Source organism: Arthrobacter sp. 8AJ, assembly GCF_902506025.1.
Taxonomy (GTDB): Bacteria; Actinomycetota; Actinomycetes; order Actinomycetales; family Micrococcaceae; genus Arthrobacter.
The window spans coordinates 1166674-1278161 of record NZ_LR733289.1 but is presented as its reverse complement, the minus strand read 5'-3'; the positions used below and the strand labels follow the sequence as shown (position 1 = coordinate 1278161).

General features: G+C 67.4%; 105 protein-coding genes and 3 tRNA genes (1 of these 108 running past the window's edge). 44 read left to right on the top strand and 64 right to left on the bottom strand.

Translation table 11 applies throughout. The features are described from left to right. From BACI349Y_RS05930 to asd, 12 genes are all read left to right on the top strand, one after another. Nucleotides 1-622 carry the 3' portion of a winged helix-turn-helix transcriptional regulator gene (locus tag BACI349Y_RS05930; protein WP_159631339.1) on the top strand. The gene continues 77 nt to the left of window position 1, outside the view, so 622 of the gene's 699 nt are visible here — the last part of the coding sequence; the start codon falls outside the window, past its left edge; it ends in the stop codon at nt 620-622. A 33-nt stretch (nt 623-655) separates the two neighbouring features. Beyond that, on the top strand, nt 656-1624 hold the full coding sequence (mshD, locus tag BACI349Y_RS05925; RefSeq protein WP_159631338.1) for a mycothiol synthase: 969 nt from the start codon (nt 656-658) through the stop codon (nt 1622-1624). 129 nt (nt 1625-1753) lie between these two features. After that, nucleotides 1754-4003 (top strand): RNA degradosome polyphosphate kinase, encoded by a 2250-nt coding sequence (locus BACI349Y_RS05920; protein WP_159631337.1) that lies wholly within the window; start codon nt 1754-1756, stop codon nt 4001-4003. Nucleotides 4004-4014: 11 nt separating this feature from the next. Continuing rightward, nucleotides 4015-4983, top strand: coding sequence for an NUDIX hydrolase (locus BACI349Y_RS05915; RefSeq protein WP_159631336.1), 969 nt, complete (start codon nt 4015-4017; stop codon nt 4981-4983). Nucleotides 4984-5072: 89 nt separating this feature from the next. After that, the gene (locus tag BACI349Y_RS05910; RefSeq protein ID WP_201302394.1) at nt 5073-6704 is read left to right on the top strand and encodes a hypothetical protein; all 1632 of its coding nucleotides are present in this window, start codon (nt 5073-5075) and stop codon (nt 6702-6704) included. Further along, complete coding sequence (locus tag BACI349Y_RS05905) at nt 6682-7485, top strand: thymidylate synthase (protein WP_159631335.1); 804 nt, start codon at nt 6682-6684, stop codon at nt 7483-7485. Before BACI349Y_RS05910 ends, BACI349Y_RS05905 begins: the two co-directional genes overlap by 23 nt. Continuing rightward, nucleotides 7482-8066 carry a dihydrofolate reductase gene (locus BACI349Y_RS05900; protein ID WP_159631334.1) on the top strand — a complete coding sequence of 195 codons (585 nt, stop codon included), beginning with the start codon at nt 7482-7484 and terminating at the stop codon, nt 8064-8066. Before BACI349Y_RS05905 ends, BACI349Y_RS05900 begins: the two co-directional genes overlap by 4 nt. 4 nt (nt 8067-8070) lie before the next feature. After that, complete coding sequence (locus tag BACI349Y_RS05895; RefSeq protein WP_018760496.1) at nt 8071-8289, top strand: NF038396 family protein; 219 nt, start codon at nt 8071-8073, stop codon at nt 8287-8289. A 113-nt stretch (nt 8290-8402) separates the two neighbouring features. Further along, on the top strand, nt 8403-9428 hold the full coding sequence (locus tag BACI349Y_RS05890; RefSeq protein WP_159631332.1) for a hypothetical protein: 1026 nt from the start codon (nt 8403-8405) through the stop codon (nt 9426-9428). 20 nt (nt 9429-9448) lie between these two features. After that, the gene (locus tag BACI349Y_RS05885; protein WP_159631330.1) at nt 9449-10090 is read left to right on the top strand and encodes a hypothetical protein; all 642 of its coding nucleotides are present in this window, start codon (nt 9449-9451) and stop codon (nt 10088-10090) included. Next, nucleotides 10087-10497, top strand: a complete 411-nt coding sequence (locus BACI349Y_RS05880) for a hypothetical protein (RefSeq protein WP_159631328.1) — start codon at nt 10087-10089, stop codon at nt 10495-10497. The genes BACI349Y_RS05885 and BACI349Y_RS05880 overlap by 4 nt, the downstream gene beginning before the upstream one ends. A 298-nt stretch (nt 10498-10795) precedes the next feature. Continuing rightward, complete coding sequence (gene asd, locus BACI349Y_RS05875) at nt 10796-11926, top strand: aspartate-semialdehyde dehydrogenase (protein ID WP_159631326.1); 1131 nt, start codon at nt 10796-10798, stop codon at nt 11924-11926. Between the two features lie 57 nt (nt 11927-11983). Here the strand turns inward: asd and BACI349Y_RS05870 are convergent, their stop codons facing one another. The 6 genes from BACI349Y_RS05870 to BACI349Y_RS05845 all read right to left on the bottom strand — a co-directional run bounded on the left by BACI349Y_RS05870 (nt 11984) and on the right by BACI349Y_RS05845 (nt 17583). Next, a complete protein-coding gene (locus BACI349Y_RS05870) occupies nt 11984-12961 on the bottom strand; it encodes a type IV toxin-antitoxin system AbiEi family antitoxin domain-containing protein (protein WP_159631324.1) in 978 nt (325 codons plus the stop codon). A 171-nt stretch (nt 12962-13132) separates the two neighbouring features. Continuing rightward, nucleotides 13133-14236 (bottom strand): winged helix DNA-binding domain-containing protein, encoded by a 1104-nt coding sequence (locus BACI349Y_RS05865; RefSeq protein WP_159631322.1) that lies wholly within the window; start codon nt 14234-14236, stop codon nt 13133-13135. 38 nt (nt 14237-14274) lie between these two features. Beyond that, a complete protein-coding gene (locus BACI349Y_RS05860) occupies nt 14275-15342 on the bottom strand; it encodes a UDP-N-acetylmuramate dehydrogenase (protein WP_159631320.1) in 1068 nt (355 codons plus the stop codon). Between the two features lie 51 nt (nt 15343-15393). Further along, the gene (locus BACI349Y_RS05855) at nt 15394-16671 is read right to left on the bottom strand and encodes an MFS transporter (protein WP_159631318.1); all 1278 of its coding nucleotides are present in this window, start codon (nt 16669-16671) and stop codon (nt 15394-15396) included. A 10-nt stretch (nt 16672-16681) separates the two neighbouring features. Further along, complete coding sequence (locus tag BACI349Y_RS05850) at nt 16682-17119, bottom strand: MaoC family dehydratase (RefSeq protein ID WP_159631316.1); 438 nt, start codon at nt 17117-17119, stop codon at nt 16682-16684. A gap of 2 nt (nt 17120-17121) precedes the next feature. Further along, nucleotides 17122-17583, bottom strand: coding sequence for an FAS1-like dehydratase domain-containing protein (locus BACI349Y_RS05845; RefSeq protein ID WP_159631314.1), 462 nt, complete (start codon nt 17581-17583; stop codon nt 17122-17124). Nucleotides 17584-17713: 130 nt separating this feature from the next. On the opposite strand from BACI349Y_RS05845, the gene BACI349Y_RS05840 reads away from it, so the two are divergent. Both BACI349Y_RS05840 and BACI349Y_RS05835 read left to right on the top strand, forming a co-directional pair. Next, entirely contained in the window at nt 17714-18094 is a 381-nt protein-coding gene (locus BACI349Y_RS05840) for an ArsR/SmtB family transcription factor (RefSeq protein ID WP_159631312.1), read from the top strand. Then, a complete protein-coding gene (locus BACI349Y_RS05835; RefSeq protein ID WP_159631310.1) occupies nt 18091-19776 on the top strand; it encodes a SulP family inorganic anion transporter in 1686 nt (561 codons plus the stop codon). Before BACI349Y_RS05840 ends, BACI349Y_RS05835 begins: the two co-directional genes overlap by 4 nt. Here the strand turns inward: BACI349Y_RS05835 and BACI349Y_RS05830 are convergent. The 5 genes from BACI349Y_RS05830 to BACI349Y_RS05810 all read right to left on the bottom strand — a co-directional run bounded on the left by BACI349Y_RS05830 (nt 19766) and on the right by BACI349Y_RS05810 (nt 24763). After that, entirely contained in the window at nt 19766-19990 is a 225-nt protein-coding gene (locus BACI349Y_RS05830; protein ID WP_159631308.1) for a DUF3188 domain-containing protein, read from the bottom strand. The two genes, BACI349Y_RS05835 and BACI349Y_RS05830, sit on opposite strands and share 11 nt — an antisense overlap. A gap of 54 nt (nt 19991-20044) precedes the next feature. Continuing rightward, on the bottom strand, nt 20045-20986 hold the full coding sequence (locus BACI349Y_RS05825) for a DUF2797 domain-containing protein (protein ID WP_159631306.1): 942 nt from the start codon (nt 20984-20986) through the stop codon (nt 20045-20047). A gap of 26 nt (nt 20987-21012) precedes the next feature. After that, nucleotides 21013-21876 carry an HpcH/HpaI aldolase/citrate lyase family protein gene (locus BACI349Y_RS05820; protein WP_141942759.1) on the bottom strand — a complete coding sequence of 288 codons (864 nt, stop codon included), beginning with the start codon at nt 21874-21876 and terminating at the stop codon, nt 21013-21015. Between the two features lie 168 nt (nt 21877-22044). Beyond that, entirely contained in the window at nt 22045-22986 is a 942-nt protein-coding gene (locus BACI349Y_RS05815) for an aldo/keto reductase (protein ID WP_159631304.1), read from the bottom strand. Between the two features lie 64 nt (nt 22987-23050). Further along, complete coding sequence (locus tag BACI349Y_RS05810; RefSeq protein WP_159631302.1) at nt 23051-24763, bottom strand: glycoside hydrolase family 13 protein; 1713 nt, start codon at nt 24761-24763, stop codon at nt 23051-23053. Nucleotides 24764-24859: 96 nt separating this feature from the next. Here BACI349Y_RS05810 and BACI349Y_RS05805 point away from each other — a divergent pair, with 96 nt between their 5' ends. Continuing rightward, on the top strand, nt 24860-26071 hold the full coding sequence (locus tag BACI349Y_RS05805; RefSeq protein ID WP_159631300.1) for an ROK family transcriptional regulator: 1212 nt from the start codon (nt 24860-24862) through the stop codon (nt 26069-26071). Here the strand turns inward: BACI349Y_RS05805 and BACI349Y_RS05800 are convergent. From BACI349Y_RS05800 to BACI349Y_RS05785, 4 genes are all read right to left on the bottom strand, one after another. Beyond that, a complete protein-coding gene (locus BACI349Y_RS05800; protein ID WP_159631298.1) occupies nt 26058-27629 on the bottom strand; it encodes a Na+/H+ antiporter in 1572 nt (523 codons plus the stop codon). The genes BACI349Y_RS05805 and BACI349Y_RS05800 overlap by 14 nt on opposite strands. An 18-nt stretch (nt 27630-27647) precedes the next feature. Beyond that, the gene (locus tag BACI349Y_RS05795; protein WP_159631296.1) at nt 27648-28304 is read right to left on the bottom strand and encodes an SDR family oxidoreductase; all 657 of its coding nucleotides are present in this window, start codon (nt 28302-28304) and stop codon (nt 27648-27650) included. A 201-nt stretch (nt 28305-28505) separates the two neighbouring features. Beyond that, nucleotides 28506-29060 (bottom strand): dihydrofolate reductase family protein, encoded by a 555-nt coding sequence (locus BACI349Y_RS05790; RefSeq protein ID WP_159631294.1) that lies wholly within the window; start codon nt 29058-29060, stop codon nt 28506-28508. A gap of 77 nt (nt 29061-29137) precedes the next feature. Further along, complete coding sequence (locus BACI349Y_RS05785) at nt 29138-29797, bottom strand: TetR/AcrR family transcriptional regulator (RefSeq protein WP_159631292.1); 660 nt, start codon at nt 29795-29797, stop codon at nt 29138-29140. A gap of 92 nt (nt 29798-29889) precedes the next feature. On the opposite strand from BACI349Y_RS05785, the gene BACI349Y_RS05780 reads away from it, so the two are divergent. Together BACI349Y_RS05780 and BACI349Y_RS05775 are read left to right on the top strand one after the other, a co-directional pair. Continuing rightward, on the top strand, nt 29890-30342 hold the full coding sequence (locus BACI349Y_RS05780) for a nuclear transport factor 2 family protein (protein WP_159631290.1): 453 nt from the start codon (nt 29890-29892) through the stop codon (nt 30340-30342). Beyond that, a complete protein-coding gene (locus tag BACI349Y_RS05775) occupies nt 30339-31238 on the top strand; it encodes an SDR family oxidoreductase (RefSeq protein WP_159631288.1) in 900 nt (299 codons plus the stop codon). The genes BACI349Y_RS05780 and BACI349Y_RS05775 overlap by 4 nt, the downstream gene beginning before the upstream one ends. Nucleotides 31239-31246: 8 nt before the next feature. Here the strand turns inward: BACI349Y_RS05775 and yidC are convergent, their stop codons facing one another. From yidC to BACI349Y_RS05750, 5 genes are all read right to left on the bottom strand, one after another. After that, entirely contained in the window at nt 31247-32035 is a 789-nt protein-coding gene (gene yidC, locus BACI349Y_RS05770) for a membrane protein insertase YidC (protein WP_236560744.1), read from the bottom strand. A gap of 91 nt (nt 32036-32126) precedes the next feature. Further along, nucleotides 32127-32200: transfer RNA gene (locus BACI349Y_RS05765), tRNA-Met, on the bottom strand. A gap of 60 nt (nt 32201-32260) precedes the next feature. Beyond that, nucleotides 32261-32332 (bottom strand) — tRNA-Thr (locus tag BACI349Y_RS05760). A gap of 300 nt (nt 32333-32632) precedes the next feature. Next, the gene (locus BACI349Y_RS05755; protein ID WP_159631284.1) at nt 32633-34672 is read right to left on the bottom strand and encodes a DEAD/DEAH box helicase; all 2040 of its coding nucleotides are present in this window, start codon (nt 34670-34672) and stop codon (nt 32633-32635) included. A gap of 407 nt (nt 34673-35079) precedes the next feature. Then, nucleotides 35080-35733 (bottom strand): MOSC domain-containing protein, encoded by a 654-nt coding sequence (locus BACI349Y_RS05750; RefSeq protein ID WP_159631282.1) that lies wholly within the window; start codon nt 35731-35733, stop codon nt 35080-35082. A gap of 180 nt (nt 35734-35913) precedes the next feature. On the opposite strand from BACI349Y_RS05750, the gene BACI349Y_RS05745 reads away from it, so the two are divergent. From BACI349Y_RS05745 to BACI349Y_RS05730, 4 genes are read left to right on the top strand one after another with little or no spacing between them, the layout of a single operon-like run. Further along, nucleotides 35914-36522, top strand: a complete 609-nt coding sequence (locus BACI349Y_RS05745) for a Tat pathway signal protein (RefSeq protein ID WP_159631280.1) — start codon at nt 35914-35916, stop codon at nt 36520-36522. A gap of 3 nt (nt 36523-36525) precedes the next feature. Next, nucleotides 36526-37737 carry a glutathionylspermidine synthase family protein gene (locus BACI349Y_RS05740; RefSeq protein ID WP_159631277.1) on the top strand — a complete coding sequence of 404 codons (1212 nt, stop codon included), beginning with the start codon at nt 36526-36528 and terminating at the stop codon, nt 37735-37737. After that, entirely contained in the window at nt 37734-39227 is a 1494-nt protein-coding gene (locus tag BACI349Y_RS05735; RefSeq protein ID WP_159631275.1) for an APC family permease, read from the top strand. Before BACI349Y_RS05740 ends, BACI349Y_RS05735 begins: the two co-directional genes overlap by 4 nt. 10 nt (nt 39228-39237) lie before the next feature. Then, nucleotides 39238-40458 (top strand): acyl-CoA dehydrogenase family protein, encoded by a 1221-nt coding sequence (locus BACI349Y_RS05730; protein ID WP_414703656.1) that lies wholly within the window; start codon nt 39238-39240, stop codon nt 40456-40458. A 77-nt stretch (nt 40459-40535) separates the two neighbouring features. Here the strand turns inward: BACI349Y_RS05730 and BACI349Y_RS05725 are convergent, their stop codons facing one another. The 5 genes from BACI349Y_RS05725 to BACI349Y_RS05705 are packed head-to-tail and all read right to left on the bottom strand — an operon-like array spanning nt 40536 to nt 45802. Next, the gene (locus tag BACI349Y_RS05725; protein WP_159631273.1) at nt 40536-41306 is read right to left on the bottom strand and encodes an SDR family oxidoreductase; all 771 of its coding nucleotides are present in this window, start codon (nt 41304-41306) and stop codon (nt 40536-40538) included. A 25-nt stretch (nt 41307-41331) separates the two neighbouring features. Then, nucleotides 41332-42675, bottom strand: a complete 1344-nt coding sequence (locus BACI349Y_RS05720) for an MFS transporter (protein WP_159631271.1) — start codon at nt 42673-42675, stop codon at nt 41332-41334. Next, a complete protein-coding gene (locus BACI349Y_RS05715) occupies nt 42672-43178 on the bottom strand; it encodes a winged helix-turn-helix transcriptional regulator (RefSeq protein WP_159631269.1) in 507 nt (168 codons plus the stop codon). The genes BACI349Y_RS05720 and BACI349Y_RS05715 overlap by 4 nt, the downstream gene beginning before the upstream one ends. A gap of 50 nt (nt 43179-43228) precedes the next feature. After that, nucleotides 43229-44392, bottom strand: coding sequence for a cystathionine gamma-synthase (locus BACI349Y_RS05710; RefSeq protein WP_159631267.1), 1164 nt, complete (start codon nt 44390-44392; stop codon nt 43229-43231). Nucleotides 44393-44416: 24 nt separating this feature from the next. Next, complete coding sequence (locus BACI349Y_RS05705) at nt 44417-45802, bottom strand: cystathionine beta-synthase (RefSeq protein ID WP_159631265.1); 1386 nt, start codon at nt 45800-45802, stop codon at nt 44417-44419. Between the two features lie 59 nt (nt 45803-45861). Between BACI349Y_RS05705 and BACI349Y_RS05700 the strand changes: the two genes are divergently transcribed. Beyond that, a complete protein-coding gene (locus BACI349Y_RS05700) occupies nt 45862-47049 on the top strand; it encodes an SLC13 family permease (RefSeq protein WP_159631263.1) in 1188 nt (395 codons plus the stop codon). A gap of 27 nt (nt 47050-47076) precedes the next feature. Here BACI349Y_RS05700 and BACI349Y_RS05695 read toward each other — a convergent pair whose 3' ends face one another. Beyond that, nucleotides 47077-47484 (bottom strand): VOC family protein, encoded by a 408-nt coding sequence (locus tag BACI349Y_RS05695; protein WP_159635280.1) that lies wholly within the window; start codon nt 47482-47484, stop codon nt 47077-47079. Nucleotides 47485-47638: 154 nt separating this feature from the next. Here BACI349Y_RS05695 and BACI349Y_RS05690 point away from each other — a divergent pair, with 154 nt between their 5' ends. The 4 genes from BACI349Y_RS05690 to BACI349Y_RS20225 all read left to right on the top strand — a co-directional run bounded on the left by BACI349Y_RS05690 (nt 47639) and on the right by BACI349Y_RS20225 (nt 50217). Further along, nucleotides 47639-48625, top strand: coding sequence for a DNA-3-methyladenine glycosylase family protein (locus BACI349Y_RS05690; protein ID WP_159631261.1), 987 nt, complete (start codon nt 47639-47641; stop codon nt 48623-48625). A gap of 143 nt (nt 48626-48768) precedes the next feature. Beyond that, entirely contained in the window at nt 48769-49380 is a 612-nt protein-coding gene (locus BACI349Y_RS05685) for a hypothetical protein (RefSeq protein ID WP_159631259.1), read from the top strand. A 218-nt stretch (nt 49381-49598) separates the two neighbouring features. Continuing rightward, nucleotides 49599-49754, top strand: a complete 156-nt coding sequence (locus BACI349Y_RS05680; protein ID WP_159631257.1) for a hypothetical protein — start codon at nt 49599-49601, stop codon at nt 49752-49754. A 13-nt stretch (nt 49755-49767) separates the two neighbouring features. Continuing rightward, nucleotides 49768-50217, top strand: coding sequence for a hypothetical protein (locus BACI349Y_RS20225; RefSeq protein WP_236560743.1), 450 nt, complete (start codon nt 49768-49770; stop codon nt 50215-50217). Here the strand turns inward: BACI349Y_RS20225 and BACI349Y_RS05670 are convergent, their stop codons facing one another. After that, nucleotides 50218-51894 carry an AMP-binding protein gene (locus tag BACI349Y_RS05670; RefSeq protein WP_159631255.1) on the bottom strand — a complete coding sequence of 559 codons (1677 nt, stop codon included), beginning with the start codon at nt 51892-51894 and terminating at the stop codon, nt 50218-50220. A 93-nt stretch (nt 51895-51987) separates the two neighbouring features. Between BACI349Y_RS05670 and BACI349Y_RS05665 the strand changes: the two genes are divergently transcribed. Then, a complete protein-coding gene (locus BACI349Y_RS05665; RefSeq protein WP_159631253.1) occupies nt 51988-52266 on the top strand; it encodes a putative quinol monooxygenase in 279 nt (92 codons plus the stop codon). Nucleotides 52267-52332: 66 nt separating this feature from the next. Here the strand turns inward: BACI349Y_RS05665 and BACI349Y_RS05660 are convergent, their stop codons facing one another. Together BACI349Y_RS05660 and BACI349Y_RS05655 are read right to left on the bottom strand one after the other, a co-directional pair. Continuing rightward, complete coding sequence (locus tag BACI349Y_RS05660) at nt 52333-52767, bottom strand: thioredoxin family protein (protein ID WP_159631251.1); 435 nt, start codon at nt 52765-52767, stop codon at nt 52333-52335. Between the two features lie 93 nt (nt 52768-52860). Next, nucleotides 52861-53415: an acyl-CoA thioesterase gene (locus tag BACI349Y_RS05655; RefSeq protein WP_159631249.1), complete on the bottom strand. Its 555-nt coding sequence runs from the start codon at nt 53413-53415 to the stop codon at nt 52861-52863. A gap of 71 nt (nt 53416-53486) precedes the next feature. On the opposite strand from BACI349Y_RS05655, the gene BACI349Y_RS05650 reads away from it, so the two are divergent. Together BACI349Y_RS05650 and BACI349Y_RS05645 are read left to right on the top strand one after the other, a co-directional pair. Continuing rightward, nucleotides 53487-54221, top strand: a complete 735-nt coding sequence (locus BACI349Y_RS05650) for a potassium channel family protein (protein ID WP_159631248.1) — start codon at nt 53487-53489, stop codon at nt 54219-54221. 338 nt (nt 54222-54559) lie between these two features. Continuing rightward, nucleotides 54560-55561, top strand: coding sequence for a LysM peptidoglycan-binding domain-containing protein (locus BACI349Y_RS05645; RefSeq protein ID WP_159631246.1), 1002 nt, complete (start codon nt 54560-54562; stop codon nt 55559-55561). Between the two features lie 85 nt (nt 55562-55646). Here the strand turns inward: BACI349Y_RS05645 and BACI349Y_RS05640 are convergent, their stop codons facing one another. The 3 genes from BACI349Y_RS05640 to BACI349Y_RS05630 form a co-directional block, all read right to left on the bottom strand. Beyond that, nucleotides 55647-56072, bottom strand: coding sequence for a CBS domain-containing protein (locus BACI349Y_RS05640; RefSeq protein WP_159631244.1), 426 nt, complete (start codon nt 56070-56072; stop codon nt 55647-55649). A 370-nt stretch (nt 56073-56442) separates the two neighbouring features. Beyond that, nucleotides 56443-56524 (bottom strand) — tRNA-Tyr (locus BACI349Y_RS05635). A gap of 166 nt (nt 56525-56690) precedes the next feature. Next, the gene (locus tag BACI349Y_RS05630) at nt 56691-56945 is read right to left on the bottom strand and encodes a hypothetical protein (RefSeq protein ID WP_159631242.1); all 255 of its coding nucleotides are present in this window, start codon (nt 56943-56945) and stop codon (nt 56691-56693) included. A gap of 184 nt (nt 56946-57129) precedes the next feature. Between BACI349Y_RS05630 and BACI349Y_RS05625 the strand changes: the two genes are divergently transcribed. The 4 genes from BACI349Y_RS05625 (at nt 57130) to efeB (ending at nt 61336) form a co-directional block, all read left to right on the top strand. Next, a complete protein-coding gene (locus BACI349Y_RS05625; protein ID WP_159631240.1) occupies nt 57130-57621 on the top strand; it encodes a YajQ family cyclic di-GMP-binding protein in 492 nt (163 codons plus the stop codon). A 257-nt stretch (nt 57622-57878) separates the two neighbouring features. Next, nucleotides 57879-58739: an iron uptake transporter permease EfeU gene (gene efeU / locus BACI349Y_RS05620; protein WP_159631238.1), complete on the top strand. Its 861-nt coding sequence runs from the start codon at nt 57879-57881 to the stop codon at nt 58737-58739. A 30-nt stretch (nt 58740-58769) separates the two neighbouring features. Then, nucleotides 58770-59963, top strand: coding sequence for an iron uptake system protein EfeO (gene efeO / locus BACI349Y_RS05615; protein ID WP_159631236.1), 1194 nt, complete (start codon nt 58770-58772; stop codon nt 59961-59963). Beyond that, nucleotides 59960-61336 carry an iron uptake transporter deferrochelatase/peroxidase subunit gene (gene efeB / locus BACI349Y_RS05610; RefSeq protein ID WP_159631234.1) on the top strand — a complete coding sequence of 459 codons (1377 nt, stop codon included), beginning with the start codon at nt 59960-59962 and terminating at the stop codon, nt 61334-61336. Before efeO ends, efeB begins: the two co-directional genes overlap by 4 nt. A gap of 29 nt (nt 61337-61365) precedes the next feature. Here the strand turns inward: efeB and htpX are convergent, their stop codons facing one another. Both htpX and BACI349Y_RS05600 read right to left on the bottom strand, forming a co-directional pair. Beyond that, nucleotides 61366-62232: a zinc metalloprotease HtpX gene (gene htpX, locus BACI349Y_RS05605; protein WP_159631232.1), complete on the bottom strand. Its 867-nt coding sequence runs from the start codon at nt 62230-62232 to the stop codon at nt 61366-61368. A 28-nt stretch (nt 62233-62260) separates the two neighbouring features. Beyond that, complete coding sequence (locus BACI349Y_RS05600; RefSeq protein WP_159631230.1) at nt 62261-63532, bottom strand: MFS transporter; 1272 nt, start codon at nt 63530-63532, stop codon at nt 62261-62263. 80 nt (nt 63533-63612) lie between these two features. On the opposite strand from BACI349Y_RS05600, the gene BACI349Y_RS05595 reads away from it, so the two are divergent. The 3 genes from BACI349Y_RS05595 to BACI349Y_RS05585 all read left to right on the top strand — a co-directional run bounded on the left by BACI349Y_RS05595 (nt 63613) and on the right by BACI349Y_RS05585 (nt 66376). Continuing rightward, nucleotides 63613-64098, top strand: coding sequence for a Fur family transcriptional regulator (locus BACI349Y_RS05595; protein WP_159631228.1), 486 nt, complete (start codon nt 63613-63615; stop codon nt 64096-64098). Between the two features lie 7 nt (nt 64099-64105). Then, complete coding sequence (locus tag BACI349Y_RS05590) at nt 64106-65602, top strand: catalase (protein ID WP_159631226.1); 1497 nt, start codon at nt 64106-64108, stop codon at nt 65600-65602. 138 nt (nt 65603-65740) lie between these two features. Beyond that, nucleotides 65741-66376 (top strand): DUF2461 domain-containing protein, encoded by a 636-nt coding sequence (locus tag BACI349Y_RS05585; RefSeq protein WP_159631224.1) that lies wholly within the window; start codon nt 65741-65743, stop codon nt 66374-66376. Nucleotides 66377-66510: 134 nt separating this feature from the next. Here BACI349Y_RS05585 and BACI349Y_RS05580 read toward each other — a convergent pair whose 3' ends face one another. From BACI349Y_RS05580 to BACI349Y_RS05540, 9 genes are all read right to left on the bottom strand, one after another. Continuing rightward, on the bottom strand, nt 66511-68073 hold the full coding sequence (locus BACI349Y_RS05580) for an amino acid permease (RefSeq protein ID WP_159631222.1): 1563 nt from the start codon (nt 68071-68073) through the stop codon (nt 66511-66513). Nucleotides 68074-68247: 174 nt separating this feature from the next. Then, nucleotides 68248-68655, bottom strand: coding sequence for a DUF779 domain-containing protein (locus tag BACI349Y_RS05575; protein WP_159631220.1), 408 nt, complete (start codon nt 68653-68655; stop codon nt 68248-68250). Further along, a complete protein-coding gene (adhP, locus tag BACI349Y_RS05570; protein ID WP_201302393.1) occupies nt 68655-69677 on the bottom strand; it encodes an alcohol dehydrogenase AdhP in 1023 nt (340 codons plus the stop codon). The genes BACI349Y_RS05575 and adhP overlap by 1 nt, the downstream gene beginning before the upstream one ends. 41 nt (nt 69678-69718) lie before the next feature. After that, nucleotides 69719-71242, bottom strand: a complete 1524-nt coding sequence (exaC, locus tag BACI349Y_RS05565) for an acetaldehyde dehydrogenase ExaC (RefSeq protein WP_159631218.1) — start codon at nt 71240-71242, stop codon at nt 69719-69721. A 136-nt stretch (nt 71243-71378) separates the two neighbouring features. Continuing rightward, nucleotides 71379-72722, bottom strand: coding sequence for a GAF domain-containing protein (locus BACI349Y_RS05560; protein WP_159631216.1), 1344 nt, complete (start codon nt 72720-72722; stop codon nt 71379-71381). Between the two features lie 81 nt (nt 72723-72803). Beyond that, nucleotides 72804-74078 carry a glycosyltransferase gene (locus BACI349Y_RS05555; protein WP_159631214.1) on the bottom strand — a complete coding sequence of 425 codons (1275 nt, stop codon included), beginning with the start codon at nt 74076-74078 and terminating at the stop codon, nt 72804-72806. After that, nucleotides 74078-74683 carry a TetR/AcrR family transcriptional regulator gene (locus BACI349Y_RS05550; protein WP_159631212.1) on the bottom strand — a complete coding sequence of 202 codons (606 nt, stop codon included), beginning with the start codon at nt 74681-74683 and terminating at the stop codon, nt 74078-74080. The genes BACI349Y_RS05555 and BACI349Y_RS05550 overlap by 1 nt, the downstream gene beginning before the upstream one ends. Before the next feature lie 40 nt (nt 74684-74723). Next, entirely contained in the window at nt 74724-76184 is a 1461-nt protein-coding gene (locus BACI349Y_RS05545; protein ID WP_414703654.1) for an FAD-dependent oxidoreductase, read from the bottom strand. A gap of 45 nt (nt 76185-76229) precedes the next feature. Then, a complete protein-coding gene (locus tag BACI349Y_RS05540) occupies nt 76230-77225 on the bottom strand; it encodes a DNA topoisomerase IB (RefSeq protein ID WP_159631208.1) in 996 nt (331 codons plus the stop codon). Between the two features lie 103 nt (nt 77226-77328). On the opposite strand from BACI349Y_RS05540, the gene rarD reads away from it, so the two are divergent. Further along, nucleotides 77329-78351: an EamA family transporter RarD gene (gene rarD, locus BACI349Y_RS05535; RefSeq protein ID WP_159631206.1), complete on the top strand. Its 1023-nt coding sequence runs from the start codon at nt 77329-77331 to the stop codon at nt 78349-78351. Nucleotides 78352-78373: 22 nt separating this feature from the next. Here the strand turns inward: rarD and BACI349Y_RS05530 are convergent, their stop codons facing one another. The 7 genes from BACI349Y_RS05530 to BACI349Y_RS05500 form a co-directional block, all read right to left on the bottom strand. Further along, a complete protein-coding gene (locus BACI349Y_RS05530) occupies nt 78374-80056 on the bottom strand; it encodes an endo-1,4-beta-xylanase (RefSeq protein WP_159631204.1) in 1683 nt (560 codons plus the stop codon). A gap of 36 nt (nt 80057-80092) precedes the next feature. After that, nucleotides 80093-81877 carry a polysaccharide deacetylase family protein gene (locus BACI349Y_RS05525; RefSeq protein ID WP_159631202.1) on the bottom strand — a complete coding sequence of 595 codons (1785 nt, stop codon included), beginning with the start codon at nt 81875-81877 and terminating at the stop codon, nt 80093-80095. Nucleotides 81878-81932: 55 nt separating this feature from the next. Then, a complete protein-coding gene (locus tag BACI349Y_RS05520) occupies nt 81933-83747 on the bottom strand; it encodes a polysaccharide deacetylase family protein (protein WP_159631200.1) in 1815 nt (604 codons plus the stop codon). Further along, nucleotides 83737-85077 (bottom strand): glycosyltransferase family 2 protein, encoded by a 1341-nt coding sequence (locus BACI349Y_RS05515; protein ID WP_159631198.1) that lies wholly within the window; start codon nt 85075-85077, stop codon nt 83737-83739. Before BACI349Y_RS05515 ends, BACI349Y_RS05520 begins: the two co-directional genes overlap by 11 nt. 3 nt (nt 85078-85080) lie before the next feature. Beyond that, a complete protein-coding gene (locus tag BACI349Y_RS05510) occupies nt 85081-85545 on the bottom strand; it encodes a hypothetical protein (RefSeq protein ID WP_159631196.1) in 465 nt (154 codons plus the stop codon). A gap of 531 nt (nt 85546-86076) precedes the next feature. After that, complete coding sequence (gene gabT / locus BACI349Y_RS05505) at nt 86077-87447, bottom strand: 4-aminobutyrate--2-oxoglutarate transaminase (RefSeq protein WP_159631194.1); 1371 nt, start codon at nt 87445-87447, stop codon at nt 86077-86079. A 55-nt stretch (nt 87448-87502) separates the two neighbouring features. Then, complete coding sequence (locus BACI349Y_RS05500; RefSeq protein ID WP_159631192.1) at nt 87503-88933, bottom strand: gamma-aminobutyraldehyde dehydrogenase; 1431 nt, start codon at nt 88931-88933, stop codon at nt 87503-87505. A gap of 168 nt (nt 88934-89101) precedes the next feature. Here BACI349Y_RS05500 and BACI349Y_RS05495 point away from each other — a divergent pair, with 168 nt between their 5' ends. Further along, on the top strand, nt 89102-90538 hold the full coding sequence (locus tag BACI349Y_RS05495; RefSeq protein WP_159631190.1) for a PucR family transcriptional regulator: 1437 nt from the start codon (nt 89102-89104) through the stop codon (nt 90536-90538). 22 nt (nt 90539-90560) lie between these two features. Here BACI349Y_RS05495 and BACI349Y_RS05490 read toward each other — a convergent pair whose 3' ends face one another. Beyond that, nucleotides 90561-92153 (bottom strand): CYTH and CHAD domain-containing protein, encoded by a 1593-nt coding sequence (locus tag BACI349Y_RS05490; RefSeq protein WP_159631188.1) that lies wholly within the window; start codon nt 92151-92153, stop codon nt 90561-90563. A 136-nt stretch (nt 92154-92289) separates the two neighbouring features. On the opposite strand from BACI349Y_RS05490, the gene BACI349Y_RS05485 reads away from it, so the two are divergent. Together BACI349Y_RS05485 and BACI349Y_RS05480 are read left to right on the top strand one after the other, a co-directional pair. Beyond that, the gene (locus tag BACI349Y_RS05485; protein ID WP_159631186.1) at nt 92290-93564 is read left to right on the top strand and encodes an MFS transporter; all 1275 of its coding nucleotides are present in this window, start codon (nt 92290-92292) and stop codon (nt 93562-93564) included. 4 nt (nt 93565-93568) lie between these two features. After that, on the top strand, nt 93569-94249 hold the full coding sequence (locus tag BACI349Y_RS05480) for a FadR/GntR family transcriptional regulator (protein ID WP_159631184.1): 681 nt from the start codon (nt 93569-93571) through the stop codon (nt 94247-94249). A 102-nt stretch (nt 94250-94351) separates the two neighbouring features. Here BACI349Y_RS05480 and BACI349Y_RS05475 read toward each other — a convergent pair whose 3' ends face one another. Beyond that, nucleotides 94352-94891, bottom strand: coding sequence for a hypothetical protein (locus tag BACI349Y_RS05475; RefSeq protein ID WP_159631182.1), 540 nt, complete (start codon nt 94889-94891; stop codon nt 94352-94354). 159 nt (nt 94892-95050) lie between these two features. On the opposite strand from BACI349Y_RS05475, the gene BACI349Y_RS05470 reads away from it, so the two are divergent. Genes BACI349Y_RS05470 through BACI349Y_RS20220 form a run of 3 tightly spaced genes read left to right on the top strand, consistent with a single transcriptional unit; the run spans nt 95051 to nt 97397 of the window. Then, the gene (locus tag BACI349Y_RS05470) at nt 95051-95341 is read left to right on the top strand and encodes a hypothetical protein (RefSeq protein WP_159631180.1); all 291 of its coding nucleotides are present in this window, start codon (nt 95051-95053) and stop codon (nt 95339-95341) included. A gap of 3 nt (nt 95342-95344) precedes the next feature. After that, nucleotides 95345-96172, top strand: coding sequence for a DUF1206 domain-containing protein (locus BACI349Y_RS05465; RefSeq protein ID WP_159631178.1), 828 nt, complete (start codon nt 95345-95347; stop codon nt 96170-96172). A 28-nt stretch (nt 96173-96200) separates the two neighbouring features. Next, nucleotides 96201-97397 (top strand): SRPBCC family protein, encoded by a 1197-nt coding sequence (locus BACI349Y_RS20220; RefSeq protein ID WP_236560742.1) that lies wholly within the window; start codon nt 96201-96203, stop codon nt 97395-97397. A 92-nt stretch (nt 97398-97489) separates the two neighbouring features. On the opposite strand, the gene BACI349Y_RS05455 is transcribed toward BACI349Y_RS20220, so the two are convergent. From BACI349Y_RS05455 to BACI349Y_RS05425, 7 genes are all read right to left on the bottom strand, one after another. Next, on the bottom strand, nt 97490-98956 hold the full coding sequence (locus BACI349Y_RS05455) for an FAD-dependent oxidoreductase (RefSeq protein WP_159631176.1): 1467 nt from the start codon (nt 98954-98956) through the stop codon (nt 97490-97492). A gap of 87 nt (nt 98957-99043) precedes the next feature. Then, on the bottom strand, nt 99044-100306 hold the full coding sequence (gene cobA, locus BACI349Y_RS05450) for a uroporphyrinogen-III C-methyltransferase (protein ID WP_159631174.1): 1263 nt from the start codon (nt 100304-100306) through the stop codon (nt 99044-99046). A gap of 74 nt (nt 100307-100380) precedes the next feature. Beyond that, nucleotides 100381-100839 carry an SRPBCC family protein gene (locus tag BACI349Y_RS05445; RefSeq protein WP_159631172.1) on the bottom strand — a complete coding sequence of 153 codons (459 nt, stop codon included), beginning with the start codon at nt 100837-100839 and terminating at the stop codon, nt 100381-100383. 247 nt (nt 100840-101086) lie between these two features. After that, nucleotides 101087-102025, bottom strand: coding sequence for an ABC transporter permease (locus BACI349Y_RS05440; protein WP_159631170.1), 939 nt, complete (start codon nt 102023-102025; stop codon nt 101087-101089). Continuing rightward, nucleotides 102015-102740, bottom strand: a complete 726-nt coding sequence (locus BACI349Y_RS05435; protein WP_159631168.1) for an ABC transporter ATP-binding protein — start codon at nt 102738-102740, stop codon at nt 102015-102017. Before BACI349Y_RS05435 ends, BACI349Y_RS05440 begins: the two co-directional genes overlap by 11 nt. Before the next feature lie 27 nt (nt 102741-102767). Next, the gene (locus BACI349Y_RS05430; RefSeq protein WP_159635268.1) at nt 102768-103895 is read right to left on the bottom strand and encodes an ABC transporter substrate-binding protein; all 1128 of its coding nucleotides are present in this window, start codon (nt 103893-103895) and stop codon (nt 102768-102770) included. 130 nt (nt 103896-104025) lie between these two features. Continuing rightward, nucleotides 104026-105192, bottom strand: a complete 1167-nt coding sequence (locus BACI349Y_RS05425) for an RtcB family protein (protein ID WP_159631166.1) — start codon at nt 105190-105192, stop codon at nt 104026-104028. Nucleotides 105193-105267: 75 nt separating this feature from the next. Between BACI349Y_RS05425 and BACI349Y_RS05420 the strand changes: the two genes are divergently transcribed. After that, entirely contained in the window at nt 105268-105735 is a 468-nt protein-coding gene (locus BACI349Y_RS05420; RefSeq protein ID WP_159631164.1) for an SRPBCC family protein, read from the top strand. Nucleotides 105736-105739: 4 nt separating this feature from the next. Here BACI349Y_RS05420 and BACI349Y_RS05415 read toward each other — a convergent pair whose 3' ends face one another. The 5 genes from BACI349Y_RS05415 to BACI349Y_RS05395 all read right to left on the bottom strand — a co-directional run. Continuing rightward, nucleotides 105740-106513: a hypothetical protein gene (locus BACI349Y_RS05415; RefSeq protein ID WP_159631162.1), complete on the bottom strand. Its 774-nt coding sequence runs from the start codon at nt 106511-106513 to the stop codon at nt 105740-105742. A gap of 214 nt (nt 106514-106727) precedes the next feature. After that, entirely contained in the window at nt 106728-108134 is a 1407-nt protein-coding gene (locus BACI349Y_RS05410; protein WP_159631160.1) for a sulfate adenylyltransferase subunit 1, read from the bottom strand. Beyond that, nucleotides 108134-109078, bottom strand: a complete 945-nt coding sequence (cysD, locus tag BACI349Y_RS05405; RefSeq protein WP_159631158.1) for a sulfate adenylyltransferase subunit CysD — start codon at nt 109076-109078, stop codon at nt 108134-108136. The genes BACI349Y_RS05410 and cysD overlap by 1 nt, the downstream gene beginning before the upstream one ends. Beyond that, on the bottom strand, nt 109075-109803 hold the full coding sequence (locus BACI349Y_RS05400; protein ID WP_159631156.1) for a phosphoadenylyl-sulfate reductase: 729 nt from the start codon (nt 109801-109803) through the stop codon (nt 109075-109077). Before BACI349Y_RS05400 ends, cysD begins: the two co-directional genes overlap by 4 nt. Then, on the bottom strand, nt 109803-111488 hold a 1686-nt coding region (locus BACI349Y_RS05395), incomplete at its 5' end, for a nitrite/sulfite reductase (protein ID WP_328699842.1). The genes BACI349Y_RS05400 and BACI349Y_RS05395, both read right to left, overlap by 1 nt.

Below are 111488 nucleotides of genomic sequence, written 5' to 3'. Positions count from 1 at the left end.
CAGGGTCCATATCCTCCCCGCCGAGCCGACGGCCCTCCTCGAAACAGACCCCTGCGACATTGTCCTGCTGGACGCCCGCAAGGACCTGGTGGGCGCCCGCTCCCTCACCCAGCTACTGAAGGCCACTGGCCTCAGCGCCCCGCTCGTGCTGATCCTCACCGAGGGCGGCATGGCTGCAGTGTCCTCCGCCTGGGCCGTTGACGACATCGTCCTCGATTCCGCCGGCCCCGCCGAGGTGGAGGCCCGCATCCGGCTGTCCGTTGCCCGGGCCGTACCCGAGCAGGAAGACACCCCGAGCGAAATCCGTGCCGCGGGCGTCGTCATCGATGAGGCAAGCTACACGGCCCGGGTCAACGGGGCGCCCCTGAACCTGACCTTCAAGGAGTTCGAACTCCTGAAGTACCTGGCGCAGCACCCCGGCCGCGTCTTCACCCGGCAGCAGCTGCTTACCGAGGTTTGGGGTTACGACTACTACGGCGGCACGCGCACCGTGGATGTCCACGTCCGGCGGCTGCGGGCCAAGCTCGGCGCGGACCACGAGAACCTGATCAGCACCGTCAGGAACGTGGGCTACCGCCTCACCCTGGTCCGGCAGCAGGAAGATGAACTCACCGAGGCCTGAGCCTGGACCGCCGCCGGCGTATAGCCTTGGCTCATGACTCCAGCGCATCCGCAGAAGTGGCCCGTCCATGTCGTCCGGGGCGGAGTTGACCAGCAACTGCTGAAAGACTGCCGCGACCTTTTGGCCGCGGCTGAGGAATCGGACGGCAACCCCTCCATTTCCGAGCAAACCCTGGTGACCATGCGCGCCGGGGATTCGGCGGAGCACACGCTGCTGACGCTGGCCCTCTACGCCCCGGACGAGGATTCCGACCCGGTGACCGGCCAGGATCTGGCGGGCTTCGCCGTCGTGGTTGAAGAGCAGGACGGAACCGGCATCCTGGAAATCGCCGTCCATCCCTCGTACCGGAACCAGGGTGTGGCGGACCGGCTGGTGGGCGCGCTGAAGGAGGTCCGGGGCTTTGAGGGGCTGAAGGCGTGGTCCCACGGCAACCACGAGGCCGCTGCCGACCTTGCCGCCCGCTACGGGTACGCGCCGGTTCGCGAGTTGTGGAAGATGCGGATGACGACGGCGGGCGCGGACCTGCCCGACGCCGGCCTTCCGGACGGGGTGGCCATCCGTCCCTTCGTCCCCGGCAAGGATGAGGAGGCGTGGCTGGCCGCCAACCGGGCGGCGTTCGCCCACCACCCCGAGCAGGGCGGCCTCACCAGGGCCGACCTCGACGCGCGCATGGCCGAGGACTGGTTCGACCCGTCCGGCTTCCTCCTGGCGGAAGACCGGGACGGGCGCCTGCTGGGGTACCACTGGACCAAGGTCCACCCCCGCCACGGTGAGCACCCTGCGATCGGCGAGGTTTACGTGGTGGGCGTGACGCCGGAGGCGCAGGGCATGGGCCTGGGCAAGGCTTTGACCATTGCCGGCATCAAACACCTCCGCGACGCAGGACTAAACGGCGTGATGCTTTACGTGGATGCTGACAACGCCCCGGCCGTTGCCCTGTACCGCCGGCTCGGCTTCACTCGCTGGGACATGGACGTCATGTACGGCCCGGCCGGCGGGTAGGCAGGCCGCGAACCAATCCCCGGCGCCGCGTAAAACAAAGGCCGTGGGGCCGGTGAATGCTTGTAAGGTTGAAATGGAGCCGCGCGGGGCGGAAGCGCCGGCACTGGAGCGCCAGCTAAAGGAGAAGCCATGAACCCGGAACCGTCCGGAACAGCCACGTCCCAGGATGTTGCGGTGCCTGTCCGGGCCCGCTTCGGCTCCTCCGAGGTACCGGCATCACGGGCCACCCAGGACCGGATCGACATCCCTGAGTTCGCACCGAACCTGCAGCCGGAAGGCGACATCCGCCCTGACCGGTTCCTGGACCGCGAGCTGAGCTGGCTTGCCTTCAATTCCCGCGTGCTGGAACTGGCGGAAGACCCCACCCTCCACCTGCTGGAACGGGTGAGCTTCCTGTCCATCTTCGCCTCCAACCTGGACGAGTTCTTCATGGTCCGCGTGGCAGGCCTCAAGCGCCGCATCGCCACCGGACTCGCCGTCCCCTCCCCTGCCGGCCTGAGCCCGGTTGAGGTGCTGGAGCGGATCAGCGAGGAAGCCCACCGGCTCCAGCAGCGGCATTCGCAGGTCTTCGCGGAGCAGATCCGCCCCGCCCTGGCCTACGAACACATCCACGTCATGCAATGGGGGGAACTGGACGACGCCGCCCAGCAGCAGCTCAGCGTCATGTTCGCGGAAAAGGTCTTCCCCATCCTCACGCCCCTTGCCGTGGATCCGGCGCACCCGTTCCCCTACATCTCCGGCCTTTCACTGAACCTTGCCGTGGTGGTCCGGAACCCGGTCAGCGACAAGGAGCTCTTCGCCCGCGTCAAGGTCCCCGACCAGCTGCCGCGGCTGATCTCCATCGACGGCCCGCGCGCCGGTGCCGTGCCGGGCCGTGTGGCACGGTTCATCGCGCTTGAAGAAGTCATCGCCGTGCACCTGGACAAGCTGTTCCCCGGCATGGAGGTCCTGGAGCACCACACCTTCCGCGTGACGCGCAACGAGGACGTGGAGGTGGAGGAGGACGACGCCGAAAACCTCCTGCAGGCACTGGAGAAGGAACTCCTCCGCCGCCGGTTCGGCCCGCCCGTCCGGCTGGAAGTCACCAACGACATCAACCCCAATATCCGGGCACTGCTGATCCGTGAACTGGGGGTCGAAGAGTCCGAGGTGTACTCGGTGCCCGCACCACTGGACATGCGGGGCCTGTCCGTTATTGCCGGAATCGACCGTGCGGACCTGCACTACCCCAAGCATGTCCCGCACACGTCGCGGTATCTGAACGAGTCCGAGACATCCAAGGCTGCCAACGTGTTCGCCGCCATGCGGCGCCGGGACATCCTGCTGCACCACCCGTACGATTCGTTCTCCACGTCAGTCCAGGCGTTCCTGGAACAGGCCGCGGCGGACCCGAAGGTCCAGGCCATCAAGCAGACCCTGTACCGCACCTCCGGTGACTCCCCCATCGTGGACGCCCTGATCGACGCTGCCGAGGCCGGCAAGCAGGTCCTGGCCCTGGTGGAGATCAAGGCCAGGTTCGATGAGCAGGCCAACATCTCCTGGGCCCGCAAACTGGAACAGGCCGGCGTGCACGTGGTGTACGGCATCGTGGGCCTGAAAACCCACTGCAAGCTTTCGCTGGTGGTCCGGCAGGAGGTGGACGGCCTTCGCCGCTACTGCCACATCGGCACCGGCAACTACCATCCGCGCACTGCACGGTACTACGAGGACCTGGGCCTGCTGACTGCCAACGACCAGGTGGGCGAGGACCTTTCCAAGCTGTTCAACCAGCTTTCCGGCTACGCGCCCAAGTCAACCTTCAAGCGCCTGCTGGTGGCACCCCGCTCCGTGCGCTCCGGGCTCATCGACCGGATTGAGACGGAGATCCGCAATGCCCGGGCAGGTGTGCCGGGCCATGTGCAGATCAAGGTGAACTCAATGGTGGACGAGGCCATCATCGACTCCCTGTACCGTGCATCCCAGGCGGGTGTGAAGGTGGACGTGGTGGTCCGCGGCATCTGCTCCCTGCGCCCCGGCGTTCCCGGCCTGAGCGACAACATCACGGTGCGTTCCATCCTGGGCCGGTTCCTTGAACACTCGCGGGTGTTCGCCTTTGCCAACGGCGGGGACCCCGTGGTGTACATCGGCTCCGCGGACATGATGCACCGGAACCTGGACCGACGGGTGGAGGCGCTGGTGCAGCTCAGCAGCCCGGACGACATCACCTACGTCCTTGACCTCCTGCGCCGCTACATGGACCCGGAAACCTCCAGCTGGCACCTCGACAACGAGGGCCGCTGGATCCGGCACCACCTCTCCGAGGACGGGAAGCCGCTTGAAGACGTCCAGTCCTGGCTGCTGGCGTCCCGGCCGCGGCAACGCAGCCTGAGCCGGCGATAAGGGCCGCCGCGTTGTCGAGCGATGCACTCGTAGCTGACCAGACTGACCACCCGGGGGAACCCATAGCGGTAACTGCTGCGGGCGCCATTCCGTGGCGCGCCGGCAGGGACGGCCTGGAGGTCCTGCTGATCCACCGGCCCCGCTATGACGACTGGTCATGGCCCAAGGGAAAGATCGACGCCGGCGAGACAATCCCCGAATGCGCCGTCCGTGAGGTGTGGGAGGAGATCGGCCTCAAGGCGCCCCTGGGGATACCGCTGCCGCCCATCCACTACCACGTGGCGTCGGGCCTCAAGGTGGTCCACTACTGGGCGGTCAGGGTCAACGGTGACAGCCTGGTTCCGGACGGCAAGGAAGTGGACAGCGTCATGTGGTGCGCCCCCGAAAAGGCCGCCCGCCTGCTGTCCAACCCGTCCGACGTCGGCCCGCTTGAATACCTGCGCGACGCGCATGAACGCGGGGAGCTGGACACATGGCCCTTACTGGTGCTCCGCCATGCCAAGGCAAAGCCGCGTTCGTCCTGGAGCAAGGCCGAGGGCGAACGCCCGCTGGCGGCCACCGGATCCCGGCAGGCCCAGGCCGTGGGCCGGCTCCTGGAGGTATGGAAGCCCATGCGGGTGGTGACCAGCCCTTGGCTGCGCTGCGTCGCAACCGTGGCCCCGTATGCCCGGGCCACGGGCGCGAAAGTGAAGCTCGCGGAGGGCTTGACCGAGCACAAGCACCAGCGCAGTCCGAAGAAAACCGCCGCCGTCATCGAGTCCCTGGTCGATAAGCAACGGGCCGTGGTGGTCTGTACCCACCGGCCTGCCCTGCCCACAGTGCTCAAGCAGCTTGCCACCCACATGCCATCACACCTGGCGAAGCTGCTGCCCGCCCATGAGCCGTTCCTGTCACCGGGCGAGGTGGTGGTCTGCCATGTGGCCAACAGCGGTAAAAAACGGGTTGTAGCGGTGGAACAGTTCAAGCCCTTTGACGACTAAGGAAACCCGCGCCGCTTGACCCGGGGCCGGTATCCCCCTTGACTTGGGTGAACGATGCACAGTTCTGGGGGGATAACGTGCCGGCTGCCATGACCGCTGTTCTTTCTGATGCTCCACCCGTTGCCGTCCTCTGGCCGTTCCTGCTCGCCGGCGGCGCGTACCTCCTGCTCCGATCCCTGATCCGTGGCGTCCGGGGCCCGGATTTCACCGCAGAAGCATCCCGGCACGCGTTTTGCATCGGAGTGATCGGCTGGCTGGGAAGTTCGCTGCTGCCGGCTGCCAACGCCGGCATCCTGCCTTTACCTGGATCATGGTCGGTTCCCGTGGACATTGCCCCGGCCCTCGCGTGGCCGGTTCTCGGCTGCCTGGCCGCACACGTGCTGGGGCAGCTCAGCTACCCCAAGGCCCGCGTCCAGCCGGGGAAGCTGACCGGAAAGGTGTCCCGCGTCCGCGATCTCCTTCCCCGTCCCCTCGCCTGGACGGTCACGGTGATCTTCGGCCTCTCCGCTGCCCAGGTCGTGTGGACGTCCACTCTGCCCGGTTTCGCCCCACACCCTTACTGGTCACGTCCGGATGGTGGGGGCGACTACGCCACCGTTGGCGGAGAAGGCCGGATCCCTGGCGTGCAGCTGGCGATGTACCTGGGCGGCGCGTTGTTCGTCCTGGTTCTGGGAACCCTCGCCGTACTGCTGCTGATCAGCCGCCGCAGGCCGGTGGACGGACTTGCCTTCGGACTCGACGCCCTGCTGCGGACCATCACCATGAACCGCCTCCTTCGTACGGTTGCGACCGTTGCGTCCGGGTTGGCGGCCATCGCGGGAAACCACGCAGCCCGGACGGATCCGGCCACCGGACCCGCGAACTGGTTCAACCCGGCCGGGGCACTGAATCTGGGCGTCCTGCTGCTGATGTTGTTCTGGTCTCCACCCAGGCTGACGGGCGCACAGCCAAGGCGCGGGCGCGCCGCCAACCGGGAAGAACCGGTCATGCGGTTGTCGGTGTCGATCGGCGCCGTGATGGGACTTGCGGCGTTTGTTCCTGTACCCGCGGCAATCTTGGTCCCGGGCGCGGTTACCGGGCATCCCGCGCTATTGGTGGCCGTATCCGCCGCTGCTGCCCTGGCCGTTGTTTCACTCGGCGAACTGCTGGTGCACCGGAATTACGGGACCACGGACGAGCCTCGGCACTGGCCCCGCCAACCGGTTTCACCCGTCCTGGCCTGCACGCTGGTTGCGGCTGCAACTGTTCTCATGGCTGCCGTCTTCCTTGTTGCGTGGCGGCAGGTTGAGCTGGGAGTGGAGCAGTCATGGCCGGTGACTGCTTGGACCAGTGCCGGGGTTTTGCTCGTCTCGGGCTTTCCCCTGCTGCTTGCCCGCCGGCGCAGCAGCGTTCCAGGCACTGTCCCGGGACTCGACGCCGCCCTCCGCGCCATCACCGTGCACCGGGTGGTCCGGACCCTGGCCGCGTGCTTAGCGGTTCAAGCCGGTGTTTTGCTGATAGGCGCCGGCCCGAAGCTGCACAGCGCATCGCCGCTGGGCCCGGAGCCCTGGGACTTCGCCTGGCAGGCCGCGCCCGGCGTCGGGGCTGTCCTGGCAGCGGCGGGCGTGGTGGTCGCCGTGATCCCTGTCGGCGGAACAGCCCAGCGCGGTGCCTCCGGCCCTCCGCCAGCCAAAGATCTTCAGCCAGTAGACTTGAGGCGTGAGCATCCCAACGCCATATGAAGACCTCCTGCGCGATGTCCTGGCCACCGGCACCCATAAATCGGACCGCACGGGCACCGGAACCACCAGCGTTTTCGGGCGGCAGATCCGCTTTGACCTCTCCAAAAGCTTTCCGCTGATCACCACCAAGCGGGTCCACTTCAAGTCAGTGGCAGTTGAACTCCTGTGGTTCCTGCGCGGCGAGACCAACATCAAGTGGATGACGGACCAGGCCGTGACCATCTGGAACGAGTGGGCGGATGAGGACGGCGACCTGGGCCCGGTCTACGGCGTGCAGTGGCGAAGCTGGCCCACCCCTGACGGCGGCCACATCGACCAGATCGCCGAACTGATCGAGAACCTGAAATCGAATCCGGACTCCCGCCGGCACATCGTGTCCGCGTGGAACGTCTCCGAGCTCAACGACATGGCGCTCCCGCCCTGCCACGCGTTCTTCCAGTTCTACGTGGCCAACGGCAAGCTCTCCTGCCAGCTCTACCAGCGCTCCGCTGACATGTTCCTGGGCGTCCCCTTCAACATCGCCTCCTATGCGCTGCTCACCTGCATGGTCGCCCAGCAGGTGGGCCTCGAACCCGGCGAATTCGTGTGGACCGGCGGTGACGTGCACATCTACGAGAACCACATGGACCAGGTCCTCAAGCAGCTTGAACGCGAGCCCTACGAGTACCCGCAGCTGAAGATCACCCGCAAGCCGGCCTCGATCTTCGACTACACCTTGGAGGACTTCGACGTGGTGGGCTACCAGCACCACCCCACGATCAAGGCACCGATCGCCGTATGAGCACCGAAAACTTCACTGATCCCCAGTCCTTCACGGAGGAGCTGGCTGCCTCGATCACCGGCGTCGGCCTGGTCTGGGCGCAGACCTCCGACGGCGTCATCGGCAAGGAAGGGGACATGCCCTGGAACCTGCCCGAGGACCTCAAGCACTTCACCCGGCTCACCACCGGCCACCCGGTCATCATGGGCCGCAAGACCTGGCTGTCGTTCCCGGACAAGTACCGCCCGCTGCCCGGGCGCACGAACATTGTCATCACCCGGCAGAAAAGCTGGGCCAACACGCCCGAGGCGGAGGGCGCCGTCGTGGTTCCCTCCCTTGATGACGCGCTCCTTGAGTCGCAGTTTGTCGACGGCGGCGAGACCGTCTGGATCCTGGGCGGCGGTGAGGTCTTCCGCCAGTCCACCGAGCTCGCCAACGTCGCGGTGGTCACCACCATCGATGTGAAGGCCGACGGCGACACTTTCGCCCCGGAGCTTGGCCCCGGCTGGGAGGCCACTGCCTCCGTCCCGCCGGACGGCTGGCTGACGGCCGCCAACGGCACACGCTACCGATTCACCAAATGGTCACGGACCGAGGGCTAGGAACATGCTGAAGAAACCGGAAACCCTGTTCGTCCTGGGCTACATGCTGCTGCCCCTGCTGGCGCTGCTGTCCGCGATCGTGGGGCTGACCATGATCCTGGGCGGCAACAAGATCGCCGGGGCCATCGTACTGGTGGTGGTTACGCAGGTCTTCACCTTCGGGGCGTTCTTCGCACTGCGCGCGCGGAAGGCAGCGGTGCTGGAGCAGTCGGACCAGAGCTGACGCTCACTGCAGCGGCATGGGGAGGCCACCCCATCGCGGGTGGTTCTGTCCTGGCCTAGGCTGGGGCACGCAGCACTCTGGGGGCTGTTGAATGAATATTGGGGGGAATCCTGATGGCAGGAACTTTATGGGGTGCCGACGTCGAGCAACTGCGGGCCCTCGCGCAGCAGTTCAACAAGACGGCGGATCTGCTGCAGCAGCAGTCGACGCAGCTGAGCAGTCAGATCAACAACAACCCGGCCTGGAAGGGCTCGGATGCCCAGCGGTTCCGCTCGGATTGGAACACCAGCCACCGGACCCTTCTCCAGCAGACCGTCTCGCGGCTGCAGCAGGAATCGAAAGTACTGCTCAAGAACGCTGATGAGCAGGAGAAGGCGAGCGGCGGGGCACCCGGCTCCGCGGGCGGCCCGGGCTTCGGCGGATCTGGCGGGCCAGGTTCCGGATCTCCCGCGGATCCTTGGGGGCCCGATTGGCTGGCCAAGGGTTCGCCATTCCGGGACGGGTGGGGTCTTCGCGGCCAGATCAAGGCGGGCTTGGATCTGCCGAAAAGCGTTTTTGGTTTGGGCACGATGGCCGCCAAAGGCCTGGACAGCTTTACTGATGCTGAACTCTGGGCCAAGCTTCCGGGCAGGAGCATCACTTACAATTTGCTGGATTCCGGGACAGATATCCTCGGACTCAAGAATCTTCAGAAATATATCCCGGCACTCAACCAATTCGGCGGTGTCTTTAAAGAGAGTCCATGGTTGTTCAAGGGTCAGGGTGCAATTCTCGAAGGCCTTGGAAAAGGCGGGCTCGGCCGGGGCCTGGGGTGGGCCGGCGTGGGCCTGAACGCTTTCGACACGGCGGGGTATATCGCGGCAGGCAAACCGGAGGAGGCCTTGTGGTCGGGCGCCAAGACGGCACTCGGCGTGGCCTGCTTCCTTCCGCCGCCTGCTGGAACCATCTGCACGGTGGTCAGTGCCGGAATCGCGATTTACGAGATCCCTGCCGTCAAGGAGTTCGTGAACAACGCGGCCAGCAACGTCGCGGATACTATGGCCAGCGCCGTGAAGGATCCTGGCCGGTTCGTCGAAGACACCGGCAAGAATCTGGCCGACCTCGGCAAGAGCGCCGCCAGCTTCCTCGGCTTCGGATAACTCAACTAAAGGACAAATTCGTGACAGCCAGCACTGAATCCGTCAACCAGCCGGACACGGCGGTTGGCTTCGGCTTTGCCGAAATCGCATACCTGATCAGGAGGTTCGATACCGACGCCGCGAGGAAGTCCGCCCAGGTACTCCGGCTGGAAGAGGAAGTCCAGTCGGACCCCATCTGCGTCGCGGGAGGATCTTCGCTTCTGGCCCGTGGCTTTGCCAGCGTCGATGACGACCTTGAATTGGAAGGGCCCGCGGTACCCACCGCGTACGCCTTGTCCAGGGCGGGCCGCTGGACGGAAATCAGCCTGGTCGACGGCGAGAAAACCGACACTGTGGTACACGTGGAGTCCGACAAAGTATCTGTGCTGATGCAGCCCAGGACCCTGGGCACCTGGTTCGTCTTTGCCCAGGACCCCTCTATCGACGGCGCAGACGCCCAACTCTCCCTCATCAAGGAACATCGGCGGACTCATCCCGAAGGGACCGCCTTTATCCGGGTCAAGTCGATCTCTGGGGAAGACCACCTGCTCATTCGACCGGAAGGCCTCGGCTGGGCGGTTGGCAAGGTTATCGATCCCACCCGGGATGTCGAGGAAATCACGGGCCTGGACACATACGGCCTGCTTACCCGTATTCGGGAAACCCGCGGAGAAACCACATGAGCAGCGAAGACCCACGACCGGTTCCTCCGGTCAAGCGCAAAGGCTACTACAAGCGCCAAATCCAACTGGAGGCCGAGAGGCAGGGACTCACGCCCGAGGAATACGGGGTCTATAAAGGCTCAACGGGCAGCGTGATCAAACCCGTCAATTCAGCAGGCGGACTGCTCTTCCTTGCCATCTTGATCTCCCTGTTCTCTGGCATTGTGGTGGGTGCGGCAATCATCGTCCTTACCGGTGACGGGGTCACCAACTGGGTGCAATTCGTCATCGCCTGTGTGATTGTGCTTTTCCTGGTGCCCACCTCATGGGCTTACTACTTCAAGGAACGCAAAGCGGCACGGCTGCGGAAGGCGGCTGGAAAAACACTTGAACCTCCCACCCGACGCTCAAGCAGGCCGGACTGGTAGCAGAATTGGGTCTCCGACGGTGCCGGTGAAGCACCGCCTGGCCGGGAACGGTGAGATCGTCAGCTACACGGACGAAGAGTACGGGGTCAGGAAGGGTGACGGCCCTGTTCGGCCTGATGGTTTACGGCACGGTCCGGATACTTCCGGGAGCGCAAGGCGGAGAGGCTCCGCAAAGCCAGGAACCTCCCGCGGCCCGTTGGATAGCGCCTTACCCAGCCGGCCGACGTCGTAGGCTCATGGCGGCACGCAGTGACGTAACCGACTGCGCCCTTCCGGATGCGAAGTCTAAACTGGACCAATGACTACAGCAGCTACCCCTTCCGTCGGCCTGGTCGGATGGCGCGGCATGGTCGGTTCCGTCCTCATGCAGCGCATGCAGGACGAGGGCGACTTCGCCAACATCAACCCGGTGTTCTTCTCCACCTCCAACGCGGGAGGTGCCGCCCCGTCGTTCGCCGACGGTGCCGGCAAGCTCGAGAACGCGTTCGACCTCGACACCCTGGCCAAGCTGCCCATTATCGTCACCGCCCAGGGCGGGGACTACACCAAGCAGGTCCACGGGGACCTGCGCAGCCGCGGCTGGGACGGCCTCTGGATCGACGCCGCCTCCACCCTGCGCATGAACGATGATTCGATCATCGTGCTGGACCCCATCAACCGGGATGTCATCGACAAGGGCCTGGTCAACGGCACCAAGGACTTCATCGGCGGCAACTGCACCGTGTCCTGCATGCTCATGGGCCTCGGCGGCCTGTTCAAGAACGGCCTGGTGGAGTGGGGAACCTCCATGACCTACCAGGCGGCGTCCGGCGGCGGTGCCCGGCACATGCGTGAGCTGCTCAGCCAGTTCGGCACGCTCAACGCCGAGGTCAGCACGGAACTGGACGACCCGGCGTCGGCCATCCTGGACATCGACCGCAAGGTCCTGGCCCACCAGCGCACCGACATCGACGCCACCCAGTTCGGCGTTCCCTTGGCCGGCTCCCTGATCCCCTGGATCGACGCAGACCTCGGCAACGGCCAGTCCAAGGAAGAGTGGAAGGCCGGGGTGGAAACCAACAAGATCCTGGGCACCTCCGAGGAAAACCACGTGGTCATGGACGGGCTCTGCGTTCGCATCGGCGCCATGCGCTCCCACTCCCAGGCCCTGACTTTGAAGCTCCGCGAGGACCTGTCCGTGGCCGAGATCGAAAAGCTCCTGGACGAGGACAACCAGTGGGCCAAGGTGGTTCCCAACACCAAGGAGGCCTCCATGGCCGAGCTGACCCCCGTGGCCGCCTCCGGCACCCTGGACATCCCGGTGGGCCGCATCCGCAAGATGGAAATGGGCCCGCAGTACATCAGCGCCTTCACCGTGGGCGACCAGCTCCTCTGGGGCGCCGCCGAGCCGCTGCGCCGCATGCTCAACATCGCCACCGGCAACCTGTAGCTTCCAGCTGCCTCACTAGCGGCCCTCGCCCGCATAACCGTTGCTGCCCGGCACCGGTTATGCGGGCAAGGGCCGCTTTTGCGTTCCGGAATGGCGCGCCAGGAATGCGTACAGCCGTTGCCGCAGCTCTCCTGGCCGGTTCAGCTGCTGCCAATTGATCCGAAAGACTGCCCAACCCAGCTCCTGCAATGCGTTCTCCCGGCGCCGCTCCGCGATCAGCACATCCGCCGCCGGCTTGTAGTCCGTGTACTTGGCGACGCCGTCGAACTCGATAATCACCCTGGCGTCGGGGTCCGCGAAATCCGCCCGGAAAATGCCCTCGCGGGTGGTGATCCCAACCTGCGGTTCGAACATGCGCAGGCCAAGAGAATGCAGCATCAGCCTGGTCCGGGTCTCCCCCGGGGACTCGGACCGGGCATCCAGAACAGCCAGCAGGTCCCAGGCGCGCCTGCCGCCGCGGACCACTGGACTGTCGTTCAGCAGCTGCCGCATGGCCTCGATGGACGCACCCTTGCGCAGCGCGTGGTCACCGATCACAGCGGCCTTTTCCAAGGGCAGGATACGTGCGCAGTCCAGCACGGTCCGCTCGGCACTGGTGGTAAGGACTTCCCGCCCGTCGGGCGTCCACAGTGAAGCCTTCTCAGCTTCCGCGAGCGGCAGCCTGTGAGTCCGGACGTCCCTTCCTGCGCTGGCCTTCGAGTTGGCGTACTGGGTTGTCACGTGCACGGCGGGCCCGCCTTCCCAGACAAAAAGCCCCCGCAACAATGCCGCGCTCACGTGGCTGTACCGGGACCGGCCGTGGGTGGACTCGAAGTGGGCCATCAGCCGGGCCTGGTCCCGGTCCCATTCTTTGAGCCCATGCCAGTTTCTGCTCCGGACGTAGGCTCCCCGCCGCAACCGGAGCACGGTACCGCTCTTCACGGCCGCAGTCAGCACACGGTCGTCCAGCCCGGCAGCCGCCAATTGGCGGGTTGACGCCACCACCTGCTTGGGCCAGCGATGGTCGACGTGGGCCTGCAAATCACCGGAATTCATTGTCCAAGGGTCGACGGCGGACACCGGCATCGGAAGCACGGGACGTCGCTATGTGGATGGCCCGCGGTACGAGCGGCCCTTACCCGCACAACCGTTGCTGCCCGGGGCCGATTATGCGGGGCGGGACCGGTTAAGCGGCCAAGGACCGGTTATGTGAGGGCTGGAAGCACGTCAGGTGGCCAGGAACGTCGTGTAGCGCCGGCCGGTCTTGGCCAGGGCTGCCTGCGCCGCCGGGCCGAGCGGCCGGGCTTCGTCGAAGAGTTCGGGTACGACGGCGGCACCCGGCCCGGTGCCCTTCAGCGCCCAGGTGCCAACAACCTTCCCCGCGGCAACCACTGTCTTCTTGAAGACACCGTTCCCGCCGGGCACGATCAGGTCGGAGTGCTCCGGCGACAGGACGAGGCTGCGGTCCGTGTAGCCCAGGACAAACTCATCAAAACCCGGCAGCAGGTGGACAGACCGGCCGCCGGGCACGCCGGAGTCCAGGAGCTCCGCCACCTCCGGGGACAGCCAGTAGCTGGTCCCCTCGAACTCAAGCTCCACCAGCTCGCACCGGACGTGCTCAAACGCCGTGCGGACCTCGGTCAGCGGCAGCTGCGTCCACCAAGCGAAGTCGCGGAGGGTGGCCGGGCCGTGGCTCCGGAAGTACCGCAGCAGGAACTCGACCAGAGCCTCCTCCCGCTCCAGGCTCCGGGAGGAGGGGATCCACTCATCAAACGCCGCGATCAGCTGCTGGTTGCCGGCCAGTGGCCCCAGCACCAGCCAGCCGTGCCGGCACAACGAAGCCAGGAGATGGATCCCCCGCTGGCCCTGGGTCGGCTGGCCTCCGTCGTCGAACACCTTGAACAGTGCGGCGCGGCTGACGGGACCCTCCGCCGAGATGTGTTCCAGCGCCAGGTCGCGGGCCTTCTCCACGTCCGCCCACGTAATCTCCAGCTGCCGGTGGCGGCCCGCGATGCTCCTGGTGAGCCGTTCGGCCGTGAGGTCCAGCATCCAGCGCAGGTCCCCGGCAGCCACGAGGTGCAGCGTCCCGCGCATCGGCCAGGACCGCACCACTGTGCCGGCGTCGATGGCCGCCCGGACATCGGTGATTCCCGCCCCGGGCACCCGGACGCCGACCGCCCACAGTGCCGCCGGCAGGTCCTGCGCCTGCATGGCGGTCATCCACCGGACCAGCTCCGGCACAGAGGTACCCCCTATCCCGACGAGCCGCTGGGACACCAGCCGGAGCCTGCCGACCATCCTGCCGTCGCGCAGGGCACCAGATGCAGCCATGCGCCCATCCTAGGCCGGGCGCAGCCCCGAGGGGACGACTAGAGTTCGAGGCCGATGAGCAGCGGCTCCGGGTGCAGCGAAATGCCGAAGTGGCGTTCGACGCCGGCCCGCACCTCCCGCGCGACAGCCACCATATCCGCGGCGCTGGCGGAGCCACGGTTGGTGATGGCCAGGGTGTGCTTGGTGGACAGCGACGCGCGGCCTCCGGCCACGCCGTCGTCCTCCAGGCCGAAGCCCTTCCCGAAGCCTGCCTGGTCAATCAGCCATGCTGCGGAGAGCTTCACCATCCCGTCCAGCCCGGCAGGGTATCGCGGAGCGTTTTCCGGCAGTTTGTCCGCTACGTCAGCCGCCACAATGGGGTTGGTGAAGAACGACCCGGTGGAGTAGGTGTCACGGTCCGCGGCGTCCCACACCATTCCCTTGGAGGCACGAAGGCGCAGGACTTCGCGGCGGACGTCGTTCGCGTAGGCGCGCTGGCCCACGTCCACGTTGAGGGCCCGGGCCAGCTCGGCGTACCGGATCGGCGCGCTCATCCGCCCCAGCGGCAATTGGAACTCGACAGTGAGGACCACGTACCGCGGCGAGCCGTTGACCGTGGTCTGCTTGAGGATGGAGTCCCGGTAGCCAAACTTCAGCTCGGAGTTGGTGAAGGTCTGCACGGCGTTGCGCTCACGGTCCCAGGTGCGGACGGCCGCGATGGTCTGGGAAACATCTGCACCGTAGGCACCCACGTTCTGGACAGGCGTGGCACCGGTTGACCCGGGGATACCGGACAGCGCCTCGATTCCGGACCAGGCGTGGCGTACCGCGTGCTCCACCAGCTTGTCCCAATTGTGGCCGGCCTGCACCACAACGGCCACTCCCCCGCAGGAGTCCTCGGCGTTGACCGTGAACCCCTCAGAGGCGATCCTGATGACGGTCCCGGGGAACCCGTCGTCGGACACGAGGAGGTTGGACCCGCCGCTGACGATCAGGACCTGTTCCCCGGCGGCATCCGCCGAGCGGACCGCGTCGATGATGTCCGCCTCGGTACGGGCCTCGATGTACTTGCCGGCGGGGCCTCCGACGGCGGAGGTGGTCAGGGAGGAGAGCAGCGTGGAAGTCACTTGTCCACGTTACTTGAAGATACTGTGCGGGCGCAGTGACGCGCAGTACCTTCAGGCCAACTTCCGGGCCACCGGAGAGAGGACGAAGCTCACCGCGAGCATCACCATCACGGCCAGCAGCGAATGCAGGATGCCCACATGCTCGGCCAGCAGCCCCAGCAGCGGCGGGCCGCACAGAAACGCGGCATAGCCGATGGTGGACACCACGGACACCCGGGCGGCAGCCATCGCGGGATCGTCGGCAGCGGCGGACATGCCCACCGGGAAGCCGAGAGATGCTCCCAGGCCCCACAGTGCGAGCCCGACGTAGGCAAGCCACGGCACCGGCGCAAAGACGAAGACGCCCAGTCCCAGCACAGCCAGTGCAGCGCACCAGCGCATCACGGGAACCCTGCCGAATCTGTCCAGCAGCACCGTCCCGGCAAAACGCCCGATGGTCATAAACGTGACGAACAGCCCGTAGCCGGCGGCACCGGCAGCATCGCTCTGCCCGTGGCCGTCGGCCAGGGCAAGGGCCACCCAGTCCCCTGCCGCGCCTTCGGCCAGGGCGAGGCCCAGCACCAGGACACCCAGGAGCAGGGTCCGCCGGTCCCGCCATGCCCGGGCGATCTTGCGCTTGTTGTCCAGCGGGGCGTCGCCGGAGGCGGTTCCGGGAGTGATCACGGGAATCGGCCCGGTACTGGGGTCCTCGAAGGTATCCGGGGAGTAACTGCGCTCCCCCGCCACCGGGGTGACGTCGGCACGGAACCAGGACGCGGCCGTTGCTACCGAACCCGCCACCACCGCCCCTGCCGCCGCAAGGTGCCAGAACACCGGCAGGGACACCGCGGCGGCAACGGCCCCCAGCCCCGCGCCTGCCACCGTTCCCAGGCTGAAGGCCCCGTGGAGCCGCGGCATGATGTGCCGGCCCACCGCGCGTTCCACCGCGGCACCTTCAACGTTGGACGCCGTGTTCCAGCTTCCGGTGCCCAGGCCAATGATGGCCAGGCCGATCGCGGTTGCCACCGGGCTTGCCAGCACGGTTGTGCCAAAACCCGCCGTCAGCAGGCCTGCACCCACCATGATGCTGCCTGTCCGGATGGTCCGCTTGGAGCCCAGCCGCAGCACGATCAGCCCTGAAGCAGACACGGAGGCAAAGGATCCCAGCGTCATGCACAGCAGGATGACGCCGATGTTGCCCGGGGTGAGGTCCAGCGTGTCCCGGATAGCGGGCAGCCGGGACACCCAGGAGGCAAAGGCAAGGCCGCTGGCGCCGTAGGCCACCACGACGGCGTTTCGCCAGGCAGTGACCTGCCCGGCCGTTGCGGTGGTTCCTGCAGAAGTGGTCAAAAGGTGCAGCTCAAGACAGCTTGACGAGGGCCTGGGCCTTCATCAGGACCTTCTGCCCGGCGGAGACAACGGTGAGGTCGACGCGCGCGGTGCCCGAATCGGCGTCGAGCTTTCCGATGGTGCCGCTGACCTCGATGGTGGCCCCGGGCTGGTCGGTTCCGGTGGTGTCGGTCACCAGGACCGGCTTGGTGAAGCGGGTCTGGAAGTCAACGACGGCGGCCGGGTCGCCCGCCCAGTCCGTCACCAGCTGGACGGCGGAGCCCATGGTGAACATGCCGTGGGCGATGACGCCGGGCAGTTCCACGCCGGTGGCGAAGGCCTCGTTCCAGTGGATGGGGTTGAAGTCGCCGGACGCCCCGGCGTACTTGACCAGGTCGGTGCGTGTGACCTCGATGGTGCGGCTGCCGATTTCCTGGCCGGCGCTGAGTTCGTTGAAGGTGGGGCTCATGGTTACTGTCCCTCTCCGCGGACCAGGATGGATGACGTGGTGGTGGTGACGGGTTCCCGCGAATCACCGGAACCGAGGGCGAAGATCTCCGAGCGGGTGGTGATCATGGCGCCGCCGCCCATGGCACGGACGCCGTCAACATGCAGTTCGGCAACGAGCCGGTCACCGGCGACGATGGGCCGGTGGTGGATGAAGCGCTGGTCTGCATGGACCACGCGGGAGAAGTCGATGCCTGCTTCCGGGTCCTCGATGAGCTGGGCGTCGGCACGCTGGGCGATGATGATGGCGAAGGTGGGCGGTGCCACCAGATCGGCGTGGCCCAGGGCCCTGGCTGCGTCCACGTCAAAGTGCGCGGGATGGGTCGCCTTCACGGCGCGGGCGAACTCACGGATTTTCTCGCGGCCGACGTCATACACCTCTGCGGCAGGGTAGCTACGGCCCTGCAGGTCCGGATTGATAGTCATGGATTCCAGCCTATCGTTGCCACGCCCTTCAAAAGACGCCCGCTGCACTGGTATGATGATTTCATCAATCCATCAATCCGTTGTCCGGGATATGACCGGCCGGCCATCGCGCACAGGAGCGCCACCTTTGATGCTGTCTTCCGCCCAAGCCCCGCTCTACGAGATCAAAGCGAACCTTTTCAAGGGCCTGGCCCACCCGGCCAGGATACGGATCCTTGAGCTGCTGGCCGCGGCGCCGCAGGAGTCTGCCCCGGTGAGCTACCTCCTGGCAGAGACCGGGTTGGAGGCCTCGCACCTCTCCCAGCACCTGGCCACCTTGCGGAAGCACAAGGTGGTGACCTCCGCACGCAGCGCCAATGCGGTGACGTACCAGCTCGCCCACCCAGGAGTCTCGCAGCTGCTGGCCATCGCCCGGACCTTCCTCGTAGACAGCCTGGCCGGCTCCAATGAGCAGCTGCGGCTGGCACAGCAACTGCCGGCAGAACACCTGGCCGGCGGGTCAGCCAAGTGACCGCCGACCCGGTCACGGCCCGGGGCACGGCCGCGGGGAGCATCACCCGGTTCCTGCCCTCCCGGAAGGATTACGCCGGGCTTGCCGGCACCTGGCGTACCGACCTGCTGGCAGGAATCACCGTGGGCATTGTGGCGTTGCCGCTGGCCCTGGCGTTCGGCGTCAGCTCCGGGGTGGGTGCCGAAGCGGGCCTCATCACGGCGATCGTGGCCGGGCTGGTGGCAGCCGTCATGGGCGGCTCCCCGGTACAGGTGTCCGGTCCCACGGGAGCCATGGTGGTGGTGCTGGCCCCCGTGGTGGCGGTCCACGGCATCGGCAGCGTCGCCCTTTTGTCCCTGATGGCAGGGCTGCTGGTCTGCGCGCTCGGCTTCAGTGGCCTGGGCCGGGCCGTGGCCTTCATCCCCTGGCCCGTCGTGGAAGGCTTCACGCTGGGCATTGCCGCCATCATCTTCCTCCAGCAGGTCCCGCTGGCCACCGGCACGCCCGGCACCCCGGGGCACAACACCCTCCTGGCCGCGGTGGAGGCGGCAGCGGGCGCCTCCACCCCGACGGTCCTGTTGACCCTCGCGCTCGTGGCGGGAGTCGCCGTCGTGATGGTCCTGGTGCAGAAGCTGTTCCGCGCACTTCCAGCCAGCCTGCTGGCGGTCCTCCTGGCGACCGCCGCCGCCGAAATCCTGCAGCTGGACGTCCCGCGGATTGGGGCACTCCCGCATTCCCTTCCGGCACCGTCCATCCCGTCCCTGGACCCTGCTTCCCTTGGCAACCTGGCAATGCCCGCCGTGGCTGTCGCCTTCCTGGCTGCCATCGAGTCACTGCTCTCGGCGCGCGTGGCCGCCGGGATGGCCGGGCCGGACGGCAGGCCCACCGGCCCCTACAGCCCCGACCGTGAGCTGATGGGGCAGGGCCTGGCTTCCATCGCGGCCGGCCTGTTCGGCGGAATGCCGGCCACCGGAGCCATCGCACGGACCGCGGTCAACGTGCGTTCCGGCGCCAGGACCCGCCTGGCCGCAGCGGTGCACGCCATCGTGCTGCTGGGCATCACCTACCTGGCCTCCGGAATGGTCAGCCGCATCCCGCTGGCAGCACTGGGCGGGGTCCTGATGGTCACGGCGGTACGGATGGTCTCGCGGCGCACCATCACCGCCATCCTGCGTTCCACCCGGGCAGACGCCGCGGTCTTCGTGCTCACGGCCGTCATCACGGTGGCATTCGACCTCATCGTTGCCATCCAGATAGGGCTGGCCGCGGCCGCCCTCTTCGCACTGCGGAAATTCGCTTCACTGAGCGGGGTCCAACGCGAGGAGATTCCCGGTCCGCGGTTGGAAGGAGACGAACACATCGCGGTTTTCCGGCTGGATGGAGCGATGTTCTTTGGTGCCGCCGAGCGCATCCTCCAGGAGATCAGCCAGGTCAAGGACGTGCAGGTGGCCATCATCAGGTTGTCGCAGCTGCGGATGCTGGACGCGACCGGCGCCCACGCCCTGGTGGAGGTCATTTCCGCCCTGGAGCTGCGCGGCATCACCGTTTTGCTCAAGGGTGTGCGGCCTGACCACCTTGACCTGGTGACCAACGTGGGCGTGATCCGTTCCCTGCGGCACCACAAGCACCTGTTCGACCGGCTCCCGGATGCCGTGGAACATGCCCGCAGCCACGTGCTGCGGAACGCGGCAGCTAGCGCCTGAGGTTTTTGCTAATCGCCTGGCCCCGGACCACGATGCCCACGACGTGGAGGACCAGCCCCAGCCCGATGAGGGGCAGGGAAGCCATGGCCAGTGCTTGGTTGCCGCTGGTGTTGCCCACCAGATTCAGGATGATGCCGACGGCGATCAGTCCCATCGCGCTGAAGACCAGGACTTTGTAGCGGGTGGGCGCGGTGGCCCAGAATTCGTTCAGCACCGTCCAAGTCTACCGAGTGCCCGGCCACCCCGGCGGGCGGGCCGGGTCCCGGTATCAGAACAATGCTTCCTGCACTGCCGGCACCTCTGAGGCATACTCCCCCAGCACGACGGTCCGGGCAGCCAGCTGGGACAGGTTCACCACGAATTCGGCGTCCGTTCCGTCCAGCCGGGCCAGCGCGTTGGCCCCGCCCAGGGCTGCGATGCTGAAACCGTGCCGCCCCTGGTCCAGGGCATGCGGATAGGCGTGGCGGGACGCGCTTCCGTACAGGGCATCAGCATGCGCGGGACGCAGCCACTGCTCCTCCACGGCCTGAAAGCCGTCGACGGCGGTGCGCGCCAGCAGGGCCCGTACGTCACCGGCGGCGCGGGAATTGGCTTCGTCCACCGCGCCGGCCAGCAGCGGCCGGAGCAGCGCCTCCGCCTTCGCGGCCGAGCGCACCTGCTGGGTCAGGCCGACGCCGGCCGTCACCAGGTCCTCGAGGACCCGTACCACCCGGCCATCCTCCGCCCTGGCAACATACCTCGCCACTGCGGCCCCCTGCTCCGCCAGCCGGTTCCACTTCCGCGGGCCGGAGGCCGTTCCCACCTTGGTGGCGCCTCCCGCGAACGTGGCCACGTAGAGCCAGTGTTCCTGCATCAGGTAGTCCCGCAGGCCGGGGGTCACCCTGCCGCCACGGTGGAAGTCGTGCATCAGGCGGGACTCGTCAAGTACGAAGCACCGCTCGCACTGCTTGCCCCGAAGGGCCGGGGCGGCGGAGCCGCACAGGATGTGGCGGCGGGAGCCCGCTGACTGGACCTGGACGTGGCCCAGGCAGAACCGGCCGGGTTCCACCACCTTGAAGCCGAGCCGGCTGCCCGCCCTGAGGCTGAGCTCCCGGAAGTCCCCCTCGGGTGACTGGAGGCGCAGGACCGGGCCGCCGGCGTCGTCCGCTGGGGTTGAGGCAGGCGGGCCATCCCAAAAGACCCCGTGGACCAGATAGCGGGTATCGGTCACGGGGTCTCCTGAAGTGATGGGTGGCGCTACAGCGCGGGCTGCACCCCAAAGGCTACCGCGAGCTTCATGATCTTTTCGGCGCGGCCCAGGCGGGGCAGGTCGGAGCCGTCACGGATGACGCGCCCGTTGGCTTCGAAGTCGTTCATGAAGTCGGTGGCCCAGGCGACGTCCGACGGCGTGGGGCTGATGACCTCGTTGATCACCGGGGTCTGGTCGATGGCCAGGCAAAGCTTGCCGGTCATGCCCATCATCACGGTGATGCCGGTCTGCTCGCGCAGGATGGGGTGGTTGGTGCCGACGGTGGGGCCGTCGATGGGGCCCGGCAGGTTGCCGACGCGGCTGGCGACGACGAGCTTGGCGCGCGGGTAGGCCATGGCCTCCGGGGTGGCAGCCATGCCCGTGTCGCGGCGGAAGTCACCGGAGCCGAAGGCCAGGCGGAACGCGCCCTGGGCCTTGGCGATGTGGTTGGCTTCCTCGATGCCGAGCGCGGACTCCACCAGCGGGATCACGGGCGTCTTGCCGTCCATGCGGTGGTAGCTCTCGGTCACCTGGTCAGCGGATTCGGTCTTGGCGAGCATGACGCCCAGCAGGCCGGGCGTGCCGCGCAGGCCGGCCAGGTCATCGGCCCAGAACGGGCTGGTGGCGTCGTTTATACGGACCCAGGCCTTGCCGCCGGCGGTCAGCCAGTCGATGACGTTGTTCCGGGCCTGGTCCTTCTGCGAGGGGTCCACTGCATCTTCAATATCCAGGATGATCGAATCAGCCCGGGACACGGCCGACTGGTCGAAGAGTTCGGGCTTCATGGCATTGACCAGCAGCCAGGAGCGTGCGATCTCGGCGGGGATATTCCGTTCCGGCCTAACGGTTTCGGCGGCGATGGTAGACGTCATGCTTTCTACAGTATCCGGCCTGCAAGCGGCACGGCGAAGAAAACGGCCAGCTTGTGAGGATCAATACGAACTAAACGGGTTATGACCGGGCCCTAACGGGAAGCAGGTAGCAGTAAGTGTCGTTATGAGGCTCCATAACGACACTTACTGCTACCCAGTCGGGCGGCGTCAGGGGATATTGCTGCCCCGCGCGGTGACCCACAGCTTGTACCAGTCGGCACGGCTCAGCGCCCCGGCCACGCGGGCGGCGTCCGCGCAGGCCCGGATCCGGCCCGGATTGACCGTGCCAACGACCGGTGCGATCCCGGCCGGATGCTTCATCAGCCATCCCAGGAGGACGGCCTCGCCGGAGGTGCCGTATTGGTCCGCAAGCTGCGCCACGAGTTCTGCCGTGGCGGCCCCGGCTGACGTGGGGCTCCCGGGTTCGGCACCGGTGTAGGCGCCGCGGGCCAGCGAGCCGTACGCCTGCAGGGTGATGTTGTTGCGGGTGCAGTATTCCAGCGTGCCGTGCGGAAAACTGTAGTCCAGGTGTTCCGGGTGGTTGACCAGGACCTGGCTTTCCAGCCACGCCCGCTTGAGCAGGCTCATCTCCAGCTGGTTGGCCACCACAGGGGTCTCCAGCCGGTCCTGCAGCACGTCGATCTGGGCAGCGGACATGTTGGACACGCCCAGTTGCCGGACCTTGCCTTCGGCCATGAGCTGCCCGACGGCGGCTGCCACCTCCGCCGGGTCCGCCAGGGGGTCCGGGCGGTGCAGCAGGAGGATGTCCACGTAGTCGGTCCGCAGCCGGCCGAGGCTGCCGTTGACCCGTTCCAGGATGGCCTCCCGGCTCAGGTCGTAGTGGGTCTGCAGGCCACGCTCGTTCAGCCGGATGCCGCACTTGGTCTGCAGCCGGATGCGCTCCCGCAGGCCCGGGGCCGCGGCCAGCACCTCACCGAAAACGGCCTCGGACTTTCCGCTGCGGTAGATGTCGGCGTGGTCGAACAAGGTGATGCCCGCGTCCAGGGCGGCCTGGACGGCAGCAGCGGCCTGGTCCACATGGTCAGCCCCATGCGGCTCGTCAGACCAGCTGCCGCCCAGTCCCATGCATCCGTAGATGACTTCCTGCATCAGCCCCGGTCCCCCGTCCGGACTCCCTGCTTTGGCAGTCCCCGGGTGCCCGCGGGCTCCGGGATCAGCGCAGCCATGCGGTGGTGTTGGCCGGCAGCTTGCCGTCCTCCAGCGGGGCACTGCTGACCAGGACCGCACCGGCGGGAAGGTCGACGGCGGTGTTCCCGAAGTTGGTCACGGACTGCCACCCGTTGGGGCGCTTGAAGTGCAGGACGTCCGGGTTGCCGTTCTCCACCCATTCAAGGTCCTCGTCGGTCAGCAGTTCGCGGCGCAGTTTGAGTGCCTTGCGGTAAAGCTCCAGCGTGGAGCCCTCGGTCCCGTCCTGGGCCTCGACGGCATACTTGCTGAACCAGTCCGGCTGCGGCAGGTGGGAACCGCCATCGCCGAAGCCGAAGGATGTGCCTTCCACCTTCCACGGCAGCGGCACGCGGCAGCCGTCACGGCCGATTTCCACGCCCTTGTTGCGGAAGAAGGACGGGTCCTGGCGTTCCGATTCGGGAATCTCGGCCACTTCCTGCAGGCCAAGTTCCTCACCCTGGTACAGGTAGGCGGATCCGGGGACAGCCAGCATCAGCAAGGTGGCGGCGCGGGCGCGGCGCTCACCCAGTTCAATGTCCATCTGGTCCTTGGGGCCGCCGGCGAGCAGCCAGTCCTTGCCGTCCTGGCCCTTGGCACCGGCCTTCGCCTTGGCCACCTGCGGCAGGCCGTAGCGGGTTGCGTGGCGCACCACGTCGTGGTTGGAGAACACCCAGGTGGAGGAGGCACCGGTGGCCGCCGCCTCGGCAAGGTTCCGGGTGATGATTTCCTTGTACTCGGCGGCGTCGAAGTCGGCCTGCAGGAGGTCGAAGTTGAACGCCTGGCCCAGGCCCTGCGGGCTGGCGTAGCGGGCCCGGCGGGTGGCGTGGACCCAAGCTTCAGCGACGGCGGTGCGCGGCGGGTTGTACTCGTTGAACACCTCGCGCCATTCGGCGTAGATCTCGTGGACTTCGTCGCGGTCCCAGAACGGATGCGTTCCGTCGTCGAATCCGTCCACGCCGGTGTTGGCGGCGCTCAGTTCAAGCTTGGACAGCAGCGGCTCGGTGAGGTCCTTGGTGAGGGCGTGCGCCACGTCAACGCGGAAGCCGTCCACGCCCCGGTCCGACCAGAAGCGCAGCGTCTTGAGGAAGTCATCCCGGATTTCCCGGTTGGACCAGTTCAGGTCCGGCTGCTCCTTGGCGAAGATGTGCATGTACCACTGGCCGGGGGTGCCGTCGGGTTCGGTGATGCGCTCCCAGGCCGGTCCACCGAACACAGAGTCCCAGTCCGAGGGCGGAAACTCGCCGTTGGGGCCCTTGCCGTCCCGGAAGATGTAGCGGTCGCGGGCCGGGGAGCCCTTCGGGGACGCCAGCGCTTCCTGGAACCACTTGTGACGGTCGGAGGAATGGTTGGGGACGATGTCCGCGATCAGCTTGATCCCGGCGTCGTGCAGTGCCTTGGCCATCTCGTCGAAGTCAGCCAGCGTGCCCAACTTGGGGTCGACGTCGCGGTAATCATCGACGTCGTACCCGCCGTCGGCGAGCGCGGACGGGTAGAACGGGCTGAGCCACACGGCGTCGATACCCAGCGTCTTCAGGTAGGGGACCTTGGCGGTGATGCCCTTCAGGTCGCCGATGCCGTCGCCGTTGGAGTCGGCGAAGCTGCGGGGGTAGATCTGATAGACGGAGGCCTGGCGCCACCAGTTGGGGTCGGCCAGACGGTCAGAGTCGGACAGGGTTGCCAGAGTGGCGGTGGTGGACAAGGACTGACCCTTTTCTTCAGTGCGGCTATATTTATATTGAGTCTAAATTTACTTACTCAAGTATTATCTGGTGCTTTGGACAGGAAGGTCAACAGGATGCCTGAACCGGTTCCCGCTACTCCCCAACTGCTGCGGCGGGTCAGTGCCGGCGCGGTCCTGGAGTTCATGCGCGCCTCAGGGGCTGTCACCGTCACCGACGTCATGGCAGCGACGGGCCTGACCCGCGCCACCACCATCGCCGTCTGCGAGGACCTGGTCCGGCGGGGCTGGCTCCTGGAACTGGAAAACCAGCGCGAGTTCGGCGGGTACCGGAAGGGCCGCCCGGCCCGGCGCTTCGAGCTCAATGAGCGGGCCGGCGTGGTGCTGGGCATGGACATTGGATACTCAAAGGTCACCGTGGTGGTCTCCGATCTCCGGGGTACGACCATGGCTCGGTCCAGCCGCCCCTTCCAGGCCGGCGAGGTCGGCTCCCGGGAGCGGATCGCCTTTATTGACGGCGTCGCCATGGCCGCACTGCGCTCGGCCGGGACGGATCCCGGGCAGGTGCTGGCCGTGTGTGCCGGTGTGGCAGCACCAGTGGACCGGCACGGGGAGGTGGTCGCCACGCAGGAATTCTGGGGACTGTTCGACCTGGGACTGCCGCCGGCACTCAAAGCAGCCCGTGGATGGACCGTCCTGCTGGAAAACGACGCCAACCTCGCTGCCCTGGGTGACCGGTGGCAGGGGGCCGCCGCCGGCATCGACGACGTCGTGGTGATTTTGGCCAGTGAACGGCTGGGCTCCGGCATCGTGGAGGGCGGCCGGCTGGTGCATGGAACCCGGGGCAGCGCCGGGGAGCTCGCCTACCTGAACCTGGTGGAAGGCGTAGGCGATACATACGGCATCGCCCATCAGGCCCGCACGTGGGCCGCCGAAGCGCTGGCCACCGCCGCACCGACTGCCCTCCGGGCCTTCCAGCCCGGGCGTGTGGAGGCCGAACAGGTCTTCGCAGCAGCAGCCCAAGGCGATGCGGTGGCGTTGGGGATCCTGGACCGGCTGGCGGACAGGATGGCGCGCGTTATTGGCACCGTGGCCACCATGCTCAACCCGGAACTGGTGGTGATCGGCGGCGGTGTGGCGGATTCCGCGCACGTGCTCCTGGCCCCGATCAGCGAGCGCCTGGCCGGGTACACAGCCACCCCCGCCCGCGTGGCAGTATCCCCGCTGGGCGATTCCATCGTGACCGTAGGCGCGGTGCGCCGCGCCCTGGACTACGTGGAGGGGAATTCCCTGGACCTGGTGCTGGCTGCGGCCGCTACTCCGGCATGACCATGGTGCGCAGGTCCAGCTGACGGAGCACCCGGTCCGCCACCTCGGGGTCCATGTCCGGCTCGTTCCGTGCCGCCACCACTTCCTGCCGCGCCGCGTCCAGTGCGATGGTCTGGACGGCGATGGCCAGTTCGCGTCCCCGCTGGCGCTTTTCGGCCAGCGGTTCGTTCCGCAGGCTGCCGTCCGTCAGTTCCGCGTGCAGGCGGCGCATCCGGTCCTTGACCAGCGTTACCTTTTCCGGCGGCAGGTCCGTCATCAGGTCGTGCTGCTTCAAGGCGGCGACGGCCGCGGCCTGGGCGCGTGCGGCGAGCAGCCGGACAGCGTCGCGTTCCGCCGTTCCATCCTCGGAGGCCTTGAGGACACGCATCAGCCACGGCAGGGTCAGGCCCGGGAGGACCAGCGTGGCCAGCAGCACCGCGCAGGCAATGACCAGCAGATAGTCCCGCCCCGGGAACGGCGTGCCGTCCGCCAAGGTCAGAGGAAGCGCCAGGGCCAATGCCAGGGTGGCCAGGCCGCGCATGCCGCACCAGGTCAGGATGAGGACTTCCTTCAGGGACGTGGGCTGCAGGACGTTCTTCCGTTTCCGGGCACCCAGTGCCAGGACGGCCAGCCACAGGAACCGGACAGCGAAAACCAGGACGCAGACCACCGCGGCCACTCCGATCATGCCGAAGATCTCCGCCCCCTCATCGCGAATGACATGCCTGATTTCCAGCCCCACCAGGCCGAATGCCAGCCCGGTAACCAGCAACTCCACCACATCCCAGAAGGCGTTCCGGGTGACACGCTCCGCCGCGTCCTGCGGGCGGGCATGGCGCTGCATTTCAAGGGCCGTGACCACCACGGCGATAACGCCGGAGGCGTGCACCTCCTCGGCGAGGATATAGGCGGCGAAAGGCACCACCAGGGTCACCGCGCTCCGGGCCACCATGGACGTGACCAACCGGGTGACCAGCGCGATCAGCCAGCCCATGGCGATGCCCACCAGCACGGCGAGCGCCGCGCCCATCAGGAACTGCAGGACGACGTCGGGCCCCACCTTGGTGCCGCCCACGGCTGCTGCCACGGCTGCCTGGAAGATGACGATGGCCGCGGCGTCGTTGAACAACCCCTCGCTCTGGAGGACGGTGATGAGGCGGCGCGGCATGTGCACCCGGCCTGCAACGGATTCCACCGCCACAGGGTCCGGCGGCGCCACCATGGCACCAAGGGCGATGGCCGCGGGGACCCCGATGCCGGGAATCATCAGCCACGCCGCGCCGGCCACCACCGCCGTGCTGATCACCACCAGGGCCACGGCCAGCATGATCAGCGTCCGCCACCGGACACGGAACACCGCCCACGAACTCCGCTGGGCGGTGGCGAACAGGAGCGGCGGAAGGAAGATGGGCAGGATCAGGCCCGGTTCAATCTCCAGGTCCGGGAAGCCGGGAATGAACGTCAGCGCCGCCGCCAGGAGGAGCATCAGGACCGGGTATGGCAGCCGGAGCCTGTCCCCCAGGCCCACGGCCACCACCGTGGCCAGCAGCAGTCCAATGATGAGTGCGAGCTGGTCCATAAGCCTCTTCGCCGCCGGCTATGCGCGGGGTTCCAGGGCTGCCGCCACGGGAAGGGTGCCGTCGCGGAATTCGATGGTCCGGCCTGCAGTCTGGGGAAGGTCCAGCACGGCCGCTGCCACGATGGCCGTATTGGCACGGGAGGTGTCCCGGTCCCCTTCCGGTGAAGGGTCGACGTCGATCAGACCGGTTCCGGGCTTGTCCGTCAGCGCGCCGGGCCCAAGGATGGTCCACGCCAGGCCGGTGCCGCGCAGGTACTCGTCCGCTGCAGCCTTGGCTTCCGCGTAGGCAAAGAAGCTGTTGTCCTCCGGCACCCCGTGATCCTTGCCGGCACCGAAGTAGGAGACCATGATGTACCGGTCCACGCCGGCCTGGGCCGCGGCATCCATGGAGCGGATGGCGGCGTCCCGGTCCACCGCGTAGGTGCGTTCGGGATTGCCGCCGCCGGCCCCGGCCGACCAGACCACGGCGTCATGCCCGGCAAGGGCATCGGCGAGGACGGCCGTCGTCGAATTTTCCACGTCCAGGACCAACGGCGTGGCCCCGGTGCCGGCGACGTCGTCTGTGTGCTCGGGATTCCGGATGAACGAGGTGACGGAATGGCCCTCACCGGTGAGAAGGGCGGACAGGAGGAGGGCCACTTTGCCGTGGCCGCCGATGATGGCGATGCGTGTCATGCACCCATTCTGCCTGCACGGCACCTTCACGCAGAGCCATTTGGCGTTGAACAGGGCCTTTATGCACTGTTGGGAATTTCCGCCTTTTCCTGTTTCGACTACTTCCCCAGGCAAGTGCACTGTCTGGATAGCTGAAGCGTTCGTTCTGGTTGATGTGTTCACCCTCTTCGCGGTGCAGCCACGGGCCGGGACGGCAGCGGTTCAGCGGGCACGGTAACGCAGGTACACCACCCCGTTGCCGAACCGGTGGTCCTCCAGTAACTCCAGCCGTGCCTGCAGCCCGTCCGGCAGGAAGCGCAGGCCGCCGCCGACGGCCACCGGATTAATGAACAGCCGGCATTCGTCCACCAGCCCGGCTTTGAGGGCGTGTGCCGCGAGGGTGGGGCCGCCGATGCTGATGTCCCGGCCGCTGTCCTTTTTGAGGTCCCGCACGGTTTCCGGGAGGAACTGCCGCTCAAGGCGGGTTTTCGAGGTACTGGGCGTGTCCAGCGTGGTCGAGTAGACCACCTTGTCCGCCCCCTGCCAGATGCGGGCGTAGTCCTGGATGACCGGCGGCTCATCCCGGGTGTCCATGGTTTCCCAGACCGACATCACCTCATACATCCGGCGGCCCAGGAGGTACGTGCCGACGTCCCGTTCCATGTCATTGATGAAGGCGTGGACTTCCTCATCCGGAGCGGACCAGTTGAAGTTGCCATCCCTGTCTGCCGTGTAGCCGTCGATGGACATGATTGCGGAGTAGATCAGCTGCGCCATGGGCCCATTCTGCCGGTCCAACCCTTCGCGGAACAGCCATGCCGGGAGGTTTGCGGCCGGCAGGCGCCCTGGCCGGGTCAGAGCAGGTTCGCTGCCAGGGTCCTGGCGATGAACGTGCCGTAGCGGTCGGCGGACCATCCCCGCTTGATCACCAAGGTCTCGTAAAGTTCGGCGGCGGTGGAGGTGAACATGACGTCGGCAGCTTCGGCCGTGGTAAGTCCGGGCTTGAGGAGCCCCCTGCCCACCAGCTGCCGCGCATTGTGCAGCATCCGGCGGTAACGGGCCTCGTCCACATCCCGCAGCAGTGCGGCCATGGAAGCGTCCCCGCTGGCCGCCGCGTCCCTGATGAGGAGGTAGACCGGGGCGCCGATGGGACTGATCTCCGTGGTGAACCGGCCGAACCGCTCCATCAGCCGTGCCGGATCCGTTTCCGTCGCCTGGGCCAGATCAGACCTCTGCTCCGCCGGCGGACCGCCCGCACCGAGGAGGCTCTCCTCGTAGATGGCGCGGACCAGCCCCGCCTTGCTGCCGAAGTTCTTGTAGACCGACTCGGCGGATACGCCGGCAGCGCGCGCAATCTCCGCAATGGTGGTCGCACCAAATCCTTGCGCAAGGAACAGTTCCCGGGCGTGCGCACGGACGCTGTGCAGCGACTCCGCGGCCAGCTGCCGGCGCCGCCGGGCGTCATAACTCCGCTTGGCGGGGCGTTTGCCGGAGGCATTGACTGGGCTCTGCATGCGGTCTTAAACTCCAATCAATACAGTTCACTGTATTGAAATTAATCTAACAGGTCACAGCCTCGCCCCGCGAGGCACCAAGGAGCATTTCCATGGACACGCCAAACGGCGTGGACCGCCTCCCCGACGGCCCTGTTCGCCGAATGTTTTCCGCGACACAGCGGCGCGACCTCGATGCCCTGGTGGCCGAGTTCGCCGACGACTACGTCAACATCACCCCCAACCACCCCGCCCGCAGCTTCACCGGAAGCTCACAGGTGCGGAAGAACTGGTCCGCACTGTTCGCGGGGATCCCGGACATGACCGTCACAGTGCTGGACTCGGCAACCGGTACCGGCGGAAACGTATGGGTCGAATGGGGGTCACATGGCAGCCGCCTGGACGGCACCGCCGTCGAGCAGGCCGGCGTCGCCATCTTCAGCCTCCGCAACGACCGGATAGCGGCCGTGAGGTTCTACCTGGAGCCTGTCGAAAGGGACACGGCGGACGTGAATGCCGCCGTCCAGGCCGTCACCGGAGCAGGAACGGAAGGAGCAAGGCCATGATCCTCCTGGTCGGAGCCACGGGTGACCTGGGCGGCCGGGTGGCACGGCTGCTGCGTGAATCAGGGCAGGATGTCCGCTGCCTGGTCCGGCGCACCACCGACGATTCGCCACTCCGGGCGATCGGCGCGGAAGTTGCGCGCGGAGACCTCACCGAGCCTGCCACGCTGCCGCCCGCGTGCGAGGGCGTCCAAACCGTGGTTGCCACGGCGACGGCGATAAGCCGCCGGCTCGCGGGGACCAGTTCCGCCACCATTCGGGACGTCGACGAGGTGGGCATGGGCCACCTCATCGACGCTGCGGAGGCCGCCGGCGTGCAGCGCTTTGTCTACCTGTCCTTCCCCATCGGCAGCGCCAGCCTCCGGACCCCACTGGAACAGGCCAAGCTCGCCATTGAACGGCGGCTGGCGGGCTCCCCCATGCGGGCCGTGGTGGTCCGCTCCGACGGCTTGCAGGAAGTCCAGCTCAGCCGCGCCGCCCGGTTCGACCTCGCGGCGGGAAAGGCAGCCGTCATCGGCAAGGGCGACAACCGCCGCCGGCTGGTGTCCACCGGGGATATTGCCGCCCTCCTCGCCGCCGTGGCGCTGGAGCCCGATCCGCCGTTACAGATTGACGTGGGCGGACCTGAGCCGCTGAGCAAGAAAGAGATTATTGCACTGGCAGGGGAACTGGCCCACCACCCGATGAAGGTGCAGCGCATGCCACGCCCCGTGGCGCGGGTGGCCACGCTCATGCTGCGGCGCAGGAACGACGCCATGGCTTCCGCACTGGGCGCCGGGTTGTCCTCGGACATCGAGGTGGCCACCTGGGATGACACGCCCCTCCGCCGGCGCGGGATCGACCCGAAGTCCGTCAGCGACTTCCTCAAGGAGCAGGCGCAGGCGTTGTCCGGCCGCTGACGGGGCGCTCAGGGCCGGCGCGACACCAGGGATTGCTGGCCCAGGGTCCACAGGTTGGAGACCGTCCAGTAGACCAGGACGCCGATGGGGAAAAAGATCCCGCCCACGCCGAAGATCAAGGGCAGGACATACAGGAGGATCCGCTGCTGGCGCATCAGCGGGCTGTCAAGGTCCTGCCCGGCCATGGTCCGTGCCGCCACCAGCTTCTGGGTGAGGAACTGGCAGGCAATCATCACCAGGATCATGGCGACGGCGAGCACCGCAACGGCGGTGGGGTCACCGCCGCCGTGCAGCAGCGAGGCGGACAGCGGAGCTCCAAGAATGCTGGAGGAATCGAACTGGACCACCTGGTCCCTGCCCAGCGCGCCAATGCCCTGGTCCTGCCGCGCGGCACTGGTGATCCCGGACAGCACCTGGAAGAGGGCCAGGAAGAATGGCGCCTGGATCAGCAGCGGCAGGCATGCCGAGAACGGGTTGGTGCCATGCTTCCTGTACAGGGCCATCTGTTCCTGGGCCAGGGCCTGCCGCGAGGCCTGGTCCGTCCGGCCCTTGTACTTGTCCTGGAGCTCCTTCAGGTCCGGTTGCAGGAGCCGCATCCGGCGCTGGGCCCGGACCTGGGCCAGGAATACCGGAACCAGCGCGGCGCGGATCACCAGCACCAGCCCGACGATGGACAGCGTCCAGGTCCACCCGTCCCCCGGCGGCATTCCCGCCGCGCCGAGGCCGTCGTGGAAAGCCACCATGATGACGGACACCAGCCACCGGAACGGCTCCATCACCGCCGCCAGAAAGTCCACCGATTCCCCCGTCCGCAGTTGCTGCCAAGCTACTGCGGATCCCGGGTACAGGAAAGCCCCCGGGATCATTCGATCCAGGGGGCTTAGCCTGTAGCGGTGGGGAGGCTCGATCTCCCGACCTCACGATTATGAGTCGTGCGCTCTAACCAACTGAGCTACACCGCCACGAATGAGAAAAACCTGCGTCAAGCCGGTCAAACCGCCTTGACGCAGGCCCTCATTCAGAGCCCCCCACCGGAATCGATCCGGTGACCTCGTTCTTACCAAGAACGCGCTCTACCACTGAGCTAGGGGGGCAACGAGTAAATACTCTACCGGAAGATTTACGCACCAACAAATCGGCGTCCAGGCCCTCCCTGCGCCTGGAATGGCACCCATTGCCAGTACCGCCAAAGCGGCATTTTCCGCGGAATTCCGGGGCTGGAGGGGCATGGACAGCGGAGCGGCCGACGCCGGGAAGGGCCTTCCAGAGGCCTGTTGAGTACATTCCGCGGCGGGAATGTGTCCAGCCCCACATTCGGCTTCGACTTAAATGCCGATGGGCCGGCTCGAAAGCCGGCCCATCGCCATCGTCAATCCCTCAACGCGCGGAAGTGTTTACCACTTGCCCTTGCGGTTGAACTCGCGGTGGCCGCTGTCGCCGCCGCTGCGGGGCTTGCGGGAGCCGTCGCCGTGGCCGGCGAAGCGGGAATCACCGCGGTCGCTGAAGGACCGCTCTGAACGCTCGCTGTACGAACGGCCGCCGCGGTCAGCGGAGGTCCGCTCGCCGTCGTTCTTGCGGAATTCCTTCTTGAACCCGCCGTTGCCCTTGAAGTTGCCGCCGCGGTTGCCCTGGTAGGCGCCACGGTCGCCGGAGGGCTTGCGGCCGTTGTCCAGTTCGAGGTGGATCAGCTCGCCGCCGATCCGGGTGCGGGACAGGGCGCGCAGCTGCTCGGGGGTCAAGTCCGCGGGCAGCTCCACCAGGGAGTGGTCCGAACGGATGTCGATGCCGCCGATCTGCGCGGAGGAGATGCCGCCCTCGTTGGCGATGGCGCCCACAATCGAGCCGGGCATGACCCGCTGGCGGCGGCCCACCGCGATGCGGTAGGTGGCGTTGCCCTCGGTCAGTGCACGGGTCGGCCCGCGCGAACCGAACCCGTCCTTGGAGCGTTCGCGCTTCTGGAACTCGGGTGCGGCGGGCAGTTCCTTGACCAGCAGCGGCTGCCCGCCCTGGGCCATGACGGCCAGTGCCGCAGCGATTTCTGCTGCCGGCACCTTGTGCTCCTCCTCGTAGGAGGCGATCAGGTCGCGGAACATCGAGACGTCCTCGGATTCGAGGGTCTCGGTGATGCGCTCGGCGAACTTGCCAAGGCGCAGCGTGTTCACGGTCTCGGCGGTCGGCAGGTGCATCTGCTCCACCGGCTGGCGAGTGGCCTTTTCGATGGCGCGCAGCAGGTACTTCTCCCGCGGCGTCATGAACAGGATCGCGTCACCGTTGCGGCCCGCGCGGCCGGTACGGCCGATCCGGTGCACGTAGGACTCGGTGTCGTGCGGGATGTCGTAGTTGACCACGTGGCTGATGCGCTCCACGTCCAGGCCGCGGGCAGCAACGTCGGTGGCCACCAGGATGTCGATGCGGCCTTCCTTCAGCGCGTCAACAGTGCGTTCACGCTGCTGCTGCGGGATGTCGCCGTTGATGGCGGCAGCCTGGAAGCCGCGGGACTTCAGCTTGTCAGCCAGGTCCTCGGTGGCCATCTTGGTGCGCACGAAGGCGATGACGCCGTCGAACTCCTCCACCTCAAGGATGCGGGTCAGCGCGTCCAGCTTGTGCGGGCCCATGACCTGCAGGTAGCGCTGGCGGATGTTGGTGCCCGTGGAGGTCTTGGTCTTGACCGAGATCTCGGCGGGATCGTTCAGGTACTGCTTGGACATCCGGCGGATCTGGCTGGGCATGGTGGCCGAGAACAGGGCAACCTGGCGGTCCTCGGGGGTCTGCTGGAAGATCTGCTCCACGTCTTCGGCGAAGCCCATGCGCAGCATCTCGTCGGCCTCGTCCAGCACCAGGTACTGCAGTTCGGACAGGTCCAGGGAACCCTTGGAGATGTGGTCGATCACGCGGCCAGGGGTACCCACAACCACCTGGGCGCCGCGGCGCAGGCCGGCCAGCTGGGGACCATAGGCGGAGCCGCCGTAGACGGGCAGCACGGTGAAGTCATCGATGTGCTTGGCGTAGGAGGTGAAGGCCTCGGCAACCTGGAGGGCCAGCTCGCGGGTGGGGGCCAGGACCAGGGCCTGGGTCTTGCGGGACGGGCCGTTGAGGTCGTGGAGCTCTGCCAGGCGGGACAGTGCCGGCACTGCGAATGCTGCAGTCTTGCCGGTACCGGTCTGCGCCAGGCCCACCACGTCGCGGCCTTCAAGCAGCAGCGGGATGGTGGCTGCCTGGATGGGGGACGGCTTTTCGTACCCGACATCCTGCAGGGCGGCCAGGACGCGGCCATCGATGCCGAGGTCGGCGAACTTGACGGTGTTTTCGTCAGCGTCGGCGGCGGGGGCGTCCGTTGCGGGAGCCTCGGCGGCGGGAGCGGCTACGGGAGCCTCAGCGGCAGCCACGGGGGCATCCTCGACAACAGCAGTGGTTTCGTTCTGATTTTCGGGCATAGAGAGATATTCCTCATCCATAGGGGGCCAGGCGGCACTACCCGAGGTGAGCGGAGCCGCAGTACACGTGCCGATGATGCCGGGCAAACGTTGACCGGCCGGTCACAGAAGTCCGGCGCTTTCGCAATCCCGTGGCAGGACTTCGCGCTGCATCTCTTGGCTGCTATCCCAGCAGTCTGTACAGCGTTTTCTTTAGCCGGCTCTCCCTATGAAAATGCCCGCATCGCTTGCGCGGGCCCCAACACTTGCCAGTCCTGCCTCAAGAATTGGGCAGGAAAAAGGGATTTCCGGAGTGGGGGATGTTTCAAGTGTAGGGCACGGACGCCGCGGACCGGAAATTGAACAGCCGACGACGGCGGGTGAGCTTGCGCACACAGCCCGCCGCATGGCCGTGGGGCCGGGCGGTGCTACCGTCCCAGCCGCCGCAGCAGTGCCTCAAACTTGGTGTGGTACTCGTCCTGGAGCCGGATCTCGCCGTCGGCCTCTGCTCCGCGGAGGGCTGCAATGATGCCCGCGTCCGGCTCACTGAACCACTGGCCAATGGTGACGCCGTGGCGCGGGACGAACGTGCGCTCGATGGTGTCGCCAGCCTGGATGCTGCCGGTGCGGAGGACGCGCAGGTAGGTCCCCACCCGTCCTTCGTCGGTGAAGCGCTTCACCCACTGTGGTTCCTTCATGCGCCGCTGGAACGTGGCGCAGGGCGTGCGCGGGGAGGTGACTTCCAGTTCGACGCCGGAGCCCACCATCCAGCGCTCCCCGATGACCGCGTGGGTGGCCTCGATGCCGGACACCCGCAAATTCTCGCCGAAGAAGCCCGGGGGTACCTCCCGCCCCAGGGCCTCGGCCCAGTAGTCGGCGTCGGCCTGGGAATAGGCGTAGACGGCTTGGTCCTCCCCGCCGTGGTGGGCCCTGTTGGCCTGGATATCCCCGCGCAGGCCCAGCTTGTGCACCTTGACCGGACCATTCGCTGGGCGCTTGTCGATGGCCGTGACGCCCACGCTGCCCGCATCCCCCAGGAGTTGGTGGACGCGGCAGACGGCAAGGACAGAACCTGATTCCATGGCATCAGTCTAGGGTTTCCGCGGGACGCGCCTGCAGGTCCGAACCATGGGCACTTCTCCCCCGTTGCCGCAGTGCGTTCCTGCTCGCAGGCGGCACCGGCAGGGACTACGCTGATTCGAGACTTGCATTGGGGGTGCAGTGCTGTGCCCACATCGCGTGACGAATTTGAGGGGGACGCCGTGGACTCGAACCAGAAAGACCCAAAAGAGGAGCCGGAGACCGGGCCTGCACCTGACGGAAGCACTGGCGCCGGCAGCACCGCCAAGCCACCGCCCTGGCAGGTCCCCAAGCCGGACCTGCGTCCCGAACTGCTCAACGAACCCGTCACCCCCGTGGATCCGTTTGCACGCGAGCGGGAGAAGCAGCTCGACCAGGCCGCTGCCCGCAAGAAGCGCTCGCAGCGGCGCACCGTGGTGGTGGGCCTCGGTGTGACCGCGCTCCTGGCCGGCACCATCACGGCGGTGGTGGCCAGCAATGAGGATGACCCCGAGTACGCACAGGTCTGTTTCAACGACGAAACCGGCGAGCGCGTGGCGGACACCAACTGCGACAGTTCCGCCGGCCGCGGTGGCGGCATCTACGCCTGGTACTTCTACTCCCGCGGGGCGAGCGTTCCGCCCATCGGCCAGAACAGGTCCACCGCACCCAACTTCACGCGCAGCATCCCCACTGGCGCCAAGGCATCCACGGGTTACAGCAGCAAGGGCGGCACGGTCAGCCGTGGCGGGTTCGGTTCAAGCGCCAAGAGCGGTTCAAGCGGCGGCGGCGGCAAGGTCTCGGGAGGCTGAGGGATGAAACGGTTGTTGTCTGAGCCCCGGCCGGGCTGGAAGCAGAAGATCGAAGAGCAGGGCTTGGTCTTTTCCACCACCACCATGGATGACGGGCGCAGGATCGAGTACTGGAACGAATCGGCGTACTACGAGTTCACCATGGACGAGGTGGAAACCCTCGAGCTCGCCGCCGAGGACATGCACCGGATGTGCCTGGAGGCGGCGAAGTTCCTGGCCACCGGCGCCATGGGCAGCATCGGCATCGGACCCCAGGCCCTGGAGCTGGCAGCGGAATCCCTGCAGGCCGGCGACGTGGACGTGTACGGCCGGTTCGACTTCATCTACGACGGCCAGGGCGGTCCCGCCAAGATGCTCGAATACAACGCGGACACCCCCACCGGGCTCATCGAGGCCGCTGTGGCCCAATGGTTCTGGCTGCAGGACGTCCACCCGGAAAAGGACCAGTGGAACGGCATCCACGAGGCCCTGATCCGGCAGTGGAAGAAGTTCCAGTACCGCACGGGAATGAGCACGCTGCACGTGGCCCATTCGGAGGTTGAGGAATCCGGGGAGGACTGGATGACCGCCGCCTACATGCGCGACGTCGCCAGCCAGGCCGGATGGACCACCATCGGCATCAACATGTCCGATATCGGGTGGGACCCCAACCTGAACCGCTTCGTGGACCTGGACAACTTCATGATCAGCACCATCTTCAAGCTCTACCCCTGGGAGCTGATGATGAAGGAGGAGTTCGGCCCCCGCCTCCTGGAACGGTCCCACAACCCCCGCTGGGTTGAACCGGCCTGGAAAATGCTGCTCTCCAACAAGGCCCTGCTCGCCGCACTGTGGCACCTCTACCCCAACCATCCCAACCTGCTGCCGGCGTACCTCACGGACCCGGGGCCGCTGAAGGAATGGGTGGCCAAGCCCCTGCATGGCCGTGAGGGCGACAACATCCGCATCCACGCGGACGGCCTCAAGCTGGAGCAGCCCGGCGGGTACGGCCGGGAGGGCTGGTGCTACCAGCAGTACCACCCGCTGCCGGACTTCGACGGCAACCGTCCGGTCCTGGGCCTGTGGGTGGTGGACGGCGAGTCCGTGGGCTGCGGCATCCGCGAATCGGACGGGCCGGTCACGGACTACTTCTGCCGCTTTGTGCCCAACACCATTGACGCGCCGGCGCCGCTTTCGGCGGTGGCTGACTCCACCAAGGCAGGAATCACCTTATGAGCACGGACATTTCGACGGCGGGAAGCCAGGGCCGCGGGGCCGGCACCCCGGTGCCGGCCAAGGGTCTGCGGGCCGGGATCCTGGACCTGGGCGACTCCGTGATGCTGGGGCTGGCCTCTACCGCCCCGGTGTACTCGCTCGCTGCCACCCTGGGCCTGATTGTTGCCGTCAACGGCAACTACACTCCCCTGATCCTGCTGCTGGGCTTCATCCCCGTCCTCTTCATCGCCTACGCCTTCCGCGAGCTCAACAGCGCCATTCCTGACTGCGGCACCACGTTCACCTGGTCCCGGCAGGCCTTCGGCCCCTGGGCCGGCTGGCTGGGCGGCTGGGGCGTGGCGCTGGCCGGGATCGTGGTCCTGGCCAACCTGGCGCAGGTGGCGGGCCAGTACCTGTGGCTGCTGATGGGCGACGGGTCACTGGCACAGAACAAGCTGCTGGTCACCGGAACCGGCCTGCTGTTCATCGTGCTGATGACCCTGGTGAACTACCGCGGGATCAGGCTGGGCGAGCACGTCCAGCGCGTCCTCACGTATGTCCAGTACATTGCGCTGGGCATCTTTGCGCTGGCCATCGTCATGCGGATCGTCGGCGGGGCGCCCGAGGGCCAGGCCTTCGACTTCGAATGGTTCAATCCGGTGGGCGCTTTTGCCGACCCCGGCGCCGTGGTGCACGGCGCCCTCCTTGCCCTGTTCATCTACTGGGGCTGGGACACCTGCCTGGCGGTCAATGAGGAAACCGAGGACCCGTCCAAGACGCCGGGCCGGGGCGCGGTCATCTCCGCTTTCGTGCTGGTGGCCATCTACGTTTCGGTGGCGCTGCTGGTGATGATGTACGCCACCGTGGGGTCCGAGGGCATCGGCCTGGGCAATGAGGCCAACCAGGACGACGTGTTCCTGGCCATGAAGGATGTGGTCCTGGGGCCGTGGGGCTGGCTGATCGTCGTCGCGGTCCTCGCCTCCGTCCTGTCCTCCACGCAGACCACCATCCTGCCGACCGCCCGCGGCACCCTGTCCATGGGCGTGCACGGCGCCCTGCCGGCGAAGTTCGGCGAGGTGCACCCGCGCAACCAGACCCCTGGTTTTTCCACCAAGGTGATGGGTGCCGCCGCGGCCGCCTACTACGTGGCCATGAGCTTCCTCAGTGAAAATCTGCTGGCGGACTCCATCAGCGCCATCAGCCTTTTTATCGCGTTCTACTACGCCCTGACCGGCTTCGCCTGCTTCTGGTACTTTCGCGGAACGCTCAGGGACTCGGCCCGCAACCTCTGGTTCCGCGGCATCCTCCCGCTCGCGGGCGCGCTGCTGCTGACCTCCGCGTTCTTCATCTCGGCCGTCCAGATGTGGGACCCGGCGTACGGCGATACCCGGATCTTCGGCGTCGGCGGTGCCTTCGTGAGCGGTGTGGTGCTGCTGGCGCTCGGCGTGGTGCTCGCCGCTGTCTGCCGGTTCCTGCCCGCCACCCGCGGCTACTTCCTGGTAAAGAAATGACGGGTAAAAAATGACTGCTGAAGAGATGCCCCGTGATGAGATGCGCGGTGAAGCCGTGACCGCGGGCCCGTCCGACATCCTGGACCTCGACTCCCTGCTGTCAGCGGAGGAACTGGAGCTCCGGCAGAAAGTCCGCGACTTCACCCACCAGCGGATCAAGCCGGAGATCGCCCGCTGGTACGAGGACGCCGTCTTCCCCCTGGAGCTGGCGGCGGAACTGGGTGAGCTGGGCGTCCTGGGGATGCACCTGGAGGGCTACGGCTGCCCGGGCCGGTCCGCCGTCGAGTACGGCCTGGCAGCCATGGAACTGGAAGCCGGGGACTCCGGCATCCGCACGTTCGTGTCCGTCCAGGGTTCGCTGGCCATGACCGCCGTCCACACCTGGGGCTCCGAGGAGCAGAAGCAGGAGTGGCTGCCCCGGATGGCCGCCGGCGAGGTCATCGGGTGCTTCGCCCTGACGGAGCCCACGGCAGGCTCGGACCCCGCCTCCATGGCCACCTCCGCGGTCCGGGACGGCAGCGGGGACGACGCCGGCTGGGTGCTCAACGGCACCAAGCGCTGGATCGGACTGGCCTCCGTGGCCGGCGTCATGGTGGTGTGGGCCATGACGGACGACGGCGTGCACGGCTTCCTGGTGCCCGCCGGCACGCCCGGCGTGACGGCCACGCCCATCCGGCAGAAGCTGTCCATGCGCGCCTCCATCCAGTGCGACGTGGTGTTCGACGACGTCCGGCTGGGTCCCGAGGCCCTGCTCCCGGCTGCGCGCGGGCTCCGGGGCCCGTTCACCTGCCTTAACGAGGCCCGGTACGGGATCGCATGGGGTGCCATGGGCGCCGCCCGTGATTCGTACGAGGCAGCGCTGGAATACTCGCTGGGACGGCTGCAGTTCGGCAAGCCGCTGGCGGGCTACCAGCTCACGCAGCAGAAGCTGGTGGACATGCTGGTGGAGATCCAGAAGGGCACCCTGCTGGCGCTGCAGCTGGGCCGCCTCAAGGACGCGGGGACTATCCGGCCCGAGCAGATCTCGCTGGGCAAGCTGAACAACGTCCGCGAGGCCATCAGGATCGCCCGCGAGGCCCGCTCCATCCTGGGCGGCAACGGCATCACCACCGACTACTCACCGCTGCGGCACGCCGCGAACCTGGAATCAGTGCGGACCTACGAGGGTACCGACGAGGTGCACACCCTGGTCCTGGGCCGGCACGTCACGGGCCTCGACGCCTTCCACTGACCCCTCCCCCAACTGGGTAGCGCGAGGTGCCGTTTTGACTCCTCAAAACGGCACTTCGCGCTACCCAGCTGGGGTGGTCAGGCGGAGAAGCCTCCGTCGGACTTGATCAGCTGCCCGGAGACCCAGCGTCCGGCTGGTGAGAGCAGGAAGGCCACGGTCCCGGCAACGTCCGGCGGGGTGCCCAGGCGGCCGCCCGGCTGCCGCGCCGTGAGCTCTTCACGCACTTCCTGGGTCATCCAGCCGGTGTCCACGGGACCGGGGTTCAGGACGTTCGCGGAGATGCCCTGTGGTCCCAGCTCGCGGGCTGCGGCAATCACGATCCTGTCCAGGGCGCCCTTGGAGGCGCCGTAGGGAAGGTTGAACGCTGTGTGGTCGCTGGTCAGCGCAACGATCGCGCCGCCGTCGTCCGTTGCCTGCCGCGCGAAGGCGGCAATCAGCTGCCAGCTGGCGCGGGTGTTGACCGCAAAATGCCGGTCGAAGGATTCAATGGTGGTGTCCAGCACGCCGGAATCCACCGACTCGGCATGGCTGAGCACCAGGCCCTGCAGCGGACCGGCCAACTGGGCGGCCTCCGCCACGAGCCGGTCCGGGACCCCGGGATCCTGCAGGTCGGCCGACAGGACGTGGACCTGGGCGCCGATGGCTTCCAGCTCCGCGGTCAGGCGGACCACGTCTTCGGGTTCGCTCCCCCACGGCATGCGGGCGTCGTAGTCGGCCCAGTAGGACAGGACCAGGTCCCAGCCGTCCGCCGCGAGCTGGCGGGCAATTCCCGCGCCGATGCCGGCCAGCCGGCCCACACCGGTGACCAGGGCAACAGGGCGGGCTGGGGCGGCTGCGAGGGGTTCCATCCGACCAGCCTAGCGGCGCCGCGTTTCAGGCCGCTGCGGGCTCCGCTTCCCGCGCGGTGTGGTGCCGGCGGATGGTGGCGCTGATGACGGCGGCGATGGTGCACATCGCGGCCGCGCCGAACCAGGCGTAGGTGTAGTGGCCGGTCGCGTCCCGGAGGGCCCCGGCGGCGATGGCGGCTGCTGCGGCGCCCAACTGGTGCGCTGCAAAGACCCATCCGAAGACCACGCTGCCGTCAGCTCCGAACGTTTCGCGGCAGATGGCTGCCGTGGGTGGAACGGTGGCCACCCAGTCCAGGCCGTAGATCACTACGAACACGATCATGCTCGGCTGGACCTCGGCGTTCAGCAGCAGCGGAAGCACCAGCAGGCCGATCCCGCGGAACTGGTAGTAGACGGCCAGCAGGACGCGGGGGTTGAACCGGTCCGTCAGCCAGCCCGAGGCGATGGTCCCGATGATGTCAAAGATCCCGACGACGGCCAGCAGGCCCGCGGCAGTGGTTTCAGGCATTCCGTGGTCGTGCGCGGAGGGGATGAAGTGGGTGCCGATCAGGCCGTTGGTGGTGGCGCCGCAGATGGCGAACCCCGCCGCGAGGGCCCAGAAGGTCCTGACCTTGCTGGCGCGCCGCAGCACCTGGAGGGCGCGGACGGCAGCGTTGGTGCGGGGTCCGCTGTCCTGGACCGGTGCAGCCTCTTGAGCCTCGTCGACCGGCACAGCACCATATGGCAGCACCCCGACGTCGGCAGGCGAGTTCTTGAGGAACTTCAGCACCAGCGGGACCACGGCCAAGGCGCCGGCAGCGATGAGCAGCGAGGCCTGCCGCCAGCCGGGGTCCTGCGCGAGCATGGCGATGAAGGGCAGGAAGACCAGCTGGCCGGCCGCGCTGCCGGCAGTGAGGATGCCAATCACCAGTCCGCGGCTCTTGGTGAACCACGTGTTGGCGATAGTGGCGGCGAAGACGAGGGCCATGGAGCCGGTGCCAAGGCCGATGAGCAGGCCCCATGTCAGCAGGATCTGCCAGGACTGGTTCACCAGCACCGTCAGCGCGCTGCCCATGCCGATCAGGACCAGGGCCGTTGCCGTCACGGCCCGGATGCCGAACCGTTCCATCAGGGCTGCGGCGAACGGGGCGGTCAGGCCGAAGAGGACGAGGTTGATGCTGACTGCCGCCGACAGGACCGTGGTGGACCAGCCGAACTCCTGCTGGAGCGGGACCATCAGGACGCCGGGGGCAGCCCGGAAACCGGCGGCCCCCACCAGGGCAAGGAAGGCGACGGCGGCGACAATCCAGGCGGGGTGGAAGCGGCGGCGCGGTCCGCGCGGGGTCTGCAGCGTTGACGTGTCCGCCGCTTCCCCGGGCAGGGCGCTCACGCGGCCGTTCCTTTCCCGGAGGCGGTGGACAGCCGGATGGGCTGTTCGGACCGGGCGCGGCTGTGCCAGCTGGTGTTCGCCGCGGTGAGCCGTTCCCCGCATTCGGTGCAGGTGTCCGCCGAACTGGTGGCTTTTCCGCAGCCGGAATGGATGACGTAGAGATGCGCCTGGTCCGAGGGCGCCGGCAAGTGCTTCTCGGCCCAGATGGTCACCGCGTTCAGGACCGGGAGGGCGTCTTCACCTTTGGGCGTGAGGACGTACTCCTGGCGGGTGCGGCCGCCGTCGTCGTACGCCCTTTTCTCCAGCAGCCCGGACTCAACCAGGCCTGCCAGCCGCTTGGTGAGGACCGAGTCCGCCACTTCCAGCCGGCTCCTCATGGCGTCGAAGCGCCCGTTGCCGAAGAAGACCTCGCGCAGGACCAGGATGGACCAGGGGTCACCCAGGATGTCCAGGCCGCGGGCCATGCTGCAGGTGCGTTGGGACCAGTCGGATCGAAGAGGCATACCGGAACACTAGTTGACTTTCTTCAAGAAAGCCAGAGATTCGGCTGCCGTTACGGGATGTGGGAGAACGCCTGGTCGAGGTCTGCGATCAGGTCTTCCTTGTCCTCGATGCCGCAGGACAGGCGCAGCAGGTTCACCGGGACGGCCAGCTCGGTGCCCTTGACGGACGCGTGGGTCATCTCGGACGGGTAATTCATCAGTGACTCGATCCCGCCCAGGGACTCCGCCAGCGTGAACACGGACGTTGACTCGGCCACCTTGCGGGCAGCGGCCTCACCGCCCTTGAACTGCACGGAGACCATGCCGCCGAACTTGCGCATCTGCTTTTTGGCGAGCTCGTGGCCCGGGTGCTCCGGCAGGCCCGGGTACAGGACGGCCTCAACCTCGGGGCGCTCCAGCAGCCACTCGGCCACGGCCTGGCCGTTCTCGCTGTGCCGGTCCATCCGGACGCCGAGCGTCTTCAGGCCGCGGGTCGTCAGGAAGGCGTCCATGGGGCCGGACACGGCCCCCACCGCGAACTGGACGAAGCCGATCTTCTCCGCCAGTTCCTCGTCCTTGACCACGACGGCGCCACCCACCACGTCGGAGTGGCCGCCAATGTACTTGGTGGTGGAATGGACCACCACGTCGGCTCCCAGGGCGAGCGGGTTCTGCAGGTAGGGCGAGGCGAAGGTGTTGTCGACCACCAGGAGGGCCCCGGCGTCGTGCGCAATGTCGGCGAGCGCCACGATGTCGGTGATCTTCATCAGCGGGTTGGACGGCGTCTCCACCCAAACGAACCGGGTCTTGTGCGCAGCCACTGCGCGGCGGACCCTGTCCAGGTTGGCCATGTCCACCGGGGTGTTGCCGATCCCCCAGTCACCCAGGACACGGCTGATGAGCCGGTAGGTGCCGCCGTAGGCGTCGTTGCCCAGCACGATGTGGTCCCCGGGGCGGGTCAGTGCGCGGATCAGGGCGTCCTCCGCGGCGAGCCCGGAGCTGAAGCTGTAGGCGTGCGTGCCAAGCTCCAGTGCCGCGAGCTGTTCCTGGAGCGCGTCCCGGGTCGGGTTGCCGCCGCGCCCGTACTCATAGCCGCTGCGCAGGCCGCCGATGCCGTCCTGGGCGTACGTGGAGGAGAAATGCAGCGGCGGGACCACGGCGCCGGTGCGCGGCTCGAAGGCCTGGCCGGCGTGGACGGCGCGGGTGTTGAAACCCTGGTTTTCAGAGGCAGTCATGATGCTCCTTTTGGGTGACGCAGATCAGTTGCTGAGGTAGGCCAGCAGGTCGTGCCGGGTGAGGATGCCCACCGGCGCGCCCACGAACGTGACCATCAGGGTGTCCGTGTCAGAGAGCAGTTCCCTGGCAGCGGAGATGGTTTCCAGTGAGCCGATCACGGGCAGCTTGGGGCCCATGTGTTCGGAGATCTTGTCCGTCAGCTTCGCTTCGCCGCGGAACAGTTTGGCGGTCAGGGTGCGTTCGTCCACGGCGCCGAGGACCTCGCCCATGACCACCGGCGGTTCCTGCGAGAGGACCGGGATGTGGCTGACGCCGAACTCGTTCATGATGTTGATGACGTCGCGGACCGATTCGTTGGGGTGGATGTGCACCAGGTCCGGCAGCTCGCCGTTCTTGGATTTGATGACTTCCCCCACGGAGGTTTCCTCGCCGCCGGAGAGGAACCCATAGGAGCGCATCCACTGGTCGTTGAAGATTTTGGCCAGGTAGCCGCGGCCGGAGTCGGGCAGGATGACCACGACGACGGCGCTCTCCGGCAGGTCCTTGGCCGCCTGGAGCGCGGCTACTACGGCCATGCCGGAGGAACCGCCCACCAGCAGGCCCTCCTCCCGCGCCAGGCGCCGGGTCATGGCAAACGAGTCGGCATCGGAGACGGCGATGACGTCGTCCGGGATGGTCTTGTCGTAGTTCGCCGGCCACATGTCCTCGCCGACGCCCTCCACGAAGTACGGGCGCCCGGTGCCGCCTGAGTAGACCGAGCCTTCGGGGTCCGCGCCGATGATCCGGACCACGCCGCCGTCGGACTCGGGCCTGTCAGCCGAAACCTCCTTGAGGTACCGGCCTGTGCCGGTGATGGTGCCGCCCGTGCCGGCGCCGATGACGCAGTGGGTGACCTTGCCGTCGGTGTCCCGCCAGATCTCCGGACCGGTGGTCTTGTAGTGGCTGCCGGGCGCGGCAGGGTTGGAGAACTGGTCCGGCTTGAAGGCGCCCGGGGTCTCGCGGGTAATCCGGTCCGAGACGCCGTAGTAGCTCTGCGGGCTGTCCGGCGGCACGGAGGTGGGCGTGACCACCACTTCCGCGCCGTAGGCCTGGAGCACGGCACGCTTGTCCTCGCCCACCTTGTCCGGGACCACGAAGACGCACTTGTAGCCCTTCTGCTGCGCCACCAGGGCAAGGCCCACCCCGGTGTTGCCTGAGGTCGGCTCCACGATGGTGCCGCCGGGCTTCAGTTTGCCCTCGCGTTCGGCGTCCTCGATCATCTGCGCCGCGATGCGGTCCTTGATGGACCCGCCGGGGTTCAGGTACTCCAGTTTGACCAGGACAGTGGCCTTGATGCCCTCAGTCACGTGGTTGAGTTTGATGAGCGGGGTGTTGCCGATGAGGTCCAGGATGGACTGGGCGTACTTCATAGGTACAAAGCTACCGCTTCCTGCGCTGCCTCCCCCGCCCGGGGTGCGAGGATAGGCCGGTGAAGCAGTTCGCATGGCTGAGAGCCACCCGCAGCTACCTGCTGCCCGGCGCAACCCTGGCAGCGGGCGTGGCCACCCTGGCATCCGGGGTGCTGCCCTTTCCCGCCTTCGGGGACCTGGCGTCCCGGACCATTCCCATCCTGGCCTTCGTGCTGGCCATGTCCCTGGTCACCGAACTGGTGGACGAGGCAGGGCTGTTCCGGGTGGTGACGGACCGCCTGGCCACCCTGGGCCGGGGCCGCGTCTTCCTGCTGTGGCTCCTGGTGGTGGCTGTGGCTACGGTGTCCACGGTGTTCCTGTCCCTGGATACGACGGCGGTGCTGGTCACACCCGTGGTGGTCCTGCTGGCCGTCCATGCCCGGATCCCGCCGCTGCCGTTCGCGTTGACCAGCATCTGGCTGGCCAATACCGCGTCCCTGCTGCTGCCGGTGTCCAACCTGACCAACCTCCTGGCGCAGGACCGGCTGGGCCTGAGCCCCTTGCGCTTCGCCGGGCTGGTGTGGGCTCCGGCCCTGGTTGGCCTGCTGGTCCCCCTTGCCCTGCTGTGGCTGGCGTTCCGGCGGGACCTGCGCGGAACGTACGGACCCCAACCTGCGCATCCTGTCCGCGACCGGACCCTGCTGAAAGCCGCGGGGATCACGCTGGTGGTCCTGCTGCCGGCGCTGGTGTCCGGACTGCCGGTCCAGTATCCGGCACTGGCCGCCGCCGCCGTCCTGGTGGCGGTCTTCCTCCGGCGCCGGCCCTCTGCTCTGCGGTGGTCCATGGTGCCCTGGCGGCCGCTGATGCTGACGGTGGGGCTGTTCATGCTGATGGAGGCCCTGCACACGCACGGCCTCACCACCCTGCTGGCGGGTGTGGCCGGGACCGGGGACAGCCTGCCTGCCCTCCTGCAGCTGGCCGGCCTCGGCGCCGGCGCGGCCAATGCTGCCAACAACCTCCCCGCCTACCTGGCGCTGGAGCCGGTAACCGGTTCCCCGGCACGGCTCGCAGCACTCCTCATCGGGGTGAACCTCGGCCCGCTGGTGACCCCGTGGGCCTCGCTGGCCACGCTGCTGTGGCACGAACGGCTCCGGGTGCTGAACGTGCCCATCAGGTGGGGCGGGTTCGCAGCGGCGGGGCTGGTGGCGGCGGCCCTGACCGTGCCGCTGGCCGTCCTGGCTCTGTGGGCAGTGTCCGGGATGCCCTGATCCGGCCCTCGGATCAGCTGTCTCGGCTCAGCTGACTGGGGCCTGGCCGCCCTCACCGGCGGGGAGGTTTTCCCAGAGGCCCATGACGTTGCCTTCGGAGTCCTTGAAGTAGGCCGTGTACCCCATGCCGGGAACTTCGTTTTTGGGTATGAGCACGGAACCGCCGGATTCCTCTACGGACTTCAGGGTTGAGTTGATATCCGGCACATCGATGGTGATGACCGGGCTGGTTATCTGTCCTTCGCGGGCCATCATCCCGCCGTTGATGGCCCCTGGAGTTGTTGATTGCCCGGCGTCGTCCATGTCCGTGGTGATGACCATGTTGTAGTCCATGCCGGGCACCGGTTCGATCCGCCAGCCCAGGGCGTCCCGGTAGAATTTCCTGGCCCGTTCCTGGTCGTCCGCCGGGATCTCGAAATGCACTACGCCGCCCATGGTTGCCCTCCGTGTTCCTGTGCTTGTCTGCTGGTTGGGTGCCTTGCCGCGCAGGCGCCCGGGTGCCACACGCGGCGATCCTAATGCGGGGCCGCAGTGCGCGTAAGGGCCGATGGTCCCGCCGCTGTCAGTGGTCCGTGGGACGATTGAAGGCATGACGATCGCAGAGGCACCTCCCCGGCTGGCAGCCGCGGCGGACGTGTCCCTGCGGTGGTATCCGGAGGCCCCCTACAGTCTTTCCCGGACCATTGGCCCGCTCCTGCGCGGCAACAGCGATCCCTCCTTCTGCGTGCAGGGGGACGTCGTCTGGAATGCCTTTACGACGCCGGACGGTGCGGCCACCATGCGGCTCGCCCCCTCGGGTGGCGGCGATGTGGGCGCGCCGTTGGTGGATATCCAGGCGTGGGGCCCCGGCGCCGCAGCTGCCGTGCAGTCGGCGCCCCGCCTGTTGGGAGCCGACGACGACTGGCAGGGTTTCGATGAACCGGCCTTCCATGCCACGCTGCCGCGCATGGTGCGGGAGGCCCGGCGCCGCAGCCTGGCGGTCCGGCTGCCTTCAAGCGGCCGCATGGTGGACCAACTGGTGCCGATCATCCTGGAGCAGAAGGTGACGGTGATCGAGGCGCGGCGTGCCTACCGCTACCTGGTGCACCGCTACGGGACTCCCGCACCCCTGGCAGGGACGTCCACGCCGGGCGGTTTGCTCGTGGCACCGACGGCCTCCCAGTGGCTGCAGGTTCCCAGCTGGGAGTGGCACAAGGCCGGCGTGGGACCCCAGCGCTCCGCCACCGTCATGCGCGCCCTGCGCTCCGCCGCCGCGCTTGAACGCCTCGCGGCGCTCCCCGCGCTGGAGGCAGCGGAGAAGATGCAGGCCATCCCGGGGATTGGGGTGTGGACCGCCGCGGAGGTGGTGCAGCGCACCCACGGCTGCCCGGACTCGATCTCGGTGGGCGACTACCACCTCGCGGCCTACGTGGGGGCCGCACTGACCGGACGCCGGACCGACGACGCCGGGATGCTCCGCCTGCTGGAGCCCTGGCGGGGGCACCGCCAGCGCGTGGTCAGGATGATCCAGGCCACCGGCTTCCGCAAACCCACCTTTGGCCCGCGGATGACCATCCAGGACCACCGGGGGCACTGACCTGCACGGCACTTCCGGCCGCCTGGAAACGCTTGATCTCCGTGCCAGAGGGTACGGAGCCGGTATGGGGTGCCCCGCGGGGTGCCACACCCGTCCGGCTGGACGGCACCAGGCTGGCAGGCAACCTCGACCGAAAGGATCCCATGAGCTCCGAAACAGGCAGCACCAACCCAAACGCCGAGGCTGTGCCCGGGACGTCCCAGGATCCCGCGGTCCTGGATCCGGACGCCCAAGACCCGGACGCGGAGCAGAAGCTCAAGCTGCAGCTGGCCATCTTCGACGTGTCGCGCGACGCTGGAGGCAGGAGCCTCGAGGAAATCCGGGACATGCTGCATACAGCCTTTGCCGCGCGCGGCGTCGCCCCGCCTCCCGGCACCTGGGTGGAGTCCGTGGCGTCGTCGGCGTTTTACGGTGAGCCCTACATCATCGACTACCCCACGGCCATCGCCGCGGACAACCTGGAACCGGCCCCGAACCCGGAGGTCCGCGAGCGGCTCGCCGCCCGGCGGGAACTGCGCGAGGTGCAGCTCCCACCCGGAATCTTCCCCTCCCAGGAGGAGTGGAATATCCCGGCCAACGAAGTCACCAGCGCGGACCGGGGACGCGGCGGGCGAGGTGCCCTCCGAGCCCTGACGGCACCTGAAGGCCCCTCCCGGCAACTCTTGGCAGCGGTAGGGCTGGCAGGAGTCGTGCTGGCTGCCCTTGCGGTTATCCAGGTATCACGCCGCACCTCCAGGGGCTCCTTGGAGGGCTAGGGCAGTTCTCCCCATCCCGCCTTTGTCCGCCGTCCCATAGGCTGTGTTGGAGGCTGGGACTGATCTGGGGGAAAGACGTGGCAGTAATTCATAGGGCCCGCGAGGCCTGCACTGCGTAGTGCGGTGATGGCCGCTCCTGCCATCGCGACAAGTTCACGCCGACTGTGGGGCTGGGTGGCACGAAGGCCGCTGCCTCCCCTGCAACTGCCGACTTGTCCATGGCGGCCGATGCTCCTGATCCCACTCCGGCCTACTTCAATGGCCTGCAGCCCGGCTCCGAAGCTTCCCATAACGGCTGCACCATCAAGATCACCTCGATCTGCGACGGCGAAGTCCGCTTCGATCTGGTGCAGCAGCCCGATGGACAATCCTGAGGCCGGTCGGCTCATGGCGCGAAATTCGGAGGCGTGGGGCTGGCTCCTTGTCCTGGCAGCCCTGTCCTCGGCCCTGCCCCTCGCTGGCTGTGCCCAGACCGAAACAACGGTTGATTCGAAGCCGCAGGCAGTAGCCACGAAAGGCCAAGGGAGCGCTTCCAGTCCAAGCTGCACCAGCACTGGAAACTACAAGGTGTTCCCATCAGCCAACGGCTCATTCCCGCTGCTTCCAGCAACCTCCACAGCGGAGCCACCCCTGGTCCGGCTTTCCAGTACGCACCTGAAGAATGACCCGGTGACCGCGGACTTGTCGGTTGCCCTCCTTTCCGGTGGCAGCCCCGCGTCAAAAGAGTTCCGCGGGCTCGCTATCGGCCAGCAGGCATCCTTCGACGGCTACACGGTCCGGGTCACCTCCATCTGCGAGGGCGAAGTCCGCTTCGCCCTGGTGCAGCAGCCCGGGTAGTCAGAGGCCCAGCCGGGCCACGGCCTCCTCGCGCATCTGGACTTTGCGGATCTTCCCCGAGACCGTCATGGGGAAGCTCTCCCGAACTTCCACATAGCGGGGAATCTTGTAGTGGGCCAGCCGCCCGCGGCAGAACTCTGCGAGGGCCCCGGCGTCGAGGGGCCCGGCCCCCGGCTTGAGGATAATGCAGGCCATGAGTTCCTCGCCATACCGCTGATCCGGGACCCCGATGACCTGGACGTCCTGGATGTCCGGGTGGGTGTAGAGGAATTCCTCGATTTCGCGGGGGTAGATGTTTTCGCCGCCGCGGATCACCATGTCCTTGATGCGGCCCTCCACCACCACATAGCCGTCATCGTCCATGCGGGCCAGGTCCCCGGTGTGCATCCAGCCCTCTGCGTCGATGGCCTCGGCGGTCTTGTCCGGCTGGTTCCAGTATCCGGCCATGACGGCGTAGCCGCGGGTGCAGAGTTCGCCGATCTGCCCGCGTTCCAGGTCCTCCCCGGTGGCAGGATCCACGATCTTGCTTTCCAGCTGCGGCATGGTGCGGCCCACGGTCTCGGTGCGCTGCTGCAGGGTGTCGCCCTTGCGGGTCATGGTGGACACCGGCGAGGTCTCGGTCATGCCGTAGCAGATGGCCACGTCCACCATGTTCATTTCCGAGATGACCCGGTTCATCACCTCGATGGGACACAGCGAACCCGCCATGACCCCTGTGCGGAGCGTGGACAGATCGTAGGAACCGAAGTCGGGCAGTGCGAGCTCGGCGATGAACATGGTGGGCACGCCGTACAGGGAGGTGCCGTGGAAGTCCTGGACGGCCTCGAGCGCGGCGGCGGGTGAGAAGCCCCGGCCCGGGATGATGGTGGCGGCGCCGTGGCTGAGGGCGTTGAGGTTGCCGATCACCATGCCGAAGCAGTGGTAGAACGGCACGGGGATCACCACGCGGTCATGCTCGGTGTAGCCCAGCAGCTCGCCGATCGCAAAACCGTTGTTCAGGATGTTGTGGTGCGTCAGCGTGGCCCCCTTGGGGAAGCCGGTGGTTCCGGAGGTGTACTGCAGGTTGATGGGATCGTGCGGGCTGAGTTCGGCCATACGGGCCACCAGGTGCGAATGCGCGACGGCGTCAGCGCGCTTGAGCAGCTCGGCGTACGTGAGTTCGGCGTCGCTTTGGGGGCTGCCGGCTTTCAGCGCGTCCAGGCCATGGTCCGGCAGGAAGACGAGTTCCCGCAGGTCCGGGCAGGTAAGGAGGGCCTGGCGGCCCATGGCCACGTAGTCGCTGTTGGCGTCCGACGGCGCCGTGACCAGCATGCGCATGCCGTTCTGCTTGACCACGAACTCCAGTTCGTGGCTGCGGTACGCGGGGTTGACGTTGACCAGGATGGCACCCATCTTGGCGGTGGCGTACTGCAGCAGCGTCCACTCGGCGCAGTTGGGGCTCCAGATGCCCACCCTCTCCCCCTTGGCGACGCCCAGGGCGAGGAGCGCGCGGGCCAGCCGGTCGACGTCGTCGTTCATCTTGGTGTAGCTCCAGCGGCGGGCGTCAGCGCCCGGCACGGGTGCGGCCTCGATGAGGGCGTCGTGGAGGGGAAACTGCGCGGCGACGCGCTCGAAGTTCGCGCCGATGGTTTCCTCCAGGAGCGGGACGTCAGTGTCCCCGGCTGTATAAGCACGCATGATGGCACGCTACCAACAGGATCCCGGCAGGAGAAGCATGCCGGCACCGCAACACTGCCGGTTCGTTCCCGGGCGCCCGGTATTGTGAAATCCATGAGTGCACCCATTGACCTGATAGCAACGTTCATCCCCAACGACGGCGAGTTCCACCGCGTCAAGCTGGCCCTGGAAATCGCCATCGACGAGGTGGTGAAGGAGCCAGGCTGCATCCAGTACGAACTGACCGAAGCCACTGAAGAGAAGCTGGTCCTGACCGAGCAGTGGGCCTCCGAAGAGGACTTGGACAGGCACTCCAAGGGCATCGCCGTGCAGGACCTGAACGAATCGCTGAGCGCGCTGCTGGCCGAACCGGTCAAGGTGGAACGCGTCTAGCGCAGCCGTTAAACGCAGAATGCGGGACCTCCTGTGGGAGGTCCCGCATTCTGCGTTTATTGGGTTTTAGAAGTCGGGGATCTGCGTGCCGTCCTGGGGACCGTTCTGGCCGGCAGGCTTGCCGGCGGCGGCTGCTGCTTCCTCGCGCTGCTTGGCCACATGGGCGTGGACCTCGTCCATGTCCAGCGCCTTCACGGCGTCCACCACCTGTTCCAGCTGCTGGGCATTGAGGGCGCCGGGCTGGGAGAACACCAGCACCTTTTCACGGAAGGCCATCAGCGTGGGAATGGAGGTTATGCCTGCCTCCGCCGCGAGCTGCTGCTCCGCTTCGGTGTCCACCTTGGTGAAAAGGACGTCCGGGTGCTTCTCGGAGACTGACGAGTAAGTGGGGCCGAACTGCTTGCAGGGGCCGCACCATTCTGCCCAGAAATCGACCAGGACAATGTCGTTTCCTTCAATCGTCGATGCGAACTGTTCACCTGTGATGTCAAGGGTAGCCATGTGTCCACGGTACGCGTCCGGCCGGGGACTGTCGCGGTTGTTCGCTCCCCGCGTCATTGGGAATACCGGGAAGGACGACGGCGGCCGCCGGCTTCAGGCGGTGGCATCCCAGAGATGCGGGGCCGGGGTGCGGCTGCCGGGCAGGGCACTTGAGGCCCGCCAATCGTGGATCCATTCGGGAAGGACCAGGTCCGCCGGCGGGGCGCCGAACTCCTGAAGGATGTCTTCCTGGCTGACCGGGCCCTTCCTGGTGACCAGCCGGGTGGCGATGTAGGCACGCGCGTAGATTTCGCCGTCGGACACCATGCGCTGCTCGAAGAAGATCGCCTTGGTGTCCAGCCCGATGATGCGGGTCTCGATGGCGTACTCCTGCCACAGCTGCAGCGATTTGCGGAAGGAAATGGTCTCCGCGGACACCACCGGGCTCCAGCCGCGGCGGCGCATCCGCTTCCAGACGCCGCTGCGCACCATCAGGTCGAACCGGCCCAGGTCCATCAGGGACAGGTACATGCCGTTGTTGACGTGCATGGCGATGTCGATGTCCGTGGGCAGGACGCGCAGGGGCAGGGACGACGGGTCCCACACCGCCAACGGCGGACGGCGGCCGGAGCGGAAGAGCATAAGGAGGGTTCTCAGGAGCAGGTGCATGCCTCAATGTTACCCGCCGGTAACATTTTGCGGGAGGGCGGGCCGTACCCCCGCCCCGTAGGATTTCCTGCATGACGCAGCAACGCTACCGGGCCCTGGCGGAGTGGCCTTTGATGGCTACCGCCCTGGTGTTCCTGGGCGCGTACGCCTGGCAGGTGATCGGCCGGATCGAAGGCACAGGAGCGGACTGGCTCGAGGGCGCCATGTGGGTCACCTGGTGCGTCTTTGTCCTGGACTACGCGGCAAACCTGTGGCTGGCGGAAAACCGCAGGCAGTGGTTCGTCCGGAACCTGCACGAGCTGGTGATCGTGGCCCTGCCGTTCTTCCGCCCCCTGCGGCTGCTGCGCCTGGTGACGCTGTTGTCCGTGCTGCACCGGACCGTGGGCGAAACGCTGCGCGGCCGGGTGGTCACCTACGTGGCGGCGTCCGCGGCGTTGCTGGTTTTCGTGGGGGCCCTGGCCGTGCTGGACGTGGAACAGTGGGCACCCGACGCCAAGATCACCACATTCGGTGACGCCCTGTGGTGGGCCACCGCCACCATCACCACCGTGGGCTACGGGGACATGTACCCCGTGACGCCCATCGGCCGCCTGGTGGCCACAGCTCTCATGATGAGCGGGATCGCGGTCCTCGGTGTGGTGACGGCGTCCATCGCCTCCTGGCTGGTCCAAAGGGTGGAAGACACAGCCGAAACGGTGGCCGAGGCCGTGGAGGAACCGGTGCGGGCCGAGGTGGCCGAGCTGGTCAGCGAGATCGCCCTGCTGCGGCGGGAGATCGCGGAACTGCGGGAACGCCGGCCCCTTTAACGGCAAGTATCCAACGTTCCGGCGTCGAGTAGCGACCCCGTTCCGGGCGAGTAGCGGGCCAGCGAAATCGGGTAACCCCTACTGGTGCCCCTGCGTTGCCCCATTCCTAGACTCGGGATTCCTAGGACCAACACGCACTGGCAGGTCCCCCGGGTGGCTTCCGGGAGCTCCTGCCGTCACGCGGAGCCCCGCATTTTCTGGGTATGCGGATGCCTCCAACCTGCGCCGCTTCCGACTCCGGCCCCCGCCGGAGCCGGCGGCGCAATAACATCTCGCTTCGTCCAGCGTCCTGGTGTGCACGCAGCGCCCCGGCGGGACCGAACACTGATGGGCAACCCATGAACCAGCCTTCCTTCCCCTCCCCCGACGGCACCAGCAGAAGCTTCGCCACCGACGAACCCCGGACCGACCTCACCACCGGCCGGCCGGTCATCAGCAACAAACTATGGGCCGGCATGGCCACGGCAGCGGTGGTGGCGGCGGTGGGCGTCGGGGCCATGGCGGCGCCGCCCGCGTCCCTCAACGGGAGCACGACGGCGGCGGCGCAGGTAGCAGAGGCACCCGCGCCGCCGTCGGCAAGCAGCGCCGCCCCAACACCTCCTGCAGCCGCTCCCGGCGCGGCGGAAGCAGTGGCCGCGCAGGCGGCCGCTCCGGCCGCCGAAGCGCCGGCCCCACCGGCCGACCCGGCTCCGGTTCCGCCGCCCGCAGCACCCGAGCCTGCGCCCGCGCCGGTCCCCGAACCTGCCGGCGACCCCAACCTGTACACGGTGGTCCAGGGCGACACCGTCGGGGCGATCGCGGCCAGCCATGGCGTGGACATGAATGCCATGCTCGGGGCCAACGGATTGAGTGCCTACAGCTTCATCTACCCGGGCGAAACGCTCCTGTTGACGGGCCCGCCGATCGCAGTTGCCGAGCCTGCTCCTGCTCCGGCTGCCGCGCCCGCCCCCGCAGCGGCACCGTTTGCTGCGCAGGCGTCCGCTCCGGCCGCCGTTGCGCCGGCGGCTCCTGCCGTCCGGACCATCTACGTGGCCGGTTCGGGTGGCCAGTCCATGGTGGACGCCTGCATCGGGCCCATCCACTACACCCCCAATGACGGCTACTCCGTGTTCATCACCGAACACGATTTCTGCGGTGGCTGGGCCCGGTTCTCAGGAATCGGAGTGGGTGAGACTGTGAGCATCCCGGGTTACGGAACGTACACGGTGACCGGGCGCGGCACAGTGCCAAATCCCGGAACCACCAATGACGTCATCTCGGTGTTCGGCGGCTTTCCCCGGGCGATCCTGCAGACCTGCATTCCGGGGACCAGCACCATGCTCCTGGTCGCGCTGAACTGAAATTCCGGAATTCATAAGCTTGTCCGCGGGTCCGGGCCTTCAAGGGCCGGATCCGCGGACAAGCCAATGATGCGCCAGTGGCACGCTACACGCCGTGGCGTTCTGAAATGTGTTCCACCAGTTCGCCCACGCGCTGTTCGGAGTAGTTGCGGGCAATATCGCCCTGGCTGATGATGCCTACCAGTTTGTGGTCCGAGATCACCGGAAGCCTGCGGACCTGGTGCTGCTCCATCATGTCGATGGCTGCATCAACGTTGGCGTCGGCGTCGATGCAGAACGGCTTGCCGGCAGCGAGCTCGCGGGCCATCATCTGGCCGGGGTCGCGGCCGGCGGCAACGCACTTGAGCACGATGTCACGGTCAGTGATCATGCCCTTCAGCTTGCCGTCGTCACCGCAAATGGGAAGCGCTCCGCAGTCGAGGTCCATCATCATGCGGGCCGCGTCCGTCAGTGACTCTGTTTCCCTGACGCACCGCGCGTCAGTGGTCATGAATTCACGTACAGCACTCATTGAATCCTCCTTCATCGATGGATTATCGACGCAGGGCATCGGAGCACTTGCGCCGATGCTGCCAGATTACGCCCGCACCAACATGGTGTCGACGGCGGGTGGAGCGTTGCCGCCGCTTCCCTTCCAACGCCCCATCACCTCCCGCCGCTTCCCTTCCAACGCCCCATCACCTCCCGCCGCTTTCGGACCGATGCCCCATCAGATTTGGTGAAGCGCGCCGACATACTGCCGCGGCCACGTGCCCTGCGGACTGCGGGATACGCGGGAAGTGATCGCGCGTCCCCGAAGTTGGGACGGGAAGTGATCGCGCGTTCGGGGCGGGAACGAAAAAGCCTCCGGAACCTGATGGTTCCGGAGGCTTCTCATTGGGTGGCAGATGAGGGATTCGAACCCCCGTAGGCGTTGCCAGCTGATTTACAGTCAGCCCCCTTTGGCCGCTCGGGTAATCTGCCGAACTTCAAAAGAAGTACCCGCCGATGCAGTGGGCGGAAGGGTCCGTTTCCGGTCCTTCCCGCTTCAGTAACCGCGGGCAAGACAACTTTACAGAACTTCCGGCGAAGAATCGAATCGGGCCTTCCGTGACCGCAAAACCAGCAAAACGGCGGGGAATTCCGGCCCTCAGGCCTCCCCCAGGATCCGTCCCGCCAGCTTGGCTTCGAAGCTGAGCGCCTGCTCCTCGGTGATCTGGTTGAGCTGCACAGCCCGCTGGAGGTCGGCGCGGACCCCGTCCATCCGGGCGGAGGCATCCGCCACGGGACTGAAGACAATGGAGGCCGCCACTGCGGCCGCCGCCACCGAGGACGCTGCGGCAGCCACCGCCCCTGTTGCCGTACTGGTGCTCCGGGTAACGTAACGGGCGGCTTTGCGGTGCATGGTGTTCCCTTCAACTGCGGTCCAACTGCTCCAACTCTCGCCAGCCCTCCTTCGTTCCCCCGGTGCGTCCGCTGAGAGGGAACTGTGAATGCGCCGCCCCACCGGCCCGGCCATCCGTATTAGGCTGGATGCCAGTGATCCAGGCCCTGTATCCGCACGGGGCTCCCATCAACAAAGGAGAGTCATGGCAGGCGAGTCAACGTTCGACGTCGTAAGCAAAGTGGACAAGCAGGAAGTGGCCAACGCGCTCAACCAGTCCCAGAAGGAAATCGCCCAGCGCTATGACTTCAAGGGCGTGGGCGCCGAGATCGACTTCAGCGGCGAGAAGATCCTCATGAAGGCCAACTCGGAAGAGCGCGTCAAGGCCGTCCTGGACGTTTTCCAGTCCAAGCTGATCAAGCGCGGCATCTCGCTGAAGTCCCTGGACGAGGGGGAACCCTACGCCTCGGGCAAGGAGTACCGCCTGGAGGCCTCCATCAAGGAAGGCATTGCCCAGGACCTGGCCAAGAAGATCAACAAGCTCATCCGCGACGAAGCACCCAAGTCGGTCAAGTCGCAGATCCAGGGCGACGAACTGCGTGTTTCCTCCAAGTCGCGTGACGACCTGCAGGCCACCATGGCGCTGCTGAAGGACTTCGAGGAAGCAGACCTGCAGTTTGTGAACTTCCGCAGCTAGTCACCCGCCGCCGTCGTTTTCGACGCGGAAAAAGTTACACGCCACGCCTAGAGGCCGGTGCAGCCCGCATTCCGGGTGCGCCGGCCTTTCTGCATGTTCCCCCTGCTTTACGCAGCGCGGAGCTGCCAGGGCGCTTGGGGCCCGGAAGGGTAACCTGGGGACAATTACGGCACGTTTAGTTTGCGTAATCGACGGCGCCGGGTAATCTCTTCCTTAGGCCTGCCTAAGTAAGGGCAGCCTGAGCGAAAGAACACTCCATGACTGCCAATTTCCTGATCGGCCTGCGCGAAGGACTCGAAGCCACCCTGGTGGTGGTCCTCCTCATGGCCTACCTGGCCAAAACGGACCGCCGCCATCTCATTCCCCGGTTGTGGGTGGGCGTGGCAGCGGCCGTTGCAGTGTCCGTTGCCTTCGGCGCCCTGCTGACCTTCGGCCCCAAGGGGCTCACCTTCGAAGCGCAGGAGGCCATCGGCGGCACCCTGTCCATCGCCGCCGTCGGCCTGGTGACGTGGATGGTCTTCTGGATGGCACGCACCGCACGAACCCTGGGCAGCGACCTGAAATCCCGCGTGGACAGGTCCGCGGGCGGAGCAGGTTGGGGGCTGGCCGTCGTGGCCGCCATCGCGGTGGGACGCGAGGGCCTGGAAACAGCCCTCTTCCTCTGGGCAGCAGCCAAGGCCACGGGCGAATCCACCCAGCCGCTCATCGGCGCCCTCCTGGGCCTGGCCGCCGCGGCCGGCTTCGGCTACCTGCTGCACCGGGGCGTCCTGAAAGTGAACCTCTCGCGTTTCTTCACCTGGACCGGCGCGGCCCTGATCATCATCGCCGGCGGCGTCCTGTCCTACGGGATCCACGACCTCCAGGAAGCCGGACTGCTCCCGGGCCTGCACTCCCTGGCCTTTGACATCAGCGGCGCCGTCCCGCCGTCGTCCTGGTACGGCACCCTGCTCAAGGGCACCCTCAACTTCTCCCCCGCCACCACCTGGCTGGAGGCCGGAGCCTGGCTGCTCTACGTGCTGCCCGTGCTGTTCCTGTACCTCCGGATCAACCGCAAAGCACCGCCCGGCCCCGCCGGCTCCCACAACAACACTGCCGTCAAGGCCGTAGCCGCCGCCTAAATCCCCCTCACCCGCACCAAAGGAATCCCCATGCCTGGCTTCACCCTGCCCAAAAACGCCCGCGTCCCCGGGACGAAAATCGCTTCCCTGGCCGCCGCCGTCGTCGCCGTGCCGTTGGTCCTCACGGGCTGCACGGACAACACCAAGGCCCCGGACACTGCCGGGGGCGCCATTGACGTCGTCAGCTCGAACAGCGAATGCAAGGTCTCCGCCACCAGCGTGCCCAGCGGCAACCTCACGTTCTCCGTCAAGAATGAGGGTACCGAAGTCACGGAGTTCTACCTGCTGGCCGCGGACGGGCTGCGCATCCTTGGCGAGGTGGAGAACATCGGCCCGGGCCTGAGCCGCAACCTGGTGGTGACCGCACCCGCCGGCACGTACACCACCGCGTGCAAGCCCGGCATGGAAGGCGACGGGATCAGGGCTGCGCTGGAGGTCACGCCGTCCGGCAACCAGCGGCCGGCGGACGCGGATTTCCAGCACCTCCTCGACACCGCCACCACGCAGTACGCGTCCTACGTCAAGGACCAGGGCGAACAGCTGCTCACCGGGACCGAACAGTTCGCCGCGGCCTTCGCTGCCGGTGACGCGGCGACGGCGCGCGGGCTGTACGCCGCGACGCGCCAGCACTGGGAACGGATTGAGCCCGTCGCCGAGTCCTTCGGGGACCTGGACCCGCAGCTTGACGCCCGCGAGGCCGATCTCGAGCCGGGCCAGGAGTGGACCGGGTGGCACCGCGCCGAGAAGGACCTGTTCCCGCCCGCCGGCTACACGGCGTTGACCGCCGCCGAGCGCTCAGCCATCGCCGACCGCATGGTGGCCGACACCAAGGACCTCGTTGAGCGCACCCGCACGCTGGAGATCTCCGCGGACATGCTGGGCAACGGCGCCAAGGAGCTCCTGGATGAAGTTGCCACCGGAAAAGTGACAGGTGAAGAGGAAATCTGGTCGCACACGGACCTTTGGGACTTCCAGGCGAACGTGGACGGTGCCCGCATCGCGTTCGAAAACCTCAAGCCGGCCCTGCAGCAGAAGGACGCCGCCCTGGCCGCGTCGCTGGATGAGAAGTTCGCCGCGCTGCAGGCCGAACTCGCCACCCATGCCCAGGGTGCCGCCTTCACCTCCTACGACAAGCTGACGCCGGAACAGGTCCAGCGGCTGGCCTCCCTGGTGGACGCCCTTGGGGAGCCCCTGTCCCGGCTGACGGCGGCGGTGGTCCTGTGACCGGCTGCCCGTTCAGCGGCCGGGCGCCGGAGGCATCGGAGCCAACCACCGGGCCCGCTTCCGCCCAGGCACCGTTGGACCCCGCCGTAGGGGAACGGCCGACGGCGGGCGCACGTCTGAGCAGGCGCGGACTGTTTGGCATCGCCGGACTGGGCGGGGCTGCGGCAGGACTGGCGGCCGGCTTCCTTGGCCACGACGCGGTGGCGGCCTCCGCGGCACCTCCCGCCGCCGACAGTCCGGTGGTCCCCTTCCACGGGGACCACCAGGCCGGCATCACCACCCCCGCCCAGGACCGCCTGCACATGGCCGCGTTCGACGTCACCACCACCAAACGCGACGAGCTCATCCAGCTGCTCAAGGACTGGACACGCGCGGCCGAAGCCCTGACCGAAGGCCGCCCGGCCGGCGCAACCGGCGCGGTGGATGGCCCCTACGGCGCTCCGCCCGAGGACACCGGCGAGGCCCTGGACCTCAACGCGGGCAAGCTGACCCTGACCTTCGGCTTCGGCGCCGGCCTGTTCGAGAAGGACGGCGTGCCCCGGTTTGGCCTGGACGGCCGGCGGCCCGAGGCCCTGATCGACCTGCCGCACTTCCCCGGCGACGACCTGGACCCCGCCCGCAGCGGCGGCGACCTGGTGGTCCAGGCCTGCGCCGACGACCCCCAGGTTGCCGTCCACGCCATCCGGAACCTGGCCAGGATCGGGTTCGGAAAGGTCCGGGTGCGGTGGTCCCAGCTGGGATTCGGCCGGACCTCATCCACCACCCGTGCCCAGCAGACCCCTCGGAACCTCTTCGGCTTCAAGGACGGCACCAACAACCTCAAGGTCGAGGACGACCAGCTGCTGGACCAGCACGTGTGGGCCACGGCCGGCCGGCCTGAAGATGCCTGGCTGGCGGGCGGCAGCTACCTCGTGGCGCGGCGGATCCGGATGCACATCGAGACCTGGGACCGGACGTCGCTGGGCGAGCAGGAGGGCCTGATCGGCAGGACCAAGGGCACGGGCGCGCCCCTGTCCGGCGGCGAGGAATTCACCGAGCCCGACTTCACCCGGCAAGGCAAAGGCGGCAAACCCCTGATTCCGCTCGATTCCCACATGTGGATGGCCCACCCCAGCCAGAACAGCGGCGTCCGGATGCTGCGCCGGGGCTACAACTACACGGACGGTTCCGACGGCGTAGGCCACCTCGATGCCGGCCTGTTCTTCATCGCCTTCGTCACCGATCCCCGGAGCCACTACGTCCCCATGCAGATGGCAATGGCCAAGGCCGACACCCTGGCCGTGGAGTACCTGAAGCACACGGGTTCGGGGCTGTTCGCCGTTCCCGGTGGGGTGAAGCCCGGCGGATTCATTGGGGACGGGCTGTTCGCATAGCCGTTCGGGTGTCCGACGGCGGGTCCCGGCTACTGCTGCCGGCCCGCCATCCGCTCCAGCCGGGCGATCCGGTCCCGCATGGGCGGGTGGGTGGCGAACAGCTTGTTCATGCCGCCGCCGCGGAACGGGTTGGCGATCATCAGGTGCGAGGCGTTGACCAGCCGCTGGTCCTGCGGCAAGGGCGCAAGGCTGACGCCGCGCTCAATCTTGGCCAGGGCTGAGGCGAGGGCCAGCGGATCGCCAGTGAGCTGCGAACCGTCCTCGTCGGCGTCGTACTCCCTGGTGCGCGAGATGGCCATCTGGATCAGCGACGCCGCGAAGGGTGCCAGCAGGGCCATGGCGATCATGGCCAGCGGGTTGGCGTTGCGCCGGTCTCCGCCGCCGAAGAACAGCAGCATCTGCCCCACCGAGGTGATCACGCCGGCGACGGCTGCGGCCACGGACGAGGTGAGGATGTCGCGGTTGTAGACGTGCATGAGCTCGTGGCCCAGGACGCCGCGGAGTTCGCGCGGGTCCAGCAGCTGCAGGATGCCCTCGGTGCAGCAGACGGCGGCGTTTTGCGGGTTGCGGCCGGTGGCGAAGGCGTTGGGGTTCATGGTGGGCGAGACGTAGATCCGCGGCATGGGCTGGTTGGCGCGCATGGAGAGCTCGCGGACAATCTGGTACAGCTGCGGCGCCTGGGCTTCGGTCACCGGGAAGGCCTGCATGGAGCGGATGGCGATCTTGTCGCTGTTCCAGTACCCGTAGAACGTGGTGCCGACGCCGATCAGGGCCATGATCCAGATGGGCGCCGAACTGCGGGTGCCGACGCCGATGATCGCACCGAGGCCCAGCAGGACTGCCCACAGCACCCCGAAAAGCGCGGCGGTCTTCAGGCCGTTGTGATGGTTGTGCACGTTTCCTCCTTGCTTAAGGAACGGCTTGCTAGGGCACCGGGTTCCGGGCATCGTACTTCCGGAAGCCGGGCTGGAGTTTCGCCGCGAGCCATGCCCCCGCGATGCACAGCGCACCGCCGAGCAGCAGGACCCAGCCCTCATTCAAGAGCTTAGTCGCGCCGCCGGCCAGCAGGTCCCCGATCCGGGGGCCGCCGGCCACCACCACGATGAACACCCCCTGCAGGCGTCCTCGCAGGTGGTCCGGGGCCGCGGCCTGCAGGATGGTGTTCCGGAAGACGCTGCTGATGGAGTCGGCGATCCCGGCCAGCGCACAGCAGAAGGCGGCGGGCAGGAGCCACAGGGTGACGGCACCGTCCGGCGCGGGCCCGGCGAGGAGCACCACCAGGCCGAAGGCGCCAATGGACGCACCCCAGCCCATGACGGAAACCACGACGGCGGTCCCCTGGCGGCGCACGCTGCCCAGCGGACCGGAGAACAGGCCGGCCAGGAAGGCCCCGACGGCGGTGCAGGCCAGCAGGATGCCCACGGTCGCCTCGCCGCCGCCGATCATGAGGGCAGCGACGGCGGGGAGCAGCGCCCGCGGCTGGGCAAGGACCATGGCCACGAGGTCGATGATGAAGGTCATCCGGAGGTTGGGGCGCGTTCCCAGGAAGCGGAAACCCTCAACCACGGAACGAAGTCCCACTTTGCTGCGGGTTCCGGCGGGTGGCATGGGCGGAAGCCGGTAGACGGCCCAGAGGACGAACGCGAAGCTGGCGAAGTCGATGGTGTATGTCCAGCCGAACCCCAGCCACGCCACCAGGACGCCGGCCAGCAGCGGCCCGGCGGCCATGGCCAGGCCCAGGGACAGCATGCTCAGGGCGTTGGCCGCCGGCAGGAGTTCCTTGCGGATGAGCATCGGAATGATGGCACTGCGGGCTGGCTGGTTGATGGCCTGGGCCCCGCTTTGCAGCGCCACCAGCAGGTACAGCACCCACACGTTGCCCAGCTGCAGCCATGCCTGCAGCGCGATCAGGCCGGTGGTCAGCCAGAGGACCGTGGAGGCCAGCAGGGCGATGCGCCGGCGGTCGTGCGCGTCCGCGATCGAGCCGCCCATCAGGCCGCCCACCACCAGGGGAACCAGCGCGAAGATGCCCAGCAGGCCAACGTAGAAGCTGTCCTGGGTCAGCCGGTACACCTCAAGGCTCACCGCCACCAGGGTGAGTTGGCTGCCGACGGCGGACACGGCCGATCCCAGCCACAGCCGGCGGAATGCGGGGCTTTCCTTGAGCGGCGTGACATCGGCAAGTATTTTCCCCACCCCGCAACACTAGCGGGCGACACGGAAAGGTAAGCCGAGCCTTATTGTGAGTTATTAATAATAAGTGTTTCAATGGAGCCATGATGGAGCACTTTGATGGCCAGGAAGCGTGGGCTGCAGCCCTGCGCGCCCATGGCCGCAGGGTGACCAAGCAGCGGCTCGCTGTACTCGCCGCCGTCGAACGCCACCCGCATTCCCCAGCCGAAAGCATCCTTGCCGCCGCCCGGACGGAACTGCCGGAACTGACGGCCCAGTCCGTCTATGTGGTCCTCGGCGACCTGACGGACCTGCACATGCTGCGCCGGTTCGAGCCGCCCCATTCCCCCGCTCTGTACGAAACACGGGTGGACGACAACCACCACCACGCCATCTGCATCAGTTGCGGCCGCGTGGAAGACGTGGACTGCGCCGTCGGCCACGCCCCCTGCCTCACGCCGCACTGGAATCCGGACGCCAAGCCGATGACCATCCAGATCGCCGACGTCATGTACCAGGGCATCTGCCAGGAGTGCCAGCAGGCCCAACAACTTCCTCCCCACAGTCCCTCGCAAGAAAAAGAGAAATAGGAGAACAATGACTGCCGTTTCCACAACCCAGTCAGGTGCACCGGTTACGTCCGACGCACACTCAAAGTCAGTTGGTGCCGATGGTGCCATCATCCTGACTGACCACTACCTGGTGGAAAAGCTCGCCCAGTTCAACCGTGAGCGGGTTCCGGAGCGCGTAGTGCACGCCAAGGGCGGCGGTGCATTCGGCACGTTCAAGACCACCGAGGACATCTCCAAGTACACCAAGGCAGCGTTCCTGCAGCCTGGCGTCGAGACCGAGATGCTGATCCGCTTCTCCTCCGTGGCGGGCGAGAACGGTTCCCCGGACACCTGGCGCGACCCCCGCGGTTTCGCCGTGAAGTTCTACACCACCGAGGGCAACTACGACCTCGTGGGCAACAACACCCCCGTCTTCTTCATCCGCGACGGCATCAAGTTCCCGGACTTCATCCACTCCCAGAAGCGCCTGCCCGGCACGCACCTGCGCGACGCCGACATGCAGTGGGACTTCTGGACCCTGTCCCCCGAGTCCGCCCACCAGGTCACCTGGCTGATGGGCGACCGCGGCCTGCCCGCCTCCTGGCGCGAGATGCAGGGCTACGGCTCGCATACCTACCAGTGGATCAACGCAGCCGGTGAGCGCTTCTGGGTCAAGTACCACTTCAAGTCCAACCAGGGCGTGAACTCCATGAGCTCGGAGCAGGCTGAACAGCTTGCCGGCTCCGACGCGGACTTCTACATCCGCGACCTGTCCGAGAACATCGCGGCCGGCAACTTCCCGTCCTGGGACCTGCACGTCCAGGTCATGCCGTACGAGGACGCCAAGACCTACCGCTTCAACCCGTTCGACCTGACCAAGGTGTGGCCGCACGCGGACTACCCCCTGATCAAGGTGGGCACCATGGAGCTGAACAAGAACCCGGAGAACTACTTCGCGCAGATCGAGCAGGCCACGTTCGCGCCGTCGAACTTCGTGCCGGGCATCGCAGCCTCGCCGGACAAGATGCTGCAGGCCCGCATCTTCTCCTACGCGGACGCACACCGCTACCGCGTGGGCACCAACCACGCCCAGATTCCGGTGAACCAGCCCAAGAACCAGGTCAACAACTACAGCCAGGACGGACAGGGACGCTTCCTGTTCAACGCCCCCTCCGTTCCGGTCTACGCGCCGAACTCCGTGGGCGGCCCGGCTGCCGTTGAGCCGCAGAACCCGGCCGGCGGCTGGGAGAACGACGGCGAGCTGACCCTCGCCGCGCACTCCCTCCACGCCGAGGATGGCGACTTCGTTCAGGCCGGCGCGCTGTACCGCGAGGTCTACGACGAGGCCGCCAAGGCCCGTTTCCTGGAGACCATCACCGGTGCTGTGGGCGGCGTGAAGCGCTCCGACATCAAGGAACGTGCCATCCAGTACTGGACCAACGTCGATGCCGAGCTGGGCGCCAAGCTCCGCGCCAACCTTGGTGCCGGTGCAGCCCCGTCGACTCCGGCTTCGGACGCTGAGTCCGCCAACAAGATCGGCTAGTCAGGCCTCCTGCCGGCTGAATTAAAGAACACCCCGTCACGGTCTTCCGTGGCGGGGTGTTCTGCTGTCCGGCTCCGGTTGTGCACATACGCCGCCGGGGATCTGGCCGGTTGGGGACGGCGGCCCTAGGCTCCGTAGATGAACACTTTCGCAGGCATTCCCCCGGAAGCCTTCCGCTTCTACGCGCAGCTGGAGGACAACAACAACCGCGACTGGTGGCTGGAACACAAAGCCACGTACGACGAATCAGTCAAGGAGCCCCTCACCCTCCTGCTCTCCGAGTTGGAGCCCGAGTTCGGACCTGCCAAGCTCTTCCGCCCCAACCGGGACATCCGATTCTCGCTGGACAAATCACCGTACAAGACCGCCCAGGGAGCCTTCGCCGCACGCCAGGAAGGCGTGGGTTTCTACCTTCAAATCAACGCAGACGGGCTGTTGATCGGCGGCGGCTACCACTCCCACACTCCCGCGCAGCTGGCCCGGTTCCGCGCGGCCGCTGACGCGTCCGCCAGCGGCGCAGCCCTGCAGGACATTGTGGATGCCGTGGCCGTGGCCGGTTTTGCCATCGAGGGTGAGAAGCTGAAAACCATCCCGCGGGGTTTCGACAAGGACCATCCCCGCGCCGAACTGCTCAAGCACAAATCGCTGTCCGCGGGTGTCGAGGTGGGCCAGCCGGAGTGGGTGTCCACACCGGCCGCGAAGGAGCAGATCGCGGAACGCTGGCGGCAGCTGCGGCCGCTCGTGGAATGGGTGGGACGGTACGCGGCGCCGTGACCGGCCGGGAGCGCTGAACCGGGCTGTGTGGCAGCCGGAAATGCGGACCGCACGGAAGCACGGACCGCCCGGAAACGCGGCTGCCCGCCCGGCGCAGGCCGGGCGGGCAGGTCAACAGCGGGAGTTGCGGGCCGTCAGGTCCGGCTCAGTTCGTCCTCGTCTTCAGGCTCCGCGGCTTTCCGGGGAGCCGCGCCGGGCGCGCCATTGACGCTCGCGTTGGCCTCGGCGAAACGCTCATTGAGCCGCGAGTGGCGCTGGCCGTAGGCGAAGTAGATGGCCAGGCCCAGCACCAGCCAGAAGGCGAAGAAGATCCAGGTCTCCACAGCGAGGTTGGTCATCAGGTAGAGGCACAGCACCGCAGAGACGATGGGCAGCACCTTGCCGAACGGAACCCGGAAGGCCGGCTTCAGGTCCGGGCGCTTCTTGCGGAGCACCAGGATGCCCAGGCTGACCACCACGAACGCGGACAGCGTACCGATGTTGATCATTTCCTCGAGCAGGTCCACGTTGGTGAGGCCTGCAACCAGCGCCACGGCGGCACCGCAGATGACCTGGAGGCGCACGGGAGTGGACCGCTTGTCGCTGGTCTTGGACAGCGCCCGGGGCAGCAGGCCGTCGCGGCTCATGGCCAGCACCACGCGGGACAGGCCCATGAGGAGCACCATGATCACGGTGGTCAGGCCCACCAGGGAACCGAAGGCGATGACCTTGGCCGCGGAGGTGTCTCCCACTGCCTCGAAGGCCGTGGTGAGGGTGGGGCTCTTGGCTTCGGCAAGCTGGGTGTAGGACACCATGCCGGTCAGGGCCAGGGACACGAGGATGTAGAGCAGCGTGACCAGGGCCAGGCCGCCGAAGATGCCGCGGGGCAGCGTCTTCTGTGGGTTCTTCACTTCCTCTGCGGAGGTGGCCACCACGTCAAAGCCGATGAAGGCGAAGAACACCAGGGCGGCACCGGCGAAGATGCCCATGGTGCCGTACTGGGCAGGGGCAGCTCCGGTCAGGAAGCCAAAGAAGGACTGCTTGAGGACGTCCGCAGCGCCGGTGCCGCCCGTGGGCTCAGCTGCCGGAACGAAGGGGGTGTAGTTCTCGAACTTCACGTAGGTGAAGCCCACCACGATCACGAACAGCACCACCGCGATCTTGATCAGGGTGAAGACGTTGCCTACACGGGCGGAGAGCTTGGTGCCCAGCACCAGCAGCACGGTAAAGATGGCCACGATCAGGAATGCGCCCCAGTAGAGGTCCACGCCCCCCAGCGAGATGGCCGGCGGGATGTCCAGGCCGGTGAGGGCGAACACCTTGCTGAGGTAGATGCCCCAGTACTTGGCGATCACGGCGGCGGCGGTGAACAGTTCCAGGATCAGGTTCCAGCCGATGATCCAGGCAAGGAGCTCACCCATGGTGGCGTACGTGAAGACGTAGGCGGATCCCGCTACGGGAATGGCCGTGGCGAACTCGGCGTAGCACATGATGGCCAGCGCGCACGTGACGGCCGCAATCGCGAAGGACAGCGTAACGGCGGGACCTGCAAAGTTGGCGGCGGCCTTTGCGCCGACCGAGAAGATGCCGGCGCCGACAGCAACGGCGACGCCCATAATCATGAGGTCCCAGGTGCTGAGGGAACGCTTGAGCTTGCGTCCGGGCTCATCGGCGTCGGCAATCGACTGCTCGATGGATTTTGTCCGCAGAAGGTTCATTGGGGGTCACAATCCTGGTTTGTGAGGGAAACAGACCTATCAACGATACTGTCCATCCACTGGACGGTCCCAATCGTCCCGAATAGTGAGACGGCCCCGATGCCGAATATTCTTCCGCCAATGCACTCGGGGCCCTCCGAATGGAGAGCCCCGAGTGGCATTTGGTCGAACTTCCTAGGACGGCCAGTCCATCAGCGTTGACCGGATCAGGAAGCGTTTACCTTCAGGCGCTTCAACGGAAAAGCCGCTCCCGCGTCCGGGTACGACGTCGATGGTCAGATGGGTGTGGCTCCAGTAGTTGAACTGCTCCCGGGACATCCAAAACTCCAGCGGCAGGGGCTGCAGACCGTCCGAAAGGTCGAACAGCCCCAGCAGGACATCCGCGTCCCCCGTGATGAAGTCCCCGGCCGGATAGCACATGGGCGAGGACCCGTCGCAGCAGCCGCCGGACTGGTGGAACATGAGCGGGCCATGCTTGTCCCAAAGCATCCGGAGCAAATCCACGGCAGCCGGCGTGAGCGCCACCCGGGAGAAATCTTCCCCGGGCAGCGTCACGGCGGCAGCGAGCCCTTCAGCCGGCATCAGAACCTCAGCACCACGCGGCCGTCGATCTTGGCGTGCTTCATCTCATCGAGCACGGCGTTGACCTCCGACAGCTCCCGCACGGACACAGTGGGGTGGATCTTCCCGCGGGCATAGAAGTCCAGGGCTTCCTCCATGTCCTGCCGGGTGCCGACGATCGAGCCGCGGACAGTCAGTCCCTTGAGCACAATCTCGAAGATCGGCGCCGGGAAATCCCCCGGCGGCAGTCCGTTGAACACGATGGTGCCGCCGCGGCGGGCCATCCCAATGGCCTGTCCGAACGCTGACGGGTGCACCGCAGTGACCAGGACTCCATGGCAGCCTCCTGTCTCCCGCTGGATTACTTCCACCGGGTCCTCATGCAGGGCGTTGACCGTGAGTTCAGCGCCGTGGGCCTTGGCCAGGGCCAGCTTGTCGTCGGCGATGTCCACGGCCGCAACCCGGAGTCCCATGGCCACGGCGTACTGGACCGCGATGTGCCCCAGGCCGCCGATGCCGGAAATGGTGACCCACTGGCCCGGCCGGGTCTCGGTCATCTTCAGCCCCTTGTAGACGGTGACGCCGGCGCAAAGCACCGGCGCCACCTCGACGGGGTCGGATCCCGCCGGTATGCGCGCCGCGAACCGGGAGTCCACCAGCATGTACTCCCCGAAGGAGCCGTCCACGCTGTACCCGCCATTCTGCTGCGCCTCGCACAGTGTTTCCCACCCCGTACGGCAGTACTGGCAGTCGCCGCAGGCTGACCACAGCCACGCATTGCCCACCAGGTCACCGACGGCGAGGTCGGAAACTCCGTCGCCGAGGGCAACCACCTCGCCCACGCCCTCATGGCCGGGAACGAACGGAGGCGAGGGCTTGACCGGCCAGTCGCCTTCCGCTGCATGGAGGTCGGTGTGGCAGACGCCCGTGGTCAGGACCTTGACGAGGGCCTGTCCCGGCCCCGGCGTGGGAATGGCGATGTCCTTGACCGACAGGTCGGCGCCGAATTCGGTTACTACTGCTGCTTGCATTGTCGTCGTCATTGGCGAAGTCCTTGCGTCGTTGTAGTGGTGCGGGCTGGGGCTTAGAAGAAGCCCAGCTTGTTTTCGTCGTAGCTGACCAGGAGGTTCTTGGTCTGCTGGTAGTGGTCCAGCATCATGGCGTGGTTCTCGCGCCCGATGCCTGAGGACTTGTAGCCGCCGAAGGCGGCGCCTGCCGGGTAGGCGTGGTAGTTGTTCACCCAAACGCGTCCGGCCTGGATCTCGCGGCCGGCGCGGTAGGCCACATTGCCGTTGCGGGACCAGACGCCGGCGCCCAGGCCGTACAGGGTGTCGTTGGCGATGCCCATGGCGTCGTTGTAGTCACTGAACCGGGTCACCGCCACCACGGGGCCGAAGATCTCCTCCTGGAAGATCCGCATCCGGTTGTGGCCCTCGAACACGGTGGGCTGGACGTAGAAGCCGCCGGCGAGGTCGCCCGGGAGTTCGGCACGGGCGCCGCCGGTGAGCACCTTGGCGCCTTCCTGCTTTCCGATGTCGATGTAGGACAGGATCTTCTCCAGCTGGTCGTTGGAGGCCTGCGCGCCAACCTGCGTTTCGGTGTCCAGCGGGTTGCCCTGGATCATCTTCTCCACCCGGGCCACGGCGTCGGCCATGAAGGACTCGTAGATGTCCTCCTGCACGAGGGCCCGCGAGGGGCAGGTGCAGACTTCGCCCTGGTTGAAGGCGAACAGGGCAAAGCCCTCCTGGGCCTTGTCGTAGAAGGCGTCGTTTTCCTGGGCAACGTCGTTGAAGAAGATGTTGGGGCTCTTGCCGCCCAGTTCCAGGGTGACGGGGATGAGGTTCTGGCTGGCGTACTGGCTGATGAGCCGGCCGGTGGTGGTTTCACCGGTGAAGGCGATCTTCCGGATCCGGGAGCTGGAGGCCAGCGGCTTGCCGGCCTCGACGCCGAAGCCGTTGACCACGTTGATCACGCCGGCGGGCAGCAGGTCCCCAATGAGTTCCATCAGCACCAGGATTGATGAGGGCGTCTGCTCGGCGGGCTTGAGCACCACGGTGTTGCCGGCGGCGAGCGCGGGAGCAAGCTTCCAGACGGCCATCAGGATGGGGAAGTTCCAGGGGATGATCTGGCCCACCACGCCGAGCGGTTCGTGGAAGTGGTAAGCGGTGGTGTTGTCATCGAGCTGGGACAGGCTGCCCTCCTGGGCGCGGACCGCGGAGGCGAAGTAGCGGAAGTGGTCCGAGGCCAGCGGCAGGTCGGCGTTGAGGGTTTCCCGGACGGGCTTGCCGTTGTCCCAGGTTTCGGCCACGGCGAGCATCTCGAGGTTCTCATCGATGCGGTCGGCGATCTTGTTCAGGATGGCGGCGCGTTCCGCCACGGAGGTTTTGCCCCAGGAGGGTGCGGCCTTGTGTGCCGCGTCCAGGGCGAGCTCGATGTCCTCGGCGGTGCCTCTGGCCACCTGGCAGAACGCCTTGCCCGTCACCGGGGTGATGTTCTCGAAGTACTGGCCCTTCACCGGGGCCACCCATTCGCCGCCAATCCAGTTCTCGTAGCGTTCCTTGAAGGTGACCTTCGAACCGTCGGTTCCCGGCTGTGCGTAAACGGTCATGTGCTTAGCTCCTTTGCTGTGCAGAAGGCTGGCCCATAGGGGCGCTCGCCGATGAAGCCAGCGTAGGAGCGGGGAGGTTGCAGCAAGGTTGCAACGATGCGACGCCGGTCACAACGGGCGCCGGCGGGGCCGGGTTTCAGGCGCGGAGTTCGGCTTCCAGCCGTTCCAGGTCGGCGACGACGGCGGCCCGCTTGGGTGAGCGCGGCGGCAGGAGGCGGAGCGCGGCGCGGCGGATGACGACGTCGTCCCTTGCCTCCGGGAGCGCAGCGTACTTGAGCAGGGACTCGGCGCTGCCGTCCGTGAGGACCGCTTCCCGGAGCAGGGAGGACACCCTGCTCCTGAGATCGAGGATGCCCGGCGCTTCCGAGCGCGGAAGCACCTCACCCCGGTAGATCTCGAGGGCGATGCGGTGCGCACCGCGCTGCAGGCAGCTGAGCACCTGGCCGGTATCCGGCACCAGGTCCAGCGGGAGCCGGTACGGGCGGGAGCCGGGGACAGCGTCGGGACTCAGCTGCTGGATGACCTTGCGCAGCCGGACCATCTCGGCCCGGAGCGTGATGGTGGAGCCCTCCCCCGGGTACAACAGCAAGCCCAGTTCCTCGGCGCTGAGCCCTTCCGGATGCGCGCTCAGCAGGGCCAGGATCTCGCTGTGCCGCGCGGACAGGGAAACGGTCCTGCCGCCCAGGCTCAGCAAGGCCTGGTCGCGGCCCAGCAACTGCAGGCTGTTCCGGTAGAGGCTGCCTTCGACGCCGCCCTGCCCTTGCCTGGCGGCTGCGGCCGGGGACCGTCGTCGTACAGGTTTCCTGGCGAGCTCCGCCGCAAGCTGCAGGCGCTCCACCCGCAGCTGCGCCTGGGCGGCAGCAACGGTGGCCTCCACCAGCGACAGCGTGTGAGGCGCCACCGCGGTGGCCGTCCCGGTGATGTCCACGACGCCGAGCACGGCACCTGAGTCGGGGTCATGGAAGGGGACGGCGGTGCAGCTCCAGGGGTGGACTGCCCGCTGGTAGTGCTCGGCGCCGGCGATCTGGATGCCCCTGCCCAGGGCAAGGGCGGTGCCCGGAGCGCTGGTGCCGACGCTGGCCTCGGACCAGTCGGCGCCGGGGACGAACATCATGCCTTCGGCCCGGCGTTGGAGGGTAGGGTCGCCATCCACCCACAGCAGCCTGCCCACCTCGTCACCCACCGCAACCAGGAGCCCGCTGTCATGGCTGGGCTGGACCAGGAGTTTGTTGATGACCGGCATGATCGCGGCCAGGGGATGCTGCCGCCGGTAGTCCTCCAGCTGCTCCCAGTCGAAAGCCAGCGGCGCGGCCGCGTTGTCCGGGTTGGCCTTGAAGCTTGCCGACCGCTGCCAGGACTCCTTGATGAGGTTGCGCAGCCCGGGGATCTCGGGGGTGAGGTTGCCGGGGTCCGAGCCCAGGCGCTCGTGGCCGGCCAGCGCGGCACGCTGGCGCGGTTCAGGGTGGAGCAGGTTCGTCATCGAACTCCCGTTCCGGAGTCTTGTCCGGCTGTGCAGGGCTGGAGGGTGGCCAAGTCAGCATAGCTGGACAACAACCCTCTGTCACCGGCCTGCCCGGACCAGCTCTTCCAGGGCGTCCGCGCCCGCCGCTGCTCCCCCGGCGGCCGCGTAGCCCTCCGCCACCCGTCGCGCCCCCGGCGCCTTGCCCAGGGCCTGGTGGACGGCTTCCCGGAGCCGCTCCGGGGTGAGGCGCTTCCGGCTGAGCCGCACGCCGGCGTCGGCCGCCACTACCCTTGCGGCTACCTCGTGCTGGTCGCGGCCGAACGGGACCACCACCACGGGCACTCCCTTTGAGAGGGCCTTCTGCGTTGCCCCCATGCCGCCATGGGTGATGGCAACGGCGGCGCGGTCGAGGACAGGGCCGTGCGGCACGAAATGTTCCAGCCGGGCATTGGACGGAACGGGCTGGAAGCGGTCCAGGCCGGACGCCCTGGCGGCACCCGCAGAGCCGGCCTGGGCAGCAGGCAACGTGGCGACGACGGTATAGGGCTCCCCGGCCAGGGCTGCCAGGGCGGTCCGGACAATGGCGTCATCGGCCTGGTACTCGGAGGACGTGGTCACCAGGACCACCGGGGCGGTGGCCTCCCCGAGCCAGGTAGGATTTTCGGCCGGCGGCTCCCAGTCCAGGGCGCCGATCATGCGCACATCCGGAGCCCAGTCCGGGTGCGGATATTCGAACGGCCCGGCGGTGGCCACCAGCATCAGCGGGGCGGTGCGGAACATGGAGTCGGCGCCGGTGACCGGGGGAAGCATGCCGCCGGAGATGTCGTCCCGCAGGGCGTTGATCCGGGGCAGCATCAGCTTTTCGACGGCGCCAATCACCAGGCGCCGCACCACCGCATCCCGGGCCATGCCGAGCGGCCCCGGCAAAGGAGCCAGGCCCGGCCCGAACGGGGGCGTGCCCCTTGACGGCAGAGGCGGGGTGTAGGGGCTGAAGGTTGCCCACGGCAGCCCTGAGTGTTCTGCAAGGATCCGGGCACCCCAGGCGTTGATGTCGATCAGCAGCAGGTCCGGCCTGATCCCGGCAATGGCCCGTTGCAGGTCCGGGGCATCGAACCGGGCGCGGGCCGCGAAGGTCTCAACACTGGAGGCCAGGGCAGCCTTGGCGTTTGTGGCGCGGTAGTCCGTGGCCTCGATCGCAAGAATCCTGCCGTCCACCGGCCCGGCGTGGAACCCTGACTCCGTGAGCTGGGGAACCTGCCGTGGCAGGGTGCGGATGTGGACATCATGGCCTCGGGCCTTGAGTTCCTCGAGAAGCGGAACCATGGGGAAGAGGTGTCCGATGGCGGGCGAGGTGTAGGCAAGGACGGTGGACATCAGGGCCTCCGCGTGAAGGGTTCCAGCATTTCGAGCAGGGAGCGGGCCACCTGGCCGCGGCTGAGCCCGGCGTCCAGGCGCAGGAGCTTCCAGGTGTAGACGTCGCAGAGGGCGACGAACTGGGCCAGCCGGCGGTCGTGGTCGGGGCTGCCCTTCAGGGGGTCGAGGAAGGGGGCGAAAACGCGGCGGCACCATTCGCGGTGCAGGCGGCGCGCTCCCCCGGTGATTTCCGCCAGGACGGGGGAGGTTTGTTCCTCGGCGAGCAGCTTCAGGGCCAGCGCGCCGGTGGTTTCGTAGTGTTCCAGGAGGTTGTCGACGGCGGCGGGCACGTCGCCGGGAGGAACGGCGCTGCGCTGGTTGTCCACCCGGGCCGTGGCCGCCTTGGCGCTGGCGTCGATGAGGCCGGCGCGGTCCCCGAACCTGCGGATGATGGTCTGGACGGTGACGCCGGCGCGGGCAGCCACCGCGCCCAGGGTGACGTCGGCGAGCGGCCCCTCCATGAACAGGTCTTCGGTGGCCTGCAGGATCCGGCGCCCGGTTTCCTGCGCGGAGGTGGCCCGTTTTGGGGAGCTGTAGGGACGGGTTCCGGCCGCGGCCGTATTCATGTTAATGAGACTAACTCGAATGCTCCGCCAGGGGTAGGGGTCAGCCGCGGGAAATGCGGATCATCTCCTCGCGCGGCACCACCTTGATGCGCTCGCGGACCACGTGGTCCAGGCCCTCGGGTCCGGTCCAGGCGGCACCCAGTCCCGCCTCGTGGGCGTCGAGCTTGTTCCAGCCTTCCCAGGTGGTGTATTCAATGCCGCGCTCTTCCAGCAGGTCGATGATGGCCTGGGGATCCGGGTTCCTGGCCGCCGGGAGGGTGAGCCGGTCCTCCAGCAGGAAGCCGATGGTCTCCAGCGCATCGCCTTTGGTGTGGCCGATCAGGCCCACAGGTCCGCGCTTGATCCAGCCCGTGGTGTAGATGCCCGGAACGGGGTTGCCGTCGGCGTCGAGGACCCGGCCGCCTTCGTTCGGGATGACGCCCCGCTTGGCGTCGTACTCCAGTTCGTCCAGCGCGGAGCCGTGGTAGCCGATGGCCCGGTAGACAGCCTGGACAGGGTATTCAACGTACTCCCCGGTGCCCTTGGCGTTGCCGGTCCCGTCCAGCTGCATGCGCTCGAACTTGATGCCGCCCACCTTGCCCGTGCCGTCGTCGAGCACTTCAACGGGGCTGTGCAGGAAGTGCAGGTGCAGCCTGCGGGACGAGGGGTTCTCCGACTCCGCATGCTCCTCCACCAGCCAGTTGGTGAGGGTGTTCACCATGGTCTTGACCTGGTTGTTGGTGCGGATGGCGTCGTCCGAGGCGTCGTCGAATTCAAAATCCTCGGGGTAGAGGACGATGTCGACGTCGTCCATATGGCTCAGTTCCCGCAGTTCCAGCGGGGTGAACTTGACCTGGGCGGGGCCGCGGCGGCCAAAGACGTGGACATCCGTCACCGGGGACGCCTTCAGGCCGGCGTAGACGTTGTCCGGGATCTCGGTGGTGAGCAGTTCCTCGGGGTGCTTGACCAGCATGCGCGCCACGTCCAGGGCCACGTTGCCGTTGCCGATCACCGCGATTTCCTTTGCCTCCAGCGGCCACTCGCGGGGCACGTCCGGGTGGCCGTCGTACCAGGACACAAAGTCGGCACCGCCGAAGGAACCGCGCAGCTTGATGCCCGGAATGTCCAGGTCAGCGTCCTTGATGGCGCCCGTGGAGAAGATCACGGCGTCGTAGAAGGCCCGGAAATCGTGCAGCGTGAGGTCCCGGCCGTAGGTGACGTTGCCCAGGAACCGGATGTCGCCCCGGTCCAGGACCTTGTGCAGGGCGTTGACGATGCCCTTGATCCGGGGATGGTCCGGGGCCACGCCGTACCTGATCAGGCCGTAGGGTGCCGGGTAGGCCTCGAAGAGGTCGATGCTGACCTGGAAGTCGCCGTCCTTGACCCCGCTGGACTTGGTGAGGATGTCCGCAGCATAGACTCCTGCCGGTCCCGCGCCGATAATGGCGACGCGGAGGGGACGGTTGGCGGCGGTTTCGCTGTGATTGGACACCGGGAACCCTTCTGAACTGGTCCTGCTCATGTTTCATGAGGGTGCGCCGCATGGTGCAGCGCACAGTCCCCCATTCTAGTTGGCGGCCAGGGCCACTACCTTGCCCTCGCGGTACAACAGCGCCCTGAGCTCAGCTTCCGCCGAGTCCAGCCGTTTCGGATCGATGGTTTCGCCGTCATGGTAGTGGTCCACCACCCGCGGGTCCACGTAGCTCTTGCGCGCAATGGAGGGAGTGTTTCCCAGCGTCTCCGCCGCGTCGTACATGGCGCGGCTGATGGCCCGCTTCCGCTTGGCCGCCGTCCGCTGGACTCCGGTCCTCGCCAGGCTTTCCGCAGCTGCCACGGTCCCGCGCAGGGTCCGGAAGTCCTTGGCGGTGAAGTCTGAGCCGGTCCGCTCCTTCACGTAGGCGTTGATGTCCGCACTGGTGACCGGGCGCCAGGTCCTGCCCTCCTTGTAAGCCAGCAGCCTCGCGTTCGGTCCCCGCCGCTTGAGCAGGCGCAGGAGGGCGGCGAGGTCGGCGTCGCGGATTTCCGATTCCCAGTCCTTGCCGCTCTTGGCCGGGAAGCGCAGGGAGATCCGGTCCTTGCGCACCTGGACGTGGGCGCACAGCAGCGTGGCCAGCCCACGGCTGCCGTTCTCGTTGGTGTACCGCTCCGAGCCAACCCGCAGGGAGCCGGTGTCCAGCATCCGGAACGCCGCCGCCAGGACGCGGTCGCGGGTGAAGCCTTCGCTGCGCAGGTCCATGGTCACCCGCCGCCGGGCCGCGGGCAGTGATTCGGCAAGCTGAAGGGACCGGTCAAACTTCACCCGGTCCTTCCGCTCGCGCCACTCCGGATGGTAGATGTACTGGCGGCGGCCCACGGCATCCACGCCGGTGGCCTGGATGTGGCCGTTTTCGAACGGGGCGATCCAGACGTCGGTCCAGGCCGGCGGGATGCCGATGCTTTCCAGGCGGTCCCGGATGGGGCCAGGCGGCAGGGTGGAGCCGTCCAGGTCCCGGTAACTGAAGCCCTTGCCGGCGGCCACCCTGCGGTAGCCGCGGCCCGAGGCGTTGCTGCGCCGGAGCCTCATGGGGTGGGTTCCGGGAAAGGCGCACGTGTCATGAAAGCAAGCCTACTGATTATTTTCCGGAATACCGCCTGCCTGCTGGAATACCTGCCCACCGGATGCTGTTATGGACTTCGTGCCCACGCCAGAAGGAACCTCCCCCGCCACGCCCGCTGTTGCCACCACCGCAGCACCCGCGCCGCCTGCGCCGGAGGGCCCCCGGCCCGTCGCCAAGGACTCTACGGCGGGCATGCTGTTCGGCATCGGCGCGTATGTGTTGTGGGGGCTGCTCCCGCTGTACTTCTTCATCCTGATGCCGGCGGGCGCCGTCGAAATCGTGGCCAACCGGGTGGTGTGGTCACTGCTGTTCTGTGCTCTCCTGATTACGGTGACCAGGGCGTGGGGCGTGCTCGCGGTGGCGCTGAAGGACCGCCGGGTCTTTGGTTCCCTGGCGCTGGCGGCGTTCCTGATCGCCATCAACTGGCTGACCTACACGTACGGCGTCACCACGGGGCAGGCCGTGGAAACGTCCCTGGGCTACTTCATCAACCCGCTCGTCTCTGTGCTGCTGGGTGTGCTGGTCCTGAAGGAAAGGCTGCGGCCGCTCCAGTGGGCCGCCGTCGGCGTCGGCTTCGTGGCGGTGGGCGTGCTCACCTACTCCTACGGGAAGCTGCCATGGATTGCCCTGACCCTGGCGTTCAGCTTTGGTCTGTACGGCTTCGTCAAGAACCGGGTGGGATCGAGGGTGGACGCCATCACCAGCCTCAGCGTGGAGACCATGGTGCTGGCCCCGTTGGCCGCCGTGGCCATGGTGGTCCTGGCCGCAGGCGGCAGCTCCACGTTGACCTCCCAGGGAGCGGGACACTTCTGGCTGCTGCTGGCATCGGGCGTGATCACCGCCGTCCCGCTGCTTTTCTTCGGTGCGTCCGCACGGCGGCTGCCCATGACCACCATCGGACTGCTCCAGTACTTCGCCCCCGTCCTGCAGTTCCTGGTGGCGCTGCTGGTTTTCCGGGAGGCCATGACCGTTGAGCGCTGGATCGGTTTCGGGGTGGTGTGGCTGGCCCTGCTGCTGCTGACCCTGGACATGCTCCGGACGGCGCGCAGGAACTCGCTCGCCCGCAGGGCAGCGGTCCGCCAAGGCGCCTGAGCCCGGGCCTTCCCGCCCAGGGTCAACCGCCCAGCGCGCGCTTCACGGCATCGTACGCCGGTGTGGGTTTCCCGTCGTTGAACAGGTGGTCGTGGCCCTGCCGCAGGCTCCCGCCGTCGTCGATCCACCAGTCGTAGCGGTCATCCACTCCCCACGTGGTGTAGGAGACGCAGGTGCGCGAGCGCAGGCAGGTGGCCAGCACCGTGGCGTACTGCTTCGCCTGGGCGTCCGTCCCCTGGCCGTCCGTGACGTCGTTTTCGGAGATGCGGACGTGGAGCCGGGCGTCCCCAAAACGCTTGAGCGTCCGGGTGAGGTCGTCAGCGGAGATGGCGTCGGTCTTGAGGTCGTAGACGTGGGCCTGGAGGCCTGCCCCGTAGATGTGCCCGCCCTGCGCGTTCGTGTCCAGGATGAGCTTGAGCAGTGCGTCCTGGCGGCGCCCCTGCACGTCGGCGCCGTTCTCGTTGATGTACTGCTTGACGTCCGGATCGGCCGCATAGACGGCTTTGGAGACCACGGCCGGATAGCCCGGCCCGAAGACGCGGTACCAGATGTTCTGCTGCATGCCGGTCCCCTGGTCCACGTCGAACGGCTCGTTGACCACGTCAAGGGAAGCCAGCTGTCCTTTGAAGTGCCCCACCACTGCGGAGATGTAGTCGAGCAGTGCTGCGCCGCTGGTCCGGCGCTCCGCGTCCGAGCCTGCGGGGAGTTCCTGCATCCAACGGGGCATGGCCTCCGTGAAAGCGATGGTGTGGCCGTGCACCGCCATGCCCTTGCTCCGGGCAATCGCCAGGATCGCATCAGCCTCTTCGAAGGTGTACACGCCCCGCTGCGGGGAGAGGAACTGCGGCTTCATCGCATTTTCCGGCGTGAGCGCGCCGAAGTTTTCGACGAACTCCCGGGCATAGTCCGTGTCCCCGGTGAGGGGCCCCAGCGCCACGGCCGCGCCTACCAGGAAGTCCGGACGGGTCCTCGCGGCGAGTGCCTGCAGGCCGTCCTTTGACGGCTGGACGCCGGCTGCCGCGGCCCCTGAGGTGCGCAGGCCGGCGCTTCCCGGCGCTACCGCCGTGAGCGAGGTGATCGCGAAGTCGCCGGAATCGCTGGAAAACCCCAGCCACAATTCCCCGGACGAGAACACCTTGCCCAGGGGGAGGGAAGAAAGGGTGTCGTTGCCGCTGGCGACGGCCAGCGTATCGCCGGAGCGGCGCACGGTGAAGGGCGCCCCCGGGTCCTTTACCGTGACGTGTTCATCATGCACCGGCACCGGCTGGGTCACGTCTTTCTTCTGCGTCCCGTCGAAGACGGCGATCTTCAGGTCGCTTCCCTGAAGGGTAAGCCGCAGGCCCGCCGGCTCCACGCGGAACTCATCGGCGATGACGGGCGGCCGGTCGTACAGCGCCCAGGACGCGTCCGCGGTCACGTCCGCGAACGTTGCGCTGAGCGAAAAGTCTCCGCCGACCACCAGGTGCGTGCCGGCGAGGTTGAGCGGGGGATTCGGCTGGCCTCCCTCCCCGCTCTGCTCCACGATGCGCCTGGCGGTGGGCGTCACCTGGAGTGCGCCGTTCCCGGCCCGGACGCCCGGAACGTCCTGCCAGTCCCCGTGCAGGAGGTCCAGCGTCACGTCGGGCTTGGGCGGGGAGCATGAGGCGAGGACGACGAGGAGGGCGGACACCAGCACCACCGTCAGTGCGTGCGGGCGCCCGGCCATCCTTCGTCCTCTCCCTGCTGCCAGGACCTGGTACTGCTAGGACTTGGTCCAGCGGACGTCGTCGAAGTACGCCTGCAGTCCCGAATTGCCCTGGACGATCACCTGAAGGCTCGCCTTCGCCACCGCGGTGCTGCTCGGCGAGTACGTCAGGTCCACATTGGTCACGCCGCCGGCGGAGATCCCGAGCTTCCACTGCCCGGAGATCCACTGCCCGGCGGAGTTGTATTCGTCAATGTAGAAGCCCATCTCGCCGCTGGTCCGCGCCGTGATGTTGAGGTAGCTGGCGATCTTGTAGCTGCCGGCTGCCACCGCCACCTGCGGGGAGAACAGGTGTTTGTTGGCCGTGGTGGCCGTCATCTTGACCGAGTTCACCGGGTTGGCCGGGCTCCCGTGGTTGGCTGCGTCAGCCAGGATGGTGGATGCGGAGTCTGTCCGCCATCCCGAGCCGATGCCGGCATCAAACGTGCCATTCGCCACGAGGTTGGGCGACGGCGTGGTGGAACCGGCCCCGAGCGTCATCATCTGCATGTTGTCCAGGTACGCCGTGATGCCGGTGCCGGTCACATAGACCTGCAGGCTGGCAGACGCCACGCTGGTGGAGCTCGGAGTGTAGGTGAAGTTCATCGACTCCACCCAGCGGCTGTTTTCCCGCTTGCGGAACTGCCCGGAAATCCATTGCCCGGCCGCGTTGTACTCATCCACATAGAAGCCCACTTCTCCAGTGGAGATTGCCGCCACGTTGAGGAAGGCCTTGTACAGGTAGCTGTTGGCTGCCGACACCGGAACCTTCGGCGAGAACAGGTGGCCCGCAGCGGAACCCGACACCAGCTTCACCGACTTGGCAGGATCAGGGTAGCTCCCGTTGGTCCCGGCGTCCGCGGTGATCGTGGCCGGGGCGTCCGTGCGCCAACCGTCGGCGATGCCGTTATTGAACGTCGCGTTCGGCAGGAGGTTGGGGCTGCCGGTTACCAGGCCCTTGCTGACATTGACGTTCCTGATCTGCCCGGCCGCCACTTTGGTCTGCACATACGCTGCCAGCTGGTCCAGCTCAGCCGTACCGTACTGGTAGTCATCCGGGGTCTGGCTCGGCGATGTCCTGACGTCGTGGAACGTGAAGATGGCCCACGTCCTGTTGGCGATGGCCTCGTCAACCTTCGCCTTCAGCGTGGAGACCGGAGTGGTGACTTCCTGCACCGGCGTGTTGTGGAGCAGCAGGTCGCCGAGCGGCCAAATGTTGTTGCCCACGTCCGCAAAACCGCGCATCGACGTGTAGTACTTTGCGATCCGGGCGAGCGCCGACATGTCGTAGTCGCCGTAGGGCGTGGCCAGGGCAGTGGCATTGAACCCGTGGGCCGACAAAGCGGCCCTGCTGTTGGCCAGCTCGGCGTCCACCTGGGCGGCCGTCAGCTTGGTGGCCTGGCAGTCGTTGCCCACGCTGACAAGGCACTGGTGGTCAACGGTGTGCGAGCCGATCTCCCAGCCGTAGGTGTTCTGCAACTGGGTGACCTGGTCCCACGTCATATAGGGAACGTCGGTGTTGGCGCGGCAGGTGTTCGGCACGGATGTCATCCCCACGCAGTTGGTGATGACGTAACTGGTGCCGGTGAGCCCGTACTTCTTAAGGGTGGGGGCAGCCTGCGTTAAGGCACTTTGCATGCCGTCGTCGAAGGTGAAGGACACGAGCGGAGTTGGGGCAGGGTTGTCCACGGCGGCGTTCGCGGCCGCAGGGGTCAGCAGCGCGGCGGCCATGGCCCACACGGCTACCCCAAGGGTCAGGAGCCCGGCGCGGCCTCGCGCCAGGCTGGATCTGGATTTGATCATGACTTTCTCCTTCTTTCGGGTGTCGAAGGCGCCGCGTTTCACCGCCTGGTGGTGGTCACGGGCCCTGCAACTGCTCGAACGCCTGGGCAACCGGTTTCACTTGGATGCCGCTTTCGTCGATGAGCTGCAGCTGGGTTGCGAGGACGTCGCTGGTGATAGTGCTCTTGTCCGCCGCAATAGTGTTCTTCTGGGTCCCCGACGCGTCGGGGGCAGCGATCTGGTGATAGACCAGGATGAGCCAGCCGTTGGACCGAGAGGTCTCGGCGAGCGCTTCCTTCAGGGTTTCCGGCGTGGTTGCGTCGGTTACGTACAGGACCTTCAGGTCATGCGGGTTGAGGTTTTGCCTCGTGTTGATGCCGTCATCCGTCCCCCGCATGATCTTGAAGTACTTGGCCGCATACCAGTCCACCTGCGGGTCGGAGCGTCCGTACGGCGGTGCCAGGTCATCGGTGGGAAGGCCGGCCGCGGCCAGCGCTTCCTCACTCTTGCGCAGTTCCTCATCCAGGCGCTCCGCCCCCACGGAGGTGAGGTCGACGTGCTGGTAGGCATGGGCTGCAATTTCATGTCCCGCCTGGTGCAACTGCTGGACCTCGGCGCCCGTGATGAAGTTCGGCGTCTCAATCGAACTGGCGTTGACGTACTGGGTGGACTTGAACCCATGCTTGTCCAGCAGGGGCAGCGCGCGGTCGTACACGGACTGCCACCCGTCGTCGAACGTGATCGAGACCAAGGGCTGGTTCCACCGCAGCGGCCCGGGCCTGGTGATGTCCGTCAGCGAATAGTCGCGGACCGCGGTGGTCCCGTTCCCATGCGCAACCAAGGTGACCATCGCGTTGGCCGCGCCATCGGGGACCTGGAATGCCTCGCTGATGGTGGTCCACTCCCCTGCCGGCGGCACGGACTCCAGGTTCTTGAAGGTGCGTCCGCCGCCCGCAAGCTCGAACTCGGCCACCACATCCACTTCGCGGTCCGCCTTGTAGGCCGCGCCGAACCTGAAGTAGCGGTCCGGGGTCACCGCGATGGGCTGGTACTGCCACTTCGCCTCCCCGTTCTGGTAGTTTCCGATGCGGGTCCAGAGGAAGCTTCCGCGCCCGTCCTCGCCGCGCCCGGACTCCACTGTTGACGTCCCGGAGGAATAGGGGGACCAGAAGGCCGGCTGGTTCGGCTGGGTACCGGCGAATCCCGGGTTGGGGATCACGTTGGGGCCCGCCGCTGCGGGTGCCGGAGGCTGGACGTCGTCCGCTGCCTCGAGGTAGGCGCCTTCCACGCGCGCGGTACCCACTGAGGCGAAGCGGAAGACGTACTCCACTGCCGCGACGGTGTCGCCGCTGTTGAACGCGTCACTCACCGTGAACGCGGTGGTCCCCGGCCGCTCCACCGGGTTCCTCAGCTGCTCCAGGCTGGTGCTGCCGTCCTTGTGGTATTTCCGCACCAGCAGCCGGAAATCCGCTTCCGTGGTGGCGAACACCTTGAAGAAGTAGGTCTTGCCGGGAACCACGTCCACTCGCGGGCTGGTGAGGGTGACATCGCCCGAGGCGTACTGCGGGATGTTGAGCTTCAGCGCCTGGGCGCCCATCTGCCCGGGCACCAGTTCGAGGGAGGTCTTCGCATCCCCACTGTGGGCCGCGGTCCAGCCGCCTTCCGGAGCCACCGAAGTACCGGCCGACGGCGACGGGCCCGGTGCCGCCGTCGGTCCGGCAACGCCGGGAAAGAGCGCCGGGAGCAGGTTGGCTCCGGGCCGCGCCTGGGCGAAGGTTCCGATCCTGCCCGTATACATGAACCACCCGGCGGTGATCAGGAGAACCAGGACCGCGATGACCACGAGCGGATTCAGCAGGACCTGGCGGACCCGCCGGCGCCTAGGCGGCACGGCTTATCACCGCCACGCTGCCGGCCCGCTGCGGAGATTTCCACGTGTTGATCTCGGGGCGCCGCACCAGCCCTGGCGAACGGACGATGCACCGGACCGCTGCCGCGAGCTGGACCAGGTCCATGATGTAGAACAGGAAATAGGCGGTGGGCGCGTACATGCACAGCCTGGTGCGTTCCCGCGGTGAGAGGTTTTCATCCATCAGGACCGTCAGCAGCGTGTAGGCGGTGATGGTGGCGTAGGACCCGATGATCAGCGCCGGAGTGTAGGTGGCCAGCGACCAATAGACCGCGTACGTCCAGGCCAGGGGTGAGACGAGCAGCGTGAACTCGCTCAGCACGGCCGTGGGCATGCGGTAGTACGCCAGGGTGCGGCTGTACCGGCGGCTGGGGTTCAGCGTCATGCTGCGGTACTTGATGAGGTTCTGGATGCTTCCGTACTTCCAGCGGTAGCGCTGCTTTGCCAGGGCACGGAAGGTGAGCACCCCCTCGGTCTTGGCCACCACGTCCGCGCCGTAGACCATGCGGAAGCGCCGGTTGCCCAGGTGGGTGATCTTCGCGCTGAGGCCGATGTCCTCGGTCACGGTGTCCGTGTCGTAGAAATCCACCTTGCGCAGCACGCGCATCCGGTAGGTGGAGGCCACCCCACCCACCACGAACTCGCAGTTCAGCAGCGAGTAGAGCTTCTTGGAGCGGTAGCCGATCATGTGCTCAAACCGTTGCAGGATGCCGAGCGCCGTGGTCTCCTCCATGATCTGGACGTTCGCCGCCACGCCGGCCACGTACGGGTCGTCGAAGTAGGACAGCGCACGGGTGATGGCCTCCGGCTGGATGACCGAGTCGGCGTCGAGCGTCATGACGAACTGGCCGCGCGCGAACCTGCGGAGCACCGTGTTGAGCGCCGCGCCCTTGCCCACGTTCCGGTGCATCCGCACGATCCGCAGGTCCATCCCGGGGTGGCGCAGCTGGTAGTCGCGGACCAGCCGGCCGGTGAGGTCACCGGAGGCGTCATCGGCCACGAGGACTTCGAACAAGGGGTAGGTGCTGCGCCGGATGGAGTCCAGGGTCCGGACGATCACGGCTTCCTCGTTGTGGGCCGCAATGACAATGGAGACCAGCCCGGGTACTTCGGGGAGCGCCCGCCGGGTCCAGGTGGCCGTCGCCGCGCACTCGGGCTGGTAGGGGGTGGGAAGCCGGATCCCGCTGAGTCCCTTGCGCCGCTGTTGCCATATGTCGTAGAAGTTGGCACCCGCCAGGTAGAGGCCGAAGTGCACAACGTACAGGATGCTGACGCCCGCGAAGAGCCAAAAGACCAAGAGCGCGATATCCATCGCTCATCTGTCCACGGAGTTGGTTGCCAGCACGTTCGTGAAGGCTTCTGGAAGCGGGACGTTGGCCGGCTGGAGCAGGTCGATGCCCGCCGCGATGGCTGGAACAACGGCGATGGCCGGCTTGACCGCGGCAGCGGCGGCCTGCGCGGCGGCGGCCCCGGCCGCCCTGGCAGTCCTGGCGGCGTCAGGAAGGGCCGTACCGGTAGTAGCGGCGGCGGGGGCGTCGATGCTCGCCACTGCGATGGCTGGAACGGCGGTGCCGGCTGCCGCCACCTTGGCCATGGCCCGGCGCGCGGCACGGCGGTAGAACCGGATGCCGATGAAGCGGATGACCACTGTGAGCGTGACCAAGCCCCACAGAACAAGGCTCATCTGGGCCACGAAAGCGAGCAGGCTCTCGAACATGGCCCCGTCCCGGCCGAAGGTGGTCGCTGCAGGCACGGCGAAGGTTCCCAGGTTCGTCACCACAGGCCCTCCCCCGTTCCCCTTGAAGCTTGCGTCATTGCTGAAGGCTGCGTCATTGCCTTCCCCCTGTCTTGAGCAAGATGTCCGTCTTTGGGCTGTGGGGTGTCGCCGCCTGGGGTGCCCATGCACCAGGCGTTGGTGGAAGTTCCTGTCGTCAGCGTCATGGGAGGGCAGCGTCATTACCCTGCGGCTGACTTGATTGGGAGCGCATATGCGCTCCGCATTTTGGGGGTGGCAGGTGGCGCCTCAGGCAATCGGCGTCGCGCACAGCCCGCCCGTTTATAGGTCAAAATTACGTATTCCTGCGCAGGCCCGACACGAGTAACGGGTACTCTATAAAGATTTTTGGGGCTACTTACCGAAAGGGTTTTGGGGGGACCGCCGCCTGCCCGCCGGTCCGGGCGGAATATTAGGTAGTTTGCGCAGTCCGGTGCGGGGGCCTAGGTATCCCCCCATGGCGGGATTTCCCGGGCAACGGAAAAAGGCAGCACCCCGGCGGGGTGCTGCCTTTTTCCGTGGACCGGCTTTGCGGCTCTAGGCGTTGGCCTTGATGGCTGCGGCGAGGACTTCCAGGCCGTCTGCGAGCAGTTCATCGGTGATGACCAGCGGGGGCAGCAGGCGGATGACGTTGCCGTAGGTGCCACAGGTGAGGATGATGACGCCTTCCTTCAGGCAGGCGGCGGCGACAGCCTTGGTGAGCTCCGGGTTGGGTTCCTTGGTTCCGGCCTGGACGAGCTCGATGGCGAGCATGGCACCGCGGCCGCGGACGTCGCCAATGACCGCGGTTCCGGCGTTGTCCAGTTCGGACTGCAGTTCACGCAGGCGCGCCGTGGCGATGGACTCGATGTGGCGGGCACGGCCGTTCAGGTCGTACTCCTCCATCGATCCGATCGAGGCCAGGGCTGCTGCACAGGCCACGGGGTTGCCGCCGTAGGTGCCGCCCAGGCCGCCGGGGTGCACGGCGTCCAGGAGGTCGGCGCGGCCGGTGATGGCGGACAGCGGCATGCCGCCGGCAATGCCCTTGGCCATGGTCATGATGTCCGGGACGATGCCTTCGTGGTTGACGGCGAACCATTCGCCCGTGCGGCAGAAGCCGGACTGGACCTCGTCGGCGATGAAGACGATGCCCTTCTCCTTGGCCCAGGCGGCCAGCGCGGGCAGGAAGCCCTCGGCCGGGACGATGAAGCCGCCCTCACCCTGGATGGGCTCGATGATGATCGCGGCAACCTGGTCGCCGCCGATCTGCTTCTCGATCATGGTGATGGCGCGCTTTGCTGCCTCGGCGCCGGTGATCGAGGGGTTTTCCTCGCGGTACGGGTAGCTCATGGGCATGCGGTAGACCTCGGGCGCGAACGGGCCGAAGTTGGTCTTGTACGGCATGGCCTTGGCGGTCAGGGCCATGGTCAGGTTGGTGCGGCCGTGGTAGGCGTGGTCGAAGGCGACGACGGCGTCCCGGCCGGTTGCCAGGCGGGCCACCTTGACGGCATTCTCCACTGCCTCGGCACCGGAGTTGAAGAGGACGGTGCGCTTCTCGTGGTCGCCCGGGGTGAGGCGGTTCAGCTGCTCGGCGACGGCCACGTAGCCCTCGTAGGGGGTGACCATGAAGCACGTGTGGGTGAAGTGCTCCACGGCTTCCTTGACGGCGCCCACGACGGCGGGGTCGGAGGCACCCACGCTGGTCACGGCGATGCCTGAGCCCAGGTCGATGAAGGAGTTGCCGTCGACGTCGTGGATGATGCCGCCGTCGGCGTCTGCAACGTAGACCGGGACACTGGAGGCGACGCCGGCAGCCACCACGGACTTGCGGCGTTCGGTCAGTGCCACGGACTTGGGGCCCGGGAAGTCGGCCTGGACGTTGCGCTTCTGCTCCAGGCGGTAGGTGATGTCTGCTGCGGTGGTGGTCATGGTTCTTTTCTTTCTACGATTCCGGGTTTCGGCAAGCTCAACCAGCGGGGAATGGTCAGGCGTCGAGGGCGGACATCACGTGCTTGATGCGCGTGTAGTCCTCCACGCCGTACATGGAGAGGTCCTTGCCGTAGCCGGACTGCTTGAAGCCGCCATGCGGCATTTCGGCGGTAAGGAGGATGTGGGTATTGATCCAGACGGCGCCGAAGTCCAGGTCCCGGCTCAACCGCATGGCCGTGCCGTGGTTGGTGGTCCAGACGCTGGAGGCCAGCGCGTAGTCCACGTCGTTGGCCAGGGCAACGGCTTCTTCCTCGGTGCTGAACTTCTGGACGGTGATGACGGGGCCGAACGTTTCCTTCTGCACCACGTCGTCGGTCTGCCTGGCGCCGGTGATGATGGTGGGTTCGAAGAAGTAGCCCTTCTCCCCTGCCCGGTGTCCGCCGGTTTCGATCCGGCAGTTGGCCGGCAGGTTCTCCACCACGCAGGTCACGGCGTTGAAGTGGTTCACGTTGTTCAGCGGGCCGAAGTAGTTGTCTTCGTCGTTCTGCGAGCCGGTGTGCAGGGTCCGGGTGTGTTCCACCATGGCTGCAACGACGTCGTCGTGCACGGAATCCTGCACCAGCACCCTGGTGATGGCCGTGCAGTCCTGGCCGGCGTTGAAGAACGCGAATTCGGCGATCGCCGCCGCGCTCTTCTTGATGTCCGCGTCCGCGAAGACGATGGCCGGGGCCTTTCCGCCGAGCTCCAGGTGGGCGCGCTTGAGACCCTTGGCGGCGCCGGAAGCCACCGCGATTCCCGCGCGGACAGATCCCGTGATGGACACCAGGCCGGGGACCTTGTGCTCCACCATCATGGCACCGGTTTCGCCGGTGCCCAGGACCACGTTCAGGACGCCCGCGGGCAGGATGTCGCCGGCCAGGCGGGCCAGGACCAGCGTGGACTCGGGGGTGGTGTCGGAGGGCTTCAGGACCACGGTGTTGCCGGCAGCGAGCGCGGGACCGATCTTCCAGATGGCCATCAGGAAGGGGTAGTTCCAGGGGGCCACCTGGGCCACCACGCCGATGGGTTCGCGGCGGACGTAGGAGGTGTGGCCCTCGAAGTACTCGCCGGCGGACTTGCCCTCCAGGATGCGGGCGGCACCGGCGAAGAAGCGCAGCTGGTCGGCGCCGGCAGCCACTTCCTCGGAGGCGATGAGGGAGCGGACCTGGCCGGTGTTGCGGTGCTGGGCTTCGACGAGTTCGTCGCTGTTGGCCTCGATGGCGTCGGCAAGCTTGAGCAGCATCAGCTGGCGCTGGCCCGGGGTGACGTGCTTCCAGGTCCTGAAGGCGTCCTTGGCTGCCGTCATGGCCGCATCCACATCCGCCTGCACGGAAACGGGGGCCTGCGCCACCACTTCCCCGTTGGTGGGGTTGACCACGTCCAGCAGGGTGGTGCCGGCGGGGGCGACGAACTTCCCGTTGATGAAGTTCTGCAAGGTTTGGACCACGGTGTGCAACCTCTTTCGTAAGGGCCATCGGCGGCCGGGCGGAGACCAGGACGGATGGATGGAACTGCCTTGAGCCTATGCCAGCGCCCAAGCGGGGTGAATAGCCACCTGCACACCCTTGCCAAAGGGGTTTAGTGCGGTTGCCCAGCTCACGTTTATCCTTGCTTCATGGCCATTTCCCTTGCTGCCCTGGTGGGCGTGACCTCCTTGAAGCTGTCCAAGGCGGGCGTGGCGGAGACCACCTGGAACCAGGACATCAACTGGGTGGCTGTGACGGAACTGGAGGATCCGCAGCGGTTCCTCAACGGCGGGGAACTGGTGCTCACCACGGGCCTGCGGCTGCGGTCCGCGCCGGAGCAGCGGCGCTTTGTGCGGCAGGTGCAGCGTGCCGGTGCGGTGGGCATCGGATTCGGCGTGGGGTTGTCCCATGAGGCGGTGCCCCCGGCCCTCCTGGCGGAGGCCAACCGGTGGGGCCTGCCGGTGGTGGAAGTGCCCTACGAGACCCCGTTTATCGCCATCACTAAGCTGGTGGCGGACGCCCAGTCGGCTGACCACTACGCCAAACTGGAACGGCTCATTGCCGGGCACCAGGTGCTGGCCCGGGCGCTGCTGACCGGCGGCGGGCTGGCAGAGCTGCTGAAGAACCTGGGCGGCATGCTGCGCACCGACGTGGCGCTGACCCAGTTCACGGCGCAGCTGTACAACAGCGGCAGCACCCACCCGTCGGCCGATACGTGGTCCAGCTACCCGGTGCCCACGGGCCGGCGGGACGCCTGCACGCTGTGGGTCCGCCAGCCGTTCGAGGACACCGGCATCATCGGTTACGCGCAGAACCTGATCAGCGTGGAGCTGAACAACATGGTCAAGCAGCGGCAGGCCCAGCGCGCCCTGTGCGGCCAAGTATTGGAGGACGTGATCCACGGGGCGCTGGAGACCAGCGAGGCCCAGCGCCGCCTGGCCGGCGTGGGCGTGAACAGCACCCGCAAGAACGTGGTGCTGCTGGCCGTGTCGGCCGCCCACGGGAAGGCGTTGGGGAGCACCTCGGTGCCGCAGGAACTGGAGAAGGCGGTCGCTGCCGTCGTGGGCAAGGACCTGGTGCTGGTGGTCAATGACGACGGCGGGACGGCGCCGGCGCTGGCACGGAAGCTGAGCGACCACCTCGCCGAAGCCGGGATCCATGCCACGATCGGCATCGGCGGGGCGTACACCAAGCCCAACGGCCTGCGCTGGAGCTATTTCGAAGCCCGGGACGCCGCCAGCCATGGGCTGCCGGTCAACGAACCGGAACGGCTCAGCCTGACATCGCTGCTGCTGGCCAGCGAGGATGTCCCGCTGGCGGACATGGCGCACGAGTCCTTGAACCCGCTGCGGGCGTTCGATGCCGCGCACGGCTCGGAGCTGATGTCCACGCTGGAGAGCTACCTGAACAACAACGGCTCGGTGGCTGCGGTGGCGGAAGAGCTCACGCTTCACCGGAACACGGTCCGGTACCGGCTGGCGCAGATCACCGAGCTCACCGGGTATGACCCCTCCGTCACTGCGGACCGGGTGCAGCTGTGGCTGGCCCTGGCCGTGGCCCGGTTGTCCGCCCGGCAGGGCAAGTAGGCCGGAAACTGCCCGGCAGGCCTCAGAGGACGCCGCGGCCCAACAGGTCGCGCGACTTCTTCCTGGCCTTCCGGTACCCGGCACGGGCCTCCAGCATCCGCTCTTCCTGCTGGTTGAGCAGCTCCGCGTAGATGCCTGCCGTGGCGGGCTCGCTGTGTTCCGCGGCGATGGCTGCCAGCAGGTCGCGGGCCACCACGGCGTCCTGGAACTGGCCCAGGATCTTCTGCTGCCGGCGGGCGGCCTTGGCTACCTTGCCCGCACGCTTGCCGTGCACCAGGGCCGCTGATTCAGCCACGTGGCGCAGCCGCTTGGCGTCTTTGCGGACCCGGTGGAGGGCAAGTTCCTGGTCCCTGCCGCGCCGCGCGCGCTTGGCCGCTTTGCGGGAGCGCTCCAGCCGCCTGGCGGCCTTGTCCACGGCTTTCGCGGCCGCCCGACGTCCCGGCGCTACCGCGTCGGCGCGCACCGGCGGGTTGTCACGGAAATCCTCAAGCTTGTCCAGGAGCCTGAAGTAGCGGCCCGACCCCAGGGCTTCCAGCAGGAGCCGGTACGCGGCGTCATAATCCCCGCCCGTGCGCTGCTCCACCCTTGCCGTGGCCCCGGCTGTGCCATCCCCGGGCTGCAGCGCGCCCAACTGGTCACGGAGCCGGGCCCGCAGGACCTCGGCGTCGCGCGGCTGGCCGAGCAGCTGGCCCAGCCACTTCAGCTCGCTCCGCAGTTTGCGCACCGGTGACGCCCGGTAGAGCTTGGCGTACGCGGCCAGGACTGAGCGGATCCGGCGCGTGGCGGACCGCATGGTGTGAATGGCCTCGGGTTCCTCATTCCGGACGGCAGCGTCGCTGGCGAGGATCTGGTCGATCTGCGCGGCCACATAAACCGTGACGACGGCGGCAGCCGGCGCACGCTTCCCGGCCAGCAGGGCAGGGGTGCCTTCGGGTCCGGCAGCACCGGCGGGCGCCTCGCCCGCGGCGGCACGCTTGCCCGCTTTGGTGTCAGAGCCCAAGGCACGGACCAGCTTCGAGGCATGGCCGGCGGGCCGGGCGCCGGCGGCTGCGAGCAGTTCCTCCACCGGGCCAAAAAGGTCCGGCTGGCCGTGGACCAGCTCCAGCTCCCATTCGCGCCACTCCTGCCTCGTGGCGTTGTCCCCGTCCGCCAGGCGTTCGGCGGTGACCTGGTCGTCCGCCAGGTCGGCGAGGTGGGCGCCGTCGGCCCCGTACAGGGGGTAGGTGGTGCGGCGGGTGTCCAGGCGCACCACCGGCACGGGGACAGCACCCCTGAGGTAGGCGTAAAGGTGGGTAAGCAGGGCGTCCGGTACGACGTCGGGACGGCCCAGGGGTGCATGCAGTTCCGTCCGCTCCTGCGGGCCTTCGCCGCCGGCCGCCGCCTGGGGCGGCAGCTTCAGGTGCCACCCCGCGTCCTTCCCGCCGGTGCGGCGGCGGAGGGTGATGCGGCGGGCGGCCAGGGCATGGGTGGGGGTGTCGAAGTACACCGCCTCCAGCAGGTCGGTGTGGGAATTGCCTGTGCGGGCCACCCCTGCGGCCTGTTCCAGGGGCGGCACCACGGCGCCGGCATCGACGTCGTACTTCTTCTCAATCTCGATTCCCCTGGAAGCCTCCACAGCCGTCCTTCCGCACCGCCTGGTCCGCGCCAGGTCCTCCGACAGTCCGTTGGCAGTCTATTGCAGGCACCGAACACGTGGAGAGGTTGGCCACAAAAGCACAAACATCAAACGTCTAACCTTTAGGCTGGTTCGTATGCCCGCCACTCCCCCCGCTTCCGTTCCCACAGCCACCCAGGCACCCGCTGCGGTGACCGGCACCCCTGCCGGCGGCACCGCCCCGGCAAAGCCGCGCTCCGCCGTCGTCTTCGGCGTCATTGCGCTGGTGCTGATCGGGCTGAACCTGCGCGCGGGCATCACCGGGGCGTCCGCGCTGCTGCACGATCTGCAGGCGGTGCTGGGCTACGGGGTGCTGGTGGCGGCAATCATCCCCTCCATCCCTACCCTCTGCTTCGCCCTTTCCGGCGCCGCCACGTCCTGGCTCACCGGCAGGCTGGGCGTGGAGAAGGCCATCCTCCTGTCCCTGGCGCTGCTGGCCGGCGGGCTGCTGCTGCGCGGCGTCCCCGCCACGGGCATGCTGGTGGCCGGGAGCGTGGTGGGTATGTCCGGACTGGCCATCTGCAACGTGGCCATGCCGTCCTTCATCCGGGAGCACTTCGCGTCCCGGACGTCGCTCATGACCGCCGTCTACACCGTGACCATGACCACCGGCGGCACCCTGACCTCGGTCGCGGCGGTCCCGCTGGCACACGCGCTCGGTTCCCCGTCCGCCGCCGTCGGCGCCGTGGGCATCGCAGCCGTGGCCGCCTTCCTGGGCTTCCTGCCGGTGGCCCTGCACGCCCACCGCCATACGGTGCGGACCACGGCCGGGCATGTGTCGCCCTGGCCGCTGCTGCGGACCCGCAAGGGGCAACTCCTCACCGCGATCTTCACCCTGCAGGCCCTGCTGGCTTACGCCCTGTTGAGCTGGTTCCCCTACATGCTCACCACCATGGGCATGAGCGCCTCGGACAGCGGACTGATGTTCGGCCTCATGCAGCTGGTCTCCGTCCCCGCGGGCATGGTGCTGATTGCCATCGGCGCCCGGCCCCGGATGCTGCGTCCGGCGTTCTACCTGGTGAGTATCACCATGGCCGTGGGAATTGCGGCGCTGCTGGTCCTCCCCGTCGCCCTGGCGGCCGTCCCCGCCGTCCTGCTGGGCTTCGGCCTGGGCATCTTCCCGCTGGTGATGGTGATGATCAGCCGCAGCGGCACCAGCACCGCCGAGACCACCGCGCTGTCCACCCTGGCCCAGTCCTCCGGCTACCTGCTGGCCACCGCGGGCCCGTTCGGCATGGGCCTGCTGCACAGCGCCACCGGAGGCTGGTCCCTGCCGCTGGTGCTGCTGCTGGCACTGGCCCTGGTCCAGATCGTGGTGTCCCACCTGATCACCGGCCCTGCGATGTCCGGCAAGCCCGCGGAGAGGAAGTAACCCCATGTCCCTGAGCCCTTCCGTCCGCCCGCCGCTCGCCGCCGTGGTCACCGCCAAGCTGCGGGGCATGGTCCACTCCGGCGAGTGGCCGCTGAACCAGCGCATACCGTCCGAACCTGAGCTCATGGCCAGGCTGGGGGTTTCCCGCGGCACCCTCCGCGAAGCAGTGAAGGCCCTTGCCCACGGCGGAATGCTGGAGGTTCGCCGTGGGGACGGCACCTATGTGCGGGCCACGAGCGAAATGTCGGGGGCCGCGCGCCGCATGTACCAGGACCACACCGAGCAGCACATCCTGGAGGTCCGGCTGGGCCTGGACACCCAGGCGGCCCGGCTGGCCGCGCGCAACGCAACGGACGACGACGTCGCCGCCCTTGGTGCCCTCCTCGCCACCCGGGACCAGGCCTGGAACAACGGCGACTACGAAGCCTGGGCGGACGCGGACTGGAGCTTCCATGAGGGCGTCGCCAGGGCCTCGGGCAATCCCCTGCTCCACGAGCTTTATGCGAGCTTCGGCACCGTGTTCCACCAGGACCTGCTCACGCAGCAGCGCCGGCCGGGGTTCAACGGACTCCCCCGCGACGGCCACGAAACACTGCTCGACGCCATCGCCCAGCGGGACGAAGACGCTGCCGTTGCCAGCGTGAACCGGAACCTGAACTCGTGTGCGGAGTGGCTGGCGGAGTAACGCCGCCCTGTTGGCCCCGCCCTGTTCAGCCCTTGGGCATGCCGACGGCCCGGCACTGTGGTGCCGGGCCGTCGTCGTCCGCTCTATGCCTGGCTGGTCGCGCTAGTCGCGGCGCAGGCCCGAAAGGACGTTCTTGGGGCGCTGCATCTCGCCGTGCTTGGCGCCGAGGATGATCACCAGGGCAGCGAAGCCGGGGATGGCCCACTGCAGTGCCTTGAGCTGCTGCTGGGCCGACTTCAGCTCATCCGAGGCTGCAGCGTGCGGCTCGGTGGCACCCTCGGCACCCTCACCGGCCAGCTTCTCCACCTTCTTGCCCAGGATGCCCGAGTACAGGGTCACCGCAGCGCCCACCACGGTCACAGCCGTCTTGATGACGGTGTCGCGGGCCACGCCCTCCTGCTTGGCAATACGGCCCTTGTTCTCCCAGGCAATGGCCAGGTCCGCCACCAGGTGGGAGGCGAAGGCCGCGGTCTGGAACGGCGCCCACTTCATCCAGCCGGCACTGGAAAGCCGGGTGCGCTCTGCGGGGTCCTTGGCCTGGGCCGCTGCCCCGTTGAGCCCGATGGCGCCCATCAGGGATCCACCGAACCATGCTGCTGCCGTCAGGTCGTGAACTGAACGGGCAATGAGATTTCCTGCCATGATGTGCATTCCTAACGTTGTGGACTGGTTCCGGGTTGCCGCTGTGCCGCGGACTTCACCTGCCGTATTCCTTCGAGGTATGGTCCGCCTATGGTAAGCACACTTACTAATATTACGAAACCCCGTCCCGGAGAGGGGCAACCGCGTAATATCGTCGCCATGGGAAACACAGGGACATTGTTCGGCTGGGCCTTCGGGGACCCCGCCCGTGGAAGTGACGGCGGCTATGTGGACGGACTGCAGCGCGAGGCGCTGGGGAACGCGCGGGAAACGGCAAAGGCCAAGGGCGTTGGCGTTGTAGCCGGCTCGGAGGTGTTCACCGTCCTCAGCGCGGACGATTCCCTGGTGGAACTGGACAACGCCCCCGGCCAGCTGGTGGTCCGCTGCACCGTGCACGTGGAGGGACCCGGCGCAGAGAAGCTGCGGGCCGAAGGCCCCATGAACGGCTAAGAGATGTCCGACGGCGAATCCACCCTCAGCCAGGCAGCGGACGCTGTCGAGGAGGCGTCCAATGCCAAAGCGCTGGACGTCCTGGCCCGTTCCGGATTCGCCGTCATGGCACTGCTCCACATCATCGTGGGGGCCATCGCCATCGCCATCGCGTTCGGCCACCCCGGCGATGCCGAGGCCACCGGCGCCATCGCCCGGCTGGCGGACAACCCGTGGGGTCCCTTGGTCATGTGGGGATGCGTGGCCGCATGTCTGGGCCTTGCACTGTGGCAGGCCAGCGAAGCGACGCTGCGGGCCAGGAGCCTTCCCCGCAAGGAACGGCTGGCCAAGCTGGTGTCCTCGGGATTCCTGGCCATCGCGTACGGCAGCGTGGGGCTGACTTTCGCGGGCTTCGCGTTGGGGCAGCGCAGCGACTCGGGCGACAATACCCGGGACTTCAGCGCCAGCCTGATGGCCAACCCCGTGGGACCGTGGGTCCTCGTCGCGCTCGGCCTGACCATCCTCGGCATCGGCATCTACTTCGTGATCAAAGGACTCCGGCGCGGATTCAAGGAAGAGCTGTTCCACTTCGAGGGTACCCGCCGGGGCAGGCTCATCGACAGCCTGGGCGTCACCGGCCATGTGGCCAAAGGTGTTGCGCTGGACCTCACCGGGCTGCTGTTCATCATCGCCGCCGCCAGGCACCGGCCGGACGAATCCACCGGGCTGGACGGCAGCCTCAAGGCCCTGCAGGGCCACCCGTTCGGGCCCACCCTGCTCGTAGCCATCGGTGCAGGGTTCATCGCCTACGGGATCTTCGCGCTGATCCGGGCCCGCTTTGGCCGCATGTAGTTCAGGAGTTTGTGGGTAGGGAGAAAGTATGACCCAGCAGCTGCGCGCTAGTTCCGCCGTCGCCTCCAGTGCCGGCCAGGCCTTCGCCGGCCTCTTCCGGCTCCTGAAACTCGCCCGGCCGGACCGGCCCATCCATCCGCAGGGGCTGGGCCTGCACGGAACGTTGACCAGGACCGGCAACCCGTCCGGCCCCAGCGGCATTGACTGGCTGGACGCGCCCGGGACGGACCAGGTGGTGGCCCGCTTCTCCCGGTCCCTGGGGCTGCCGCAGGCGCTGCCGGACATCCTTGGCCTGGCCCTGCGGGTTTCCCCGCCCGGCGCCGGCGGACCCGCGGACGTGCTGTTTGCCTCCACCGGCTGGGGGTTGCCGGGCCGGTTCCTGCTGGTGCCGCGGCTGGATGTTGCAGGTGCCGCCATGACCACGCTGATGCCCTACCGCGGAAGCCGGGGCCCGGTGCTGCTGGGACTGCGGACGCGGAGCCTCCCGCCCGGTTCGCTGGCGTCCGGGGCATGGGTGCTGGGACTGCACTGGGCCACACCGGGCGGACGCTGGCGGGAATGCGGCGAAGTGCGGCTGCACGCCGGTGCCCGTCCCACCGACATCCCGCTGCGTTTCGATCCCCTGGAGCACCAGCCGCCCGGGGCGCAGGCCTACAGCTGGACCCGGCGGCTGCGGAAGCCGTCCTACCGGGCCGCACGGCGGCCCGCACCTCCCGCCGTCGGACGTCCGCTTGAGTCCCCCGCGCCGCTCGGGAAAAGCACCACCGCAACCGGAAGGAACTCCATGTCCACCGTCTCGCAGCTGTTCAAAACCCCCTCGGCCGACGTGTGGCGGGTCATCGCCGACGGCTGGCTGTACTCCGGCTGGGTGGTGGGCGCGTCCAGGATCAGGGACGTGGACGCCGAATGGCCAAGGGTGGGTTCCCAACTCCACCACTCGGTGGGAGCCTGGCCCCTGGTGATCGACGACAGCAGCCGCGTGACCGCCGTCGAGCCCGGCCGCTCGCTGGAGCTGGTGGCGCGCGGCTGGCCCATGGGCGAGGCCAAGGTGGAGATGACACTGGAGGACCGCGGCAACCAGTGCCTGGTGACCATCGCGGAGGACGCCATCCGCGGGCCCGGCAAGCTGATGCCCAAGTTCCTGCGCGATCCCTTGATTTCCGCCCGGAACCGGGAAACCCTGCGCCGCCTTGAGCTCATGGCCATCGGGGGCGCCGGGAAATAGCGCATCAGGGTTAAAGGGTTGTTAAACGCCGGAACCGCGGGACAATTGCGTCCCGCGGTTCCCGCTTTCAGCTCCCGAAGCCGGGCGTTCTCCTAGACCTGGGCGGAGACGCCGTCGCGGGAGATGTCCACCATGTCCTCGCGCGGCACCACCTTGATGCGCTCACGCTTGACCTCCACGCCGTGCGAGCCGCCGGCTTCGGTGGCCGCTGCGCCGAGGGCCAGCTCGTGGGCGTCCAGCGCCAGCCAGCCTTCCCAGCTGGTGAACTTCACGCCGCGGGCGTCGAGGAGTTCGGTGACGGCGTCCTCCTGCGGCACCGAAGCCACCGGCAGGTTTTCGCGGTCTTCGAGGAGGTAGGTGACGGTCTCCAGGGCGTCGCCCTTGGTGTGGCCGATCAGGCCCACCGGTCCGCGCTTGATCCAGCCCGTGGCGTAGAGGCCCGGCACATGTTGGCCGGACGCATCCAGGACGCGGCCGCCGTCGTTCGTGACCACACCCTTCTTGTGGTCGAACTCCACGTCAGGCAGGGCGGACCCGAAGTAGCCGATGGCGCGGTACACGGCCTGCACCGGGTAGTCCACGTACTCGCCGGTGCCCCGGGCGTTGCCGGTGCCGTCCAGCTCGGTGCGCTCGAACTTGATGCCCGCCACCTTGCCGGGGGTCTCGGCGTCGTCGTAGATCTCCACCGGGCTGTGCAGGAAGTGCAGGTGCAGGCGGCGGGAGGCCTTGAGCTCGGAGACGTCCTCGGGCTGCTCGGCGATCCAGTTGGTGAGCGTGCCCACCATGGTCTTGGTCTGGTTGTTCGTCTGGATCTGGCGGTCAGATTCCTCGTCGAACTCGAAGTCCTCCGGGTACAGGATGATGTCCACGTCCTTGGAGTGGGACAGCTCGCGCAGCTCCAGCGGGGTGAACTTGACCTGGGCGGGGCCGCGGCGGCCGAAGACGTGCACGTCGGTGACGGGCGAGGCCTTCAGGCCGGCGTAGACGTTGTCCGGGATTTCGGTGACCAGCAGGTCATCGGCGTGCTTGGAGAGGACGCGGGCCACGTCCAGGGCCACGTTGCCATTGCCGATGACGGCGATTTCCTTGGCCTCCAGCGGCCATTCGCGCGGCACGTCAGGGTGGCCGTCGTACCAGGAGACGAAGTCCGCGCCGCCGAAGGAGCCCTCCAGCTCGACGCCGGGGATGTTCAGGTCCGCGTCCTTGATGGCGCCGGTGGCGAAGATGACGGCGTCGTAGTGGGTGCGGAGGTCCTCGATGGTGAGGTCCGTGCCGTAGTCCACGTTGCCGAAGAAGCGGATGTCGCCGCGGTCCAGCACCTTGTGCAGGGCGTTGACGATGCCCTTGATGCGGGGGTGGTCCGGGGCCACGCCGTAGCGGATCAGGCCGTAGGGTGCCGGGTAGCGGTCAAAGAGGTCGATGCTGACAGTCAGCTCGCCGCTCTTGACGGCTTCGCTCTTGGTGAGGATGTCAGCGGCGTAGACGCCCGCCGGGCCGGAGCCCACGACGGCGACGCGCAGGGGACGCGCAGCAGATCCTACGGTAGTGCTGGATGACACGGCTGTGTTCCTTTTCTTCTGCATCGATTGCTGAGTACTTGTCGTTTTCAACGTTCATAACGACAAGTACGGAGCAATCGATGGGTTTCAGGTGGTGAGGACGGTCTTGCGGGGGCTGTTCGGGGTGGTGGTGCTGTAGTCAGCGGTTTTGAAGTGCGACGGCGCAAACGGGCTCACGCGCACCACGTCACCGATGACAATCACGGCAGGATTTGCGACGCCGGCCGCCTGGGCCTGGTCGGCGATGGAACCGAGCGTGCCGATGGTGACGCGCTGGTCCGGCAAATAGCCGTTTTCCACGATACCAACAGGGGTGTCTGCAGGCAGTCCGGCTTCGCCCAGCGCGGACGCGGATTCTCGGAGCTGGCCCACGCCCATGAGCAGGATAATGGTGTGGTCTGCGCGGGCAGGAACCTCGGAGAGTTCTTCGTGGCCGGTGACCACGCTGAAGCCCTTGGCCAGGCCGCGGTGGGTGACGGGAATGCCTGCGGCTGCGGGTACCGAGATGGCGGACGTAACGCCGGAGACCACCTCAACCTCGACTCCGTGCTGGCGGCAGTATTCGGCTTCCTCGCCGCCGCGTCCCAACACGTACGGGTCGCCGCCCTTGAGCCGGACCACCCGGTTTCCCTTGAGCGCTTCCTCCACCAGGATGCGGTTGATTTCCGCCTGCGGCACCGGGTGGTGGCCTGGGGTCTTGCCCACTTCGATGACGCGGACGTCCGGGGCGAGTTCATTCAGCAGTTCGCGGGGGCCGAGGCGGTCGGCGACCACGACGTCGGCCTGGCCCAGGAGCCGACGGCCGCGGACGGTGATGAGGCCGGTATCGCCGGGGCCGCCACCAACGAGGGCCACGCTTCCCTGGTGTGCACGGCGGCGGCGCAGCGGAAGATCGCCGGTCTCCAGGGCGGTGGCGACGGCGTCGCGGACGGCCATGGCACGGCGCGGGTCTCCCCCGGCGTTGATGGCAATCTTGACGTCGTCCACCTCAGCGACCGCGGGGGTCCAGGCGGCGGACGCTTCATGGTTGGAGGAGTTGACGCACCACACCCGCTGCGCCTCGGCGTCGGCAGATACCTGGGCGTCCACCTCCGGGGCGCCCGTTGCGGTCTGGACGAACCAGACGCCGTCGATGTCGCTGGAAAGGTAAGGCCGCGCTTCCCAGGTGAGCAGGCCGGCGTCGGCCATCTCCTGCAGCGCGGGCGAGGCAACGGGGGCCACGACGGTGACCAGGGCACCGGCGTCGAGCAGTCCCTTGGCGCGGCGGACCGCAACGGGGCCGCCGCCCACCACCAGCACGGGGCGGCCGAGCAGCCGCAGCGCCGTGGGGTATATGTCCTGAATTGCCATGAATCAACGGTAGGGCGGCGTCACATTGGCCCACAAAGGGTCAGCAACACCAGTTCACGTAAGGTAACGCTGCGTCACAAAGAATCTGCCGCGCTGCCGGCGAGGAAGGTGCCGCGGTCCCGGATCAGCCGCTCCAGGTACCGGGCGAGGAAGAGGCGCTCGACGGCGCGGCCCAGGACTCCCAGCGGGGCGGTGAACTCCACCCGGTCCGTCATGATGCTGCCCCCGGCTGTGGGTACGAACTCGTGGACGTGCCGGAATGACGTGAACGGCCCCTTGACCTGTTCGTCGGTGAAGCTGCGGGGGAAGTCCACGTGGGTGATCCGGCTGGTCATGGTGAGTGGAATGCCGAAGTGTTTTGCCCGCCAGGTCACCTCCTGGCCTTTTCCGATCAGGCCCCCGGTGACGCCGCCGATCGCCCGCTCCCGTGCTTTCTGCTGGGAGTCCAGATGCAGGTCGATGCTGCGGGCCCGGTCGAAGAGCTGCTCCGCGGGCAGCGGCGACTCGGTGCGGCACTCGAAGCTGACGGTCATGGCGCCAGTCTGCCATGGAGCGATGTGGGGCGCCGCCGTCGTGGGGCAACTGAGCAGTCACTCACACTTCGCAACGATGGCACCAGAATGCGTATCTTTTGGCGCCGGCAGAGACTGGCGGCCGCGCAGTTGCAGGGTGGACTTCTTGTGGCGGGGCCAAAAGTGACGCAGATGCGTCAGGGAACAGCAGAGCCCGACGGCGGGAGGTCGCCGTCGGGCCCTAAAGGTGCGTTGGGGAGGGGCTGGGTCAGCGGGTGCTGCCGGCCAGGAGGCCCCGGCGCCGCAGGAGGCGCTTCTCGATGGGCCCGAAGACCAGCAGCTCGATGAGGATACCGACGCCGAGGATCAGCAGGATGGCAGCCATCACGATGGTCATGTCGGACAGATCGCGGCCCTGGTCCAGCAGGGATCCCAGGCCGAAGCCGATGGTGCCGCCCACAGCGATGATCTCCGCCGCCATGAGGGAGCGCCAGGAGAAGGCCCACCCCTGCTTGAGGCCGCTGAGGTAGCCGGGCAGGGCAGCGGGAAGGATGACCTGCAGCGCCATCTGCAGCCGGGACGCACCCAGCACGGTCCCCACGCGCCGGTACTGCGGCGGGATCTGGTCCACGCCGGAGATGAGGCCGTTGATGATGGACGGGATGGCGCCCATGAACACCACGAAATACACGGTGGCGTCGGTGAGTCCGAACCAGATAATGGCCGCGGGAACCCACGCCACGGACGGCAGCACCTGCAGGCCGGAGATCAGCGGGCCGAAAGCGCGTCGAAGCGGGGCAACCTGGGCCAGCAGCAAACCGACGGGAGTGGCAATGGCCACCGAAATCAGGAAGCCCACCACACCGCGCTGCAGCGAGGTCCAGATCGCCTCCTGGAACTTGCCGTCGCCCCACAGGACACCCATTTGCGCCACCACATCCAGCGGCCCCGGGACCAGGTCGCGCCGCTTCACGCCGAGCGAGACGTAAAACTGCCAGATGAGCACCAGGACCACCAGCGCGGCCACCGGCAGGAGGATGCGGCTCCAGTCGACGCGGTGCTTGCGGTCGGCGTCGGACTGCAGCGAGTCCAGGCCGGATTCGAGCTCCCGCAGGTCCTCGTGGCCGGTGGACGTCCGCGTCAGGGCGGCATGCACGTGCTCGCGGGTTTCGGCCACCTCGGCGAGCGGTGTCGGATTACTTGGCATGGCGGCGAATCTCCTCACGCAGCCGGGCGGTGATGACCCCGGTCAGCTGGCCGGCGAGCCCGGCGTCGGTTCGGTGTTCCTCGGTGACGTCCCATTCCTGGACCACGCGGCCGGGGCGGGAGGAGAGCAGCAGGACGCGCTGGCCCAGCCGGACGGCCTCCCGGACGTTGTGGGTGACGAAGACGATGGTCCGCCCGGTTTCTTTCCAGATGCGTTCCAGCTCATCGTGCAGCAGGTCGCGGGTGATGGCATCCAGCGCGGCGAACGGCTCATCCATGAGCAGCAGCTGCCGGTCCTGGGCCAGGGAGCGGGCCAGGGACACGCGCTGCCGCATGCCGCCGGACAGTTCGTGCGGTCGCTTGTCCCCTGCGGATCCCAGGTGCACCAGTTCGAGGAGTTCCTGGGCCTTGGTGCGGCGTTCGGCCTTGCCCACGCCACGCAGTTTCAGGGCCAGCTCGATGTTCTCCCGGGCTGTGAGCCACGGGAACAGTGCGGCGTCCTGGAACATGAAGGCGGCGCCGTCGCTGGGCACTTCCAGGGCGCCCGACGTCGGTGCTTCCAGTCCCGCGATGATGTTCAGGAGGGTGGATTTGCCGCAGCCGGAGGCACCAAGGAGGGCGACGAACTCGCCCTGCTTGATGTTGGCGTTGACGTCGTCCAGTACCGGGGCGCCGTCGCCGAAGCGCTTGCCCAGGTGTTCCAGTACGACTGGCATGGTGGCGTCCTTAGGTAGTGGTGGGGGTCAGTCCTGGCCGAGGCCGGCTGCGGAGATTTTGCCGGCGCCGGTGACCTGGTTGAGCGCGGTGAGGTCGAACAGGCCGTTGATGTCGGCCTTCTTGGTGGTTCCGGCGTCCACCCCGTCCTGCAGCAGTTTGGGGTAGCTGCCGGCCAGCGGGTCGAGGGTGAAGGTGATGTTGGCGAGGGAACGGTTCAGCACATCAGCCGGCAGCGCGGCCCCGGCGGATTCCTGCAAGGCCTCATTGACCAGTGCCGCCTTCTCGTCGGCCGGTGCCGAGTTGAGCCATGCGACCGACTTGGCATGCCCGGCCAGCAGCGCCTTGACGGTGTCCGGGTGGTCGGCGGCGAACTTCTGGTTCACGATCAGGATGGTGGTGGGGAACTCCCCCGGTTTGCCGGTGGCTGAGCCGTCCCACAGGTCCTTTTCGTCCACGAGGACCTTGGCTCCGGCCTGGAGCACCAGGCGTGACGCCCAGGGCTCAGGCAGCCACGCGCCGTCGAGCTTTCCGTCCTGGAACAGCTTGAGGGTCTGGGCGTTGTCCGTGGGGTTGATGGCGACGTCGCCGCTGCCGTCCACGTTGGTTTTGTAGCCCTGCTTGGTGAGCCACGCCCGCAGGGCCACGTCCTGGGTCCCGCCCAGCTGCGGCGTGGCCAGGGTCTTGCCCCGCAGGTCCGCGGCGGAGTTGATGCCGGGCTTGACCACCAGCTGGGCGCCGCCTGCCGCGGCTCCGGCGATTACCCGCACGGACTGGCCCTGGCTCTTGGCGAAGGAGTTGATGGCCGGGTTCGGGCCGATGTAGGCCGCGTCGATGGCCCCGGCGTTCAGGGCCTCGATGGCTGCCGGTCCGGCGTTGAAGGTCTCGGTGCTGAGCCTGGTGCCGCCCAAGGCCTCGGCCAGGAACCCTTTTTTGACCCCGACCAGGGCGGGTGCGTGCGTGACGTTGCCGAAGTACCCCAGTTTCAGCTCTGCGGCCGGGGTGGGCTCGGCGGCCTGCGCCTCGGTGTTGCGGGAGATGTTGGACGCAACAATGGCTCCGACAGCGATCAACAGGACCAGCCCTATGGCCAAGGCAGCCTCGACGGCGCGCCGGCGCGTTGGAACCGCGCTTTCGCCTGCCACGATGCGGGTCATCCCGGGCTTGGAACTAGTCATTGTTTCACCATAGGGAGTGGCCCAGACCCGTTCAACGAAGCGGAAACGGAGGGTCACGCACGTTCATCCAGCGTCATATTCCGCCGCACTGCTGCCCGGTTTCGCAAAATCAGTTGCCTTTGACGTTGACCAACTGCCGCAGCTTGTGCCGCACCGTCACCAGGTCCGCGGCGTCCTGCATGACCTGGTCGATCGGCTTGTACGCGGCCGGGATCTCGTCGATGAAGGCCTCCGACGCCCGGAACTCGATGCCCTTCATGGCACGCTTCAGTTCCTCCAGGGTGAAGGCCTTCCGGGCTGCGTTCCGGGAGTATTCGCGTCCGGCCCCGTGCGGGGAGGAGTTCAATGAGGCCGGGTTGCCACGGCCTTCGACGACATACGACGCCGTTCCCATGGATCCGGGGATGAGTCCGGGATCGCCGTGCGCGGCTTTGATGGCACCCTTGCGGGACACCCAGACGGGCTTGCCGTAGTGCGTTTCCTGCTGCGTGAAGTTGTGGTGGCAGTTGATCCGTTCGCGTTCCCGGACCGGGCCGCCCACCCAGCGGCTGAACTGGGCAGCCACCCGGTCCATCATTTCCTCCCGGTTCAGCAGGGCGAAGTGCTGGGCCCACCGAAGCTCTGCGATGTACCGCTCGAACTGGGGCGTGCCCTCGTCCAGGTACGCGAGGTCCGGGTCGGGCAGGTATATCTGGTTCTTCCGGCTCACCTGCCGGGCCACTCCGATGTGGTGCTGGGCGATCCTGTTGCCGATCCCGCGCGAGCCCGAATGCAGGAAGAGCCACACGCCGTCGTCCTCATCCGCGGAGATTTCGATGAAGTGGTTCCCTGAGCCCAGGGACCCCAACTGCAGCTCCCACCTGGGAAGATACTGGGCCGGATTGAAGCCGGCGTTCGCGGCCCGCCGCGTCAGCTCCGCAACCCGGGGCTCAGCCGTGGGCAGCACATGCCTGTTGTTGTGCCCGGCGGAGAGCGGGATGGCCCGCTCGATGTCCTCGCGCAGACGCTTTCTGTCCTTCGGCAGGTCCTTCACGGAGTACTGGGTGCGCACCGCGATCATGCCGCAGCCGATGTCCACGCCCACGGCCGCCGGGATGATTGCGCGCAGGGTGGGGATGACAGAGCCCACGGTGGCTCCCTTGCCCAGGTGCGCGTCGGGCATCAGCGCCAGGTGGGGGTAGATGAACGGCAGGGCCGCCGTCATCACGGCCTGCGCGCGGGTCTTGTCATCCAGGATGGACGCCCAGTTGAGAAGCTTCGGGCTGATGGTTTCCATGTCCGCCTCCCGCCGCGGTGACCAGGACTAGGGTAAGTCCTAGGCTAAACCCGCGCTTCGAAAGGAGATGCAGCAATGGTCAGTGTCCAGACGGATATCCACATCGACAGGCCGCGTGAGGAAGTCGCGGGCTTTGCGGCGAACCCGGAAAATGCGCCCCGGTGGTACGTCAACATCCACAAATCGCAGCGGCTGGACAGCGGTCCCCTCGGCCCCGGCTCGAAGGTGGCGTTCACTGCTAAGTTCCTGGGCCGGGAGCTCAACTACACCTACGAGTTCGTGGAGTACGTCCCCGGCCAGAGATTGGTGATGCGCACCGCCCAGGGCCCCTTCCCCATGCAGACCACCTACACATGGACGGACGACGACGGCGGGACGCGCATGACGCTCGGCAACAGCGGGAGCCCCTCGGGTTTCTCCCGCCTGGCCGGCCTGATTATGGACCCAATGATCCGCCGGGAGACCCGGAAGGACCTGCAGAAACTCAAGGCAATCCTTGAAGGTGACAGCCGGCGCCGGCCACCCGCGGGCGAACCCCAGTAGGAACTTACGCGGGGGCGGTGAGGCGGTGCCGCGGCGCGCGGGCGGCGGCCCGGGCAACCACCAGGCGCCGCAGGTTGAACCAGCAGAACAGCGCGAGCCCCAGGTACAGGGAAAGTTCCATCACTTCGCCATACTCGGAGATGCCGTAGTCGGGTGAGGGCCACACCAGCAGGCGGAAGAGGCGGTAGGCCGCCGCCAGCCCGAAGGCCGGCACCACGCACAGCGGCGGAACCAGCAGGTGTGCAGATTCCAGGTGCTTCCAGCGGCCGCGGACGGCGTTCCACACCAAGGGAGCACACGCGCCGTAAAGGCTTGCCAGCAGCATGGCTGCGGGTACCAGTTCCTGCACCCCGCCGATGTTGTGCACGGTGGTCTCGCCTTGGCGGTTGATCGCTTCCATTTCTTCCGGTGTCTGCCAGCCGAAGATGCGTTGTCCCCAGGAGATCTCCTCCCCGGCCAGGAACCAGACGCCGGCGGCGACCACGCCGTAAAGCAATGCCATGATCTTGTGCCCGGTTCTGGAGAGGCGGAAGGCCAGGAGGGGCAGGAAGATGCCTGCAGCCACCAGTGAGAAGAACTGGAGCCACTCGACCAGGGAGTCCTCATCAAGGAGCCAGATGAACAGTGGCGGGTGCAGGACGGTGGCCGCGGTTGCGAGGGCGATGCCCAACGGCAGCAAAGCGATGATCAGCGCTCGGCGCGGGCGAATTCCCCACTCGCGGGCGTCGCGTGCGAAGCGGATGGCGGCTTTGGTGTTCCACCGCTGGATGGCAGGCATCGTGTCCCCCTCAACGAACAGGCCGGAACCTGGAATCGCGGCACCGGCGAAGCGATCCCTGAGCTTCCCATGCCACCCGCGGCCACGAAAGGTTCGGGAGGAACCTCTGCGGGTTATTGTGCGGATTACCGCAGGCCCTCGAAATCGCCGGAAAGACTGCGGGGCCGCCGTAAAATTACGGCAGCCCCGCAGGGTTTCAGCGATCTGGGCGGAACTAGATGCTGTAACGCTCGTCCTCGTGGTCGCCCGGGTGGTCCTTGACCAGCCCCGCGGCGAGGGTGTTGCCATCGAGCGGGTCGATCACCAGGAACGCGCCCGTGCGGCGGTGGTGCAGGTAGTTCTCCAGCGGCAGCGGGGCGGCCAGGCGGAGCTGCGCGTGCCCGATGTCGTTGAGCTCCAGGCTGGAGGCACCCTCAAGCTTGAAGGTAGCCAGGTCCAGCTTGCCGGAGACGCTGCGGACCATCGCCTGGACGGTGCGGGTGCCGTGCTTGACCAGGACCTTCTGGCCCTCGCGGAGCGGCTTCGGGGACAGCCAGCACAGGGCGGCGTAGAGGTCGGCGGAGGCTTCGCGGACCGTTCCGGCGGCGGCGATCGTGTCACCGCGGGCGACGTCGAACTCGTCCGCCAGGCGGATGGCCACGGACTGCGGGGCGGCGGCTTCCTGCAGGGAGGAGCCGGCGAAGTCGATACCCACCACGGCGGTGGTCCGCGGCGACTGGCCCGGCGTCAGCACGGACACCTGGTCCCCCACCTTCACCGAACCTTCGGTGATCTGGCCGGCGTACGCGCGGTAGTCGCGGTACGCTTCCACGTCCAGGCCGGCGGCGACGGCGTCGGGAGCCAGGGCGCCCTGCGGCCGGATGACCAGCTGCACGGGGAAGCGGAAGCTCTCCAGGTGGCTCTCGAGCTCGTCGGCGGCGGGGAGGGTCTCGAGGACCTCCAGCAGCGCGGGGCCGGTGTACCAGGGGGTGCGCTCCGAGCGGTCCACCACATTGTCGCCGTCGAGCGCGGACACCGGGATGACCAGCAGGTCGCTGATTCCGTCCGAGCCCAGGCCCAGTTCGCGGCCCACCTGCTGCACGTCGGCTTCGATGTCGCGGAACACGGACTCGCTGAAGTCCACCAGGTCGATCTTGTTCACGGCCACAATCACGTGCGCAACGCGCAGCAGCTGCAGCACGGACAGGTGGCGGCGGGTCTGCTCCAGCACACCCTTGCGGGCGTCAATGAGGACGACGACGGCATCCGCAGTGGACGCGCCCGTCACCGTGTTCTTGGTGTACTGCACGTGCCCGGGGCAGTCGGCCAGGATGAAGCTGCGCTGGTCGGTGGCGAAGTAGCGGTAGGCCACGTCGATGGTGATGCCCTGTTCGCGCTCGGCGCGGAGGCCGTCGGTCAGCAAGGCCAGGTCGATGCCGCCCTTGTCCCCGCCGAACCCGCGGTCCGCGGAGGTGCGGGCCACGGCGTCGAGCTGGTCAGCCAGGATGGCCTTCGAATCGTGGAGGAGGCGGCCCACCAAGGTGGACTTGCCGTCGTCGACCGATCCTGCCGTGGCAAAGCGGAAGAGGGTGGTGGGCAGGGCTGTTTCCAGGTCCGCCGGGAGAACTGCTTCGGTGGTCATTAGAAGTACCCGTCCTTCTTGCGGTCTTCCATGGCGGCCTCGGAGATGCGGTCATCTGCGCGGGTGGCGCCACGTTCGGTCAGGGTGGAGGCGGCAACTTCGACCACGACGTCTGCCACGGTGAAGGCGTTGGACTCCACGGCACCGGTGCAGGACATGTCCCCCACGGTGCGGTAGCGGACGGTCTTGGTGATGACTTCCTCATCGGGGCGGGGCTGGGACACTTCGCCCACTGCGCGCCACATGCCGTCACGGGCGAAGACTTCGCGCTCGTGGGCGTAGTACAGGCCGGGCAGCTCGATGTTCTCGCGCTCGATGTACCGCCAGATGTCCAGCTCGGTCCAGTTGCTGATGGGGAACGCACGGACATGCTGGCCCACGGTGTGGCGGCCGTTGTACAGGTTCCACAGCTCGGGGCGCTGGTTGCGCGGGTCCCACTGGCCGAACTCGTCGCGGAGGCTCAGGATGCGCTCCTTGGCGCGGGCCTTGTCTTCATCGCGGCGGCCGCCGCCGAACACGGCGTCGAACTTGTTCTGCTGGATGGCGTCCAGCAGCGGGACGGTCTGCAGTGGGTTGCGGGTGCCGTCGGCGCGCTCGGCGAGTTCGCCGCGGTCGATGAACTCCTGCACGGAGCCCACCACCAGCTTCAGGCCCAACCGCTCCACGGTCCGGTCACGGAAGTCGATGACCTCGGGGAAGTTGTGGCCGGTGTCCACGTGCAGCACGGGAAAGGGGACCTTACCCGGCCAGAAGGCCTTGGTGGCCAGGTGCAGCATCACCACGGAGTCCTTGCCGCCGGAGAACAGCAGCGCAGGCTTCTCGAACTCGGCGACAACCTCGCGGATGATGTGGATGGCCTCGGACTCAAGGGTGTCCAGGCTGGACAGTCGGGTTGAGACGCCGGCCTCGGTCACCTGGGTCTCCTCGGTAAGTGAAGTGCTCATACGTGTAGTCCGCATTCTGTCTTGTCGGATCCTGCCCAGCGGCCGGCTCGGGGATCTTCGCCGGGCGCCACCTTGCGGGTGCAGGGCTGGCAGCCAATGGAGGGGTAACCCTGGGAAAGCAGCGGGTTGACGGGCAAAAGGTTGTCGTCCGAGTACTGGACCAACTGGTCGAACGTCCACGCTGCCATGGGGTTGACCTTGACCAGGCCGTTCTTTTCGTCCCAGGTGACCAGCGGCGTGTTGGTGCGGGTGGGGGCTTCGTCGCGGCGGACGCCGGTGAACCACAGTTCGTAGCCGGCGAGCGTGCGCTGCAGCGGCGCCACTTTGCGCAGGGCGCAGCACTGGGCAGCGTCGCGGGCAAAGAGGTCCTTGCCCAGAAGCCGGTCCTGCTGTTCCACGGTATTCTCCGGCAGCACGTCCACCACGTTGACGCGGAGGTTCGCGGCCACCTCGTCGCGCGTGGCGTAGGTTTCCGGGAAGTGGTAGCCGGTCTCCAGGAACAGGACGTCGACGCCGGGCATCTGGTCAGCGACCAGGGCCGGCAGGACGGCGTCGGCCATGGAGCAGGCGACGGCGACGGCGGGCAGGTCGAAGTTGCGCTCCACCCAGGCGATCACGTCGCGGGCGGGGGCGTCCCAGCCGAGCTCAGCTGCGCCGGCTTCTGCAATGGCCTTGAGCTCTTCGACAGGGCGCTTGGCGGGTGCGGGTGCGAGATGCTTTGCCATTACTGCAGTGCCTCCTCGTCTGCTGCGTGGGCCCATTCGGCGAAGGTCTGGCCTTCGGCGCGGTCGGCCACGAACCGGCGGACCACGCGCTCCACATAGTCGGGCAGGTCGTTGACGTAGACCTTCAGGCCGCGGACGGTGCGTCCCAACCCGGCTTCCTCGCGGTCGTTGTTGGCCAGCCCGCCGCCCAGGTGGACCTGGAAACCCGGGGAGGGGTCGCCGTCGGGCGTTGGCAGCATCATGCCCTTCAGGCCGATGTCCGCCGTCTGGATGCGGGCGCAGGAGTTGGGGCAGCCGTTGATGTGCAGCGACAGTGCCTGCGGCAGCTGGCCCGAGCCGGCGAGGTCTGCCAGGCGGCGCTCGAGTTCGGCGACGGCGGTAGCGGCCGTGTACTTGGTCTCCACGATGGCCAGCTTGCAGTACTCGATGCCGGTGCAGGCAATGGTGCCGCGCCGGAAGACGGACGGGCGGGCGGACAGGCCCAGACCGTCCAGTTCGGCGATGAGCGGCTCCACCTGGTCCTTTTCGACATCGAGGACCACGATTTTCTGGTGCGGGGTGGTGCGCAGCCGGTAGGAGCCGCGGGACTCCAAGGTGTCCGCGAGCTTGACCAGGCCGGGCCCGGAAAGGCGGCCGGCGATCGGGGTGGCACCGATGAAGAACTTGCCGTCCTTCTGCTCGTGCACGCCCACGTGGTCGCCCGGGGTGGCGGGCTTGGGCGCAGCGGGACCGTCGGCCAGCTTGTAGCCCAGGTATTCGTCCTCGAGGATCTGGCGGAACTTCTCCGGGCCCCAGTCGGCCAGCAGGAACTTCAGGCGGGCCTTGGTGCGCATGCGGCGGTAGCCGTAGTCGCGGAAGATGCTGGTGACGCCCAGCCACACGTCTGCGGCCTGGTCCGGCTTCACGAACGCACCGAGGCGCTTGCCCAGCATGGGGTTGGTGGACAGCGCGCCGCCAACCCAGAGGTCGTAGCCGGCGCCGAGTTCCGGGTGTTCGATGCCCACGAACGCGCAGTCGTTGATCTCATGGACCACATCCTGGCTGGGGTGGCCGGTGATAGCGGTCTTGTACTTGCGGGGCAGGTTGGACAGCAGCGGGTTGCCGATGAACCGCTCCCCCAGCTCGGCGATGAGCGGGGTGGGGTCGATGATCTCGTCCTTGGCGATCCCGGCCACGGGCGAACCCAGGATGACGCGGGGCACGTCGCCGCAGGCTTCTGTGGTGGACAGGCCCACGGACTCCAGTCGGTTCCAGATCTCCGGGATGTCTTCGACCCGGATCCAGTGCAGCTGGATGTTCTGGCGGTCGGTGAGGTCGGCGGAGTCCCGGGCGAAGTCCACGGATATCTGGCCGATGACGCGCAGCTGCTCGGTGGTGAGGGCGCCGCCATCGATGCGCACGCGCAGCATGAAGTATTTGTCTTCGAGCTCGTGCGGCTCCAAGGTGGCGGTCTTGCCGCCGTCGATCCCCTGCTTGCGCTGGGTGTACAGGCCCCACCAGCGGAAACGGCCGTGCAGGTCCTGGCCGGGGATGGCGTCGAAGCCTTCCATGGCGTAGATGGTCTCGATACGCTCGCGGACGTTCAGGCCGTCGTCTTCCTGCTTCCAGGTTTCGTTGGAGTTCAGCGGCGTCTTGCCGTCCACTTTCCACTGGCCATGCGGCTTCGCAGCGGGGCGGGACGGGCG

What these genes read in the sequence shown, in the direction of transcription:
- BACI349Y_RS05805 (WP_159631300.1), top strand. Translation starts at nt 24,860, where the DNA reads ATGCCTGAACCGGTTCCCGCTACTCCCCAACTGCTGCGGCGGGTCAGT.
- BACI349Y_RS05495 (WP_159631190.1), top strand. Translation starts at nt 89,102, where the DNA reads ATGGCCATTTCCCTTGCTGCCCTGGTGGGCGTGACCTCCTTGAAGCTG.
- BACI349Y_RS20220 (WP_236560742.1), top strand. Translation starts at nt 96,201, where the DNA reads ATGACCCAGCAGCTGCGCGCTAGTTCCGCCGTCGCCTCCAGTGCCGGC.
- BACI349Y_RS05795 (WP_159631296.1), bottom strand. Translation starts at nt 28,304, where the DNA reads ATGACACGCATCGCCATCATCGGCGGCCACGGCAAAGTGGCCCTCCTC.
- BACI349Y_RS20225 (WP_236560743.1), top strand. Translation starts at nt 49,768, where the DNA reads ATGGCGCGAAATTCGGAGGCGTGGGGCTGGCTCCTTGTCCTGGCAGCC.
- BACI349Y_RS05595 (WP_159631228.1), top strand. Translation starts at nt 63,613, where the DNA reads ATGATGGAGCACTTTGATGGCCAGGAAGCGTGGGCTGCAGCCCTGCGC.
- BACI349Y_RS05410 (WP_159631160.1), bottom strand. Translation starts at nt 108,134, where the DNA reads ATGACCACCGAAGCAGTTCTCCCGGCGGACCTGGAAACAGCCCTGCCC.
- BACI349Y_RS05820 (WP_141942759.1), bottom strand. Translation starts at nt 21,876, where the DNA reads ATGACGTCTACCATCGCCGCCGAAACCGTTAGGCCGGAACGGAATATC.
- BACI349Y_RS05910 (WP_201302394.1), top strand. Translation starts at nt 5,073, where the DNA reads ATGACCGCTGTTCTTTCTGATGCTCCACCCGTTGCCGTCCTCTGGCCG.
- BACI349Y_RS05865 (WP_159631322.1), bottom strand. Translation starts at nt 14,236, where the DNA reads ATGGCTGCATCTGGTGCCCTGCGCGACGGCAGGATGGTCGGCAGGCTC.
- BACI349Y_RS05775 (WP_159631288.1), top strand. Translation starts at nt 30,339, where the DNA reads ATGATCCTCCTGGTCGGAGCCACGGGTGACCTGGGCGGCCGGGTGGCA.
- BACI349Y_RS05640 (WP_159631244.1), bottom strand. Translation starts at nt 56,072, where the DNA reads ATGAGTGCTGTACGTGAATTCATGACCACTGACGCGCGGTGCGTCAGG.
- BACI349Y_RS05655 (WP_159631249.1), bottom strand. Translation starts at nt 53,415, where the DNA reads ATGCACCTGCTCCTGAGAACCCTCCTTATGCTCTTCCGCTCCGGCCGC.
- BACI349Y_RS05740 (WP_159631277.1), top strand. Translation starts at nt 36,526, where the DNA reads ATGAAACGGTTGTTGTCTGAGCCCCGGCCGGGCTGGAAGCAGAAGATC.
- BACI349Y_RS05530 (WP_159631204.1), bottom strand. Translation starts at nt 80,056, where the DNA reads ATGGCCGGGCGCCCGCACGCACTGACGGTGGTGCTGGTGTCCGCCCTC.
- BACI349Y_RS05880 (WP_159631328.1), top strand. Translation starts at nt 10,087, where the DNA reads ATGAGCAGCGAAGACCCACGACCGGTTCCTCCGGTCAAGCGCAAAGGC.
- efeO (WP_159631236.1), top strand. Translation starts at nt 58,770, where the DNA reads ATGCCTGGCTTCACCCTGCCCAAAAACGCCCGCGTCCCCGGGACGAAA.
- asd (WP_159631326.1), top strand. Translation starts at nt 10,796, where the DNA reads ATGACTACAGCAGCTACCCCTTCCGTCGGCCTGGTCGGATGGCGCGGC.
- BACI349Y_RS05660 (WP_159631251.1), bottom strand. Translation starts at nt 52,767, where the DNA reads ATGGCTACCCTTGACATCACAGGTGAACAGTTCGCATCGACGATTGAA.
- BACI349Y_RS05920 (WP_159631337.1), top strand. Translation starts at nt 1,754, where the DNA reads ATGAACCCGGAACCGTCCGGAACAGCCACGTCCCAGGATGTTGCGGTG.
- BACI349Y_RS05735 (WP_159631275.1), top strand. Translation starts at nt 37,734, where the DNA reads ATGAGCACGGACATTTCGACGGCGGGAAGCCAGGGCCGCGGGGCCGGC.
- BACI349Y_RS05585 (WP_159631224.1), top strand. Translation starts at nt 65,741, where the DNA reads ATGAACACTTTCGCAGGCATTCCCCCGGAAGCCTTCCGCTTCTACGCG.
- mshD (WP_159631338.1), top strand. Translation starts at nt 656, where the DNA reads ATGACTCCAGCGCATCCGCAGAAGTGGCCCGTCCATGTCGTCCGGGGC.
- BACI349Y_RS05890 (WP_159631332.1), top strand. Translation starts at nt 8,403, where the DNA reads ATGGCAGGAACTTTATGGGGTGCCGACGTCGAGCAACTGCGGGCCCTC.
- BACI349Y_RS05840 (WP_159631312.1), top strand. Translation starts at nt 17,714, where the DNA reads ATGCTGTCTTCCGCCCAAGCCCCGCTCTACGAGATCAAAGCGAACCTT.
- BACI349Y_RS05755 (WP_159631284.1), bottom strand. Translation starts at nt 34,672, where the DNA reads ATGCCCGAAAATCAGAACGAAACCACTGCTGTTGTCGAGGATGCCCCC.
- BACI349Y_RS05430 (WP_159635268.1), bottom strand. Translation starts at nt 103,895, where the DNA reads ATGACCCGCATCGTGGCAGGCGAAAGCGCGGTTCCAACGCGCCGGCGC.
- cysD (WP_159631158.1), bottom strand. Translation starts at nt 109,078, where the DNA reads ATGAGCACTTCACTTACCGAGGAGACCCAGGTGACCGAGGCCGGCGTC.
- BACI349Y_RS05580 (WP_159631222.1), bottom strand. Translation starts at nt 68,073, where the DNA reads ATGAACCTTCTGCGGACAAAATCCATCGAGCAGTCGATTGCCGACGCC.
- BACI349Y_RS05575 (WP_159631220.1), bottom strand. Translation starts at nt 68,655, where the DNA reads ATGCCGGCTGAAGGGCTCGCTGCCGCCGTGACGCTGCCCGGGGAAGAT.
- BACI349Y_RS05470 (WP_159631180.1), top strand. Translation starts at nt 95,051, where the DNA reads ATGGGAAACACAGGGACATTGTTCGGCTGGGCCTTCGGGGACCCCGCC.
- BACI349Y_RS05695 (WP_159635280.1), bottom strand. Translation starts at nt 47,484, where the DNA reads ATGGGCGGCGTAGTGCATTTCGAGATCCCGGCGGACGACCAGGAACGG.
- BACI349Y_RS05900 (WP_159631334.1), top strand. Translation starts at nt 7,482, where the DNA reads ATGAGCACCGAAAACTTCACTGATCCCCAGTCCTTCACGGAGGAGCTG.
- BACI349Y_RS05435 (WP_159631168.1), bottom strand. Translation starts at nt 102,740, where the DNA reads ATGCCAGTCGTACTGGAACACCTGGGCAAGCGCTTCGGCGACGGCGCC.
- BACI349Y_RS05780 (WP_159631290.1), top strand. Translation starts at nt 29,890, where the DNA reads ATGGACACGCCAAACGGCGTGGACCGCCTCCCCGACGGCCCTGTTCGC.
- BACI349Y_RS05785 (WP_159631292.1), bottom strand. Translation starts at nt 29,797, where the DNA reads ATGCAGAGCCCAGTCAATGCCTCCGGCAAACGCCCCGCCAAGCGGAGT.
- BACI349Y_RS05485 (WP_159631186.1), top strand. Translation starts at nt 92,290, where the DNA reads ATGCCCGCCACTCCCCCCGCTTCCGTTCCCACAGCCACCCAGGCACCC.
- efeU (WP_159631238.1), top strand. Translation starts at nt 57,879, where the DNA reads ATGACTGCCAATTTCCTGATCGGCCTGCGCGAAGGACTCGAAGCCACC.
- BACI349Y_RS05550 (WP_159631212.1), bottom strand. Translation starts at nt 74,683, where the DNA reads ATGAATACGGCCGCGGCCGGAACCCGTCCCTACAGCTCCCCAAAACGG.
- BACI349Y_RS05445 (WP_159631172.1), bottom strand. Translation starts at nt 100,839, where the DNA reads ATGACCGTCAGCTTCGAGTGCCGCACCGAGTCGCCGCTGCCCGCGGAG.
- BACI349Y_RS05425 (WP_159631166.1), bottom strand. Translation starts at nt 105,192, where the DNA reads ATGGAAACCATCAGCCCGAAGCTTCTCAACTGGGCGTCCATCCTGGAT.
- BACI349Y_RS05800 (WP_159631298.1), bottom strand. Translation starts at nt 27,629, where the DNA reads ATGGACCAGCTCGCACTCATCATTGGACTGCTGCTGGCCACGGTGGTG.
- BACI349Y_RS05665 (WP_159631253.1), top strand. Translation starts at nt 51,988, where the DNA reads ATGAGTGCACCCATTGACCTGATAGCAACGTTCATCCCCAACGACGGC.
- BACI349Y_RS05630 (WP_159631242.1), bottom strand. Translation starts at nt 56,945, where the DNA reads ATGCACCGCAAAGCCGCCCGTTACGTTACCCGGAGCACCAGTACGGCA.
- BACI349Y_RS05400 (WP_159631156.1), bottom strand. Translation starts at nt 109,803, where the DNA reads ATGGCAAAGCATCTCGCACCCGCACCCGCCAAGCGCCCTGTCGAAGAG.
- BACI349Y_RS05680 (WP_159631257.1), top strand. Translation starts at nt 49,599, where the DNA reads ATGGCGGCCGATGCTCCTGATCCCACTCCGGCCTACTTCAATGGCCTG.
- BACI349Y_RS05870 (WP_159631324.1), bottom strand. Translation starts at nt 12,961, where the DNA reads ATGAATTCCGGTGATTTGCAGGCCCACGTCGACCATCGCTGGCCCAAG.
- rarD (WP_159631206.1), top strand. Translation starts at nt 77,329, where the DNA reads ATGGACTTCGTGCCCACGCCAGAAGGAACCTCCCCCGCCACGCCCGCT.
- BACI349Y_RS05415 (WP_159631162.1), bottom strand. Translation starts at nt 106,513, where the DNA reads ATGCCTGCCATCCAGCGGTGGAACACCAAAGCCGCCATCCGCTTCGCA.
- BACI349Y_RS05515 (WP_159631198.1), bottom strand. Translation starts at nt 85,077, where the DNA reads ATGGATATCGCGCTCTTGGTCTTTTGGCTCTTCGCGGGCGTCAGCATC.
- BACI349Y_RS05845 (WP_159631314.1), bottom strand. Translation starts at nt 17,583, where the DNA reads ATGACTATCAATCCGGACCTGCAGGGCCGTAGCTACCCTGCCGCAGAG.
- gabT (WP_159631194.1), bottom strand. Translation starts at nt 87,447, where the DNA reads ATGACCACCACCGCAGCAGACATCACCTACCGCCTGGAGCAGAAGCGC.
- adhP (WP_201302393.1), bottom strand. Translation starts at nt 69,677, where the DNA reads ATGACGACGACAATGCAAGCAGCAGTAGTAACCGAATTCGGCGCCGAC.
- BACI349Y_RS05540 (WP_159631208.1), bottom strand. Translation starts at nt 77,225, where the DNA reads ATGAGGCTCCGGCGCAGCAACGCCTCGGGCCGCGGCTACCGCAGGGTG.
- BACI349Y_RS05420 (WP_159631164.1), top strand. Translation starts at nt 105,268, where the DNA reads ATGGTCAGTGTCCAGACGGATATCCACATCGACAGGCCGCGTGAGGAA.
- BACI349Y_RS05670 (WP_159631255.1), bottom strand. Translation starts at nt 51,894, where the DNA reads ATGCGTGCTTATACAGCCGGGGACACTGACGTCCCGCTCCTGGAGGAA.
- BACI349Y_RS05685 (WP_159631259.1), top strand. Translation starts at nt 48,769, where the DNA reads ATGAGCTCCGAAACAGGCAGCACCAACCCAAACGCCGAGGCTGTGCCC.
- BACI349Y_RS05475 (WP_159631182.1), bottom strand. Translation starts at nt 94,891, where the DNA reads ATGGCAGGAAATCTCATTGCCCGTTCAGTTCACGACCTGACGGCAGCA.
- BACI349Y_RS05440 (WP_159631170.1), bottom strand. Translation starts at nt 102,025, where the DNA reads ATGCCAAGTAATCCGACACCGCTCGCCGAGGTGGCCGAAACCCGCGAG.
- BACI349Y_RS05545 (WP_414703654.1), bottom strand. Translation starts at nt 76,184, where the DNA reads ATGAGCAGGACCAGTTCAGAAGGGTTCCCGGTGTCCAATCACAGCGAA.
- BACI349Y_RS05555 (WP_159631214.1), bottom strand. Translation starts at nt 74,078, where the DNA reads ATGTCCACCGTCCTTGCCTACACCTCGCCCGCCATCGGACACCTCTTC.
- BACI349Y_RS05710 (WP_159631267.1), bottom strand. Translation starts at nt 44,392, where the DNA reads ATGACTGCCTCTGAAAACCAGGGTTTCAACACCCGCGCCGTCCACGCC.
- BACI349Y_RS05480 (WP_159631184.1), top strand. Translation starts at nt 93,569, where the DNA reads ATGTCCCTGAGCCCTTCCGTCCGCCCGCCGCTCGCCGCCGTGGTCACC.
- BACI349Y_RS05715 (WP_159631269.1), bottom strand. Translation starts at nt 43,178, where the DNA reads ATGCCTCTTCGATCCGACTGGTCCCAACGCACCTGCAGCATGGCCCGC.
- BACI349Y_RS05790 (WP_159631294.1), bottom strand. Translation starts at nt 29,060, where the DNA reads ATGGCGCAGCTGATCTACTCCGCAATCATGTCCATCGACGGCTACACG.
- BACI349Y_RS05895 (WP_018760496.1), top strand. Translation starts at nt 8,071, where the DNA reads ATGCTGAAGAAACCGGAAACCCTGTTCGTCCTGGGCTACATGCTGCTG.
- BACI349Y_RS05705 (WP_159631265.1), bottom strand. Translation starts at nt 45,802, where the DNA reads ATGAAGTACGCCCAGTCCATCCTGGACCTCATCGGCAACACCCCGCTC.
- BACI349Y_RS05690 (WP_159631261.1), top strand. Translation starts at nt 47,639, where the DNA reads ATGACGATCGCAGAGGCACCTCCCCGGCTGGCAGCCGCGGCGGACGTG.
- BACI349Y_RS05650 (WP_159631248.1), top strand. Translation starts at nt 53,487, where the DNA reads ATGACGCAGCAACGCTACCGGGCCCTGGCGGAGTGGCCTTTGATGGCT.
- cobA (WP_159631174.1), bottom strand. Translation starts at nt 100,306, where the DNA reads ATGGCAATTCAGGACATATACCCCACGGCGCTGCGGCTGCTCGGCCGC.
- BACI349Y_RS05730 (WP_414703656.1), top strand. Translation starts at nt 39,238, where the DNA reads ATGACTGCTGAAGAGATGCCCCGTGATGAGATGCGCGGTGAAGCCGTG.
- BACI349Y_RS05645 (WP_159631246.1), top strand. Translation starts at nt 54,560, where the DNA reads ATGAACCAGCCTTCCTTCCCCTCCCCCGACGGCACCAGCAGAAGCTTC.
- BACI349Y_RS05560 (WP_159631216.1), bottom strand. Translation starts at nt 72,722, where the DNA reads ATGACGAACCTGCTCCACCCTGAACCGCGCCAGCGTGCCGCGCTGGCC.
- BACI349Y_RS05815 (WP_159631304.1), bottom strand. Translation starts at nt 22,986, where the DNA reads ATGCAGGAAGTCATCTACGGATGCATGGGACTGGGCGGCAGCTGGTCT.
- exaC (WP_159631218.1), bottom strand. Translation starts at nt 71,242, where the DNA reads ATGACCGTTTACGCACAGCCGGGAACCGACGGTTCGAAGGTCACCTTC.
- BACI349Y_RS05525 (WP_159631202.1), bottom strand. Translation starts at nt 81,877, where the DNA reads ATGATCAAATCCAGATCCAGCCTGGCGCGAGGCCGCGCCGGGCTCCTG.
- BACI349Y_RS05590 (WP_159631226.1), top strand. Translation starts at nt 64,106, where the DNA reads ATGACTGCCGTTTCCACAACCCAGTCAGGTGCACCGGTTACGTCCGAC.
- BACI349Y_RS05465 (WP_159631178.1), top strand. Translation starts at nt 95,345, where the DNA reads ATGTCCGACGGCGAATCCACCCTCAGCCAGGCAGCGGACGCTGTCGAG.
- BACI349Y_RS05725 (WP_159631273.1), bottom strand. Translation starts at nt 41,306, where the DNA reads ATGGAACCCCTCGCAGCCGCCCCAGCCCGCCCTGTTGCCCTGGTCACC.
- BACI349Y_RS05850 (WP_159631316.1), bottom strand. Translation starts at nt 17,119, where the DNA reads ATGAGCCCCACCTTCAACGAACTCAGCGCCGGCCAGGAAATCGGCAGC.
- BACI349Y_RS05750 (WP_159631282.1), bottom strand. Translation starts at nt 35,733, where the DNA reads ATGGAATCAGGTTCTGTCCTTGCCGTCTGCCGCGTCCACCAACTCCTG.
- BACI349Y_RS05625 (WP_159631240.1), top strand. Translation starts at nt 57,130, where the DNA reads ATGGCAGGCGAGTCAACGTTCGACGTCGTAAGCAAAGTGGACAAGCAG.